The 115,343-nt window shown below is 43.5% G+C and carries 96 protein-coding genes and 1 other RNA gene (1 of these 97 only partly in view); 48 read left to right on the forward strand and 49 right to left on the reverse strand.

Features of this window, described 5'->3' with window-relative positions; all coding sequences use genetic code 11:
- The 4 genes from ACMFL8_RS07715 to ACMFL8_RS07730 all read right to left on the reverse strand — a co-directional run.
- Window positions 1–209, reverse strand: partial view of a hypothetical protein gene (locus tag ACMFL8_RS07715; protein WP_413190607.1) — the beginning only. It extends 1,057 nt beyond the left edge of the window; only the first 209 of its 1,266 coding nucleotides appear in the window; its start codon is at window positions 207–209; its stop codon lies beyond the left edge, outside the window.
- A 220-nt stretch (window positions 210–429) separates the two neighbouring features.
- Window positions 430–1,962: a lysine--tRNA ligase gene (lysS, locus tag ACMFL8_RS07720; RefSeq protein ID WP_210539437.1), complete on the reverse strand. Its 1,533-nt coding sequence runs from the start codon at window positions 1,960–1,962 to the stop codon at window positions 430–432.
- Window positions 1,963–2,373: 411 nt separating this feature from the next.
- Window positions 2,374–3,465 carry a peptide chain release factor 1 gene (prfA, locus tag ACMFL8_RS07725; protein ID WP_189581893.1) on the reverse strand — a complete coding sequence of 364 codons (1,092 nt, stop codon included), beginning with the start codon at window positions 3,463–3,465 and terminating at the stop codon, window positions 2,374–2,376.
- A gap of 265 nt (window positions 3,466–3,730) precedes the next feature.
- The gene (locus ACMFL8_RS07730) at window positions 3,731–4,876 is read right to left on the reverse strand and encodes a beta-ketoacyl-ACP synthase III (protein ID WP_189581890.1); all 1,146 of its coding nucleotides are present in this window, start codon (window positions 4,874–4,876) and stop codon (window positions 3,731–3,733) included.
- 296 nt (window positions 4,877–5,172) lie between these two features.
- Here ACMFL8_RS07730 and pnuC point away from each other — a divergent pair, with 296 nt between their 5' ends.
- The 4 genes from pnuC (at window position 5,173) to creD (ending at window position 8,814) form a co-directional block, all read left to right on the forward strand.
- Window positions 5,173–5,898: a nicotinamide riboside transporter PnuC gene (gene pnuC / locus ACMFL8_RS07735; RefSeq protein WP_240215754.1), complete on the forward strand. Its 726-nt coding sequence runs from the start codon at window positions 5,173–5,175 to the stop codon at window positions 5,896–5,898.
- On the forward strand, window positions 5,837–6,448 hold the full coding sequence (locus ACMFL8_RS07740; protein WP_240215753.1) for an AAA family ATPase: 612 nt from the start codon (window positions 5,837–5,839) through the stop codon (window positions 6,446–6,448). The genes pnuC and ACMFL8_RS07740 overlap by 62 nt, the downstream gene beginning before the upstream one ends.
- Before the next feature lie 74 nt (window positions 6,449–6,522).
- Window positions 6,523–7,047 (forward strand): TIGR00645 family protein, encoded by a 525-nt coding sequence (locus tag ACMFL8_RS07745; RefSeq protein ID WP_201591414.1) that lies wholly within the window; start codon window positions 6,523–6,525, stop codon window positions 7,045–7,047.
- 129 nt (window positions 7,048–7,176) lie between these two features.
- Complete coding sequence (gene creD / locus ACMFL8_RS07750) at window positions 7,177–8,814, forward strand: cell envelope integrity protein CreD (RefSeq protein ID WP_413190608.1); 1,638 nt, start codon at window positions 7,177–7,179, stop codon at window positions 8,812–8,814.
- Window positions 8,815–8,903: 89 nt separating this feature from the next.
- On the opposite strand, the gene ACMFL8_RS07755 is transcribed toward creD, so the two are convergent.
- Window positions 8,904–9,587 carry a DUF421 domain-containing protein gene (locus ACMFL8_RS07755; RefSeq protein WP_413190609.1) on the reverse strand — a complete coding sequence of 228 codons (684 nt, stop codon included), beginning with the start codon at window positions 9,585–9,587 and terminating at the stop codon, window positions 8,904–8,906.
- Window positions 9,588–10,072: 485 nt separating this feature from the next.
- On the opposite strand from ACMFL8_RS07755, the gene ACMFL8_RS07760 reads away from it, so the two are divergent.
- Window positions 10,073–10,984 (forward strand): DMT family transporter, encoded by a 912-nt coding sequence (locus tag ACMFL8_RS07760; protein WP_413190610.1) that lies wholly within the window; start codon window positions 10,073–10,075, stop codon window positions 10,982–10,984.
- 271 nt (window positions 10,985–11,255) lie between these two features.
- Window positions 11,256–12,203, forward strand: a complete 948-nt coding sequence (locus ACMFL8_RS07765; protein WP_413190611.1) for a DMT family transporter — start codon at window positions 11,256–11,258, stop codon at window positions 12,201–12,203.
- Window positions 12,204–12,501: 298 nt separating this feature from the next.
- Here the strand turns inward: ACMFL8_RS07765 and ACMFL8_RS07770 are convergent, their stop codons facing one another.
- A complete protein-coding gene (locus ACMFL8_RS07770; RefSeq protein ID WP_194618576.1) occupies window positions 12,502–12,915 on the reverse strand; it encodes an organic hydroperoxide resistance protein in 414 nt (137 codons plus the stop codon).
- A gap of 234 nt (window positions 12,916–13,149) precedes the next feature.
- Between ACMFL8_RS07770 and ACMFL8_RS07775 the strand changes: the two genes are divergently transcribed.
- Both ACMFL8_RS07775 and ACMFL8_RS07780 read left to right on the forward strand, forming a co-directional pair.
- Complete coding sequence (locus ACMFL8_RS07775; RefSeq protein WP_413190612.1) at window positions 13,150–14,007, forward strand: AraC family transcriptional regulator N-terminal domain-containing protein; 858 nt, start codon at window positions 13,150–13,152, stop codon at window positions 14,005–14,007.
- 289 nt (window positions 14,008–14,296) lie between these two features.
- Complete coding sequence (locus tag ACMFL8_RS07780) at window positions 14,297–14,632, forward strand: hypothetical protein (RefSeq protein WP_189581866.1); 336 nt, start codon at window positions 14,297–14,299, stop codon at window positions 14,630–14,632.
- A 682-nt stretch (window positions 14,633–15,314) separates the two neighbouring features.
- On the opposite strand, the gene hrpA is transcribed toward ACMFL8_RS07780, so the two are convergent.
- A complete protein-coding gene (hrpA, locus tag ACMFL8_RS07785; RefSeq protein ID WP_413191384.1) occupies window positions 15,315–19,466 on the reverse strand; it encodes an ATP-dependent RNA helicase HrpA in 4,152 nt (1,383 codons plus the stop codon).
- Window positions 19,467–19,777: 311 nt separating this feature from the next.
- On the opposite strand from hrpA, the gene ACMFL8_RS07790 reads away from it, so the two are divergent.
- On the forward strand, window positions 19,778–20,380 hold the full coding sequence (locus tag ACMFL8_RS07790; RefSeq protein WP_413190613.1) for a hypothetical protein: 603 nt from the start codon (window positions 19,778–19,780) through the stop codon (window positions 20,378–20,380).
- 39 nt (window positions 20,381–20,419) lie between these two features.
- On the opposite strand, the gene ACMFL8_RS07795 is transcribed toward ACMFL8_RS07790, so the two are convergent.
- From ACMFL8_RS07795 to ACMFL8_RS07815, 5 genes are all read right to left on the reverse strand, one after another.
- Entirely contained in the window at window positions 20,420–20,740 is a 321-nt protein-coding gene (locus ACMFL8_RS07795; RefSeq protein ID WP_413190614.1) for a hypothetical protein, read from the reverse strand.
- Window position 20,741: 1 nt separating this feature from the next.
- On the reverse strand, window positions 20,742–21,332 hold the full coding sequence (locus tag ACMFL8_RS07800) for a DUF1543 domain-containing protein (RefSeq protein WP_413190615.1): 591 nt from the start codon (window positions 21,330–21,332) through the stop codon (window positions 20,742–20,744).
- Window positions 21,333–21,423: 91 nt separating this feature from the next.
- Window positions 21,424–22,236, reverse strand: a complete 813-nt coding sequence (locus tag ACMFL8_RS07805; protein WP_413190616.1) for a metallophosphoesterase family protein — start codon at window positions 22,234–22,236, stop codon at window positions 21,424–21,426.
- Window positions 22,229–23,248, reverse strand: coding sequence for an alpha/beta fold hydrolase (locus ACMFL8_RS07810; RefSeq protein WP_413190617.1), 1,020 nt, complete (start codon window positions 23,246–23,248; stop codon window positions 22,229–22,231). Before ACMFL8_RS07810 ends, ACMFL8_RS07805 begins: the two co-directional genes overlap by 8 nt.
- A gap of 229 nt (window positions 23,249–23,477) precedes the next feature.
- Window positions 23,478–24,899 carry an SLC13 family permease gene (locus ACMFL8_RS07815; protein WP_413190618.1) on the reverse strand — a complete coding sequence of 474 codons (1,422 nt, stop codon included), beginning with the start codon at window positions 24,897–24,899 and terminating at the stop codon, window positions 23,478–23,480.
- 303 nt (window positions 24,900–25,202) lie between these two features.
- Between ACMFL8_RS07815 and ACMFL8_RS07820 the strand changes: the two genes are divergently transcribed.
- Complete coding sequence (locus tag ACMFL8_RS07820) at window positions 25,203–25,367, forward strand: hypothetical protein (protein WP_189581845.1); 165 nt, start codon at window positions 25,203–25,205, stop codon at window positions 25,365–25,367.
- A 28-nt stretch (window positions 25,368–25,395) separates the two neighbouring features.
- On the opposite strand, the gene ACMFL8_RS07825 is transcribed toward ACMFL8_RS07820, so the two are convergent.
- Together ACMFL8_RS07825 and ACMFL8_RS07830 are read right to left on the reverse strand one after the other, a co-directional pair.
- Complete coding sequence (locus tag ACMFL8_RS07825; RefSeq protein ID WP_413190619.1) at window positions 25,396–26,106, reverse strand: YoaK family protein; 711 nt, start codon at window positions 26,104–26,106, stop codon at window positions 25,396–25,398.
- A 178-nt stretch (window positions 26,107–26,284) separates the two neighbouring features.
- Window positions 26,285–27,094 carry an enoyl-ACP reductase gene (locus ACMFL8_RS07830; RefSeq protein WP_010196229.1) on the reverse strand — a complete coding sequence of 270 codons (810 nt, stop codon included), beginning with the start codon at window positions 27,092–27,094 and terminating at the stop codon, window positions 26,285–26,287.
- 496 nt (window positions 27,095–27,590) lie between these two features.
- On the opposite strand from ACMFL8_RS07830, the gene folE reads away from it, so the two are divergent.
- Window positions 27,591–28,187 carry a GTP cyclohydrolase I FolE gene (gene folE, locus ACMFL8_RS07835; RefSeq protein ID WP_010196233.1) on the forward strand — a complete coding sequence of 199 codons (597 nt, stop codon included), beginning with the start codon at window positions 27,591–27,593 and terminating at the stop codon, window positions 28,185–28,187.
- A gap of 115 nt (window positions 28,188–28,302) precedes the next feature.
- Here folE and msrB read toward each other — a convergent pair whose 3' ends face one another.
- From msrB to ffs, 12 genes are all read right to left on the reverse strand, one after another.
- Window positions 28,303–29,517, reverse strand: a complete 1,215-nt coding sequence (gene msrB / locus ACMFL8_RS07840; protein ID WP_413190620.1) for a peptide-methionine (R)-S-oxide reductase MsrB — start codon at window positions 29,515–29,517, stop codon at window positions 28,303–28,305.
- Window positions 29,518–29,699: 182 nt separating this feature from the next.
- The gene (locus tag ACMFL8_RS07845; RefSeq protein ID WP_413190621.1) at window positions 29,700–31,016 is read right to left on the reverse strand and encodes an iron-containing alcohol dehydrogenase; all 1,317 of its coding nucleotides are present in this window, start codon (window positions 31,014–31,016) and stop codon (window positions 29,700–29,702) included.
- A gap of 212 nt (window positions 31,017–31,228) precedes the next feature.
- Window positions 31,229–32,893 carry an ABC transporter ATP-binding protein gene (locus ACMFL8_RS07850; RefSeq protein ID WP_413191385.1) on the reverse strand — a complete coding sequence of 555 codons (1,665 nt, stop codon included), beginning with the start codon at window positions 32,891–32,893 and terminating at the stop codon, window positions 31,229–31,231.
- 7 nt (window positions 32,894–32,900) lie between these two features.
- A complete protein-coding gene (locus ACMFL8_RS07855) occupies window positions 32,901–33,932 on the reverse strand; it encodes an ABC transporter permease (protein ID WP_373299613.1) in 1,032 nt (343 codons plus the stop codon).
- Window positions 33,933–33,982: 50 nt separating this feature from the next.
- Window positions 33,983–35,053, reverse strand: coding sequence for a microcin C ABC transporter permease YejB (locus ACMFL8_RS07860; protein WP_210539471.1), 1,071 nt, complete (start codon window positions 35,051–35,053; stop codon window positions 33,983–33,985).
- 107 nt (window positions 35,054–35,160) lie between these two features.
- Window positions 35,161–35,940, reverse strand: a complete 780-nt coding sequence (gene gloB, locus ACMFL8_RS07865; protein ID WP_210539473.1) for a hydroxyacylglutathione hydrolase — start codon at window positions 35,938–35,940, stop codon at window positions 35,161–35,163.
- A 93-nt stretch (window positions 35,941–36,033) separates the two neighbouring features.
- The gene (locus ACMFL8_RS07870; protein WP_210539475.1) at window positions 36,034–37,866 is read right to left on the reverse strand and encodes an extracellular solute-binding protein; all 1,833 of its coding nucleotides are present in this window, start codon (window positions 37,864–37,866) and stop codon (window positions 36,034–36,036) included.
- 271 nt (window positions 37,867–38,137) lie between these two features.
- Entirely contained in the window at window positions 38,138–39,247 is a 1,110-nt protein-coding gene (gene serC, locus ACMFL8_RS07875; protein WP_413190622.1) for a 3-phosphoserine/phosphohydroxythreonine transaminase, read from the reverse strand.
- 160 nt (window positions 39,248–39,407) lie between these two features.
- Entirely contained in the window at window positions 39,408–40,268 is an 861-nt protein-coding gene (locus tag ACMFL8_RS07880; protein ID WP_413190623.1) for a hypothetical protein, read from the reverse strand.
- A gap of 132 nt (window positions 40,269–40,400) precedes the next feature.
- On the reverse strand, window positions 40,401–43,256 hold the full coding sequence (locus ACMFL8_RS07885; RefSeq protein ID WP_413190624.1) for a M48 family metalloprotease: 2,856 nt from the start codon (window positions 43,254–43,256) through the stop codon (window positions 40,401–40,403).
- A 40-nt stretch (window positions 43,257–43,296) separates the two neighbouring features.
- Window positions 43,297–43,893 (reverse strand): LemA family protein, encoded by a 597-nt coding sequence (locus tag ACMFL8_RS07890; protein WP_010201928.1) that lies wholly within the window; start codon window positions 43,891–43,893, stop codon window positions 43,297–43,299.
- Between the two features lie 218 nt (window positions 43,894–44,111).
- Window positions 44,112–44,208, reverse strand: an RNA gene (gene ffs / locus ACMFL8_RS07895) — signal recognition particle sRNA small type.
- 256 nt (window positions 44,209–44,464) lie between these two features.
- Here ffs and ACMFL8_RS07900 point away from each other — a divergent pair.
- The gene (locus ACMFL8_RS07900) at window positions 44,465–45,181 is read left to right on the forward strand and encodes an SIMPL domain-containing protein (RefSeq protein WP_189581806.1); all 717 of its coding nucleotides are present in this window, start codon (window positions 44,465–44,467) and stop codon (window positions 45,179–45,181) included.
- Between the two features lie 131 nt (window positions 45,182–45,312).
- Here the strand turns inward: ACMFL8_RS07900 and ACMFL8_RS07905 are convergent, their stop codons facing one another.
- Window positions 45,313–46,077 (reverse strand): DUF4124 domain-containing protein, encoded by a 765-nt coding sequence (locus ACMFL8_RS07905; protein ID WP_413190625.1) that lies wholly within the window; start codon window positions 46,075–46,077, stop codon window positions 45,313–45,315.
- Between the two features lie 203 nt (window positions 46,078–46,280).
- On the reverse strand, window positions 46,281–47,690 hold the full coding sequence (gene glnA / locus ACMFL8_RS07910) for a type I glutamate--ammonia ligase (RefSeq protein ID WP_010201934.1): 1,410 nt from the start codon (window positions 47,688–47,690) through the stop codon (window positions 46,281–46,283).
- Between the two features lie 778 nt (window positions 47,691–48,468).
- Here glnA and ACMFL8_RS07915 point away from each other — a divergent pair.
- The 5 genes from ACMFL8_RS07915 to ACMFL8_RS07935 all read left to right on the forward strand — a co-directional run bounded on the left by ACMFL8_RS07915 (window position 48,469) and on the right by ACMFL8_RS07935 (window position 52,911).
- Complete coding sequence (locus ACMFL8_RS07915) at window positions 48,469–49,092, forward strand: anthranilate synthase component II (RefSeq protein ID WP_413190626.1); 624 nt, start codon at window positions 48,469–48,471, stop codon at window positions 49,090–49,092.
- An 83-nt stretch (window positions 49,093–49,175) separates the two neighbouring features.
- On the forward strand, window positions 49,176–50,297 hold the full coding sequence (gene trpD, locus ACMFL8_RS07920; protein ID WP_413190627.1) for an anthranilate phosphoribosyltransferase: 1,122 nt from the start codon (window positions 49,176–49,178) through the stop codon (window positions 50,295–50,297).
- Window positions 50,298–50,369: 72 nt separating this feature from the next.
- Window positions 50,370–51,245: an indole-3-glycerol phosphate synthase TrpC gene (trpC, locus tag ACMFL8_RS07925; protein WP_413190628.1), complete on the forward strand. Its 876-nt coding sequence runs from the start codon at window positions 50,370–50,372 to the stop codon at window positions 51,243–51,245.
- A gap of 108 nt (window positions 51,246–51,353) precedes the next feature.
- Window positions 51,354–52,085, forward strand: a complete 732-nt coding sequence (locus ACMFL8_RS07930; RefSeq protein ID WP_010201940.1) for a Smr/MutS family protein — start codon at window positions 51,354–51,356, stop codon at window positions 52,083–52,085.
- Window positions 52,086–52,278: 193 nt separating this feature from the next.
- A complete protein-coding gene (locus ACMFL8_RS07935) occupies window positions 52,279–52,911 on the forward strand; it encodes a DNA-3-methyladenine glycosylase family protein (protein WP_413190629.1) in 633 nt (210 codons plus the stop codon).
- 55 nt (window positions 52,912–52,966) lie between these two features.
- Here the strand turns inward: ACMFL8_RS07935 and ACMFL8_RS07940 are convergent, their stop codons facing one another.
- Window positions 52,967–54,910 (reverse strand): mechanosensitive ion channel family protein, encoded by a 1,944-nt coding sequence (locus ACMFL8_RS07940; protein ID WP_413190630.1) that lies wholly within the window; start codon window positions 54,908–54,910, stop codon window positions 52,967–52,969.
- Between the two features lie 406 nt (window positions 54,911–55,316).
- Between ACMFL8_RS07940 and ACMFL8_RS07945 the strand changes: the two genes are divergently transcribed.
- The 8 genes from ACMFL8_RS07945 (at window position 55,317) to ACMFL8_RS07980 (ending at window position 69,889) form a co-directional block, all read left to right on the forward strand.
- Window positions 55,317–57,242, forward strand: a complete 1,926-nt coding sequence (locus ACMFL8_RS07945) for a TonB-dependent receptor plug domain-containing protein (RefSeq protein WP_240215727.1) — start codon at window positions 55,317–55,319, stop codon at window positions 57,240–57,242.
- Window positions 57,243–57,597: 355 nt separating this feature from the next.
- Window positions 57,598–59,022, forward strand: coding sequence for an adenosylhomocysteinase (gene ahcY / locus ACMFL8_RS07950; protein ID WP_413190631.1), 1,425 nt, complete (start codon window positions 57,598–57,600; stop codon window positions 59,020–59,022).
- 13 nt (window positions 59,023–59,035) lie between these two features.
- Entirely contained in the window at window positions 59,036–59,884 is an 849-nt protein-coding gene (locus tag ACMFL8_RS07955) for a methylenetetrahydrofolate reductase (protein ID WP_194618616.1), read from the forward strand.
- Between the two features lie 205 nt (window positions 59,885–60,089).
- Entirely contained in the window at window positions 60,090–60,962 is an 873-nt protein-coding gene (locus tag ACMFL8_RS07960; RefSeq protein ID WP_413190632.1) for a 16S rRNA (uracil(1498)-N(3))-methyltransferase, read from the forward strand.
- A 195-nt stretch (window positions 60,963–61,157) separates the two neighbouring features.
- Window positions 61,158–62,870: a putative bifunctional diguanylate cyclase/phosphodiesterase gene (locus ACMFL8_RS07965; protein ID WP_227676117.1), complete on the forward strand. Its 1,713-nt coding sequence runs from the start codon at window positions 61,158–61,160 to the stop codon at window positions 62,868–62,870.
- A gap of 380 nt (window positions 62,871–63,250) precedes the next feature.
- Window positions 63,251–65,044 carry an acyl-CoA dehydrogenase C-terminal domain-containing protein gene (locus ACMFL8_RS07970; RefSeq protein WP_352309231.1) on the forward strand — a complete coding sequence of 598 codons (1,794 nt, stop codon included), beginning with the start codon at window positions 63,251–63,253 and terminating at the stop codon, window positions 65,042–65,044.
- Between the two features lie 293 nt (window positions 65,045–65,337).
- Window positions 65,338–67,122, forward strand: coding sequence for an acyl-CoA dehydrogenase C-terminal domain-containing protein (locus tag ACMFL8_RS07975; RefSeq protein WP_413190633.1), 1,785 nt, complete (start codon window positions 65,338–65,340; stop codon window positions 67,120–67,122).
- Between the two features lie 277 nt (window positions 67,123–67,399).
- Complete coding sequence (locus tag ACMFL8_RS07980) at window positions 67,400–69,889, forward strand: site-specific recombinase (RefSeq protein WP_413190634.1); 2,490 nt, start codon at window positions 67,400–67,402, stop codon at window positions 69,887–69,889.
- Window positions 69,890–69,942: 53 nt separating this feature from the next.
- Here the strand turns inward: ACMFL8_RS07980 and ACMFL8_RS07985 are convergent, their stop codons facing one another.
- From ACMFL8_RS07985 to ACMFL8_RS08010, 6 genes are all read right to left on the reverse strand, one after another.
- Window positions 69,943–70,779 carry a symmetrical bis(5'-nucleosyl)-tetraphosphatase gene (locus ACMFL8_RS07985; RefSeq protein WP_194618627.1) on the reverse strand — a complete coding sequence of 279 codons (837 nt, stop codon included), beginning with the start codon at window positions 70,777–70,779 and terminating at the stop codon, window positions 69,943–69,945.
- 249 nt (window positions 70,780–71,028) lie between these two features.
- A complete protein-coding gene (gene rsmA / locus ACMFL8_RS07990) occupies window positions 71,029–71,892 on the reverse strand; it encodes a 16S rRNA (adenine(1518)-N(6)/adenine(1519)-N(6))-dimethyltransferase RsmA (RefSeq protein ID WP_194618629.1) in 864 nt (287 codons plus the stop codon).
- A gap of 286 nt (window positions 71,893–72,178) precedes the next feature.
- The gene (locus tag ACMFL8_RS07995; protein ID WP_227669829.1) at window positions 72,179–72,514 is read right to left on the reverse strand and encodes a hypothetical protein; all 336 of its coding nucleotides are present in this window, start codon (window positions 72,512–72,514) and stop codon (window positions 72,179–72,181) included.
- A gap of 12 nt (window positions 72,515–72,526) precedes the next feature.
- A complete protein-coding gene (locus ACMFL8_RS08000) occupies window positions 72,527–72,652 on the reverse strand; it encodes a hypothetical protein (RefSeq protein WP_264997158.1) in 126 nt (41 codons plus the stop codon).
- 171 nt (window positions 72,653–72,823) lie between these two features.
- Complete coding sequence (locus ACMFL8_RS08005; RefSeq protein ID WP_189581759.1) at window positions 72,824–74,146, reverse strand: MFS transporter; 1,323 nt, start codon at window positions 74,144–74,146, stop codon at window positions 72,824–72,826.
- A gap of 30 nt (window positions 74,147–74,176) precedes the next feature.
- On the reverse strand, window positions 74,177–74,455 hold the full coding sequence (locus tag ACMFL8_RS08010) for a metal-sensing transcriptional repressor (protein ID WP_189581756.1): 279 nt from the start codon (window positions 74,453–74,455) through the stop codon (window positions 74,177–74,179).
- A 213-nt stretch (window positions 74,456–74,668) separates the two neighbouring features.
- Here ACMFL8_RS08010 and ACMFL8_RS08015 point away from each other — a divergent pair, with 213 nt between their 5' ends.
- Both ACMFL8_RS08015 and ACMFL8_RS08020 read left to right on the forward strand, forming a co-directional pair.
- Window positions 74,669–75,409 (forward strand): HupE/UreJ family protein, encoded by a 741-nt coding sequence (locus tag ACMFL8_RS08015; protein ID WP_189581741.1) that lies wholly within the window; start codon window positions 74,669–74,671, stop codon window positions 75,407–75,409.
- Between the two features lie 16 nt (window positions 75,410–75,425).
- Window positions 75,426–76,064, forward strand: a complete 639-nt coding sequence (locus ACMFL8_RS08020; protein WP_189581738.1) for a transmembrane anchor protein — start codon at window positions 75,426–75,428, stop codon at window positions 76,062–76,064.
- Between the two features lie 220 nt (window positions 76,065–76,284).
- On the opposite strand, the gene ACMFL8_RS08025 is transcribed toward ACMFL8_RS08020, so the two are convergent.
- Entirely contained in the window at window positions 76,285–76,674 is a 390-nt protein-coding gene (locus ACMFL8_RS08025) for a DUF6122 family protein (protein ID WP_227669830.1), read from the reverse strand.
- A 331-nt stretch (window positions 76,675–77,005) separates the two neighbouring features.
- Window positions 77,006–78,094, reverse strand: a complete 1,089-nt coding sequence (gene pdxA, locus ACMFL8_RS08030) for a 4-hydroxythreonine-4-phosphate dehydrogenase PdxA (RefSeq protein ID WP_413190635.1) — start codon at window positions 78,092–78,094, stop codon at window positions 77,006–77,008.
- 334 nt (window positions 78,095–78,428) lie between these two features.
- Here pdxA and dnaB point away from each other — a divergent pair, with 334 nt between their 5' ends.
- The 3 genes from dnaB (at window position 78,429) to argF (ending at window position 82,227) form a co-directional block, all read left to right on the forward strand.
- Entirely contained in the window at window positions 78,429–79,832 is a 1,404-nt protein-coding gene (gene dnaB / locus ACMFL8_RS08035) for a replicative DNA helicase (protein ID WP_010198448.1), read from the forward strand.
- 150 nt (window positions 79,833–79,982) lie between these two features.
- Window positions 79,983–81,089: an alanine racemase gene (alr, locus tag ACMFL8_RS08040; RefSeq protein ID WP_413190636.1), complete on the forward strand. Its 1,107-nt coding sequence runs from the start codon at window positions 79,983–79,985 to the stop codon at window positions 81,087–81,089.
- 214 nt (window positions 81,090–81,303) lie between these two features.
- The gene (argF, locus tag ACMFL8_RS08045) at window positions 81,304–82,227 is read left to right on the forward strand and encodes an ornithine carbamoyltransferase (protein WP_413190637.1); all 924 of its coding nucleotides are present in this window, start codon (window positions 81,304–81,306) and stop codon (window positions 82,225–82,227) included.
- Window positions 82,228–82,339: 112 nt separating this feature from the next.
- On the opposite strand, the gene rpiA is transcribed toward argF, so the two are convergent.
- From rpiA to ACMFL8_RS08070, 5 genes are all read right to left on the reverse strand, one after another.
- Window positions 82,340–82,999 carry a ribose-5-phosphate isomerase RpiA gene (rpiA, locus tag ACMFL8_RS08050; RefSeq protein WP_413190638.1) on the reverse strand — a complete coding sequence of 220 codons (660 nt, stop codon included), beginning with the start codon at window positions 82,997–82,999 and terminating at the stop codon, window positions 82,340–82,342.
- Between the two features lie 140 nt (window positions 83,000–83,139).
- Window positions 83,140–84,450, reverse strand: coding sequence for an arsenic transporter (locus tag ACMFL8_RS08055; protein WP_413190639.1), 1,311 nt, complete (start codon window positions 84,448–84,450; stop codon window positions 83,140–83,142).
- Between the two features lie 175 nt (window positions 84,451–84,625).
- Window positions 84,626–85,402 carry an arsenical resistance protein ArsH gene (arsH, locus tag ACMFL8_RS08060; RefSeq protein WP_413190640.1) on the reverse strand — a complete coding sequence of 259 codons (777 nt, stop codon included), beginning with the start codon at window positions 85,400–85,402 and terminating at the stop codon, window positions 84,626–84,628.
- Window positions 85,395–85,796 carry an arsenate reductase (glutaredoxin) gene (gene arsC, locus ACMFL8_RS08065; RefSeq protein WP_201593548.1) on the reverse strand — a complete coding sequence of 134 codons (402 nt, stop codon included), beginning with the start codon at window positions 85,794–85,796 and terminating at the stop codon, window positions 85,395–85,397. The genes arsH and arsC overlap by 8 nt, the downstream gene beginning before the upstream one ends.
- 53 nt (window positions 85,797–85,849) lie before the next feature.
- Entirely contained in the window at window positions 85,850–86,218 is a 369-nt protein-coding gene (locus tag ACMFL8_RS08070; protein WP_201593547.1) for an ArsR/SmtB family transcription factor, read from the reverse strand.
- 185 nt (window positions 86,219–86,403) lie between these two features.
- Here ACMFL8_RS08070 and ilvA point away from each other — a divergent pair, with 185 nt between their 5' ends.
- The 8 genes from ilvA to ACMFL8_RS08110 all read left to right on the forward strand — a co-directional run bounded on the left by ilvA (window position 86,404) and on the right by ACMFL8_RS08110 (window position 93,460).
- On the forward strand, window positions 86,404–87,957 hold the full coding sequence (gene ilvA, locus ACMFL8_RS08075; protein ID WP_010198415.1) for a threonine ammonia-lyase, biosynthetic: 1,554 nt from the start codon (window positions 86,404–86,406) through the stop codon (window positions 87,955–87,957).
- A 166-nt stretch (window positions 87,958–88,123) separates the two neighbouring features.
- A complete protein-coding gene (locus ACMFL8_RS08080) occupies window positions 88,124–88,507 on the forward strand; it encodes an excalibur calcium-binding domain-containing protein (RefSeq protein ID WP_413190641.1) in 384 nt (127 codons plus the stop codon).
- A 185-nt stretch (window positions 88,508–88,692) separates the two neighbouring features.
- Complete coding sequence (locus ACMFL8_RS08085) at window positions 88,693–89,133, forward strand: RNA-binding S4 domain-containing protein (RefSeq protein WP_189581703.1); 441 nt, start codon at window positions 88,693–88,695, stop codon at window positions 89,131–89,133.
- Window positions 89,134–89,459: 326 nt separating this feature from the next.
- Complete coding sequence (locus ACMFL8_RS08090; protein ID WP_189581700.1) at window positions 89,460–89,957, forward strand: low molecular weight protein-tyrosine-phosphatase; 498 nt, start codon at window positions 89,460–89,462, stop codon at window positions 89,955–89,957.
- A gap of 93 nt (window positions 89,958–90,050) precedes the next feature.
- Window positions 90,051–91,199 (forward strand): UDP-N-acetylmuramate dehydrogenase, encoded by a 1,149-nt coding sequence (murB, locus tag ACMFL8_RS08095; protein ID WP_413190642.1) that lies wholly within the window; start codon window positions 90,051–90,053, stop codon window positions 91,197–91,199.
- 34 nt (window positions 91,200–91,233) lie between these two features.
- The gene (locus tag ACMFL8_RS08100; protein ID WP_413190643.1) at window positions 91,234–91,962 is read left to right on the forward strand and encodes a YdcF family protein; all 729 of its coding nucleotides are present in this window, start codon (window positions 91,234–91,236) and stop codon (window positions 91,960–91,962) included.
- 146 nt (window positions 91,963–92,108) lie between these two features.
- Window positions 92,109–92,405, forward strand: a complete 297-nt coding sequence (gene ccoS / locus ACMFL8_RS08105; protein WP_189581694.1) for a cbb3-type cytochrome oxidase assembly protein CcoS — start codon at window positions 92,109–92,111, stop codon at window positions 92,403–92,405.
- A gap of 101 nt (window positions 92,406–92,506) precedes the next feature.
- Window positions 92,507–93,460: a sulfite exporter TauE/SafE family protein gene (locus ACMFL8_RS08110; RefSeq protein WP_413190644.1), complete on the forward strand. Its 954-nt coding sequence runs from the start codon at window positions 92,507–92,509 to the stop codon at window positions 93,458–93,460.
- A 104-nt stretch (window positions 93,461–93,564) separates the two neighbouring features.
- On the opposite strand, the gene ACMFL8_RS08115 is transcribed toward ACMFL8_RS08110, so the two are convergent.
- A complete protein-coding gene (locus tag ACMFL8_RS08115) occupies window positions 93,565–94,719 on the reverse strand; it encodes a DEAD/DEAH box helicase (protein WP_194618637.1) in 1,155 nt (384 codons plus the stop codon).
- 259 nt (window positions 94,720–94,978) lie between these two features.
- Window positions 94,979–95,194, reverse strand: coding sequence for a cold-shock protein (locus tag ACMFL8_RS08120; protein ID WP_010198374.1), 216 nt, complete (start codon window positions 95,192–95,194; stop codon window positions 94,979–94,981).
- A gap of 501 nt (window positions 95,195–95,695) precedes the next feature.
- Here ACMFL8_RS08120 and aroQ point away from each other — a divergent pair.
- Together aroQ and ACMFL8_RS08130 are read left to right on the forward strand one after the other, a co-directional pair.
- Window positions 95,696–96,232 carry a type II 3-dehydroquinate dehydratase gene (gene aroQ / locus ACMFL8_RS08125; RefSeq protein ID WP_413190645.1) on the forward strand — a complete coding sequence of 179 codons (537 nt, stop codon included), beginning with the start codon at window positions 95,696–95,698 and terminating at the stop codon, window positions 96,230–96,232.
- Between the two features lie 177 nt (window positions 96,233–96,409).
- Window positions 96,410–97,711: an ABC1 kinase family protein gene (locus tag ACMFL8_RS08130; protein ID WP_413190646.1), complete on the forward strand. Its 1,302-nt coding sequence runs from the start codon at window positions 96,410–96,412 to the stop codon at window positions 97,709–97,711.
- Between the two features lie 28 nt (window positions 97,712–97,739).
- Here ACMFL8_RS08130 and ACMFL8_RS08135 read toward each other — a convergent pair whose 3' ends face one another.
- Entirely contained in the window at window positions 97,740–98,570 is an 831-nt protein-coding gene (locus ACMFL8_RS08135; RefSeq protein WP_010198359.1) for an ion transporter, read from the reverse strand.
- Window positions 98,571–98,929: 359 nt separating this feature from the next.
- Between ACMFL8_RS08135 and ACMFL8_RS08140 the strand changes: the two genes are divergently transcribed.
- Window positions 98,930–99,679: a YebC/PmpR family DNA-binding transcriptional regulator gene (locus tag ACMFL8_RS08140; RefSeq protein WP_194618640.1), complete on the forward strand. Its 750-nt coding sequence runs from the start codon at window positions 98,930–98,932 to the stop codon at window positions 99,677–99,679.
- A gap of 101 nt (window positions 99,680–99,780) precedes the next feature.
- Here the strand turns inward: ACMFL8_RS08140 and ACMFL8_RS08145 are convergent, their stop codons facing one another.
- From ACMFL8_RS08145 to ACMFL8_RS08155, 3 genes are all read right to left on the reverse strand, one after another.
- The gene (locus ACMFL8_RS08145) at window positions 99,781–102,759 is read right to left on the reverse strand and encodes a LysM peptidoglycan-binding domain-containing protein (RefSeq protein ID WP_413190647.1); all 2,979 of its coding nucleotides are present in this window, start codon (window positions 102,757–102,759) and stop codon (window positions 99,781–99,783) included.
- Between the two features lie 276 nt (window positions 102,760–103,035).
- Window positions 103,036–103,530, reverse strand: a complete 495-nt coding sequence (locus ACMFL8_RS08150) for a hypothetical protein (protein ID WP_189581670.1) — start codon at window positions 103,528–103,530, stop codon at window positions 103,036–103,038.
- A gap of 360 nt (window positions 103,531–103,890) precedes the next feature.
- Window positions 103,891–105,177, reverse strand: coding sequence for a CNNM domain-containing protein (locus tag ACMFL8_RS08155; RefSeq protein ID WP_227676131.1), 1,287 nt, complete (start codon window positions 105,175–105,177; stop codon window positions 103,891–103,893).
- Between the two features lie 581 nt (window positions 105,178–105,758).
- Between ACMFL8_RS08155 and yajC the strand changes: the two genes are divergently transcribed.
- From yajC to ACMFL8_RS08190, 7 genes are all read left to right on the forward strand, one after another.
- A complete protein-coding gene (gene yajC, locus ACMFL8_RS08160; RefSeq protein WP_189581667.1) occupies window positions 105,759–106,085 on the forward strand; it encodes a preprotein translocase subunit YajC in 327 nt (108 codons plus the stop codon).
- Between the two features lie 253 nt (window positions 106,086–106,338).
- Entirely contained in the window at window positions 106,339–108,216 is a 1,878-nt protein-coding gene (gene secD, locus ACMFL8_RS08165) for a protein translocase subunit SecD (RefSeq protein ID WP_010198348.1), read from the forward strand.
- 9 nt (window positions 108,217–108,225) lie between these two features.
- The gene (gene secF / locus ACMFL8_RS08170; RefSeq protein WP_010198347.1) at window positions 108,226–109,485 is read left to right on the forward strand and encodes a protein translocase subunit SecF; all 1,260 of its coding nucleotides are present in this window, start codon (window positions 108,226–108,228) and stop codon (window positions 109,483–109,485) included.
- A 446-nt stretch (window positions 109,486–109,931) separates the two neighbouring features.
- The gene (locus tag ACMFL8_RS08175; protein WP_413190648.1) at window positions 109,932–111,353 is read left to right on the forward strand and encodes an MATE family efflux transporter; all 1,422 of its coding nucleotides are present in this window, start codon (window positions 109,932–109,934) and stop codon (window positions 111,351–111,353) included.
- Between the two features lie 110 nt (window positions 111,354–111,463).
- Complete coding sequence (locus tag ACMFL8_RS08180) at window positions 111,464–112,195, forward strand: AzlC family ABC transporter permease (RefSeq protein ID WP_413190649.1); 732 nt, start codon at window positions 111,464–111,466, stop codon at window positions 112,193–112,195.
- A complete protein-coding gene (locus ACMFL8_RS08185; RefSeq protein ID WP_352309258.1) occupies window positions 112,185–112,541 on the forward strand; it encodes an AzlD domain-containing protein in 357 nt (118 codons plus the stop codon). Before ACMFL8_RS08180 ends, ACMFL8_RS08185 begins: the two co-directional genes overlap by 11 nt.
- 272 nt (window positions 112,542–112,813) lie before the next feature.
- Complete coding sequence (locus ACMFL8_RS08190) at window positions 112,814–113,347, forward strand: DUF2058 domain-containing protein (protein ID WP_413190650.1); 534 nt, start codon at window positions 112,814–112,816, stop codon at window positions 113,345–113,347.
- A gap of 154 nt (window positions 113,348–113,501) precedes the next feature.
- Here ACMFL8_RS08190 and purF read toward each other — a convergent pair whose 3' ends face one another.
- Window positions 113,502–115,037 carry an amidophosphoribosyltransferase gene (gene purF / locus ACMFL8_RS08195; RefSeq protein WP_189581646.1) on the reverse strand — a complete coding sequence of 512 codons (1,536 nt, stop codon included), beginning with the start codon at window positions 115,035–115,037 and terminating at the stop codon, window positions 113,502–113,504.
- Between the last annotated feature and the right edge of the window lie 306 nt (window positions 115,038–115,343).

Raw genomic sequence — 115,343 nt, forward strand, 5'->3', positions numbered from 1 at the left:
GTACTGTCAACCTCTTGCTGATTGGCCTGCATTACCACATCATTGACGATAAGGTAAACCGTCGCACCACAAAACTCAAAAACAAAGTCATAACCCTGCAATAGATGCTGGGAATGGTTACTGTCTTCTTCTGATACATCGTACAAAGATAAGAAGCTTTGCTGAATCATCTGCTGCCAAACTGAGAGCGGTAGGTGCTGAGTGTCCATAATATCCCTATAAATGAGTGCTCATAAACCACTGAGCGTCTGTCATCAACGTTGCAAAACTCGCTCTATACTCAGTTCAGTAACAGCGTCATAGTCGGTTAAATATAATTTAGGCACGAGGAAGGCGAGTGAAAATACTACAAGTAGTAAACTAAGCGAGCCTGACACCGTACCTAATTTATATAGGATTGACTATATTTCATAATAAGTAGACGCTAGTCTAGTTGTCAAGCTTACGACGCATATGTGGGAACAAAATCACATCACGAATGCTCGCTGAATCAGTGAGTAGCATGACTAAGCGATCAATACCTATACCCTCACCTGCTGTCGGTGGCAAACCATAAGACAATGCTTCGATATATTCTTCGTCAAAATGCATGGCCTCATCATCGCCCGCGTCTTTTTCAGCGACTTGACCACGGAAGCGTTCCGCCTGATCTGCTGGGTCATTTAGCTCACTAAAGCCATTGGCCAATTCACGACCACCAACGAACAATTCAAAGCGATCGGTAATCTCAGGATTGTCGTCACTACGGCGCGCGAGTGGTGACGTTTCTGCAGGATATTCAGTGATAAAGGTTGGCTGGCGTAATTGATGCTCAGCGGTTTCTTCAAAGATAATCGTTTGCAGTTTACCCACACCAAAGCCATCTTTTACTTGCTGCTTAAGCGTAGTAGATGCGTACTCTGCTAGATACTCACGGTCATTGATATGCGCCATGTCGAAGTTTTCGGCATATTTGGCAATCGCATCAGACATCGATAAACGAGCAAACGGCGCTTTTAGGCTGATGGCTTCTTCTTGATAAGTAATCTCAGTCGTATCCAAGATGTCCATCGCCAACTCATTAAATAAGCGCTCGGTTAAATCCATCAAGTCATGATAATCCGCATACGCTTGATAAAACTCAATCATCGTAAATTCAGGATTGTGACGGGTTGAGACGCCTTCGTTACGGAAGCTACGGTTAATTTCAAATACTTTTTCAAAACCGCCAACCACCAAACGCTTCAAATAAAGCTCAGGCGCGATACGTAAATAAAGCGGCATGTCTAAAGCATTATGATGCGTCACAAATGGACGTGCCACTGCACCACCTGGAATAGGATGCATCATTGGCGTTTCAACTTCCATGAAGCGCTCATTCAGCATGAATTTACGAATACCGCTGACGACCTGACTGCGAATCATAAACGTATCGCGAGTCGTCTCATTGGTCATCAAATCAAGATGACGATTGCGATAACGGGCTTCCACATCTGCCAAACCATGGAATTTATTTGGCATTGGACGTAAGGATTTGGTTAGCAAACTGATCTCTTCGATATGCACGTATAGATCGCCTTTACCTGAGCGACCGATATAGCCTGATACACCTACGATGTCACCCAAATCTAGCGACTTAATGCTCGCACGCGTTTCATCATCGAGCTCTTTACGTGCGACATATAGCTGAATACGGCCACTCATATCTTGGATGACAATAAACGAGCCACGGTTGAGCATGACTCGACCTGCCACGTTGACCTGTGTTTTTTCGCCATTCGCCGCTTTTTCTTCAATTTCTTGCTTTGAGACGCCGTCAAAGGCTGTTTGTAAGTCTTGTGCATAATCGGTGCGTTTGAACGTATTTGGATAAGGCTGCTTGCCTGAAGCAGTGATATCGTCTAGCTTGGCTTGCAGCTGAGCAATTAGCTCGTTAGCGTCTTCTGGGGCTTGCTCTTGATTCTGATTGTTGTGCTTTGACATAACACTCTCAATATTATTAGGTAATTAAATGGATAAACGAAAACAGAAAAATTAAATCAATGCTTAGGGTCTGTTGAACATTCAAATATTAGGACTGCTGATCGCTAAAATCGCATCAAACGTTTTATCAAATCAGGCGTAAACCGACGATAATGTCGAGACCTTAGCTAGGTTTACAACAACGTTTTGGGTGATTTTAGCATCAGCCTTTCAGGGCAGGGCTATTTTTTGCCAATACATGGCGAAATTGTCTAACCTAGAATGACTAGGCGTCAAAAATTTCACTGCGTATTGTCTAAAAAATAGCCACTGCCAGTGCCACATTTGAATGTTCAACAGACCCTATTATTATAAAAAAATGACATCATGATGAAAAATCATAAAACTGCCAATGTGTTGTAGGATCAGCTGCTAGTCACCACCGCCGATACTCGCCATCAAATCAGCCTGATGCTCACGTAGTAATGAGTCAAGAATCTCATCCAAGTCGCCTTCCATAATAGAGTCGAGCTTGTATAAGGTCAGGTTGATACGATGATCGGTCATACGCCCTTGCGGGAAATTATAGGTGCGAATACGCTCACTGCGATCGCCACTACCGATTAAGTCGCGGCGCATCGAATCAGCAACATCGACTTGTGCTTGTACCTTAACCTGCTGAATACGTGAAATGAGCATTTTCATCGCTTGTGCGCGGTTTTTGTGTTGGCTACGCTCTTGTTGACACTCTGCGACTGTGCCCGTTGGAATGTGCGTCAAACGTACAGCTGAGTCGGTGGTGTTAACGTGCTGACCACCCGCACCGCTTGAACGGAACGTATCAAAACGGATATCAGCTGGGTTGAGCTCGACGGTATCATCAATCTCAACTTCAGGCATGACTGCAACGGTACAAGCTGAGGTGTGCACACGGCCTTGGCTTTCGGTTTCAGGAACACGCTGGACACGGTGCACGCCAGACTCAAACTTTAGACGACCATAGACGCTGTTGCCTGATACGCGAGTGATGATTTCTTTATACCCGCCATGCTCACCTTCGCTTGCAGACAGCACGTCCAATGTCCAGCCTTGGCTCTGCGCGTATTTTTGGTACATTCGGAACAAGTCACCAGAGAAAATCGCTGCCTCGTCGCCGCCGGTCCCTGCACGAATCTCCAAAAATGCTGGCACTTTATCATTAGGATCTTTTGGTAGCATCATAAGATTAAGCGCTTCTTCCATCTTTACGATGGTATCACGAGCATTGTCAATCTCGTCTTGCATCATCTCTTTCATGTCAGGATCTGTCGCATCGGCCAGCATAGCTTCTGCATCGGCCTGATCCGTTTCTGCACCCACGTAGTTTTGCCATAAAGTAGTGATATCCATCAAGTCGCTGTGCTCGACAGACAATTCACGGAATTTATTATTATCACTAATGACACTAGGATCTGATAACAAGGCGGTGACCTCTTCATAACGGTCTACCATCTGGTCTAAACGCAGGCGTAAGGATTCTTTCATAAAAGGACTTTTAATTGGATGATAAGAGTAAGAGCGTGATTATAGCAAATTTTTCACCGTAAATTAAAACCTCTGAGTAATCTTGCTGCTATTCTAAGTAATTTTGCCATTCTATTGGCAGACATTCCTATCGCTGCTGAAATATTCCCCTGTTTTCTCATCAGTTAGTGGTTATAAAATGCGATGCTAAAAACGTAGACATAAAAAAAATAGCCAAGAAGGATCTTGGCTATTTTTATCGTTAAAAAAGATCTAGAATGAAACGCTACACTTTACGAACCAATACTGAGCCAATCGAATAACCTGCGCCGAATGAACAAATCACGCCCAAATCACCTGATGCTAACTCATCTTTATAGCGATGGAACACAATCATCGGGCTGGCTGAGCTGGTATTGGCAAATTCAGCGATGACACTTGGGACAATCGCTTTATCTGCTTCTTTACCGATGACTGTACGTAGAATTAAATCTAACATATTGGCATTGGCTTGGTGTAACCACATCATTTTCACATCACTGGCTTGTAATTCGTTCTCAGTCAAATGCTCTGTGATGATCTCTGACACTTTTGGACAAACTTCACGGAATACTTTACGGCCATTTTGCAAAAACAACTTATCCGTGACTGGTTCTTTGATATCTGGATACATCTCAGTCTGTGCCGCTAAAAACTCTGAGCGATCCATAAAGCCGTATTCGTTTTTGATGTTGGTCGAAAACTGAGTAAATAGCTTAGAGTTAAGAATCTCATAACCTTTTGGCGTATCGAGATCTTCAACGATAGATGCGGTCGCTACGTCACCAAAGATGAAGTGGCTGTCACGGTTACGCCAGTTCAGATGCGCCGAGGTAATCTCTACGTTGACCACAGCGATGCGCTTGGCCAAACCAGAGACGATAGAGCCGTGCGCTTGTGATAGACCAAAAGTCGCAGCACTACAAGCGACGTTCATATCATAAGCAAAGCCGCCAATCATACCGATTTCATTTTGAATCTCGATGGCAACCGCAGGATAAGTGCGCTGGAAGTTTGAGCAAGCAAGGATTATACCATCCAAGTCATTGGCCTCAAGTCCAGCATCTGCCAAAGCATCTCTAAGCGCTGCGGCACCCATTTCTGCCATGATAGACAGCTCTTCGCCTAGATTGCGATAAGGAATCACGGGAGCCATGATTTCAGGATCTAAAATGCCGTCTTTTTCCATCACATAACGTGATTTGATACCCGATACTTTTTCGATAAAAGCGGCTGAAGAAGGCTCAAGTGCGGTCACAGTCTCTGCTGCTATCTCATCAGCATGCTGTGCATTATAATTTTCAACATACTGGTTAAATGACTCTACTAACTCTTCGTTGCTGATGCTATAAGGTGGGATATATAGGCCCGTGCCCGTGATACAAGTCGTCATGATAAGCTTCCTTGTCTACTACTGTGGTGCTTGGAATAAGCATAAAAGTGGAAAAATAATAGCCATTCAATTTCAGTGAATAACTGTAAACTTAAAATCAGTGCCTTTATTATGCCTGAATATTATAATTTTTCTAATACTTTGTTACAAATAATCTGTTTCTCGCCATAAATAAGCAAAGACTCAGTTCATTTTACGGTAGCTACGTTATAATTGGTGCTGCTTTACTCTGTACTATTCATCGAACTATATTATTTAGCAAGAATATCAACACACGCTTATATTTAGGAAAGCTAATGGCAGAACTTCTCAATTGGTTATTTGGTCAATACGCTGACTACTCTACGATATTCATTGTCCTTGAACTGATTGCCGTCGTCTTTGGCGTGGCAAGTGTCTTACTTGCCAGCAAAACCAATATTCTAGTCTTCCCTATCGGACTGGTCAGCACTGCTATATTTGTGTATCTACTATGGAAGTGGCAGCTATTTGGCGATATGTTTATCAACGCTTACTATACCGTGATGAGCCTATACGGCTGGATTAATTGGTCAAAGAATAAGAAGATTCAATCTGTCGAGCACAAGCAGTCAAACGATGCTAATAATGTCCGTATCGAGCACCTGCATGCAGGCGACATACCTATACTCTCTGCTTTGGCAGCGGGAACGATGGGGTTTGTAGCACTGATTTATTATTTCCGACCAGTGATTAATAACGGTTTTAGCTTCGATGGTGCAGTACTTGGACTGCATTTATTTACGTGGGTTGACTACACTGATATGCTCACTACCGCTTTATTTTTAATGGCGATGTGGCTCATGGCACGGCGCAAGATTGAGCATTGGATACTATGGATTATTGCCGATGCGATATCGGTACCGTTATACTTTTATAAAGGTTTTACGTTTACCGCGCTACAATATGTAGTCTTCACTCTCATCGCAATCTGGGCATATTATGAATGGCAACGACGCTATCGTACACAACATCGCGCACAACCTCATACAGCATACGCCTAAATCTGTCATAAATGTCGCTATTTTAGGCGCAGAAAGTACGGGCAAGACGACTTTATGTCAGGATTTGGCAGCACATTTTGATAGCCCTTGGGTATCAGAATATATGCGCACCTACCTACAAGCAAAGTGGGATGACGAGCAGCTGACTTGCACGTCGGATGATCTGCTACCTATCGCACAAGGTCAGATTGCATTAGAAAATAAACTGGCCAAACAAGTCGCTCAGACGTCCGATGCTAGCCATTATTTGTTTTGTGATACCAGTCTGTTTGAGCTAATGGTTTATTCCAATTGGTATTATGGCGACTGTCCTATCGCCCTTGAGCAAGCGGCATTGGCACATCATTATGATTTAATATTATTGACTGACGTTGATACACCATGGGTGGCTGATGACCTGCGAGACAGTCCGCACCAACGTGATGAAATAAGTACTTATTTCGCCAGTCAATTAAGCAAGCACCAAAGACCATTCCAGCGCATTGGTGGCGATAGACAGGAGCGAGTTCAGCAGGTAGTAGCGCAGCTTACTGACATTAGCAATATATAGCCTCACAGCAACTTTATTAGAGTGTATCAATAAACTCATCATTACTTTTATCTTTAAAAACCTAAGAGATATCCATGCTAAAAAAGTTTGAATTTTACTTAGAAAAAACCATATTCCATAGCCGCTGGATACTAGCGCCTTTTTATCTAGGGCTCGTGCTAGGTATTATTTTATTATTTGTTAAGTTCGTTCAAAAAACATTTATGATGTTCAACACTGTATTTAGCGCCTCGGTATCAGATGTCATTGTTAATATATTAGTGTTAGTCGACCTCTCGTTAGTAGCCAGTTTATTATTAATCATCATATTCAGTGGCTATGAAATATTTGTCTCAAAAATTGACACAGGCGATCATGTTGATCGACCCAGTTGGATGGGGAAAGTAGATTTTTCTGGGCTTAAATTAAAAGTCATCGGTGCCATCGTTGCGATTTCTGCCATTGATCTTTTAAAATCCTTTATGGATATTCCTAATGAATTGAGTGAGGGTGAAGCAGACAAACTCATGTGGAAGGTCATTATTCACATGACATTCGTTCTATCCGGCCTGCTATTTGCGATTATGGACAAAGTGGTTGGCGACACCAAAAAGCACTGATTTTTATTATTCCACACACTCTCCATTGTTCTTACATATTTTTTCTTTATCACTCCTTTATGATTTTCTTTAAACCTATTGACTGTTATATGGACAGTTTTGGAATAAAGAGTCATATGAGGAGCTTTTATGCAAAAAACACTATTTACCAAACTATCTATCATCGCTGGGCTGTGCATTATTTTCGCCATCGGTCTCAATATGATTGGCTCGGTGATTTACGAGCGACAAAATTATGCCGCGTCGGTGATCAAAGAAATCGCCCAGCAGCATATCAATCCGCAAGAAGTCATTACACCATTTATTGCCATTCCAACTACTGTCACGCCTGAATGTCAGATTACAGCGCCTGGCACAACCAGTAAATGTGCACCGTCCTACTCAAAAATTGAAACCATTTTCGCAAACCAAACCCAAGCAACACAAGATCTTGAGGTAAGCACTGATACCTATAAGCGCGGCATCTATCATGCGACCAGTTATGATGGGGCGTTGACATTTGACCAACGTTACACTTTTGATAAAGCCATCAGCCGCTTATATGAAGCGACGAGCACGGCTAGTGCAGAGCAAAGCTCCGTCAATACACCTACCAGTAACAATAAAACGAAACCCAGAGAAACCATCATTCACTGGAATGACGCAAAATTGATTATTCCAGTATCAGATCTGCGCGGCGTCGCGACTCTGCCAACAGTGACCATTGAGCAAAAACCGATAAAAGCGACTTACCCGCAGACACCCTTACTGAAAAATCTGACCTATGTAGAAGTCGCTATTCCGCAAAACATATTGCAGCGTGCCACGAAAAACATGGCTAGCCAGCAAAGTAAGAGTAGTCTCATTGCCACAAGCACCAACAGCGAGGCATTAGCCAGTACAGACATAGGCAGTCAGTCGCCCGACATTAAAGGCAATCAAGCGACTGACATCATGATTGACTTGCCATTAGCGGGTATCAGCAATTTAAACACGGTTCCGACTGGACAAAACTTTAACTTAACGATGCGCAGTAATTGGCATGCGCCTAATTTCATTGGCAAGGCGCTCCCTAATGCCAAGAAATTCACTGCTAACGGTTTTGAAGCCAGTTGGCAAAATCAATATCTAACGATCGCCAACAATCAAGATTTGTCGCAGTGTCTTAGCATCGCTAACAACCGATGTGTCGTCATCAGTAAAGCCACTCTCGATACCAGTAGCCAGTCAATGACTCCTGATGATGCGATTACAGCAGTAGAAGGTATTGTCACAGAAGAAGGCACTACCGTGACTGACAGCTACCAAAATGTGCGCCTGAACAGCTTTGGGGTGAGTTTTGCTGAGCCTAATGACGTATATTTACAGACCGAACGAGCGATGAAATACGCCTTATTATTAATCTTGGTCTCATTCGGCACTTTTTTCTTATTTGAAGTGATTAAATCTAGCCGCATCCACCCTATTCAGTACCTGTTGGTCGGTTGTGCGCTGTTTGTTTTTTATGTTTTATTATTACCACTTGCTGAGCAAATCGTCTTTTGGAAAGCTTATGCCATTGCTGCCAGCGCCTGTGTTGGACTCATTGGTTGGTATACTTATTATGTACTGGGCGGCATCAAACGAGCCGCGATTTTTACTGCCACACTGGCAGGATTGTATGCGGCGTTTTTCGGCATCTTAACCACTGAAGATATGAATTTATTGCTTGGTGCTGTTTTCTGTTTTGTACTACTCGCTTGCGTGATGGTCATGACGCGTAAAATTGACTGGTATAAAATCGCCTAACTTAGTTAGCGCGTGCAAAAAACGTTCAGTCTAGGGCGGCCTTACGTTGGTATCACTCGCTAAACCTACCAACATAAGACTGCTCGACATCATCTAATAATCTTGCTATTTAAGGCTTTTGCCCAGTTTCTACAGTCGTTTTCACAGCGTTCGCAGCACTGATTAGGGTCAGATATGTGATTGACGTAGCCGCAATGCATACATGCATAATGCGTTCCTGACTCTATCTCCTCGACAGGTTGATACTGCTTAGGGAAAAGTGGCATACCATAGATGGTGTGATCAGGTGCATATAACAAAATACTAAAATTACCATCTGTCTCTAGCAAGCCAGTACGCACTTGACCCAGATGCTCAACCCCTTGTTGGCGCATTTCAGCAAAAAACTCATCATGGGACATTTTGCCCTTTTTAATTTTATCGAGTACCAACATGCCGTCTTCTACAATGTAGAGCGACTTCCCTTCTAGCAGATCTTCGAAAGGCTGATATTTCATCATAGCCCAAGTACATAAACGATATAGCAAAATCACAATACTCATGATTAGGACTGCTTGAATAAGCGGCAAATCCTCATTGAACATTGGGTCACCTGCGATAGAACCAAGTGATAAAATAATGGTCAGCTCAAAAATAGACAGTTGGCGCACGCCGCGCTTGCCAGTAAAGCGTAAAAACAAAATGATCAGAGCAAACATCACGATGACGCGTATCACAATTTCAGCGGCAAATACCCACGTGGTGTCATAAATAAAAATACTTGCCCAATCCATATCTTTCTTTCCTTGTCATTTTCAAATCGAGCCTATTTATAAGGTATGTATCATTTTAATTTATAAGTTAGGTTTTTTGGTATTGCACTATACTACTTCCATTCCAATATAAGGCTCAACAATAAATTTTTGCTATAGTCGATCCAAAATATTTTGAGTCAATTCAAGATGCTCTGAATCAATTCAAGATATTTTGGATACAAGGAAGGCGAGTAAAAGTGCCATAGGTGATAAACTGAGCGCGCCTGACACCATATAAATGTTCAACAAACTCTAGGGCGTGTCCTCATTTCAAAAATGGTGATAAAAATGAGATAAATTGCAGTCAAACGAGGAAAATAGCGCAGATAATGTCGGTATATTAACCAGCTATTTAACGATTTTTGACAAAATTTAGCCATTTTTAGCCCGTTTAGATATGATCAATTGAATTGAGGACACGCCCTAGTTAATCAAAACCAATTTAATGATTGTAGGAATTATTTTTGAAAGCCACGTTATACACGATTATTGCCTTAATAGCATTTGCCGCAAACTCTCTTTTTTGTAGAATGGCCTTGGCAGAAGGATACATAGATGCGTGGAGTTTCACCATCATCCGTCTGCTTAGTGGTGCTATCTGTCTGAGCATTATTATGGGCGTTTATAGCTATAACCTACGACGCAAAGATTTAACCCTCAACAATCCACAAAATAAAGCTATTTTGAAGGACAAAGGCAGCTGGCTCAGCAGTCTAAGTTTGGTGGTGTATGCGCTTTGCTTTTCGATTGCCTATGTTGAGCTTGATACCGGAACTGGCGCGTTGATTTTATTTTCAGCGGTTCAACTCACCATGATTGGTTGGGGTATTTACAAAAAAGAGCAGTTAAGTGCCTTACAATGGATGGCTTTTATCGTAGCAGTAGCAGGTTTTGTCTATCTTATGCTGCCATCAGCAGCTGTCCCATCCGTATTGGCAGCGACATTGATGGCCATCAGTGGCATGGCATGGGGCATCTACAGTATACGCGGCAAAACCTGTGTATCACCGTTACGAGCCACGGGCTTTAACTTTATCAGAAGCCTCGTCGCTATTCCGCTACTACTCATCATTGGTATGGTTTATTTAAAAAGCATGCCATTGTCCACTATCAGTATCGAGGGCATCTTATTGGCTTGCGCGTCGGGCGCAATTGCTTCTGGCATGGGCTACAGCGTTTGGTATATGGCAATGCCTTTATTAAAAAGCACTCAGGCGGCAGTAGTACAACTCTGCGTACCGGTATTGGCTGCCATACTTGGTGTGGTATTTTTATCGGAGCAGCTGACCCTACCGTTTATCCTAGCAAGCGCGGTCATCTTGGGCGCGGTACTGGTGTTTATCTTAAATAAAAAGACACCACAGACCGTGAGTTAATATTATGAGGCATGGTAAGTCCGATATAAAATGACTGACTCTATGTCATACCCATCAAAAATAAGAATGCCAGTAGCATAAGTTACTGGCATTTTTTATGTGTGGTTATGACTATGTGACAGCCAATATACTCATAAATACTCAACTGGTTTTGGCTACCGTGTCTTTAATAATGATATTCTATCTAGGGCGTGTTCTCAATCTAAACGAAAGCGGCTAAATGAGAACACGTCCTAATAATCGGCTTCATTACTTATTACTAGGGTAGTTCATGAGTGAATCAACCAATAACAACTCATTTTATAAAAGACACACTTGGCTTGTCCCGTTAACATGCCTGTTGGCTGGTGGCGCCTTGATAGGTATTTCCACCAATCTAGCGAAAGCGGCAGGGCAAATTGGCTTATCGCCACTCGCCTTTCTTTTTTGGTCGATTACTGGTGCAGCGTTTCTACTATCAGCCGTGGCGATTTTACGACATGATTTGCCGCCGCTAACTGTCCGTAGTTTAGAATACTATTCGGTTGCTGCTCTTGTCAGTGTTGCGGGCTCCAACTTGATTTTATTTTCTGCAATTCCACAAGTTGGTGCAGGTTTTGTCGCTTTAATTATCGCTTTGCCACCATTGCTCACCTATCTTGGCGCGCTATTTATGCGTATGGAAACATTCAATGTCGTTCGTGCTATGGGCGTGGTGGCAGCGCTGAGCGGTGTGGGTGTCTTAGCCATACGCAAGTTTTCGGCTCCCGATGCCAGTATTTTCTGGATTTTACTCGCGCTGTGTGGCCCTGTTTTGCTAGCGATTGGGAATATCTATCGTACCTTGCGTTGGCCAAATGCGGCGTCGCCCAGTTCGCTGGCACCCGGCATGTTAATCGCAGCGGCTATCTTTTTAGGTGTGGTTGGCACCTTGCCGAACTTCTCACTTGCGGTGCCAACGGGAGCATTACTGCCTATTGGGTTGATTGTGCTACAAGCCTTTATCTTCGCTGGACAATTTTTATTGCTGTTTTTATTGCAAAAAACAGGCGGTCCCGTGCTATTAAGTTTATTGGGCTCAGTAGGTGCGATCGTTGGCGTGCCGGTAGCCATCTTTTTGCAGGGAGAAAGTCCACCAGAGGGTCTGTTTTTAGGAGCTTCCTTAATTGCTCTTGGCATCGTATTGGTCACTTGGGGTGGCGTAAAAATGATAGTAATTCCAGACAATACGCATCAGTAAGGCATGTCCTCATTTTAAACATACTGATCATACCAAACCCAAAAAGTACGATTAGCTGTGTCAAACTCGCTTAATCTACAATGCGTAGTACTTATATTCGTTTTCCTTGCTACTCTAATTTTTGTGAATAGTATCACTTCTTGCTATTGCAACTTTATCTGAAAATCATATTTATCGATGACAAAAAAACGCCAGTAACTTAAGCTACTGGCGTTTTTTTGGAGATTTACGCTGACTAGTAAGAGATTATTGGTTTATTAGCGTAAAACTATAATCGCTCTACTGCATAGAACTTATATTAGACAACGGTCACGTGTAAGCGTGCATCAACATTACCACGCGTGGCATTGGAGTACGGGCAAACTTGATGAGCCGTTTCAATCAATGTTTGCGCTTGTGCTTCGTCAATGCCAGACACTTCAACGTATAAATCTATATCTAAGTTATAGCTGCCATCTTGCTTCATACCAATACCAACTTGGGTAGAGGTTTTCGAAGCGGTGATCGGCAGTTTCATTTGTTGCGCCGTCAGGTTCAAGGCACTATCGAAACAGGCCGCGTAGCCCATCGCAAAAAGCTGCTCTGGATTAACACCCTCTTTGTCTTGCTCTTGAAAAGAGACCAAATCAAAGCCTAATGAGCCATCATCCAAGCCTGTATGTCCAGAACGACCACCGGTTGCTGTTGCGCGAGTTTTATAGAAAATTTTCATAATATATTCCTTGTTTGATGTTATTAGAAGTCATGCTTGTTTTGTTTCAATGGAGTTATTATAGGCACTCTCAGCTTAAAGCGTTAGAACAACCCTCCAGAATTCTTGCCTAATCCTATAAATAATTATATGATTAAGCCATTCATTACATCAAAGATATACTATAAAAAATATTGATCCGAGAAACACCAAGCTTATAAACTTTCAATCAACACCCCTTTATCTAAGATAACTATGATGCAGCCAACAACGATTGCGCAACTACTTAACATACTGCCCAAGAATCAGACCATCGAGTCTGCTATTCCGGGTTTATTTTTCTACTGTGCAGATAGACCCAATAGAACCGTCAGCTATATTCAAGAGCCTAGTATTTGTATTGTATTGCAAGGTGAGCGAGAGATTTATTTAGGGAATGACTGCCAAAATTTTGATAATAGCAATTTGATGTTTTGCCCTGTAAACATTCCCCTGAGCATGCATGTCAAACATGCCTCAGTAGACAAGCCTGTTATTGTGCTGTCTATGAAGTTAGACCTTGCTATGATTAGAGAAATATTGGCCCAGATACCGCCCGCACGAAATACAGAAGAAAAGCATCTGGGTATAAAATGGCATTTGGATAATACGATACTTGCCGCCTTTGAACGACTCATCAACTTGCTCGATTATCCAAACGATCTCGATTTTTTATCTAAATTAATTCAACAAGAAATCTACTACCGACTACTCTCAGCACAGCAAGGCAATAAATTGCGGCAGCTCGTCGTTAATGGCAGTCATACGCATCGTATCAGCCAAGCAACGGATTGGCTCAAAGCGCATTTGAGTGAACCCGTCATCATCGAAGAGCTGGCCAGTAAATGTGGTATGAGTGTCTCAGGGTTTCATCAGCATTTCAAAGAGATCACTCAATTAAGTCCGCTGCAATACCAAAAAAGCCTACGCTTGATGGCAGCGAGGCAGCTTATTCAACGTGGTGAATCACAAATTTCACAAGTCGCCATGCAGGTAGGATATGAAAGCCCCAGTCAATTTAGCCGTGAATATAAGCGCTTGTTTGGAGTCAGTCCGAGCAGTGAGCTTAATTGATACATCTAATAATCTGGCGCACACGTTATAAAATAACACTCAGACCTTGATGACTTTTGTCTTCTAGGTCAGCGTAGCTTTTGACTTCGTTTTATTACTCTGCGTATTCATATCAAGGAGACACTTAGACGTCCCAATCGAATTATTTACGAAATGTTTTAATCCAGAAAATAACAGTTGACTTACCCTATATATTCATAATATAACATATATATAATTTATGCATTTAGGGCTATTAAAACACCGTTATTCCTAGGTTAATCACAAGCATATTTCGTGAGGAGGTACTATGATTCGTTTCAGTTACACACTCAAATGCTGGACACTAAGTACTGTCTTTTACTCGGTCTTTTACTTTTCCGTATTAATGACAGATCCTGATTTTGGTAAATATAACCATATGTTAGCGCTAAGCACATTGCTCTTCCCGATTTCCAAGCGGGCAATTGACGTATTGAGTGACTCTTTAAGGCTCGATTTCGATATGTTTGATGGCTTCTTATCGCCCTTACTCATCAATATTACGATATGGCTGCTTACCCCTTTTATCGTCTTTTTAACATTTATTGCTTTTTTGGCTTATAGCATGGGCGTGGTAAAAAGAAATCTGAATCGTCGAAACTAATACAGCGTCAACTTCGTTAACCATACTCATGTATCGCTTACACTCAATTTCTTATACCTATATTTTTTTGGATTAATTAGTGACTCTGGATTGACTAGAGCAAAGGTGAACTAATGCTACCTTTACTGTCTCAGTATAAGACGTGTCCTTATTTTGAACATGGTTATAAAAATGAGATAAATTGCAGTCAAACGAGGAAAATAGTGCAAATAATATCGGGATATTACGGTCTGTTGAACATTCAAATGTGGTACTGGCAGTGACTATTTTGTAGACAATACGCAGTGAAATTTTTGACGCCTAGTCATTCTAGGTTAGACAATTTCGCCATATATTGGCAAAAAATAGTCCTGCCCTGAAAGGCTGATGCTAAAATCACTCCAAACGTTGTTGTAAACCTAGTTAAGGTCTCGACATTATCGTCGGTTTACGCCTAGTTTGAGGCAATTTTAGCGAGCAGCAGTCCTAATATTTGAATGTTCAACAGACCCTAATCAGCTATTTGACAATGTTTAGCAAAATTTAGCCCATTTAGATACAATCGCTTGAATTTAGGACACGCCCTAGTATAAAAGAATAATAGCCCTTTAATTTAATCAAATATTATCGACTAAACTAAAGGGCTATACAATACAATGGTCATATGTTGTCAATTAGCAAGCTTTAACACTCATATCGAGCCTTAACTCACTTTATCCCACATCTTGCTTAGACGCTTCGGTGATACCGCCATACGGGTTTTCATGGGCTGGGCGAACAGTTGAATACGATATTCCTCGACCATCCAGCGGTACTCGCTAATAGACTCATTGTTGGCGCGACCTGCCAGACGCTCCATGTGCAAGTCCAGCGCATAGACACCATCTAGGTCGGCTTCGATATTGTGCTCAAGGCGCTCAATGCGAACCTCCAGCGCTTCTAAATAGCGCGGATACTGCTGCCATTGACTGTAATCCATATGATAGACAAAGTTGGCAAGTTGCAAGTCCTGCAACTGATCCTCGATGTCTTCGATAGACTCACCAAAGATCTCTCGATCGAGCATGAGCAAACTCTGACGAATGCGTTGCCAGCGAGTGTAGACGTTTTTGAGAGTTTTTATGACAGCTTGACCAGTCAATAAGAAGTTGCTCAACACAACCTCAAGTGTTTGCCCATACTCCTCTGGCGTGAACGGCAGCTCCTCGCTTAAGCCAACAGCGATATCATCAGCGCTCTCTGGCAAATCTTCACTATGATCAAATAAAATATAGTGCTCTTCTAAAGCGGCATCTAGCGTCGCATCGATAACAATGGTCTTTAAGGCTTCCATGTCGCCAAGGGGCGCAAATGCCAGTTTGAATATCTTATCAATTTGACTGGTCAGCTGTTTTTTCTTGGCGCCAAGCTTGCCTTTGATTAAGGTCAATACCCCAATACGGTGCGCCTGCAATGCGGCATTGACATCGGTATACTGATGGATCGATACCGCCTCACCAGCTTCATCAGTGACCAAAGCAGCAAACTGTTTCATCACCACGCCTGCGCTATGATGATTTTTGCTAAAGGCAAAATGCTCAGGGAATTCGGTATGCGCGCCTTGCTGCTCATTCACAGCCTGTCTGGTCTCAGAGGCGTGGCGAATCTGTAGCGTCTGGAGGTCGCGACCTTTTTCTATAATGTGATTTTTATCATCGACCACACAGATTTGTGGCTGCAAATAGCGATCAATGGCAGAGGGGTTAAAATTGTCGGCTGTAACCGACATAATGCCGCGACGGTTTAAGGCTTGGCAAAGCTGCTTAAGCAACCCTTGTCCACCAGCGGGTTGCAATTCATCAAATAAACTATCGGCAGTATCGGGAATCGGCACAATTTGACGGCGAATATCTTTTGGCAGTGACTTAAGTAATTGCAAGACCAACTCAAAGCGCCAACCGGGTACGCCCCATAACAGCTCGATAGCATCTAGCTGCGGTAGCGCCACAAGCGGCACGCGAATAGTCACTCCATCATCATCGCTCGCAGGATCAAAAATATAGCGTAGTGGTAATTTTAAATCACCCAGCTGCCACACTTCTGGAAAGTCACCTGTGGTCGGTGCTTGGCTATTGAGTACGTCGTCATCGGTGAAGAAAAGATGCTTGGTATCAGTTTTTTCAACCTCGGCACGCCAATCTTCAAAAGCCTTACGACTGGCGACATGCTCAGGGATTTTCTTGTCGTAGAACTGGTACAGCGTCTCTTCATCGACCAATAAATCACGACGGCGCAGTTTGTCTTCGATACGCTCAACATGAGCGATTTTGTCCATATTGTGCTGCAAGAATGGCGCTTGGCGACCCAAATTACCAGTGACCAAACCATCTCTGATAAAGATTTCTCGTGACTCAACTAAATTGACTTGCTCATAATTGGTCAGCTGCTTACTGATAATAATTAGACCAAATAAACTAATCTGCGCGTAGGCTTTGACACGTCCCGTTTTCTTCGACCAATGCGGCTCAAAGTAGTGATACTTTAATAAGTCACCTGCCGCTGAGATAATCCATTCTGGTTCAATTTTGGCAACAGTACGCATAAAGACTTGCGAGGTTTCTACAACTTCAAACGCCATGACCCACGGTGGTATCTGTTTAAATACCGTACTCGCTGGGAAAATTTTGGTTTTTTGCTGGCGCGCCGCTAGATATTCACCACGACTTTCAGTCTTGTGGGCGATGGTAGACAACAGACCTGTTAATAATGCGCGATGTAAATTGGCATATTTGACCGCTTTGATTTCTTCATCATCAATCGCTGTTGGATCGTTAGTCACGTTTTCTAACGTATCCGTAGTTTTTGCCTCTTTAACATCCGTAAGCTTGAGGTCGGTGACCATTTGCACCAACTGGCGATGAGTCTGACTCCATTCACGCACTCGTGGAAAACTCAGATAGTTTTTCTTGGTAAATTGCTTACGTTGATTACCAGAGAGCTTATTGCCATCTTCATCGGTTTCAAACAAGGCTTTCCACAGACTTAGATAAAATAAGAAATCTGAGTCATCTTGGCGAAATTCTGCATGCTTTTGATCCGCTTGTTGACGTTTATTGGCAGGACGCTCGCGTGGATCTTGTACGGCGAGCGCAGCGACCACGATAAGCATTTCACGAATACAGTCAAAATCAGAACCAGCAACCAGCATACGTGCCAGCCTTGGATCAATTGGCATACGTGCCATCTTTTGACCAGTAGGCGTCAGGCTTAAATGATCGAGACCTTTTTTTGCTTTTGGCTTGTTGGTCTGAGAAGAGGCGACAGCTTCGCTTTTAGCCGTAATTGCCCCTAGCTCATCAAGTAATTTGTGACCGTCAGTAACTAGACGACTATCGGGTGGCTCAATAAACTCAAAATCATCAACGCTACCTAAACGCAGATTGGCCATCTGTAAAATAACCGAGGCCAAGTTAGTACGCAGAATCTCAGGCTCAGTAAACTCAGGGCGACCAGTAAAGTCCTCCTCGCTATAAAGACGAATACAAACACCCGGCGCGACACGACCACAACGACCTTTACGCTGATTGGCAGCCGCTTGTGAAATCGCCTCAATCGGTAAACGCTGCACGCGTGAACGATATGAATAGCGTGAAATCCGTGCAAAGCCTAGATCGATAACATAGCGAATACCGGGTACGGTTAGCGCTGTCTCAGCCACGTTGGTCGCGATAACGATACGTCTGCCGCGACCGGACGGCTGAAAAATACGCTGCTGCTCTTCATACGTCTGTCGCGCAAATAAAGGCAACACTTCGGTGTGCTTCGGGCCATGACGCTCTAGCACCTCTTGTGTCTCACGAATCTCTGCTTCGGTCGCGGCAAATATCAAGATATCCGCTTGATCAGCATGACCTTTGCTTTGGGCGTCGCTAAAGCATTCCTCTACCGCAGCCACGACCGCACGCGGCAGATTCTCTTCAAAATCATCGTAGCTGTCATCGTCTGAGCTGGTCACCGGCTCATCGGTCAGCGGACGATAGCGAACTTCAACGGGGAAGCTGCGCCCTTCGACATTAAAAATCGGTGCGGCTACGTTGCGTTTTAGCTTGTTATCATAACGACTGAAGTATTCGCTAAAGCGTTTGGTGTCGAGCGTTGCAGAAGTGATAATGACTTTTAGATCAGGACGCTTAGGTAATAGCTTTTTCAAATAACCCATAATAAAATCAATGTTTAAGCTACGCTCATGGGCTTCATCAATGATAATGGTGTCGTACTTACTTAAAAATCGATCATGTCCTAATTCAGCCAGCAAGATACCATCGGTCATGAGCTTAACGACCGATTGCGCTGTACCCTGCTCATTGAAGCGAATCTTAAAGCTAACCGTATTACCTAACTGCTCGCCCAACTCCTCAGCGATACGATTCGACACACTCCGTGCTGCCAATCTTCTTGGCTGCGTATGCCCTATTTGCCCAGTAATACCGCGACCTGCCAACATTGCCAGCTTCGGTAACTGAGTGGTCTTACCCGAGCCTGTCTCACCAGCAATGATAATGACTTGGTTATCAATAATTGCTTGGATTAAATCTTCTGCTCGCTGACTGACAGGTAAATCAAGGTTTAATTTGGCTGGCAAGTCCTGAGGAATGCTATTGATACGCGCTTGCACTGCTTGCTGCGAGCGGGTTTTTATTTTGTCATATTGTGCGCGTTTTTTGGCAAGAATATCTTCTGCTTTATCGTTTTTCTCGTTCGCGTTGTTATCTGATTTCTTATTCTTAGCAACAACAGCCCGCGCCAGCTCACGTTCTAAGCGGTTTAGATAATAGCTGTCTTTTGCCAGTACGGGCAGTTCTGCAAAGTTATTTATATCATTTGTTTCAGCTAAATCACTAGCTACGTTATTTAAATTCTCAGAAAAATCATTGTCTGCTAAATTTGAGGCATCTTCAGAGGTATTAGGCATATTTTGCTTAGGCTATTTATTGTTTATAAGTGGTTTGATTATGGGGATATTTCCAGTGCGATTCAAGAAGGGTTTGTATGGATTACATTTGCATTTATGATAATTGTTGGCGAGGCATAAAATTCATATTGTAAATTTAAGTTTAGTAATTCAGACAAATGTCATTTAAAATAATGGTCCCTGATTACTCTACAACCTTCAACTATGGACATATTATGTCCATTTTCTTATATAAAAAGATTACTTTATTATCTGTGTTAGCCATTACCCTTACAGGGTGTTTGAGCACAAAACCTTATGAGCCTCCTAGAAACGCTGATACAGCAACACTGGCTTACGAGATTGACCCAGCATCATTTTATAGCCCTACTCGATTCATTGACAAAGGTTATGCTGAAAGAGTTGACATCCAATTAGTACCAAGCCCTCTCTCTATTGCCCTTGCAATTAATGGTCAGGCTGAAACTGTTTACATGAATTTGGGTAAGCGAGGTACTTTCAACGAAATAAATACTTTTGAGGCTAGTAAAAAATTAAGATTCTCTTATCAGCATAAAATGGTCAAAGGTCTAGGCGATTGGCCAATATTATGCGTTGTTAACGTAGAGGCTACCCTAGTACCCAATGGAAGTTACTTACTAAAAGGTAATACAACCAGCGAAAACTTTAGAAGTAAAACGAATTTTATGGGTGAAAAGATAGAAGCTGAAGATACTGGGTGTCAAATTCAAATTATCGATACTAAATCAAATAAGGTTGTAGCAGAAAACCGTACACCAGTATTTGAAAAGATGATCCCCTTTTATGATCGATTTTAAATACTCTAACGTGATTCTTAAATGAAAACAGTACAGCCATTACAACGTGCTACTCGTATGAATAACCTGTTGACTAGCAGCCGCTTGCATAAAGAAGTTCTGCATCTTTTGTAGTGGCACCCTAGGGAAAGGTAGGTGTAGCGAGAGTATTAACTTTTCAAACCCTACCATTTCATCAGCCAATGCTTGAGCAGTGTCAGGTTGAATCTGCGGATTGTCATACAGATTATCAATTAGCCAAGTGAGTTGCGGAAAACTGCCATTGTCATGAATCTGATATAGGGCGGGCACTAGCTCATCAGAGATTTGGTAGCGCGTTTTGCGAATTATGCCGTTCTTAAAGTACATATTTAAAGCCATATTATGTCAACTTCCTTAAATTCTTAATACTGAGGTAACCGACGTACTTTTTATCATCATCGGTATTTGCAAGTTCATGACTATCATGAGCAATAGGTTCAATTAAAATCTGTACGTTTGAGATAAGATCATTAACGTTATAAATATCATCGATATCCACCGCAAATTTATCATCAATATGCGACGCGGCGTCGAAAGGTGAATCTTTATCTTTGAAAGTAAACTCTTTATAGAATGCACTCTGTTTGGCTTGTTTGACAGCATCGGCTTGAGTGGCAGCAACGATAAGTAGTTTATAATGAAACTCTTCAAAACTGCCCTGCTGATAGCCGCCTAAATTAATAAAAAACAGTTTTAAACCATTATTACCATCACTAGTTGCTGATTCAACTAATTTTATCGAGTGATTACCAACCTTAGTAATAGCGCGATACGAGTCAATGTGCCATTTATTTTTGACTTCAGGCCAATGGTGATTAATATCCTCTATTAGCTCGCTCACCTGATTGGCCACGCCAAAAAACATGTCATGCTGCTCAATCAAACGACCTTTTGGGCGACCACCAAGTTGCACCATAAATAGTGTTGGCATCTTACACAGTCCTTATTAAATATATAAAATCCATCGTTAGTCTACTCAATGTTATCAGCTTGGTCTAAAGGCAGTTTGACCATTCCTATAGTTATAATACCCGCCCTGTCCTTAGCGCAAACGCCCAATCTTCACGACCGTTCATTGCAGCCAATTTAGCCGCAGCTTCATAATCATAAGGCACTTTGATATGCTCAACTTGCCAGCTTGTATCTTGCTTAGTACTTTGTATAGTACCTTGCTTAGCATCAATACATTTAATAAGCGCGTAACTGGCATGGGGCGAATAGGTTTGCATTTTATGAGCGATAGGCAAATCATCTTCATAGGCTGGATAACCAACGCTACCTGTATTGACTATCATTTGCCCTGTCGATAGCGTAACGGTACGTGGGATATGAGTATGACCACAGATGATAACGGCGCTCTCAATACCGTTAAGCAGTGCCAGAATATCTGCATCATCACGTACTATCGGCTGCCCTGTTTCGATATTCTCGAGCATATATACCATGTCATCCGTTGGTGACCCATGGCATAGATATATATCTTCACTCAAATGATAATCAAACGGCAAAGCCTGCATCCATTCAATAGCCGCTTTGGGTAAGTCCTCAAGGATAAAAGCCATGGTTGCGTTATCAGCAATATCTGCCGCTGTCGCTTCATAAATCTGTCTATCCTGATTACCTCGAATCGTAATGATATCGTTCTGATGCGCCATTAGAAGCGCATAGGTATCTTTAGGGGCAATCGGTCCATATAAAATATCACCCAGATTGACAATTTGATCGATATCGCGACGTTTGATATCAGCCAACACAGCTTCAAGTGCGAAGACATTGCTATGAATGTCGGAAATAACGGCTATTATCGTTATTCGTTTATTTTTTGGATTATTCATCTATTTGTTCACCAAGCAAGAACTGCTTTACGACTTTAACCGTCGCTACGGGATCCTCTTCGTGTGGTACATGTCCCAAATTATCAAATACCTTTAACTGGCTATTAGCGATATCTCGATGAAACAGTTTGGCATTTTCTACTGGAATTAGGTCATCTTGCGCACCCCATAAGATGAGGGTTGGTAAATTTAATTGTTTGATTTGTGCTTGGTTTGCCGTGTTATCCATCTCCAGCAAGCGTCGGTTTAGTGCCAGACGGTTGCCTTGACGTAAGGTCAAATCGTAATAACGATCCACCAAAGCCTCATCAACTTTACTGTCGTCCGCATAGACGCTTAAGATACTTTTTTTCACAACATCACGCGGTAGCACACGGCTAAGCAGTGGAGTCAATATGGGGTATTTCGCCAGTTTAAAACCAATAGGCACCTGCTTTGGTGTTGCAGGGTAGCCAACTGCATCGACCAATATAAGGTTATTAACCCGCTCAGGATACAATGCCGCAGTACGCCACGCGATTTTACCACCCAGCGAGTTTCCTGCTAACGTCACGCGACCCACTTCTAAATGATCAAGCACATCAATGACGAACTTAGCATAATTGGCACTGTCATACTGAGTAGATTCATCGGTATAAGGGCCAGTCAAGCCAAACCCTGGCAGATCCATGCTGATGACACAATAGTCATCACTTAACTCATGCGTCCAGCCCTGCCACGTATGCAAACTTGCTGAAGTACCATGTAGTAAAACCACTGTTTTCGGTAGCGATGTGCTAGCGTTAACTGCTTCATTAATTTTGGCTTGGTTACGAAACATCTCACACTTATCTGACCGTACAACGTGTGCTTGCATCTCTTGCACGTCTACAAACTCACTGTTGGGTAGTTGCCAGCGCTCTAGGTCGGCGACGCTTTTATCAGCCGCCCAATAAAGTGCGATTAAAGCTATCAATAAAACAAGCAGCCCCAAAACAATAAAGACCATGATTTTCGTTAGACGTTTTGCCATTTTTATTAAATCCGTTTAATGAGATGACGTTATTGATTATTGTTAGAACATGTCCTCATTTTAAATCAAGGTGATAAAAATCAGACAGATTGTCGTTAAAAAAGAGAAATCTTATACCGTTATTAGTTATGTTATACAGTCATTAAACCTAAAAAGAAACAAAAAACCCGATGCTTGAGAGTAACTCAAACATCGGGTGTCATGGATTTATAGTCAGCTTATTATAAGGCTAAATTAGGAAAAAATACGCCCACAGCCCAACTACAAAAGTAGCGATGATATTAAGAATAATACCCGTCCGTATCATCTCTGACTGCTTGATAAGCCCCGTACCAAATACAATCGCGTTTGGTGGTGTGGCGACAGGAAGCATAAAGGCACAAGAGGCACCAATACCGATGACCAGTACCAACACTTCATGTGGTAAACCCATCTGTTCAGCAATAGCAGCGAATACTGGTACTAATAACGCGGCAGAGGCAGTATTAGAAGCGAACTCTGTCAAGAAGATAATAAATGCCGATACCGCAATCATCACAATAATAAGTGGTGCCGAGGACAGCGCATTGGCGACCGTCTCGCCCAGCACCAACGAGGCACCAGAAACTTTCAAAATTGTTGATAGTGCGATACCACCACCGAACAACATTAGCACACCCCAGTCGGTATTGTCAGAGACTTGCTTCCACGATACAAGTCCCAAACTCACCACCGCTGCTGCTGCTGACAAAGCAATGACCGCATCGGTATCAGTGATATCGAGTGCCGCACCGATTTTTTTGGAGAATATCCAACTCAATGCTGTCACGATAAAGACAATAATCGTCACTACCCGAGGTTTATTCCACTCAATAGGTTCTTCTTCGACAAGGACGACCGTACGATTAAGATTGGGCTTCAGGAACAAATACATTGCGCCTAACAACAACGGCAATAGCACTAACATCATTGGAATACCGAATTTCATCCAATCGATAAACGCAATATCAAGCGCTTTTGCCGCGATGGCGTTAGGCGGTGAACCAACAATCGTACCCAAACCACCCAAACTGGCAGAGTAAGCGATACCCAATAATACAAACACAAACGTACCACGATCTTTTTCGCGGTCAACCTGCGTCAGAATACCGAGTGCAAGGGGCAGCATCATCGCAGCCGTGGCAGTATTCGATATCCACATCGACAAAAATGCAGTGACCCCAAAGATTAAAAATACAGCTGTACCAAGCTTGCCACCTGACATAGACAGGATTTTTAGTGCAATTTTTTTGTCCAATTGCTGTACATGCAAGGCGGCAGCCAAAGCAAAACCACCAAAAAATAAGTAAATCGTTGGATTAGCAAAGCTCTGCAAACCGATTTCGGCATCGAATTCTGGAATACCAATTAGCGCACCAACTACCACCACTAATAGTGCAGTAATGGTCACATGTAGTGCTTCTGTCAGCCATAACACGCCGATAAAGAACAGCATGGCCAAGCCTTTATTGGCATTGATATCAAAAGGCAATACATTATAAATAATCATACTGACAATGGCAGCGATAATAACCAGTATCAGCCCTTTGCCAGTTCCTTTCGGAAAGGTATCGGTAAACAAATACTCATTGCCATCATTAGGAAGATGGCTGTCTAACTTTTGCTCTGACATAACATATCCTTATTGTCCTCAAAGACGTTATAAAAAACTAAAATATAAAGATGATTTTGAATCGTGACTGTTTTTTAACGATAACTTTTTAACGATAACCTTATCCTACTAAGAAATTTATGTAGTTGAATGGCAACCCCAATGATGTTCCGTTACATATCGTCACTAAACAAGCGCACATCGCATATGTACAACGAGGTAGCGCTATCACATACTTGATGTGTAGAATAAAAATGAAACGCCAATGAATATTTACTATTCAACTCTTCGTTGGCAGTCAATAAAAATAATCAGGAGCATGCTATGACAGACTCAAATAAAACAGACGCAACCACGAAGATGGCACCAACAGATATCAACCAAGATGGTCTCGATAAAAAAGACCAACAGCGTACGGATGATTCTGCCCTAGATATGATGCAAGGTATGCACGAACATGAAGACCATGACTCAGAAGACGATAAATAATTCGGTATAAATAGCTATAAAAAATAGCCTAAAAGCGCTTATCTGATGATAAGCGCTTTTTTAGTTGTGGTGGTCTCTGTTCTGGCAGATGATCTGAGGCATAGTTATAGACGAATGCCGCTGTCAGTACGATAGTGATCGGTACAAACAACGCGCCATAGCCGGTCTTGGCATATAAAAACGCGCCCACTACCCCGCCACCGCAAAAGCAATACCAAATAATCGCTTGAAAACCCAATGTCGGTTTACTGATCGAGCGTCCTGCCAGCCAATTACCAATAGCCGCACCCATATCTGACGTTAGACCGGTTAAATGGGTGGTACGAATAACAGCGCCGCTATAGGTCGCCACCATCGCATTCTGTAATCCGCATGCCATTGCCGCCGCCAATTGTCCTAGATAATCATGCTGCTGATATAACCAATAACTGAGCAATAATAACGCTGCTTCAATATAAAGCGCAGTGCCATAGCGCCGTCCTAACTTCAATGAGGTTTGCCCAATGACAAAACCGCTCAATATTGCCCCTGCCAAAAATGACAACAACGACGCGCCAATATATAAAATACTGCGGGCATCAAAATGAGCAATAGCAGCAGCAAACAGACTCACGTTGCCTGTGACATGCGAGACGGACAAATTGGTAAATCCCATCAACGCTGCCGTATTGAGGCAGCCCGCACTGAATGCCAGTACAGCCCCGCCCCACAGTATCCACCTTGGTAATTTGGTTATCATATCCACCACCTAAAGGCTTGTTACCGAAAAGCCCGTAGTATAACCAAAAAAGACAGCCGGTTGGCTGCCTTCTCTGTCATTACGCTAAGGGTTTATCATAACCAATGGCTCTTATGGCTTTTATAGTTCTCAAGAATTCATAAAACACAATAAATGCCAATTAAGACTTTTTGAATAATTACTGCTGTGGCTCATCAAGCATCATTAATTGTTCACTGATGGCGACAGTATTAAATCCAGCATCAACAAACATAATCTCACCAGTGATACCTGATGCCCAAGGTGATAGTAAAAACAAAGCCGCGTTGCCCACTTCTGTTTGGCTGACATTACGCTGCAGTGGTGCGATTTTTTCGCTGATATCGAGCATCTTGCGGAAAGACTTAATACCACTGGCAGCAAGCGTGCGAATAGGTCCTGCAGATATAGCATTAACACGTATGCCTTCGCCGCCCATAGAGGTCGCTAGATAACGCACGCTGGCTTCAAGACTGGCTTTTGCCATACCCATAACATTGTAGTTTGGTAATACTGAAATACTGCCTTCGTAAGTCAATGTCAACATAGAGCCATGGCGCATTGCTAATAATTCACGAGCTTCTTTAGCCAAAGCGACAAAACTGTAGCTCGATATATCATGGGCGATATGACTGCCTTCACGCGTCGTGGCGCTAACAAAATCCCCGTTCAGCTGATCCATCGGTGCAAAACCAATAGCGTGTACCACGCCATCAATACCATCACCCCAATGGGCAGTCACTTGCTCAAAGCAAGCAGCAATAGACTCATCAGAGGCAACATCACACTCCAGTACTAAATCTGCTTCGAATTTTTCAGCGGCCATATCAACGCGCTTTTTAATTTTGTCATTTGGGTACGTCAGGATTAGCGAAGCCCCTTCACGGTGTAACGCTTCTGCGATAGCCCAGGCGATAGAGAGCTTACTTGCGATGCCAGTGACGACGAATCTTTGTCCTTGAAGTAGCATAATATTTCCTTTTTGAATCGATAGAAATTATCTAGAATCGATATTTATTTAGAGTTTTTAAGTGAGAAGTAGCAAGTGATAAAAAATGTAAACCAGAAGATGGCCCATTATACATGAATTGATTTAAGTAAACAGTCGTAAACTGTACTTGAATGCCGTTATTCAAATACACTCATATCAAAATATGATGCTGACCCTTAATGATGGTCGGCATATTTTAGCAGGCAACGTTGATAATAAAACCCATATACCGTTATCTTTTTACTGCTTATTTTCAAAAAGTCAGCCATTAAACACAATTGCCATTGTGGTTTCGATGGCATAATCGGCACCCCTCTTGCGATTAAACGCTCAACTGCTCGCCACAGCAGTATGAAGTTAAGCAGATTTCGAGTATAATCACAGCCCTTCCCAGCTTGCATAATTTTTATAAGAATCCTCACATGATAGGATTCAACGTTAAGCTACACCCACATTTTGGATGGCTGCCAAACCTATGAGTAACACTCCCATCATAACCCCAGATTATAAAGAAAGTACCGAATCTTATCGCCAACTGATTGAATCAACTGGCGAAGACTTAGATCGCCCTGGATTGCAAGATACGCCTATTCGGGCGGCAAAGGCCTTTGCTCATTTAACCCAAGGCTATCATCAAAGCTTAGATGAAGTGGTCAATGACGCAGTATTCCCATCGACCAACCGCGAGCTGGTGCTGGTGCAAAACATTGAGTTTTATTCGCTATGTGAACATCATATGCTTCCTTTTCATGGGGTTGCACATATTGGCTATCTACCGAATGGACAAGTATTAGGACTTTCAAAGTTTGCGCGTATCGTAGATATGTTTGCCCGTCGTTTACAAATTCAAGAAAACTTAAGTGAACAAGTGGCACAAACCATTATGGACGTGACGGGCTGCCGCGGTGTAGCCGTAGTGATGGATGCATCGCATATGTGTATGATGATGCGCGGTGTCAATAAGCAGCATTCAACCACACGAAGCACGGCGATGCTGGGCGAATATGTTCATGATAATCAAGCACGAAATGAGTTTTTGGGTGCTGTACCTAAGCGCCAACCGGCATTTTAAAATGGTATTTTAGAATATTAAAAATAAAAAAAGGACACTTATCAAGTGTCCTTTTTTTTTATGCAATTTAGATATTTTTAAAACAGAAATACTAGTAGCGCGTAGTAAACCAGCCTTAGCTAACTGGTTTTACATCATCTACCCAGTTGCCATAACCAGCGGCTTCCATCTCGGCTAGTGGAATAAAGCGCATTGCCGCTGAGTTCATGCAATAGCGTTTACCCGTTGGGGCTGGACCATCGTCAAATACATGACCCACGTGCGAGTCAGCGTAGCGACTGCGAATTTCGGTACGGGTTGAAAAAATACCACGGTCTTCTTTTTCGACGACCACGTCAGCGCTCAACGGACGGATAAAACTAGGCCAGCCTGTGCCAGACTTAAACTGATCACGAGAGGAATACAGTGGCTCGCCCGATATCACATCGACGTATAGCCCTGGTGCTTTATTGTCCCAATATTCGTTATCAAATGCGCGCTCGGTACCCTCTTTTTGAGTGACTTTGTACTGAATGTCACTCAGCGAGTTTTTCAGCGTTTCCTGTGTTGGCTTCACAAATGTCTTTGGATTGAAGCCAGCACTTGCTTGAGGGGTTGACGACTCATTTAATGTTAGTTGCTGTACGCTACTAGCAGTGGGTTTGAACTGGTTGAAATCTAGCTCATAATCTTTGCCATAGACGCTTTCGATAAACTGGTATCGACCAGAATTAAAAGTATAAGCCTTATAGCGTAGCGGATTCTTTTTGTAATAATCCTGATGATACTCTTCTGCCGGATAAAAGGTGCTGGCAGGAACAATCTCAATCACTACTGGTTTTTCATATACACCAGAGTCTTGCAGTGATTGCTTGGCAGCTTCTGCTATTTGCTTTTCTTGGGCATTATTATAGAAAATAGCGGGGCGATATTGCGTGCCTCGATCGACATACTGACCTTTATTATCAGTTGGATCAGCGATTCTCCATAGCGCCTGTACTATACCGTTATAAGTAATCTTCTTAGGATCATAGTATACTTGTGCCGCTTCCGTATGACCTGTGCCACCTGCTGATACCTCTTTATAGGTTGGATTTTCAGCACTGCCACCTGTATAGCCAGACACTACTTCTACCACACCAGGTATTTTTTCATAGCCTGCTTCCACACACCAAAAACACCCACCAGCAACCGTAGCCACTGCCAATCCTGGGGTTGTCGGTGCATAAGGGTTAGCAGCGGTGGTGTCTTTCACAGTAGGGCTGGTTTCGGTCGAGGCACAGCCTGCATAAAAAGCACTGCTCGCCATGATCACTAACCCAATGACTTTAGACGGTAATATACGATTCATAACTATCTCCTAAAAGGATTTCATTTAACTATCATAACCTCTAGGTCTCACCGAAGTATTCCTATATTGTTATATATATATGTACAGCACGTCCAATTATTTTGCATAAAAAAGTCTACTACCTTATGGCAATAGACTTTTTTTAATTTATCAGTCGATGATTATAAGCAGACTACAATAGTCTATGCTGCTTTATCGCTACTTTTATCTTTATCAGCACGACCTTCACTGGCTTGCATAATCTTGGTCAAGATTTCCTTGATACCAGACGCTGGCATATAAGTCGGAACTGCATAAGTATCGCTGACTTCTTTTGCAGCGGCTTTAGCAATACTGTCAAAATCACTGGTTTTCATGCCTTTAACCGTTGGATCAATGTTTAAACTTTTGATCAACTCTCGTACTTGGGCGATTAAGTTATCTGCTATCGCACCGTTGCCACTGCTGGCTTGACCATGTTTGACCATGCCTGTCTTCTTCGCCAATGCTGCCAGTCGTTTTTCACTCGCTTTACGATTTAGGTCCAGCACATAAGGCAAAACGATGGCATTCGCGCGACCATGAGGAATACTATAATATGCCCCTAATTGGTGAGCAATAGCATGAACATAACCGAGGCCTGCTTTGTTAAAGGCTATACCACCGTAGTGAGCGGCGATACCCATCTCTTCTCGTGCTTTTAGATCGCCGCCATCTTTATAGGCCAGCGGTAGATAGTGCATGACTGATTTGACAGCTGAGGCCGCATAGTAATCCGTTTCTACACTTGCGTTTACGCTCATCCACGCTTCAAGCGCGTGTGTCAACACATCGATACCAGTGTCCGCTGTGATGTGCGCGGGCATACCTTTCATAATAACTGGGTCTATAGCTGCAGCTAATGGCACCATTCTTGGGTCGATAGACAAGGCTTTTTGATGGGTTTTATCGTCTGATACCACTGCACCAAGCGTTGCCTCTGAGCCTGTACCCGCGGTAGTAGGAATGCAATACAATGGCATAGAAGGTTTTCTTGCTTTGAGAATACCGATAAGTTGTCTAGGTTTACAGTTATTACCCTGCGACATCGCAATCATCTTAGCCGCGTCAATGACTGAACCGCCACCGATGGCCAGTATCGAGTCACACTTAGAGTCAACTGATTTGCGTAGTCCTTCTTCGACGACCTTAAAAGTAGGGTCTGGCGTGATACCATCATAGAGCTGGTAGCTGATGCTTTTACTATCTAAATAATCGGTGACTTTGGCAGGTATACCCAGTTTATTTAACACTGCATCAGTGACGATAAATACATTGGTACTGCCTTCGTTAATGAGCATATCACATATCTCATCACAGGCAGTCTCACCGACGAATAGCATCGGTCTTCTTATCGGTATCACATAAGAAAAGGCCTTTAGCACTTTGGCGCGCGTTTTGGCAACCGCCAAGTAACCAGCGTGCTGTAATGGATTGTTATTTACTAATTTAGAAAGACTGCTTTGCTTTTTACTGGGCATAAAAAATCCTTTTTTAATAATGCTCTAATGGCAATGATGACCATTTTGATCCGCTAACGATAAGCGATGCCAAAATAGGTAAATATATGGGTCACAAAAATATATCGATAGAGCAAACGAGTGTCTAAACTTATTGTACCACTGCATTTTTTAGGATGTCGCTATTATTATGAACTGGTATGTTCTGATTTTTGAGCCGTTTTTAGTTCCTGTTAAGTGGTACTCGCTTTTAATAACTGCTGAGCATATGGATGCTGTGGGTTATTAAACATACTTTCAGTGTGACCATACTCCACGCATGTGCCTTCTTTTAATACCATAATGTGCTGACACAGTGCGCGTACTACTTTTAAATCATGACTGATAAAAACATAGCTGATTTGCAGTTTGTCTTGGATTTCACGTAGTAAGCTGACCACTGTTACCTGCGTGGTACTGTCCAGCGCCGAGGTAGGCTCATCCAATATGAGTAGACTCGGCTTCATAATCAATGCGCGCGCCAATGCCACGCGTTGACGTTGTCCACCTGACAGCTCATGCGGATAACGCTGCACAAAATCCGCCGGCAAATGCACAGTAGCCAGACTCTCCATGACTGCCTGCTGGCGCGCGACCTTGTCTACGCCTTGTACCAATAGCCCTTCTTCAATAATTTGCATAACCGTCATACGAGGGTTGATACTGGCAAATGGGTCTTGAAACACCATCTGAATCTGTGAGCGGAACTTACGCAGCTCGCTCTTGGACAATGCTGAGAGGTCTTGCCCATTGACGACTATCTGCCCATTCACACGTGCTTGGTTGCTCAGTAATTGACTGAGTGCGAGTGCGATGGTGGTTTTGCCAGAGCCAGACTCACCGACTATGCCCAGTGCCTGTCCTTTTTGTAACGTCATATCGACATTTTTTACCGCATCGAACCAGCGTTTTGTACCACCGAATAGGCTTTTTTCAATCGGGAACTGTACTTTTAGATTATTCACTTCTAGTACGCTTGATTGCTTGTCTGCATTATTATCTACTATAGTTAAGGCTTGACCAAAGTCTTGCTGAATAAGCGTACGCGTATAGTCCGCTTTAGGCTGACTAAATACCGCTGACGTTTGCCCTTGCTCAATCGTTTGGCCTTGGCGCATGACGATGACCTCATCACTGTAACGCCTGACCAGATTGAGATCATGACTGATTAATATCATTGCCATATCATGCTGTCGCTTAAGATCATCTAATAGTGCCAAAATCTCGTGCTGCAAAGTGACATCAAGCGCAGTAGTCGGCTCATCGGCAATTAAGATATCAGGCTGCTGAGCTAATGCCATGGCAATCATCACTCGCTGACGTTGACCACCTGATAGCTCATGTGGATAACGGTTCAACTTGTCAGCAGGATCCGTAATATTGACATCATCTAGCAAAGCGATGCTGGTTGCTCGCCATTGCTTTTTTGGCACGCCGCTTAGACGCAGTGATTCGGCAATTTGTTTGGCGACCGTATGTAATGGATTCAATGCGGTCATCGGTTCTTGAAACACCATGCCAATACGCTGCCCACGAATAGGTCGTAGTGCAGCATTACGCCCTTTGTCATTGGCTACCGGTAATTTAGACATGCCTGCTGTGCCTGCCAGCTGAACCGCACCCGTGATAGTTAAACTATCTGGTAGTAGACCTAATAGCGCAAGACTGGCAATCGATTTGCCAGAGCCAGACTCACCAACGATGGCCAAGGTTTGCCCTTGCCGCAGCTCATAAGACAGTTCGTTGACCAGTTGGACGCCTGTAGCAGTTGTGATACTTAGACTATCTACTGTCAACATGAGCTTATCTTGTACACGGTCGAGCTTTTCATTCGACGTGCTATTTTTTTTATTAATCATGGTCATATTAAGAGCGCCTCGGATCAAACGCATCACGCAGCGCTTCGCCTACAAAGATGAGCAATGACAAGATAAAAGTCAAACTAAAGAAGCCTGACAAAGCCAGCCAAGGCGCATCAAGGTTGTTTTTCCCTTGCACCATCAGCTCACCTAGAGACGGTGAGCCGGGCGGTAATCCATATCCCAAAAAGTCCAGCGCGGTCAGAGCAATAATATTGGCCGTTAAGATAAACGGTAGTTGCGACAAGCTTGACGCTAAGGCATTGGGCAAGATATGTCTTAGCATAATCTGACTGTCCGACACCCCAAGATTGCGCGCGGCTCGCACATAGTCAAAGTTGCGGGCGCGCAAGAACTCTGCCCGCACCAAACCAACCAGACCCATCCAGCCAAATAACAGCATTAACCCAAATAACATCGTAATACTGGGGCTGAATAAGCTAACCAAAATAATAATCATAAACAGTTGAGGCATACCGCCCCACACTTCCATGAAGCGCTGCCCTGCTAGATCCACCCAGCCACCATAATAGCCTTGTATTGCACCGACGATAATACCAATTAATGCGCCCGCGAGCGTCAGTGCTAGACCGAACAATAACGATACCCGCATACCATAAAGTATCCGCGCCAGCACATCACGCCCCATGTCATCAGTGCCAAGCCAATTCTGAGCGTTTGGTGCTGCTGGATAAGGCAGACCCAACTCAACATTCGGCGTCTGATCGGCAAACGGAATAAGCGGCATCACATAAAAGCCCTGCTCATCAATCAGCGTTTGCACCGCAGGATCTTTATAATTGGTTTCGGTCTCGAACACACCGCCAAACGTCGTTTCAGGATAGGCTTTTAATACAGGAAAGTAATAGTCGCCTTGATATTGCACCAGCAGTGGCTTGTCATTGGCAATGACATTGGCCGCCATACAAATGACAAATATCACCGCAAAAACAAACAGTGATATCACCCCAAGCCTATTTTGGCGAAAGCGGTTTAGGCGTGCTTGCCAGATAGGGTTCAGCCGACGTTTTTTTGGCATAGAGACAGGAGATGCAGATGAAGGCGTTGAAGGTAATGGATGACTTGACATTAGCGCCCCTCAAAATCAATACGAGGATCGATTAAGTGATAACTCAAATCACTGATTAACTGTAATAGCAGTCCGACCAAAGTAAAAATAAACAGTGTGCCGAATATCACTGGATAATCGCGCTGTTGAATGGCTTCGAAACCTAACAATCCCAAACCATCAAGCTTAAAGATAATTTCAATGAGAAAATTACCGGCAAAGAAAATCCCAACGATAGCAGCTGGAATACCTGCGATGATAATTAACATGGCATTACGAAACACATGCCCATACAACACTTGCCGCTCTCCTAAACCTTTGGCACGTGCAGTAAGTACGTATTGCTTGCCGAGCTCTTCTAAAAAACTGAATTTGGTTAGATAGGTCAAGCCAGCAAACCCACCAACCGTACTTGCCAACAGCGGTAAGGCCAAATGCCAAAAATAATCTTTCACTTTACCAAGTGTGCTTAATTGGTCAAAGTTTTCGGACGTTAGCCCCTGTAGAGGAAAAATATTCCAGTAACTGCCCCCAGCAAAGAACACCAGTAAAATTACTGCAAATACAAACACGGGTATCGCATGTCCGATAGCAAGCAGCATGGCAGTGACTTTATCAATCCCTGAGCCATGATGCATGGCTTTATAGACTCCAAGCGGAATGGCTATCATATAAATCAGCAGCGTGCTCCAAAGCCCAAGCGAGATTGAGACTGGTAGCTTTTCTATGATGAGATCAGTCACCGATTGGCCTTTAAAAAACGACTCACCAAAATCCAGTTGGGCATAGTTTTTTAGCATAAGCCAAAATCGCTCGGGGGCAGACTTGTCAAAGCCATATTGGGCATTGATCGCAGCAACCATCTCCTCAGAGAGACCACGCGTCCCTTGATAAGTGCTGTCATTACCACCTGCACTGCCCGCGCCAATATTACCACCGAGCGCATTGTCTTTTGCACCTTGCTCGATAAGCGCCATTTGCTGCTCAACAGGCCCTCCAGGTGCCGCTTGCACAATCACAAAATTCGCCAGCAATATCAAAAATAGCGTCGGTAATATCAACAGTAATCTTTTTAAGATATAACGACCCATAATGGCAGCTTCCTAAAATAAACAAATATCGGAACAGAAAAATGAGCAGCTAACACTTAGTTAAAAAGCAATGATCTAAAAAACAGCTATCAAAGATGCATGAGGCTTTAAAAGTTGTTTTTCAGCTCACGTAGCGCCGCAAATACCGTCAAAGACTTGTCATCATCGATCGTCACTTTGGATTTAACTCCTGCTATCACGCTCGGTTCTTGTGTGCGTAAAAATACATTTATTGCGCGCTCATGCTCTAGGGTCACTGGTAATGTCGGCACATTTTGTGCGGTTTTCGACTCTGCTTGCGCCAATGCTTGCTGCATCGTTTCGTTGTCAGGCTCAATAGATAGCCCAAAACGTAGATTGCTGGCTGTGTACTCGTGTGCAGGATATAGCAATGTCTCGGCAGGCAGTTCATTTAAACGTTTAAAGCTATCATGCAACTGCTCAATCGTACCAGTAAAAACACGCCCACAACCGCCACTGAATAAAGTATCCCCACAGAAGCAATGTTTTTGCCCATCAATATCCAAGATATAAGCCATATGGCTGGCGGTATGCCCTGATATATCCCAAACTTGTGCAGAGCAGCCCCACGCACTGACTGTACTACCGTCTTTTATCGTTTGATCCTCATCCACTGTATGTTCACTATGTGCGACTAAATGCGTCATCGGGTAGGATTCTTGCAACTCTGCAACGCCCCCAATATGATCGTGGTGATGATGAGTCGTCCAAATCGAGGTAAGTTCTAACTGGTTGTCTTCTAGATAGCCAACGACAGGTTCAGCTTGACCGGGATCAATGACAATCGCTTGCTTATTGTTTTCATTGATTAATGTCCAAATATAGTTGTCGCTAAATGCTTTAATTGGGTGAATACGGATACTCATATTAAGTCCTTACAGATGATTGTCTTTATTGCAAATATCTTTTATTGATTCTCTTAACATCAAATAAAACTTCAAGATTAAGCGTCATATCATTTATTGTTTTAAGTACTGATTGACGCGTGCTTCTGCTTCTTTATCAACCCACCAGTAGTCAATACCGACGGCATTGGTTGGCAGTTTTTTAGTATGACGATATTGATCCCAATAGGCGACATTGGTGCCAGATTTACCATATAGCGGCACTAAATAATGCCCTGCGCGTAGCAAGCGATCAAGTACCTGAGTATACAACACAATCTCTTCACGATTTTCAGCGCCGCCCAACGCTGCTACCACTTCGTCGATAGCGGCGTTTTTTATACCAATCGTATTATGATTACCAGGCTCATCGGCAGCAGCGCTGCCCCAAAATGCTGCTTGCTCAGCACCAGGAGACAGACTTTGGGCAAATACATCGACAACCATATCATAATCGAAACGTCGCATACGCTCATAATATTGTGGCCCATCGACTTGGCGCAAAGTCGCATCAAATCCCAGACGTTTTAGATTACGAATATAAGGCAGCAATACACGGCCCATGGTCTCGCCTGTCATCAAAATCTCAATCTGAGCAAGCGATCCATTAGGTTGATACAGTTTCATATCGTTATAATAAAACCCAGCATCTAACAAAAGTTGCCGCGCTTTTAGTAACCCTTCACGGTTAAAGCCGTTACCATCACTGGTGGGCAGCTGCCATTCTGCTAATACGGCTTTACGTTGAATCGGCTCAAGTTTAGATAATAATGGACTTAGCACCTGCATTTCTTGACTAGACGGCGTACCCGTTGCCGCTAGTTCTGAGCCATGAAAAAAGCTCTGCAAGCGCTCATACTGCCCATGAAATAAGGTCTTATTCATCCATTCAAAGTCATAAGCGGCGGTCAGTGCTTGACGAACTCTAATGTCCTGAAAGATTGGGCGGCGCATATTCATGACCAAGGCTTGCATCGGTACTGGGTTTTGACTGGTGATCGTTTCTTTATTAATAAGACCCGCTTTTACTGCTGGAAAATTATAACCCGTTGCCCAATTAGAGGCTTTGTTCTCAGGGCGGAAGCGATATTGACCAGACTTGAAACCCTCAAAAGCAATCTCATCGCTTTGATAATAGACAAACTTAATCATATCAAAGTTATAACGACCACGGTTGACCATCAGATCACGTCCCCAATAATTGGGATCACGTACATAGCTCACCGAACGCCCTGCATCGACCCGACCTAGCTTATAAGGCCCACTACCCATCAATGGCGTTAAGCTTATCTTTTCAAAATCAGCATCGATAGACGACTTTGAAAAGATAGGAAACTGTCCAACCGTCAGTAAGATTTCTTTGTTTTCAGTAGAAGCAAAGACAAATTTGACTTGCTGATCATCAATGACTTGAATGTCTTGGATATCACTTAGATAACTGCGAATGTACATCGGGCCTTTATTCAATATTGCCTCATAAGTCGCTTTGACATCGCGACTGGTCACTGGCGATCCATCCCAAAAACGGGCAGCAGGATTGAGGTGATATATAATCCAACTGGTGTCATCAGGATCATACGTTACCTTGCTTGCCAACTGCGGATACATCGTAAAAGCTTCATTTAGTGAGCCCGTCATCAAAGTATCATATAGATAATCGGTACCAATCATCGCCACGCCCGTGGTCATCCATTTATTGGCAGCATTAAAGGTGCCACGCGCATCGAGCGAGAGCGTACCCCCTGTCGGCGCGTTTGGATTGGCATAGGGCATATAAGGCGCGTTGACATATTCAGCAGTGCTGTTATGTGCAAGCGCAGTAATGGTGATTGGTGTCGCCATACTGGCTGGTATCCAACTCGCCATTGCCACTAATAGGACGGTTTTTAGCATGGTATTTTTTATCATAATAAAGTTATAACAAACCCCTCTGCTAAACCAAATGGATGTATAGAGAATTTACCTAATGACTGAAAGCTCATCGCAGCTTAAATGAGAAGCAAACAAAAACATAAGCTATCACAACAGCTGAAAATTTTATCATAACAAACTTAGGTTTTTTAACCTAATAGTTTGCAGTGTTAGGTATAGCGCATCATCTGCCCTAAAACAATGATAATTCTCATAAAAAAAGACGCAGCTCATAAAGTTGCGTCTTTTTTCTCAAACCCGTACTGACTTAGGCGTGTTTTTTTTCAAATGCAATCATAAAGTCGACCAGTTTTTGTACCCACTCAAGCGGTACAGCATTGTAGATACTGGCACGCATACCGCCGACATCACGATGACCTTTTAGATGCAGTAAGCCTGCTTTTTCTGACTCTTCTAAGAATACTTTATCAAGGCTACTGTCTGCTAAAGTAAACGGCACATTCATGATAGAGCGATACTTAGGCGCAACTGGATTGTTATAAAAACTGCTGTCATCAATTGTTTTGTAGAGCAGGTTTGCTTTTTGCTGATTAATTTTGCCGATAGCAGCAACGCCACCCTGCTCTTCTAACCACTCAAACACTAATCCCGCCAAGTACCAAGAATACGTCGCTGGCGTGTTTGACATAGACTCTTTATCAGCTTGATGCTCATAGTTCATTAGCAGCGGACACCACTCACTTGCCTGCCCTAATAAATCCTCACGGATAATCACAATGACAAGTCCTGCTGGACCGATATTTTTTTGCGCGCCCGCGTAAATCATTCCAAATTTTGAGACATCAATTGGCTGTGACAAAATGCAAGAAGACATATCAACAATAATTGGTGCAGCAACGGTTGGCGGCTCAAATATCTGCAAGCCATGAATCGTTTCATTGGCGCAGTAATGGAAGTAAGCTGCATCTTCACTCAGATTCCAATCGCTTTGATCAGGTACATCGGTAAAGTTGCTTTCTTTGCCTGTTGCAACCACATTAGTCTCGCCAAGACCTAGTTTGGCATAGCGCGCCGCTTCTTTGACTGCTTTACCTGACCAAGCACCTGTCGTTAGATAATCTGCGCGCCCACCGTTTAATAGGTTTAGTGGAATCGCTGAAAACTGTAAGCTAGCGCCGCCTTGTAAAAATAGCACCTTATAATTATCTGGAATGTCCATCAACGAACGCAATTTAGACTCAGCTTTTTCAGTAATCGCCAGATACTCTTTACTGCGATGGCTTACTTCCATGACCGACAGTCCACGTCCTTGCCAATCGAGCAACTCTTCTTGAGCGCGTGATAATACGGCAGTTGGTATCGTAGCAGGTCCCGCTGAAAAATTAGGTACACGGTTAGGAGCAGCTTGGGTAGTCATAATCATTATCCTAAATATGATGAAATCATCGTTGTTTGTTGGAGCGTAAAAGTTGCCTATCAAAATTATTTTAAAAGTGACTTTAGTTGTCTTTATTTGCTAATGTTTTTATTTATACAAATAACTTGCCAAAATACCAATGGGCAATTGGGCAGATAGCTTAACCAGACAATCTCTCCCAAAGCTGCCGCTTTAAGCTGCTATCAGCGAGCAGTTCCTCTAACGTGGGCACAGTCGTAAAGTGAGGATGCTCAAGCCCTTCAGGCAATGCGGTTAATGCTGCTACTTTTATCTCCTCGCTACGACCAATCTTAAAGACATATCCAGCAAGACTGGCATTGGCAAGCTCAGCGGTGTCCATACCTTCACAGATAGGAAAGGACGTTGTCTCACAAGTGATTGATAGCGATTGAGTGATATTTTTCCATAGCTTTTGACTGTCATTATTAAGTGCTTGGATATCAACCAAAATCACCCAATCGCCATAGCGACCACCTTGCAAATCAAATGGGGTGACTTTTTTAAAGCTATCATCACTATTTATATGAGCAATAGGACTTTGCCCGATAGCGGCTGTGGTTTGGTGAGTTATTTCGTCTACGAGGGATTTGACAGGTACGTCACCTACAGCTTTGACACTAGTATCAAAACTATAGGTGACGGGGCTTTGTGCGTTGGGTTGTGCTAATCCTATATCATTAGTATCATGATAATAGTTACGCGTGGCGTCATCATCGATGGCCGCTGATACAGAATCAGCAAATGCTATATTTGACATATCAACGTTCGCAGCAGCATTACCTTGCTGTTCTATACTTGGTTGTTCGATGTTTATATCAGATGGCACAGCCTGAGTGCTAGTATCATCTGTAGGATCAGGAATAATAGGCGCAGAGATATCTGCCATATTAATAGTAGCTGAGCTTGGCTGTACCCATTGATTGATACCCATCATTGCTAAAATTTGACGCTGCTGCATACGATGTTGCAATACAATTAGCGGGTCTTGGATATCACTCATTCGACTCTACTATCCTACTTATCTTAAATGGGTTTACAGATTTTTAATGCTAAAAGCAACGTTAAAAAAGCGTTTCAAACATCTCGCTCTTTGTCAGCCGAATAGGCATAGCGCTTCAATCAATTCAATTTATTAGAAAAGCTGCCGAACGCCTAGCCAATGCTCTGCTAGTAGCATCAAGCAATCGTGCTCATCTTGACTGACTATCGTATCGTGTAACATCACCGTATGCAATGTACTCAGCCATTGCCGATATTCATTATAATCTATTTGACTGCTATCCTGTTGCTTCTCTCGATAATTATCCTCAATCTGAGTATCTATGATGGACACCCTAGAGGTGAATTTTTGAAAGCTAGGTACAGCGTCAATGATAGCTAGTAGCTGGACGCTATTCAAACCTTGTGCCGTCAATAATAGCCATTGCAAATTTGCATCACTGACTTCGTTCAAAGTGATGTCAATCAAGCCCGCATGTCGTCTCAAATCCACAATGTAGTGGGCAACACTGTCATTATTATAACCAAATAGCGAGCTACCTAGCCTCGATATCATTTGACCTTTGACATCTTTCGATAAGCGATAAGCCAATAAGGTAAGCATCGTTGTATCAGAAGCCCTAAGACCATCAAACACCTGACCTGACGGATCAAGCTGAGCAACGATACTGTCCATGCCAGACTGCAGTGTTTGCTGCCATGCAATCTGTCTATCTGTACTTTTATCATTCAAAACTTTAAACAATATCGGCAACAGTTTCTGTAAATGCAGCGCCTGCCATAGCGATAGAATCGATGGCACTTGAGACACTGCATTCTCTGAGTGAGTGAATCCTGACTTAGCTATATCCGCAGAACCATCATCATTGATGATATTATCAGCAGAACCATCATCATTGATGATATTATCAGCAAAATTTTGGCTTAAATCAGCCATCAAGCAGCCTTGAAGTAACTCAAATATGCCCTGCTGATAGCGCAACAACATCATACGGCACTTTTTTTTCTGAACATAATGCTGGTAACTTTGATTGCTATGACTGCTCTCATGCTTCAGACGTAGCTCTGCAATCACGCTTTCTGATAGGTCGTGCTGACTCAAGTTCTTTATGGCAGTCGTGATTAGAACACTGTCCAATCGTCGATCAACACTCGCCACGGTTTCTATTAATTTATGGTCGATGGCATGCGGTAGAATTTGCGATTGGCAATTATTATCGGCTTTGTTAGTAGAAATCTCGTACCAAATGTCAACCAAGTCATAAGTACTTATCGTTGCTAGAGCTTGACCCTGATGACAAAGCATCACCGCTTCGATCAATGCTTGTGCGCCTAAAGGATGATGACTGTGATCAAGAATGTACTGTGGCAATGAGACTTTTTCAATATCATCAATGCTAATGAGCGCTGCTGATGGTAAATCGCTGTCGGGTTCTGCCTGCCAAGGTTTTAATAGTTGATAAGTGCCAGCATCTTGCGACTTTACCTGCAACCGTCCATCAATGATTACATCTTCTGCTATAACAAAATTTAGCCCTTTTTCTTCTTTCTCTACTCCACTATCCAACGCTTGAGTAGAGAGTAGTTCTACGTGGGATGATTGTTTATTAGCATTGTCTTTTTTATTAATGCTTAGGCTATTTGTTTTTACTTTCCTCACATCACCCAAACGACGCTGCTCATATATTTCTTTAATTTTTTGCTGATTTATCCGTTTGTCTTTAGCGACTTGTACCGAAAATTGATGATACGCATCAGCATTAATAGCACCCATACGCTCAGTCAAGCTTGGATGGGTAGCAAACCATGACACATCGCCCAAATCCGCCCCACTACTGGCAAAGAAAAAATGACTGAGTCCATTGATATCAGCGATTCCAGATAGACGCGAGCCAAGTGAGTCTTGATGGATGGCTTTCAAGGTTTCTATAATCGCAGGCGAACGTGTCAATTGCACGCTAGTGGCATCAGCAAGCAGCTCACGCTGGCGGTTGAAGCTGTGCTTAATCAACTGAGCGCTTGCCATACTAGAGAAGCTCAAGCCATGTAATAGCAATGTCCAAACACTACGCGGTGCTTGACGATCTATTACAGGTCTATTTTGCACCCATTTCGACTGACGCTTGGCTGAGGACTGCTTTTGTTGAGGTTGCTGCTGCCAGTAAGCGACCCACTCACTAGGAGTGTTGAAGCTGGCGGTTTGCGCCTCGGTACTGCGTGCAAAATTATCAACTTGTCTCTGTGATAGAGACTGATGGGAAGTAATATCAGTCTCAAAGGAACGATGATTGGAAATTGGATCACTCCAGTCATATAGTATCTGCAAGCCTGCCAATATCACCATCAGCTGTAGATTAAAGGTGGCATCACCATGCAGTATATGACCATATTCATGACCTATCAGCCCGTATAGCGCCTCATCAGACAATTTATCTAGCGCACCTTGGGTAACGACCAGCACCATATCTTGGCTATGACGACCAGCGACGAAGCCATTGATACCCTGCTCATCAGGTAATACATATAAGATCGGTGTACTCAAGCCCGAGGCAATCGCCAACTGCTGGGAAATTTCACAATAACGACGATAGACTGGTGGAAAGTCACGCTCATCACGCACGGCTATATGGCGTGAACTATAGCGAACTTTCTCCTTAGTTTCGTGTTGATGCGCGACCCCGTGGCTGTGCTCCCATGCTTCTTGACTATTATCGATAAACAGCCTAACCGCTCCTATTCGCTGAGCAATAGCGCGGCCACCTGCTCTCAGGCGGCGATACTCTAAGAAACTACCACCAATGAAACTACCTAATATCAAGATAATGACCAGAACCAATACCCAGTGAGATATACCGCCCGTAAATACAGTTAATAGTAGCCCCATGACAGCCAGTCCTACCGCCATATGAGCAAGTACAATCAGCAAAAAAAGCCCATAAAGGAATAGACTGCGCCGCGTACGTATCCGCTGTTCACCGAAAAAATCCATCAGTTTAGGCCGCCTAGAGTTCGCCAAATTTATCTAAACCTCAGCCCATATTGACAATCGGTGCCTGAGCAATCGCTTCTCTATCTTCGAACACTAAAGGACTGAGTGGACGAAAGCCAAAAGTCGTACTGACGAGGTTATTGGGGAATATTTCGCGGTCGTTATTATAAAACATCACGCTATCATTATAATGCTGACGAGCAAAACCAATGCGATTTTCCGTGTTGGTTAACTCATCCATTAATTCCTTGATCATACTATCGGCTTTTAGCTCAGGATATGCTTCAACGACAGCAGAAAACTGACTCAACGCTTTAGACAACATACCTTCTGCTTTGGCAAATAGCGCCATATGATCAAGCGATTCTGGCTGATGCTTATTAGAGTCTTGTAGCTCTTGAGCATGATTACGCGCACTGATGACGCGAGTAAGTGTTTCTTGTTCATGGCTCAAATAACGCTTGGCTGTTTCGACCAAATTAGGAATCAAATCATGACGACGTTTAAGCTGTACATCTATCTGTGCAAAACCATTCTTTGCTTGGTTACGTGCGCGTACCAGCTTATTAAATATCGTGATGCCAAATACTACTGCCAACACCACAATAATAATGAATAGCCAAACAAACATCTTCATAATCGAACCCCAAAGTGTCTAGAATGTTAATAAAAGTTAATACATTGTATTTTAACCTATATTAATCAATGAAGCTTTGAAATTAAAGAAATTAAACGGGAAATCGAATGAAATTTTGGACAAAAAAAAGCCCTTTACAATGAAGGGCTTAATACATCATAAAAGCGTCTTTGATACTTCGTCAAAACTAATATCAAATTTTAGGCAAAAAAAAGCGACTCCATCAGCACATCCTCGGCACACATCATAACTATTACCGTTGCTACCTTCCGGTCCTGGCGGGATTCATAGAACAATGTTGCGAGGCTACCAATGGAGCCACCAGGTGCAAATTATACAAGGATTTTTTAATTTTACAACCCCTATCTTAAAACTGTTTGTTTTAGACGGGAAAATGACCCTGTAACTTAAGTCAGCAACTTAGCCCAGTAACTTAGGTCACAAAATTCTCACAGCAACTCACAGAAATTTTGCTATTTTAGTGAATGAAGTTGCACACATATCAATATTTAGAAAATAAGAGGTACAGCTTCTCATATAAAAACCCTTAAAATGAACTTAGGAGATAATAATGAAAAATACTTTACTTAATAAAGCAGCACTGGCTTCTGGTACAGTTTGTCTTATGACTGCAATGATGGGTAGTGCCCATGCAGAGCCAACAGGCTATGACCAGCTAACGTTTCAAACAGAAGTAAAAGAAGAAATTCAGAACGATGAAGTAAGAGCCAGCTTGTACAAAAAAGCACAGGCAGCAGATTCTAAAACTCTAGCCACAACGCTCAATACATCCATTAATAATGCTATGAAAATTGCCAAGCGCTACCCTAGCGTCACTGTCAGCACCGGACAGCAGCGCACTTATCCACGCTATGACAAAAACGACAAAATCATTGGCTGGACAGGTCAGGCAAATATAGATTTGAAGAGTACAGATTTCTCAGCGACCAGCCAGCTCATTGCTGATTTACAAGAAACGTTGGTTATGGACAATCTGAACTTTGGTGTCTCAGATACCAAAAAAGATGCTTTAGAGCAAAAGCTAATGACCGAAGCCTCTCGTGCTTTTCAACAGCAAGCCAAGAGCCTCACCCGTGCTTGGGACGCTCGTGGCTACCGCGTCGTTAATGTTAACCTGAATACAGGTAGCAACTATCCACGTCCAATGTATAGCGCCATGAGCATGAAATCAGGAATGGCAGACGAGGCAGTGCCAAGCCAAAGCTTTGAATCTGGTAATAGTACTGTATCAGTCACTGCCAACGGTACCATTGAGCTGACTAAATAATTGAGCAAAGTTCGTCCAATGTAAGATAATTAAGCAAAAATAAAGGAGCACTCACTTACTATAGTGGCTGCTCCTTTTTTAAATTCTCAACAACAAAATAATTTTATTAATATAATCATCACCTATACAGATTATTTGGTAAAAGCATCCTTAGCAATAGATTGACTGCTCTGTACTTTTTGTAGACTACCGTCCTGTTGGCGCAGTTTTAACATCACTTTTTGATGCCAAGGTAAATTCTGATAAGCCAAAAGCTGTTTTGCAATCTTCTTATTGTTTTGCAAAGTTGTATTGTTTTGAATCACATAAACCGTGCGCGCGGCTTGTTGCAGCGTTTGACCTTTCACGCTTTGAATGACCGCCGTTATCGTATGAGCGCCTGGCAACGCATCTATCGTAGCAATCGTCGCATTTAGACCTTGAGCGACTTCGTTGCCGTCAAAATAAATACGGACACTATCACCTGCTTGCAGCGCAGGCTTAATTTGTAGTGCTACATTAATACTTTGCGCTGGACGCCGATAAGCACGTTCTTCGCTGGGCTCAGTGATAGCCAGTTGATAGTTGATTGGTGCTTTGACCGTTGCATCGTTGGTAGCAGGTATAGAGGCGGTTTGCGTGGCATTCGTAGCAGTCTGATTATCTCTAGTGCTATTATTTGAGCCACTCGTTTCATTACCTGTCGTCACTGTCGTCTGACTGACTTGTTTACCCACCTGCTGCTCATAGCTTTGCGGGCGATCAGTGAAGGTCACCTGACCTGTTTGCTCGTCGACCACTTTATAAATGGGTGCAGCATTTGCTAAAGGCGCACAGAGACTGGCTATGGCAGTGATCGTCAATAGCCCTACCTTCGCATGGCCTTTCGAAACATTCAGTTTTGATGATAAAATCATAGTCAGTCAACCTAATTAGTGTCTACTATTAATATACTTTTATAATAACCATTATGCGATACTTTCAATTTGAAATCAGTAGTGATTTTGGAGAAATGTTATTCATTTATCTTGTGCGCTTTATCCGCAGACATAAAAAAACCAGCTAAGAGTTACTTAACTGGTTTTTATTCATTAAAACAATATTGAGTCTATGCTATAAATTAGCAGCTGTAATACATGTCAAACTCAACAGGATGTACAGTCACGTTCAGACGTTGTACTTCTTCTTCTTTCAAAGCAATAAACGCTTCTAGCATGTCTTCAGTGAATACATCACCTTTTAATAAGAAGTCATGATCGTCACGCAACGCTTGTAACGCTACATCTAAGCTTTCTGCAACCGTTGGGATTTGTGCTTCTTCTTCTGGTGGCAAGTCATATAAGTTTTTGTCAGCGGCTTCACCTGGATGCATCTTGTTCTGGATACCGTCAAGGCCAGCCATCAACAATGCAGCAAACGCTAGGTATGGGTTAGCCGTTGGATCAGGGAAACGTGCTTCAACACGTACCGCTTTAGGGCTGCTCACGTGTGGAATACGAATAGATGCTGAACGGTTAGACGCTGAATAAGCAAGTTTAATAGGCGCTTCGTAATGAGGAACTAGGCGCTTATAGCTATTGGTCGACGGGTTGGTAATCGCGTTCAATGCACGAGCATGCTTGATAATACCACCGATGAAATACAATGCTGTTTCAGACAGACCCGCATACTCATCACCTGAGAATGTGTTTACGCCGTCTTTTGAGATAGACATATGTACGTGCATACCTGAACCATTGTCACCAACGATTGGCTTAGGCATAAAGGTAGCTGTTTTGCCAAACTGATGCGCAACGTTATGAACAACGTATTTCAATTGCTGAACTTCATCTGCTTTACGAACCATGGTGTTGAATGCCACACCAATCTCAGACTGGCAAGAAGCAACTTCGTGATGATGCACCTCTACGGTGCCTTCGCCAACGATTTCTTCGATGCGTTCACACATAACAGCACGCATATCGTGTGAGCTATCGATTGGTGGTACTGGGAAATAGCCGCCTTTAACGCGCGGACGATGCGCCATGTTGCCCCACTCGTAAGTCTCGCCAGTCGACCATGCTGCTTCTTCAGCAGTGATTTTATGACTAACGCCAGACATATCGATTGACCATTTAACGTCATCGAATACAAAGAATTCAGGCTCAGGACCGAAGTAAGCAGTATCACCAATACCAGTAGACTTCAAATACTCTTCAGCGCGGCGAGCGATAGAACGTGGGTCACGATCATAGCCCTGTAGCGTTGATGGTTCGATGATGTCACAAGTGACCACAACAGTGACCGCATCAAAGAACGGGTCAAGAAAAGCCGTTTCTGGATCAGGACGCAAGATCATATCTGACGCTTCAATACCTTTCCAGCCAGCGATAGATGAGCCATCGAACATTTTGCCATCTTCCATCACATCTTCATCAACGCTATGCGCTGGGAAGCTGATGTGCTGCTCTTTACCGCGTGTATCGGTGAAGCGAAAGTCAACCCATTTAGCATTAGAGGATTGGATAAGATCTAATAGTTTATTCGACATGAATAGTCTCCGTTGTGTTGATCACGTTATTGCGATTTAAAATTATGAGTGCAGTATTCTTGTTCAAGAATGTTAGATGTGCTTTTGATACTGAAATAATGCATACGATATTCTGCTTATTATCAGCACTATTCAGCGTATTAGTCAAGATACTCATCTAAAGCGTTTCTTCAATCAGACCAACAGTCATCTCAATGGTCTAAAAATACGCCAAGTCAATTCTAACGTTATTCTAGCAATATATAACTCATAATGCTGAACTCTTCAGGCACTTGTTAATAATTATTTTTAGACCTGTCTCTTTGTGGTCACAAATAATCATAACAGCATAACTGCAAGGGCTATGCCAACTCTTTAAGAACCGAATGGTATTGGTGGCTAAGGCAACAGCATTACTGATAGTAAATACAATGACTTATCATAAAACACACACACATATGAAGACTGTTATTCCGATGATTATCTTTTTAACACTTCTTATGTAGAGCAATGAACCGCACTACTATTGCACCAAATTAGTGTGATTATTAATGTAATAGTAATAACTCGCTCTGTTTTGGTGCGATTTAATATCTAGAGTTATTTAGTAATCTCGTCATTATGCCCCATATTTGATAGAGGACGAAATAATGGTAAGATAACGGCATCCCACAGTAGCAGCTGTTACCCTTATGGCGGTATGGCATCAAGCATTGACAGTAACCCATAGCAATGCAGGCAATAGCAGCGCAGACAAATTCAACTATAGAAACACCTAAAAATCAGTAAGTTGAACACAATGATTCTAATGATCGATAATTACGACAGCTTTACGTACAATATTGTACAGTACTTCGGTGAGTTGCAGCAGGACATCACTGTGTGGCGTAACGATCAGATCACCATCGATCAAATTAAGGTCTTAGCTCCCAATGCCATTGTCATTGGTCCAGGACCGTGTGACCCATCCCGCGCTGGTATTTCGTTAGCCGTCATTGAGACTTTTAAAGGTATTATCCCTATACTGGGTATTTGCTTGGGACATCAAGCCATTGGGCAGGCATTTGGCGGACAGGTCGTCAAAGCAGGTGAAGTGATGCACGGACGTTTATCCGCCGTTTACCACAATGGCACAGGCGTATTTGCAGGCTTACCTAATCCCTCACAAGTCACGCGTTACCATTCACTCGTCATTGATAAAATCAGTTTACCCGAGTGTCTTGAGCTGACCGCATGGACACAAAATATTGATGGCAGCATTGAGGAAATCATGGGTATCCGTCATAAAAAACTTGCTATAGAAGGTGTACAGTTCCATCCTGAGTCTATCTTGAGCGAGGCTGGTTATCAGCTGCTCAACAACTTTTTGCAGACTCATAATCTGGCTGTACTAGCCTCAGACAAGCTACCGCAAGTCGGTTAGTTTTGACTAAAGTACCTGCTTTGATTACTCTATTCCAAATCCCTTATAGATTCATATAAAAAATAAAATTAAGCGAGACCATAATGAGTACGACGAAAATAGAAGAAACGCACACGCCAGACAGTATTGAGAGACTGTCCGATACAGAAACACATCAACTGCTGACGACCGCTTTAGGTAGGATATTTCAGCACATTGACTTGACCTTTGATGAGATGTATCAAGTGATGCTGATTATTATGCAAGGTAGATGTAGCGACGCTATGATGGGCGCTATTTTGACTGGTCTACGCATGAAAGGTGAATCCATCGATGAGATTACGGCATCAGCCAGCGCCATGCGTGCATTGGCGGCGAATATCGAACCAAAAAACTGTGAACATCTAGTTGATATCGTTGGCACTGGCGGTGATGGCGCAAATTTATTCAACGTCTCCACGGCATCGGCCTTTGTTGTGGCAGCTGCGGGAGCACAAGTAGCTAAACACGGCAATCGCGGGGTCTCTACTAGATCTGGTAGCTCAGATTTACTTGAGCAGGCAGGTATCAGTCTGTCGCTCACCCCAGAGCAAGCAAAAGACTGTATCGAAAAACAAGGCATCGGCTTTTTGTTTGCGCCCAATCACCATAGCGCCATGCGTTATGCCAATCCTATACGCCGTGAGCTAAAATCGCGTACTATCTTTAATATTTTAGGGCCATTAACCAACCCTGCTGGCACACCCAATTTGGTCATTGGTGTCTTTACCGCTCAACTGTGTGAACCTATCGCCAAAGTCATGAAAAACCTAGGCGCACGTCATGTCATGGTGGTTGGTGCAAAAGATGGCTTAGATGAAATCAGCCTTGCCACCTCTACCACTGTCGCTGAGTTAAAAAACGGTGAGATATCCGTTTATGAGATGATGCCAGAAGATGCTGGCATCGAATCACAAACGCTGATTGGGCTCGATGTAGATTCACCAGAGCAAAGCCTTGAGCTGATACGGGCCGCTTTATCAGGCGCAGAAACCAACGACCGCTCAGTACTCAAAGCCCGCGATATGATTGCGCTAAATGCAGGCGCAGCGATATACACCGCAGGGCTTGCCAGCAACTATCCTAATGGTGTCAGCCGAGCTCAACAAATCCTCCAAAATGGCGATGCGTTAATCAAGCTTGAGTCTTTAGCCAAATACACACAGCAGCTAGTGGCGCAGGATTAACTTGCAAGCACTAATGTAGTGCATTCATTACCATCACTGTCTATTTTCATCTAACGATATTCGGATACCAGCATGACCACAACCCATTCAGACATACCTTCAGTGCTACAGCGCATTATCGCTACTAAAATAGAAGAAGTAAAAAAGGCTCAAGAGGTACTATCTCTTGAAAATTTACAAGCAAAGGTCGCAGCTGATAATAAACCGCGTCGAGGTTTTGCTCAGGCATTGCGAGTTATCAGTACTGAAGAGAACGGTATCGGTATCATTGCTGAAATTAAAAAAGCCTCTCCCTCTAAAGGCGTTATCAACCATAACTTCGCACCCGCGCTATTTGCTCAGCAGTACGAGCAAGCTGGTGCAAGTTGTTTGTCAGTACTAACTGATCGCGATTATTTTCAGGGCGATGACAGCTACCTTATTCAAGCAGCTAATACCTCAAGCCTGCCGATACTGCGCAAAGATTTTATGATTGATGAGTATCAAATATATCAATCCTATCTAATGGGTGCAGATTGCATATTATTAATCATGGCTTGCCTCGACGATGAGCAAGTACAAGAGCTCCATGCCTTGAGTATCAAACTGGGCATGGATGTATTGATTGAAGTACATACCAAGGCCGAGCTTGAGCGCGCCTTACAATTGCCACGCTCTGATCATAATATCTATGGTATTAATAATCGTGATTTGAATACTTTTGACGTTGACCTACAAACCACGCTTGACCTAAAAAATATTTTGCTCGAAGCATTGGCTACCGATGCTGATGGCACAGCACAGAAACCCCTTATCGTTACCGAGAGCGGCATTCATAGCAGCGGTGACATCCGTTTGATGCTGGAGCAAGGCATTCAACACTTCTTGATCGGTGAACAATTTATGAAAACGGATCACCCTGGACAAGCGTTACAATCCTTACTTGCGGGCAGCGCAGCAGACGGGTAAAGTAACTCAATCATTCAAGCTTCAATAGACACTAGATCGCTTGAACAATGCGTGTGCTATACGGATTGTTCAATCCTTTATTCATCAATCAACGATACGTTAACTTTTATGTCAAATTCTCTATTTTCAAAAGAAATGCAAGACCAACTCAAAGAATTAAAAGGACAGCTGAGCAAAGGCCGTGATACCGATTCACCTGAAGGTGAAGATCAAAAGCCTACAGAACCTGTCTCGTTACTCACCCAAAAGCAAGTCAAAAAGACTGTCAAACAGTTGGACAGTGAGCATATCGACGACGATAAAGTTCTATTTATGCAAGCGATGCATGGCGTCAATCAGCTCGATGACAAAAACGTCCGCTCCCCTGCCAACGCCGCAAAAGCGCGTAAACCTGATGCCGCCACACTTTCGAAACGTGCTGCCGCGCAAGGTAGTGAGGCTAGTGATTTAGGCGCTGGCTTATCAGATATGCAGGCGCTACTCAATCCTGTGGCTGGCGAAGCTTATCTGTCTTACAAGCAGCCGACCCTACAAAATAAAATTTTTACCCAGCTCAAACAGGGCAAGCTGCGTTGGTATGATGCGGTAGATATCCATGGTTGCACCATTGATGAAGCACGCGCTGCCATGACTCAACTATTGAGCCAAGCAAAGCAAAATAATGAAACTATGGTAAAAATAGTCCATGGTAAAGGTAGCGAAGCTATTTTAAAAACTTGCGTCAACGGTTGGCTACGTCAATTGCCAGAAGTACTGGCATTTTGCTCTGCCCCGCCAAAAGATGGTGGAAACGGCGCGGTATTAGTACTGCTTAAAAAACCTAAAACTGATGGCGAATAAGCTGCATCGTTAAACATAAAAAGGACTGCTTATTGGCAGTCCTTTTTGTTATGCTCATTATCAAAAAAAACTATCTACATCATTGTTGGCGTCTATAGTCAAAACATCCTAAAAATGCGACGGTATGGCTGATGTATCGATATTACTTTTCTATAGCTTTAGCAGTATCTAAATCAATGAGGATAAGATGTTTATGAGTCTACAAACTATTGAAAACACTGAAGAGTTAGAAGAGCATATCATTGCTTTGATTGCCATCGAACCAAGATTCGCTCCTGTTTATGAGCAAGTTGGGATGCCCAGTCTTAGGCACAATGCAGGTGGGTTTGAGCAACTAATGAGAGCGATGGTGGGTCAACAGCTATCAGTAGCAGCCGCGGCCAGTATTTGGAAAAAGCTGGTTGCGGCAGGTTTGACAACCCCTCATGCTATTGCTGAAGCACAGGACGAAACGTTACGAGCACAAGGCTTATCTAGGCAAAAGATGCGCTATGTCCGATCTTTAGTAGCGCATGATATAGACTTTACTACCTTAACAACCATGCCAAATGAAGCGGCTATAAAGACACTCACAGCAGTCACTGGCATTGGACGTTGGACGGCTGAGATGTATTTATTGTTTTCTCTAAAACGCGATGACATACTGGCGGTCGATGATTTAGCGATTAAAGTCGCAGCGATGACAGTATTAGGTCTAGCAGAACGCCCGACACCGAAACAGCTAAAGGGATTGACCGAAATCTGGTCACCACATCGTAGCGCTGCCAGCCTGCTTCTATGGTCATATTACGGCTTACTACGTGATAAAACTGCCGTACCTTTATAGTTCCCTATAATAGCTCTCCATACAGAATATCTGCCCATATAAAGAAAACTCATTTTTAAGGCTGGTTCCATATAGAAAAACCAAATTTTCTTTTGGTGTGCTTAAACTTACTTTTTCTTAGCATACGACTTTTGTGTTTCAGTGCTTTGAGTGCACCTTCCCTGCTTACTGTTGCCATCGATGATTTCTGATTATCACCTCTCGCTTTGTTGCTGATTTTATTAATATCAACACTGCCGTTGTTACTAGAGTGATCATGATTGTCTAAGCTTACATTCGTTTCACCATCATCCGTATTGCTACTGCTGTGTGAGGTATCTTCTTCTACCGATTCAACTGTATTACTTTCCATATGATGTTCAAGTTCAGCTTGATTGACAATCAACTGCTGTGTTGGCAAAGCATGCTCAACCTTATATTTTGCGACTTGGTTTAGTACATCAACGAATACCACGTTTTGCTTGTCATAGAACTCCATGACGTCGTTGGCATTAATATAAGCTTGTAATTGAATCACATAGCAGTCTTGGCGCAGCTCTAAAATGTTCACTTGGTTCCATTCATTATTGGTTAAATAATGCTCATTCAAAAACTCATCCAAATCCTTGACCATCTTAAAAACCACGTCGATATCAGCGGTACGCTTAAGATACAACTGATGAAAGAAGCGGAACATATCGCGTGAGGTAAAGTTCTCGATTTGCATGGACGAGAAGTCGCCATTGGGTACGGTGACGATGGTGCGGGTCAATGTGCGGACGCGTGATGAGCGAATACCAATATCGATAACGGTGCCTTCATAAGTACCGAATTTACAATAATCACCGATACGTACTGGCGAATCCGCCACAACTACAACGCTACCAACAAGGTTCTCAATGGTTTTTTGTGCACCAAGAGCGAAAGCCAGTCCACCCACACCCAATGCAGCAATACCGGTCGTTAAATCAAAACCCAAATTACCAAAGAAGACAATGACCGCAAATATAAGCAGCAATGCTTTGACGACTTTGCGTAGCAGTCCTAAGATTGAGACACGTTCAGTATGGTTTTTCTTATAGCTTAAGTTGACGGCACGCGTGAATATCGCATCGATGACACGCAGTAATAACCACGTTGTCGCTAGCCATGATGCAACCTCGGTAAACCGATTGATAGGCTCACGTAATGTGACTGACACGCCTGCATAGACCATGACTTCGGATAATATCAACGCCATAATGACGACAGCAAGTGGCAATATCACCTTATCAGGTAATGGTAACGGTACACCGCGTATGTGAGGATAAGTGATTCTCAATAGATGGTACAACAGCCAAACCATAATATAAGTGAGTACAAAGCTGCTCACAATCATGGTTAGCGCTGCAACCAAGTCAGCCAATTGATAACCAAAAACCTTCTTGCCGTCCAGTGAATCAACCGTATAGCGAGATACCAAGGTCGGTTCAGTATTTTCTATCACTTCTGGTACTGAGCTGAGCGTATCACTTGAAAATTGCCAGTACTGATCATTGTTATTAGACACCACTCTTTCTAATAACAACGGCACGCTTTTTTCACCGATATTGATGACACCGACGTTTTCTTGGCTGGGTGGCAATTGATCGGTTAAATTGCCTTCAAGCGTATTATTGAGCTGCAAGTCAGGTAAAAAACGCCCACCAGCATCGAGTGCTTGCTTAAATTGACGCACCACGGTAGTTGGATTGTCAGACTTTGATAAGTTAAGGTAATTGCTCGCCAATAAATAATCGTTTTCGCTTAAAGCACTAATGAATCCCTGCACCGTATGTCGCGGCGTATCTCGCCCAAAGGAATCAGGTATCGGCTCACTGCTCGCCTCACTAGTCCCGCCAAGTCCCAACACGCCAGCTTCAGCCGCGAAGGCAGCATTCGGCAGTATCAGACTACACAATAAAGTCAGCAACAAGGTGGCCATTACCATGACTCTTGATAATGATGCTTTTAAGGGTAAAGGTAAGCTAGTAGGACTCATACGACGCTCAATAGACAAAACAAACCTCTTAATTCATAGATAGACATAGGTATAAAGAAAAAATTGCCTAAATAGCCAATGATCAACACAACCTGCCGCCATGATAGCAATTATAACTAACTGTCGTGTTTTTGATTACAAATTTTTCTACCGAACAATGTTTCTAATGATAAGCAATTATTGGTACTGAGCACAGTTGCTAAGCAATAAATACCCTGTGCATCGCTTTAGAATGGTTCAATGATCAGCCATCATGAAAATTACTCAGCTTATCATGAATAAATATTGGCTAAAACTGGTTTATAAAGCGAGCATATTTATAGATAATGAACCCTGTGTAACTTGTCTACTGTTTTTTGTAAATTTTACCTTCTTAACTTTTGCTTTTGTAACCTTGGGAATCATTATGTTGTTAACACGCTCTTCTTCGTCTACTTATTTGCGGTGCTGTATTTTAAGCGCACTTGGCGTATTTGCCGTAAATACAGCCATGGCTGTCACGCCATCTGACCCTGACTTAGAGACAGTCAATGATAGTGAGCTGCCACAAGTCGAGCTTGATAAAATCGTTGTGACAGCGACGCGTACGCCTACCAAAACCAGTAACGTAATCGCCCAAACTCGCGTGATTGATAGCGAAGAATTGCGCCGTTATCAAGGGCAGACAGTTTTAGAAGCACTGAAGCGTCAGCCTGGCATCAGTCACTATACAAGCGGCGGCATGGGCACCGTTTCCAATCTTTATATGCGCGGTTATGATGGTAAGCAAATCTTGGTACTTATTGATGGCATACGTTATAGCTCGTTAAGCACAGGTAATAGTGCCCTAAATTTACTACCAGCCGACCAGATCGATCGTATCGAAATACTATATGGTGCCTCAGGATCTAGTATCTATGGTGCAGACGCGATGGGCGGTGTGATTCAAGTATTCACAAAAGGCAGCAATGTAGATCAAAGCAGCATGTCGGTTACCGCTGGTGTTGGCTCAAATGATCAATATTTATACGGTGCTAGCGCACAATTCGTCAATGATACTGGCACCGCTTTGAGCCTTTCAGCCAGCCACAACGAAACAGATGGTATCAATGCAACGCTACCCGATCCTAGTAATGAATACGCCCCTTACAACAAGGACGACGATGGTTTCGAAAGTGATAACTTTAGCATTGCTCTAAATCAGCGTATCAATGATCAATTGTCAGTAGGGGCTAGTGCTCTGTATAGCGAGTCAACGACTTATTTTGATAATGGCGCTGCAGAGAATGTGTATTCTGATCAAGAAACGGGTGCGGCTCAAGCGTTCGTTGATTGGCGCTACCAGCCAGGCGCTTCGGTGAAGCTACAGTATGGGCACTCTATCGACAACATAGACACAGAAACCTATAGCAGTAACTATGATACAGAGCAAGATCAAGTCAGCCTAGTCGGTCAGCATGCCCTACCTATCGGTACAGGCATTTACGGTGCAGAGTATTTAAACCAAAGTATTGATACGACTGATTATGACGTTGATGACCGTGATGTGACCAGTGCATTTTTGGGTTATGTATTGGCTAATGATCAATTCGATGCACAAGCAAACCTACGCTATGATGACAACTCACAGTATGGTGATGAGACCACTTATAATTTAGGTGGCGCGCTACATATCAGTCCCAATCTACGCATCGGTGCCAGTTATGCTAAAGGGTTCCGAGCGCCTAGTTTCAATGATTTGTACTCACCTTTCGGTGGTAATGCTGAGTTGACACCAGAAACCAGTGATAACTATGAAGCTTTTATTGAATACGATACTCCTATTCAGTCTACCCGTTTGACAGGCTATCACAACAAAGTTGACGACTTAATCAGCTATGTCGCAAGCCCCACGCCTAGCAATCCTTATGCAGGCTCTAGCGAAAACGTCGATGAAGCCAAAATCGAAGGACTCACACTAACATCAGATTGGATAGTCGATAATTACTTATTTGGTGGTAGCTATGACTACCAGCAGGCAGAAGACAATAGTGGCGGGAGCAACGATGGTAATTTTCTTGCCATTCGTCCTGAGCATAAAGGTCTGATTTACTTAGGCTATCGCTTATCAAGCTTTGACATTCGTGCCGAATATGAATATGTCGGTGACTACTATAGCAACGTTGCCAATGCAGAATCGCAGTTTGTCGATCATTATGGATTGTTTAATATCAGCGGTAACTACCAGCTAACAGACAACCTAACCATGGCAGCACGTTTAGACAATATTACTAATGAAAAGTATATTACTCTACCCGGTTACGACACTGATGGTATCAACTATTTCACCTCTTTGACCTATAACTGGTACTAGGTTTTTCTTAGTACCCTTCAGACTGTCTGAACTGAGAATAAAAAAGGTCATCAATATCGATGGCCTTTTTTTAGTGCTCTATATTACCGCTCGGCATCTTATCTTCCTATACCGTCATCTATTTATGTTATCCAACAGGTGACAATCCATGACTCATCTATTACAATAACGACCTCCGAGAGGTGTTGCGCCATGACCATAGATATTGCATTGAGAGACTAAAATCATGCAAATTATAGGTTATGTTAGGCTCGGTTAACTGTCGAGCGCCCTATTTTGGTCGCTCACAGCGCAAACAACGGCACCTGCGTTTTTATTCTTTTTATCATACGTTAACCACTGATAGGAGCATATTATGGACGCAGTGTCTACTACACCATCTGCCCATACGATCGATCCCTCTTTCACTGACTATAAAGTCGCTGACATCAGCCTTGCTGATTACGGCCGCCGTGAAATCACCCTTGCCGAAGCTGAAATGCCTGCCCTTATGGGTCTGCGTCGTCGCTACGAAGCTGATCAACCGCTTAAAGGCGCAAAAATCGCTGGCTGTATCCACATGACCATCCAAACTGCCGTACTTATCGAGACACTAGTCGCGCTAGGTGCTGAAGTACGTTGGACATCATGCAACATCTTCTCAACTCAAGACCATGCTGCTGCGGCGATTGCTGCTGCTGGTATCTCTGTTTATGCTTGGAAAGGCGAAACAGAAGAAGAGTATGAATGGTGCTTGCGTCAACAAGTTCACGTTGGCGGCGAAGCCTCAGGTCAGCTTTGGGATACTAACTTAATCTTGGATGATGGCGGTGATTTAACTGCATTGATCCATAATGATTATGCTGAGCTTCTTGATAATATCCATGGTATCTCAGAAGAAACCACCACTGGTGTTCATCGCTTGGTTGAGATGCTAAATAAAGGTACGCTTAAAGTACCAGCAATCAATGTCAACGATGCTGTCACTAAGTCTAAAAATGACAACAAATACGGTTGCCGTCATAGCTTAAATGATGCCATCAAACGTGCTACTGACATGTTCCTTGCTGGTCGCCGCGCTCTAGTTATCGGTTATGGCGATGTGGGTAAAGGCTCTACGCAAAGCTTACGCCAAGAAGGCATGATCGTACGTGTCTCAGAAGTTGATCCTATCTGTGCCATGCAGGCATGTATGGACGGTTTTGAAGTATTATCGCCTTACATTAACGGTGATAACACTGGCGGCGCAGACAACATCAACACACGTCTGCTTGAAGACACTGACATGATCGTTACCACCACTGGTAACTACCATGTTTGTGATCGTCATATGCTTGCAGCACTGAAACCTGGTGCAGTCGTTTGTAACATCGGTCATTTTGACACCGAAATCGACACCCAATTCATGCGTGACAACTGGCGCTGGGTTGAGATTAAACCACAAGTGCATCAAATCTTCCGCTCAGATGACGAGAATGATTATTTGATCTTGCTTGCTGAAGGTCGCTTAGTGAACCTTGGTAATGCCACTGGTCACCCATCACGCGTGATGGACGGCTCATTTGCTAACCAAGTATTGGCTCAAATGTATCTGTTTGAAGAGAAATTCGCTGACTTGCCAGCTGATGAGCGCACTGACAACTTATACGTCAGAGTATTGCCGAAGAAACTGGACGAAGAAGTCGCTGCTGCCATGGTTGCTGGTTTTAACGGTACACTGACGAAGCTGACGGATAAACAAGCGGAATATTTGGGTGTACCTGTCGAAGGTCCATTTAAGCCTGACGCTTATAAATACTAAAAGGAGCCAGACTGTGACTAAGCCTGCTTTCTCCTTTGAGTTTTTTCCGGCCAAAACCGAACTGGGTCATGAAAAGCTACTCAGCACTTATGATGAGCTGAATAAGCTATCACCTGCGTACTTTTCGGTGACCTACGGTGCTGGCGGTTCAACCCGTAACCGCACTTTAGATATCGTTCAAGCGCTATGTGCACGCGGCGATACTGACATTGCGCCGCATATGTCTTGTATTGGTGATGATAAAGCAGAAATCGCTGAATTGCTTGAGCACTACAAAAGCTTAGGTATCAAGCGCCTAGTCGCGCTACGTGGTGACTTGCCTTCAGGTCAGGTGGGTATGGGTGAACTACCATTTGCTGTCGATTTGGTAAAATTCATTCGTGAACACTCAGGCGATCACTTCCATATTGAAGTGGCCGCGTATCCTGAGATGCACCCACAAGCGCGTAGCTTTGCGTTTGATGTTGACAATTTGGTCAATAAATACCAAGCGGGCGCCAATGCGTCGATTACCCAGTTTTTCTATAACGCCGATAGCTACTTATATTTGCGTGATACCTTAGAAAAGCGTGGGATTGATACCGTAGCACAGCCATTGGTGGCTGGCATTATGCCCATTACCAACTCAAGTAATTTGGTACGCTTTGCCGATAGCTGTGGCGCTGATATTCCGCGTTATGTGCGTAAGCAGTTGGCTGACTTTGGTGATGACCGCAAGGCCATCCGTGAATTTGGTTTTGATGTGGTATATCGTCTATGTGAGCGTTTAATCAATGAGGGTGTACCTGCCATGCATTTTTATAGCATGAATAAGGTTGAGCCGAATAAGCGTTTGGTCGAAGCATTAGGACTTACCGCTTAGACCTTTGTTGAACTTCTTGTTAAATGACTGGCATTCTTCGGAGTGCCAGTTTTTTCGTTTTACTTATGATCTATCTTGTCTTAACAACTGCTCTACATGACCTGTTTTATTTCCCAAATACCTGTGACAATACCTTTCCCTCCGCCACTCATATTCTGCTAACATGTTGAGAGGGATTATTGTTCAATTAAAGGACTAAACGACTGTGCGACGTTTTTTTTATGCTATCAGTAACGATTTGAACACCACCTTTCCTACCCTTAGCGCATTATCTATTGGTGCTAGTGTCGAATTAACAGACAGCATCGTTCATCATTGGTGCCGAGTATTACGCGCAAATATCGGTGATCAAGGTATTTTGTTTGATGGCTTTGGCGGCGAATATCAGGTAGAGCTACAAGCGATTAGTAAAAAAAATGCCACGGTTACCTTACTCAGTCATTCAACTGATGACCGCAGCGCCCCTGTATTGACTAAAATAGCCCTAGTGATGAGTCGCGGTGAACGGATGGATTATGCCATTCAAAAGTCCACTGAGCTTGGTGTCACTGCTATTCAGCTCCTTAGCAGTCATCATGGCGAAGTCAATCTCAAACCTGCCCAAGTCGAAAAAAAGCTGGCACATTGGCAACAAATCGCTATCGCTGCCTGTGAACAATGCGGCCTCAATCGCCCTCCTCTTATCCTTGCACCACTGTCTATCAATGACTGGTTACGTGATTCAGCGACCAATGCTACAGACACAGCAATATCTGTCAGCGCTGCGGTTAGCCCTATTGTCGCGACACTGAGTGAAGCCCCTTATTATCAAATATTAAACCAGCCAGCAGATAGCCGATTAATGATGAGCGTGCCAGCAGCGGGACAACCTCTGCAACCAGAGACACTCTCAACCGCACTAACACAAGACAAACCCTACATTGAGCTGCTAATCGGTCCTGAGGGTGGTCTCAGTAATGATGAGTCAGTACAAGCACAAACAGTAGGCTTTGCGCCTTGGCAGATCGGTAATCGTGTGCTACGAACAGAGACCGCGCCTGTCGTCGCCTTGGCAACATTGCACGCGCTTAGCCATTAATCACCAAACGCCATTCTGTATATATGCTGATGGCTAGGTTAAATGAAGTGCTCTGATACAACGCTTCTTATTGCTTTGCAAACTGGGAAATAGCTTGAGCCGCTGAGCTTAGGTAATCCATATGACTGACGGTGGTTATTGCTAGCAATGACTGACCAATTTTTTAGACTTGACGTTGACTTAGTGAGTCCAATTATGACTACTTTTACCACCCTACCGCTCTCAGATAAGCAGCAACTGCTGACACAGTTATGTGAGCAATATGAAGACGCTATCTTTATCTTAGACGCAAACTTTCGTTATCTATCGGTCAATGCTATTTACGAGATTATGATTGGTTACAGTGAATCTTTTTTGCTGGGGCGACCACTTGGTATATATGCGGCTGAGTTTTTATCAAAAGAAGAGCAAGCTATTTTAAATGATCTTACCAGTCATTTAGACAGTAAGGGATTTTATGAAATTGACTTTTCGATAGCGACTCGCTATGGACAAGTTCTGAATTGCCATATCACTTACCGAAGAATCTACGTGGGAGAAACGGGTTATTATATCGGTGTGGTGCGCGATATGTCGTCGGTCGTAAAAGACAGAAAACAAATGAATCATCTACTCAATTACGATCAACTGACAGGGTTGCCTAACCGCAAGGTTTTTTTGAGTCAGACCAGTGAGCTATTGTTAGAAAGTTATCAAGAAGTCGTGATTGTACGCCTAAACATTGATCGTTATCGTAACCTCGCAAGCCTACTCGGCCCCGACGGTATTAATACTCTCATAGAAAGCTTCGTACTAAGGGTCAAAACCTTAAAGCTCGAAGATTTGCATTGTTTTTCACATTTTGGTGGTGATGACTTTGCCTTATTATTTGAATGCACTGATGCCAATTCCGTACGCAATCAGTTAGACCTCTTGATGCAAATGTGTGAGCATCCTTTTTTCGTCAGTAATGAGCCAGCAGAAGATACAGCCATTTATTGTCATATCTCAGTTGGGGTCAGTTTTTTCCCTGAAAATGATTACGAAATGATAGGGTTGTTGACCAAAGCTGAGAAAGCCCTACAGTATGTTAAACAGCAAGGTGGAGACGACATCTGTTGGTACAACAAGACCATCGATGAGGCAACTGCCAATAGTTTACAGTTGGAAGCGGAGCTTAGAGCTGCCACCAATGATGTTCAGTTTGTACCCTATTATCAACCGAAATTTTCCTTAGATACTGGGGCTATTACTGGCTTTGAGGCGCTGGTACGCTGGCAGCATCCTACTCGTGGGCTGCTAAAACCTGTTCACTTTATGAATGCCATCATCACGCACAAACTGTCATTTGAGCTGTTCTCACAAATGGCGACTCAAATTGCGGAACAGTTGTCTATTTGGCAAAAACTTGGCTTCGATCAACATATTTGTATCAACGCCGATGCTGCTGAATTTAGCCATCCTGATTTCTTTGAGATGGTGAGCAACTTATTTGTGCAGCACGACATCCATGCCCATCAACTGCATATCGAAGTCACAGAATCCTCATTAATACAGCGCCATGCTAATGTCAAAAAACAGCTCAACTTACTGAAAGAGTTGGGGATTTGTTTAGCGCTGGATGATTTTGGTACGGGTTATGCCTCTTTAAGTTATCTACAAGAGTATCCTTTTGACTTTATCAAAATCGATAAAAGTTTTATCTCTAAGATTGAAACGGATCGTACCCAATATGCGATCGTCAAGGCTATTTTAGAGTTAGCGGTGGCGCTTGATATGCAGGTCATCGCTGAGGGTATCGAAACCAAACAACAACGCGATTTACTGTTAGACATGGGTTGTAAATATGGACAAGGCTATTGGTTTAGCAAACCCGTGACTGCTGATATCGCAACTGAAATGTTAACGCAGCAATATTTGTCTAAATGATGACACGCCCTAGTCAGTATTTTAATCGAGAATCAGCCAATCATTTTTTAGTCGATTATTATCATTATTTTTTCGCCTAACGTTGATTGCATAACGGATGCAAGGTAGGTTCATGACTTATCAGTGCTGTTACCAAACTTGTATAATCGCCTATGAAAGCCTATCTTTTATAGTGAATTTGTTAGAGCTTACTAAATATCAAACTGACTCTAACAATCACCATTCTTTTCAATACTATTTTATGCAATCGATACCTTAGATAGGTCTGCGACTCCAACAGACCATCTGGATATAGTCAATCCTGCATCATGCGCTAAACCCTAGCGCTGTCATAGGACGACCAGCTATTATTGATTGCATTACAAAAAGGACAGGAAGTTATGCAATACAAAGCACCTTTACGTGATATTCAATTCGTTATGCATGAGCTGCTCGATAGCGAAAGCCATTACAAAACGCTACCTGCATTTCAAGAAGCAGACCGCGAGCTAATGGATAGCCTGTTTGAAATGGCTGCAAGCTTTGCTGAAAATGAGCTGTCACCATTGAACCAAAGCGGCGATGCGGAAGGCTGCAAGTTTGATAACGGCAAAGTAACGACACCAAAGGGCTTTAAAGAAGCCTATAAAGCGTATTGTGAGCTTGGTTTCCCTGCGTTGTCTGCTGAAGAAGAATTCGGTGGTCAAAACATGCCGTTTTCATTATCAACGGTCATCAATGAGATGGTTGGTACGGCTAACTGGTCATTCTCTATGTACCCAGGCCTATCACATGGTGCGATCCAAACCATCGAGCATCATGGTACTGATGAGCAGAAAAACATCTATTTAGAAAAAATGATCAGCGGTGAATGGTCAGGTACGATGTGTCTGACTGAAGCACACGCTGGTTCTGACTTGGGTATTATCCGTACCAAAGCTGAGCCAAAAGAAGATGGTAGCTATAGCATTACTGGTCAAAAAATCTTCATCTCAGCTGGTGAGCATGATTTAACCGACAATATTATTCACATTGTATTGGCGCGTTTACCAGGCGCACCTGCTGGCACAAAAGGCATCTCATTGTTTATCGTTCCTAAGATGACGGTTCAAGAAGATGGCAGCGTTGGCGATAGTAACAATGTCGTTTGTGGCTCTATCGAGCACAAAATGGGCATTAAAGCCTCTGCCACTTGTGTCATCAACTTCGATGGCGCAACAGGTTACCTAATTGGCCCAGAAAACCGCGGCCTACAGTGCATGTTCACCTTTATGAATGTTGCCCGTATCGGTACTGCTGTTCAGGGCTTGACTGCAGCAGAGTACGCATTCCAAGGCTCATTGACTTATGCCAAAGATCGTTTGGCCATGCGCTCTTTGTCAGGTACCAAAGCACCAGAAAAAGTAGCTGACCCGATCATTGTACATCCAGCGGTTCGCAACATGCTATTGACCGAAAAAGCCTTTGCTGAAGGTGGCCGTGCATTGGTCTATTATCTCTCACATTTTGCGGATACCGTCGCAAAAGGTGAAGGCGAAGCGCTTAAATTTGCTGATCAAATGCTGTCATTGTTGACACCAATCGCTAAAGCATTTTTGACCGAGACTGGTCTAGAAGCTGCCAACCACGGTATACAAGTTTATGGTGGTCACGGTTTTGTCAGCGAATGGGGTATGGAGCAAAACGTGCGTGATACGCGTATCGCTTGTCTATACGAAGGTACGACTGAAATACAAGCACTTGATCTATTGGGTCGTAAAGTATTGGGTTCACAAGGTAAGCTGCTTGCAAACTTTGTCAAAGTCATCCAAGACTTCTGTGATGAAAACAAAGAAAATGATGAGATGGGTCAATTTATCCGTCCACTAGTCAAGCATCTAAAAGAATGGGGCGACTTAACAGCGCGAATTGGTATGCAAGCCACTGAAAGCCCTGAAGCAGTAGGCGGTGCAGCGGTTGATTACATGTACTTCAGTGGTTACGTGACTCTGGCTTATTTATGGGCACGTATGGCACTTGTGGCACAAACTGCTATTGCTGATGGCAGCAGCGAGCCTGCGTTCTATGATGCTAAAATCAAGACGGCTCAGTTCTATTTTGCTAAATTGCTTCCACGTACCACCACACACGTAGAGCGCATCAGCACTGGTGTTGAGCCGTACATGAGTATGGATGTTGATCAATTTGCCTTTTAAGTAAGCCATCAATTTATCAAAGATTTGTTGAATTAGCACCACTATCGTAATTTCGATCGGCAACATACCAAAGTATGTTGCCGATTTGCGTATTATCAATTCCTTTTAAGCCTATTAAAGCCATTATTTCGCATGATAAATGTTTTTGGTGTACGCACAATTCACGAAGAAATACACAAGCTAAGCCTCTAATTTGCTAAACTTTAGCTATTAGCCATTAAGGTTAACTCAAAAAGAACAACCGATAATCTTAATGTATTTAATTTTTATTCATTTGAACCAAAGGACTGCTGATGGCTGTTTATAATGCCCCTCTTAATGACATGCGCTTCATCTTAAATGATGTTTTTAATGCGAATGCATTTTGGCAAAACAACGACAATTTAGCTCATGTTGACATGGACACTGTCGATATGATTTTAGAAGAAATGGCAAAACTGACCAAAAACGTTCTGCTGCCCATCAACCGTAGTGGCGATGAAGAAGGCGCTACTTTTCAGGGTGATGGCGTTGTCACTACCCCAACAGGCTTTAAAGAAGCATATAAGCAGTATGCTGAGTCAGGCTGGGTTGGCTTAAGCGGTAACTCTGAATACGGTGGTCAAGGCTTTCCTAAAATGGTGACCATGCTCACCGAAGAGATGGTTTTTACCGCTAACCAATCGTTTGCCCTTTACCCTAACCTGACTGTAGGCGCGACGCTTTGCCTAAATGCAGCGGCCTCTGAAGAGCAAAAGCAAACCTATCTAGAAAAAATGTACAACGGCGAATGGGCTGGCACTATGTGCTTAACAGAGCCACATGCGGGTACTGACTTAGGCATCATCAAGACCAAAGCCGTACCTAACGATGATGGCAGCTATGACATCTCTGGTACTAAGATTTTTATCACGGGCGGTGAGCACGATCTAACTGAAAACATTATTCATTTAGTATTGGCAAAAACACTTAATGCACCAGAAGGCTCAAAAGGCATTTCGCTATTTGTTGTACCAAAATTCTTGGTCAATGAAGATGGCAGCTTGGGTGAACGCAATACATTAGCAGTCGGTTCTATCGAACACAAAATGGGTATCAAAGCATCTGCCACTTGTGTGATGAACTTTGATAGTGCCAAAGGCTGGATGGTTGGTGCCGAAAACACAGGCCTGTCCTCTATGTTCATTATGATGAACTATGAGCGTGTCACTATGGGTCTGCAAGGCCTTGGTGGTGCTGAGCTTGCCTATCAAAATGCGGCACTTTATGCCAATGATCGTGGTCAAGGTCGTAGTGATACCCAGTTGCAAAGCCCAGAAAAACCTGCGGATGCGATTATCCATCATGCCGATGTACGCCGCATGTTGTTAAATGCTAAGACCAATACTGAAGCGTCACGTTGCTTTGCCATGTATGTTGCCAAGAATCTTGATGAAGAAAAGTTTAGTACCGATCCAGAAGCAGCCAAAGCGGCTTCCGCTCGCGTTGCTCTACTCACGCCTGTTGCCAAAGCATTTTTGACTGACAAAGCATTAGAAGCCACTATTGATTGTCAGCAAGTATTTGGTGGTCACGGCTATATCCGCGAATGGGGTATGGAACAAATCGTTCGTGATACGCGTATTGCCCAGATTTATGAAGGCACCAATGGCATTCAAGCCCTTGACTTACTAGGCCGCAAAGTGGCGCGCAATAACGGCAAATACGTCACTCATTTCTTAGGTGAAATTCGTGATTTTGTCAATAATATGCAAGCCAATCACGGCATCAAACAAGCCACACTAGATGCCGCTGATACGATTGAAGCGTTGACTAAAACTGTGCTGAGCAACATTGGCGAACGTAAAAACGAAATCAATGGCTGTGCCGTTGACTACATGCATGCCTTTGGCTACCTGTGCTACTCGTATATGTTTGCGTTGATGGTTGAAGCTGCTGACGGCCAAGAAGGCGAGTTCTACACGAACAAAGCCAAGCTTGCTGACTACTTCGTTGGTCGTGTACTGCCACGTATCGATGCGCATGCGCAAATGGTGCAAGCAGGTAGCGATCCTATGATGAACTTTGATCTTGACTACTTTGATGTACCTGCTAACTAATCAGCGATTTTTAATAATTAATAATTAAAGTATCATGACAAAAGGGACAGTCTCGCTACTGTCCCTTTTTTTGCCAAAAATATTTTCAAAATAACTGCTAACAAAATAATTAACTATCGATGCATCGTTCCGATTAGAATAACGCAAAGCAAACTATCGCTTAAGTTACTTCATAGTATTACCAAGATTTTAGTCATAACCTATATTGTATACCAGATAATAATATTCAAAATCTAACAATAAAAACGGTTGAAACCACCATGATAAAGGATGCGACGTGCCAGAACTAAAACGCATTTTACAGCAGATTACGGCGCTAAGTGATGTACCTGATCCTGCGGTACTAAAACGCTTAATAGATGAGCTACGGGTCACTGAAAAAGAGCCTGTCTTGGCCAATGATAACATTCAGAACCTCATTGATGTCATTCGTCAGCATCCAGAATATGGTGACGGCCTTGCCAGCTTTGTATTAAAGCTCATTATCCAGTACCGGCAAATTGCACTCTATACCGATACTGGCATTATGTCGGATCAGGGATTTTTTAATAGTTTGCGCCGTTTAGTTGGCCATCGACTTTTGCCAATACTACCGCAAGAGGACTCCGTGGTTGAGTTGGTTGGTTACCTATTTAATAAGCGTTCTGATGAGCGTTGGTTGGCCAATATCGATAAAGAAAAATGGGATGAGCTGGTTGAATTACTGAGAGTCAAAGAAGAACACTTAGATCTAGTCGCCACGGCGAAAAACAGTATTTTAAACGCGATTATTATTCTATCTTATCGCATCAGCGGTCTTGGTTTGCATCCTGACTTGATGGATTCTTACCCGCAAATGCTGAACTATTCAGCCTCTTTTGTGGCGCAAAATCAAGAGGCGGTCTTATTTGTCAATCAATATAGGCAGGCGCATGAGCTTGATACCTTGACTGATATCACCCCCGAAAAAGCCGTCGATCCAGCACCGTTACTTGTCATGATTGAGCAATGCGAAGATATCGTTGCCACGGTTCGCAAACGTATTTATAAGACGGGTATTTCTATTCGACTGACCAATATGATGCTGCGCCTCGACCAAAGCTTGCAGCGTATGCGTATCTTGACTGAACTGGTGACTGATGATTATAACAAGCGTGATCTGGCCGTCATTGAACTGATACAAACGCTGATTACCACTGCCAATCGTCGCTATAGTATCGGCTATTTGATTGATAATAATACCAAGCTGCTCTCGCGCAAAGTGACTGAAAACGCGAGCCGTGTCGGTGAGCATTATATTAGTACTGATAAATCCGGCTATCAGAAAATGTTTAAAAAAGCCTCTATCGGTGGCTTTATCATTGCTTTTATGGCGACCACCAAGATATTGGCTTATCATTTAGCCCTCGCACCAATGGGACGCGCCTTTATCAACAGTATGATTTATGGCTTGGGTTTTGTCTTTATCCATGTCATTCGCGGTACCGTTGCTACCAAGCAGCCTGCCATGACGGCGGCGGCTATTGCCTCCACTATATCAGATGGCTCTGGCAAGAAGTCTCATCAGCTAACCAAGCTGTCAGAATTGGTGGTCGATATTTTACGTACCCAGTTTGTCGCTATCATGGGTAATGTAATGCTAGCGGTACCGGTCGCTCTTATCATCTCTTTTGCTTGGCTGCAATATACAGGCACGCCGATGATTGATACTGAGAAGGCTGGGCATCTCCTACATGATCTTGATCCTTTTCGCTCGCTCGCCCTTCCCCACGCTGCCATTGCTGGTGTCTATTTATTTTTATCGGGTCTGATCGCTGGTTATTACGACAACTTAGCAGTTTATAACCATGTGGGCGCACGTATACAGCGGCATAAGTTGCTCAAAATTCTACTGCCTAAATCATGGCTACAGCGCTTTGGCGGCTTTGTAGAAGCGAACTTGGGTGCCATCATGGGCAACTTTTTATTCGGGGTGTTTTTAGGCAGCACTGCCACCATCGGCTTTATCTTCGGCTTACCAATTGATATTCGCCACATTGCTTTTGCCTCAGCCAACTTGGCGCATGGACTGTTTAACATGTCCGCTGATGATATAAGCTGGAACGTCATCTTACTGTCCATTCTTGGTGTTGCTCTTATCGGTATCGTCAACTTGATGGTCAGCTTTTCCCTCGCCTTATTCGTGGCACTACGCTCAAAAGAAGTGCGCTTCTTTGAATGGGGGCGTCTGACCAAATTGGTTTTTGGTCATATTATCAGTCACCCATCTGACTTTTTTTGGCCACGCGACAAACCGATGAAATATGCGCGCATCGATAGCCAAGGTCGTATGATATTTGATGATACTTCAGGGCAAAAAGGCGGCAAGCCTATACCTGCTAATTACGTTGTGCGCCGCTTATCGGACGTAAAAATATTGCCCAAATCCATGCAAGGCAGTATGAAAAACGATCCAGCAGTGACCGACATACAATATGACAATCAAACATCAGACAGTAGTTTTGATCCTGAGATGACTAGTCGTGAAGCGTATAGCACCGTCCATCCAACCATGGCCAAACAAGTGATCGATCTCGATGATGGTCTGATGGATGACAACCTCAATAGTGTGCCGTACACCGATGATATTCAATATGATAGAAGCACTAAGGCGCTTGATAGCTTTGCGACTAGTAGTAATGAAATAAGCCGTGATGAGGCAGACAATACTGACTCTGATAGCAAAGGTGCTGGCGATGCCAAAACCCCACTGCCAAAACCGAAAAAACCACCCAATCTGCCCAGTTAAATGGGTAGTTTTGGTGGTTTTGATGACACGCTTCAGTTAATGAGCTGCCATAATTATGGCGGATGACAATGCGCACTTGACGTTATTACCGCTTCATCACCCAATCGATAGGCTAATAAATGATTTCCCCAAACACAGCCGCCATCCAAAGCGCGCGCATGTGGCAGATCAACCTCACCTTTTAACGCTGCCCAATGACCAAATAGTATCTTACGCTTGCGCGGCACTTGCCACTCAAACCACGGCAAAAAATCCTTTGGCATCGAATCATCTAAGCTTGCCGTAAAGCTAAATTCGAGCGTGCCATCCTGCTTGCATAAACGCATACGAGTGAAGTAATTGGCAATCGCGCGCATTTTGGTAAAGCCGTTGATACCTGTATGCCAATCATCGGCCGTCTTGCTATATAAGTGTGGCAACAACCGATCAAGCTGCTTTAAGCTGCCTCGTAATTGCGCCTCTAACTGCTGGGCATAGTCCGCTGCTGCTTCAATAGTCCAATGCGGCGGGATGCCAGCATGTACCAGTACGGTATTGGCATCAGGATAAGCCAGTATCGGCTGCTGACGTAACCAATGTAATAGCTCATCACAATCATCGGCAGCAAAAATTGGTGCGGTCTTGTCTTTTTTCTTAATTTTAGCGGCACCGCGCCAAACAGCGATTAAGTTAATATCATGATTACCCAACACCGTAGCCGCCGCGCCTTGCTCACAGAGCGCCTTGACATCGCGCAACGTATTTAGTGAGTCTTCGCCGCGTGCCACTAAGTCACCTGCAAACCACAATTTATCTTGAGTAGGGTCAAAATCCAATGTTTCGAGTAGATGCAGATACGCCGCATAACAACCTTGCAGATCACCGATGACGTACTGGTGGCGAAAACTCATAAATCCTCTATCTTTTATGTGATGACTTTTATGTGATGACTTTTATTCATATCTAGGGCGTGTCCTCAATTCAATTGATCATATCTAAACGGGCTAAAAATGGCTAAATTTTGCCAAACATCGTTAAATAGCTGGTTAATATCCCGATATTATCTGCGCTATTTTCCTCGTCTGACTGCAATTTATCTCATTTTTATCACCATTTTTGAAATAAGGACACACCCTAGATAACTATTTTTGGATGATGAATTAATCTGCTACCTTGCCTGCCTGATTGCTCAAATTGACAAAATCTTTCACACTCAAGACTTCAGGGCGTGCTTGTGGATCGATACCACAAGCGGCAAAGTCATCCTCGCTCAATGTCGGCAACAAGGTTGATTTTTTAAAAATAGCACGTAAGGTCTTACGACGATGGTTAAAGGTTTCGCGTACTACAATCGCGAAATACGCTTCGTCTTCTGCGACGATAGGTTTGTTGATATGCGGCGTCAGGCGAAATACAGCGCTGGTGACTTTTGGTGGCGGATTGAATGCGCCACGTGGCACAGTTAATAAATAATCCGTATCACAGTGGTATTGCATAATGACCGACAAGCGACCATACGTCTTGCTTCCAACGTCAGCAGTAATACGCTCGACGACTTCTTTTTGCAACATAAAGTGCATGTCTTGAATCACATCGGCATAACTGAGCAAATGAAAAAGTATCGGCGTAGAAATATTATACGGCAAGTTACCCACCACGCGTAGCTTACCGCGCTCCTCGCTATACAACTCACGATAATCGACATGCATAGCATTGTCTTTAATAATCTCAAAATTTGGATGGCTATTGGCACCGATACGAATACGCAGGCTATCCGCCAAATCACGATCCAGCTCTACGACCGTCATCGCATCCACTTCTGCCAATAACGGCTCAGTCAGCGCACCCATACCTGGGCCAATCTCGATTAAATTGTCATCGCGCTCTAAGCGAATGCTCTCGACAATCTCACGAATAACACTACGGTCATGTAAGAAGTTTTGACCAAAGCGTTTACGCGGTTGGTGTTTGGCAGCCCGTAGGCTATTGGAAATGGTTTGGGCATCAAACGAAGTTTTGGACATAAAAGAGTCTTAATGTATAAAAGAGAAATGGGCTATGGCAGCAATATGCTGGTATTATTATAACAAATTATACCACAGCTCATAATTTGGCTGTATTTTTGAGACGTTTTATCGATAAGTTACTCACACCTTAGCGCAACCGACCCGAGACTTTTTATCCTCATAATCATTTGTCATAAGACCCGTTATGGGAATAAGATAAAAGTTATTAATGTGAAAGGTCAGCTTAATCTTTAGATTAAGCTGGGATGGTCTCGCGGTTTTTATTGAAAAACATTCTTAGTAATTATTGTGGGTAATTATGAGTCCAACCCTCTGCTACAATTTCCTTAACCGCTTGATCATAATGCTCTGGTAATAAATTATTTCTGTAGTAAATACTGTCTATGAGCTCTTCTGTAGTTAACCCACCTTTCAAACTATTAATCATTCTCTGATACGGCTCGCGAACTTCAGGCCATGACAACTCATCGCCCAGTACTCTACCAACATAAGTCATCATATAACTTTGAAAGGAAAAAGGTTTCTCTATTTTACCCTGTATAGCTAGACGGTATACAGGCTCGAAGGCTTCTAATACTGGTTTAATAACTTGTGTTTCCTTACTTACAGCTTTACTCACATCTTCGTCTGTCTATTGATCACGATATGTAGAGAAAGCCCCTATAATACCTTCTCTTGATTTCCAATTTATCAGCGCCGTTTTAAACTCAATAGCAGCTTGCTCTATTTCTGGTTTATTCATATTAAATGTTGTCATGTTATTTCACCTCTATGACGATATAGAAATAAGCATGGTTTCCTAGTGAGGACTTGAACACTAGGCTGTAGGCTATTTATATCAGTAGTCAAAGTCATTTATAGTAGCTCAGTGTACATAGCAGTGTACTTTTTATTATAAAATAGCGAACCCCCATGTACAGGATCTATATCAAGAACCAGAGCTTGGCCAACGCGGATGATAGTCATCAACTATGAAAGGATGGGTATGGCGTAAGCCGTTAGGTGTAGGAGATCCTGTAGCATGAACATGACCTTCTGGTAGATTGGCATGTTCGTGCTCAATCTCTTTTAAATCAATAGACGGCCATACTCTAAAAGCCGCCCATACCGCTAGTGCAGCAGCACCGCCTAATACCGCAAAAGCTACGGTCATACTGTAGCGCGCACCTAACCAACCCGCTAATGGATAGAACACTAACCAACTGACGTGAGACAAAGCAAACTGAGCAGCAAACAATGCAGGACGATCTTCCTGATGTGAGGATCGCCATAGCAAGCGTCCAGCAGGTGTCAGAGCAGCAGAATAACCCAAACCTAGCACGAACCATAAGGCCATAAGCGAGTTTTGTCCCATCATCAAGGTACCAGCGAACATACCCACCACAAGCAACCCTACACCGCTTAACATGACGCTGCGATCTGTCAGCTTACCCAATAAACTTGGCAAAGCCAGTGCCGCAATCATAGAACCTGCGCCAAAGCTCGCCAATGCTAATGCGACTGCACTCTGAGTGAGTCCCATACCACCTTGGATAATCACCACGGTATTTACAAAGACCATAGACGCAGCGGCAGAAACGGCAACATTAACAGCGAGTAATCCGCGCAGTCGAGGGGTCGCTAAATAGATACGAATGCCGCGCGTGGTTCTATCATAAATGCTACGGCGCGCGGGCATTGCATGCGCTGGTAGCGTGACCGATACGACCAATATGGCAGACGCTAAAAATCCCAGTACTGTTCCCGTAAATAGATTGTGAAAGCTCATTACTGTCAGCAATGCTGCCGCTAACATGGGACTGACTAGACTTTCCATATCGTAAGCAAGGCGTGAGAGCGACAAAGCTTTGGTGTAATCCGCTTCATTAGGCAGAACATCAGGAATAGTGGCCTGAAAAGTAGGCGTGAAAGCTGCTGAGGCGGCTTGCAATACAAAGATCAACACATAAACCTCCCAGATTTGGGAAACAAATGGTAAAAGCAGGGCGACACCGGCTCGTATCACATCTAGTGTCACTAGCAGCGTGCGTTTAGGCAACCGTTCGGCAAAGGCCGCTGCAATGGGTGCCACGCCAACATAGGCAATCATTTTGATGGCCAATGCCGTTCCCATGACGACCCCAGCATTATTGCCTGCCAAATCAAATGCCAAAAGGCCTAGCGCCACCGTAGCTAGACCAGTACCAATCAGGGCAATCACTTGCGCGGCAAATAAATGGCGATAAGTTCGGTTTGCAAAGATACTAAGCATGGAGTGTCTCTTTAGATCAGTCGGTTGATCTTATAAGTAACGAGTTATTTCCTTGAACTCCTCTATAGAGTCCTGCTGATCTTTGTCAACAGCCCCTAATAAGTCTTCAAGGCAATGATCTAAATGGTCTTGAATTAACACTTTTTTAGCTTGATGAATGGCATTTTCTACCGCTTGCAGTTGCTGCGCTATATCAAGACAGGTTCGACCCTCAACCAACATCTCTATCGTGCTGCTTAAATGACCATTCGCTTTTTTGAGGCGTGTGATTACGGCTGGATGAGATGCGTGTACGTGTGGTTTTTTCATAATGACAGTGTCCTTTCTCTAGAGAGCGCCATTATACCTCACAAGACTTGAGATTTTATGGTTGACATTATCCCCCCCTAGGGGATAGTATCTTACTCCTTAAGTATTCGATTTGCATTTAAAATTTTCATAATTTTAGAGTTTTTTCTAAAAAGCACATATTTCTAAAAAGCACATACACGTATTCATCACTCTTACACTATAGGATTCTTAATGTATAGCCATGTCTACAATAGGCTTCCAAGATCGCCATGGGCGACTTGGCAGACCCGTCTGTTAGTACTCTCAATACTGCTTATTTGTCTTGTTACTGGTAGCAATGAAGCGCTTGCTCATGCGGTAACCGCAGGGGATAAAGGGTATATTCAGGAGATTTCAGGAGTCAATATTCTGCCCTTCATGTACTTAGGCGCTAAGCACATGATTACGGGATATGACCATATCCTGTTTCTCTTCGGGGTCATCTTCTTTCTTTACCGTATGAAGCATATTGGTGTCTATGTGAGCCTATTTGCATTAGGTCACTCCGCCACGATGATTTTAGGCGTGTACTTCAACATCGGTATGAATAGTTACCTGATCGATGCGATTATTGGTCTCTCTGTCGTTTACAAAGCGTTAGACAATATTGGTGCCTTCCAGAGATGGTTTGGGTTTCAGCCAAATACTAAAATAGCGGTGCTTGTCTTTGGTCTTTTCCACGGCTTTGGGTTATCTACTAAGCTCCTTGAATATGAGATGTCGCCTGACGGTCTACTCCCTAACTTACTCGCCTTTAACGTCGGTGTGGAGATTGGGCAGCTACTGGCTCTAGCCATCATATTAATTGGCATGAGCTATTGGCGTCGTACGCTAAGTTTCATCCGTAACGCCTATACCGCCAACGTGGCTATGATGAGCGCAGGATTTATTTTAGTGGGCATGCAGCTCACTGGCTATTTAATGTCTTCTTAATTCAAGGGTTTTTAATATGTATAACAGTGATACTCCTTTACAAGCTGAACTTCCCACTTCAAAGCAGCTCGTCAAATCTACTATTTTAGCTGGCATCGCAGCAGTCGTTCTCTTATTTACGGTGGTTCTTCCCGCTGAGTATGGTATTGATCCAACTGGGATTGGTAGTGTTCTTCAATTGACAGAAATGGGACAAGTTAAGCAGCAATTGGCAGATGAAGCTGCCGCCGATGCAGCGGGTTTACTAGCAACTGACACAATGACGTCTGAAACACCAAATATAGATGGTGTGACTGAGCAAGCAATGAGTGCCACACCCGCTGATACTGCCATCGCAAGTGGTGAATGGCGCGATGAAACTCCCTTTACCTTGACGCCAGGGGAAGGAATAGAGATTAAAATGAAAATGGATTCAGGTGCCAAGACTGAATACTCTTGGGTCGTGACAGGCGGTGAGGTCAACTTTGATACTCATGGCGATGCATTAGGCAAGGCTATTAGTTATGAGAAAGGTCGCGGCGTTGCCGCTGATGAAGGGGTTTTAGAAGCCGCATTTACAGGCAATCACGGCTGGTTTTGGCGCAATCGTGGCGATTCAGATGTTGAAGTTATTCTGCGTACCCGTGGCGATTACAGCAGTATTAAAACGATGTGAAAACAGTAGTGGTTAGTGCGATCTTACTGTTGCCTACTTAGAAACTGAATTGTTTTATCAAATGTGTAGCAACACTCTAAATAAATTCTAGTGGTAGAACACATTAGGTCTGCTGCTAGGTTTATTTAAAATTGGATAGCAAGGGCATAGATGCTGCTACTAGAAGTTATGAGAGAGTTGATTGGTAGGATAAATACTAGACGATATTCTTATAGCTGCATCAAGTGCTTGTAGCTCTGACTAACCATTCCACCAACTCACGAGCAGGAGCGTCATTCAAACACTGTGGGCAATTCAGATAGGTCATTACGCAGTCGTTCAAATCAGTGAGAATATGCAGTAATAATCCCAAACCAATTATTTTATACGGCTTAGGTAAAAACAACATAGCTGCATATACTGCCATCGCATAATAAGTATGGAGTGGATGAAAGTTAATACTGCATCGATTGGGCGAGAAAATAGGTGTGGCTAGTAGGTGATCTAGATCCACTAGCATAGTTGCTAACAAGATCAAATATACGCGTTTATAGTCATTACGAAAAAATGTATAGGCGATAATCAACGGCATACCGAAATGTAGAAAATAATGGATAACGGTTTGAATCATCGTTTTTTCCAGCTCAAGATAGTTTGCAGTGGCACATCAATCTCAGATAAAACATAAGGCATTTTTCGCCTTCCGAATGCATATGAAATATATTCATCATACACTCACTTCCTCTTTATCGTACCTGTCCAGAAAACAGCTAGTCCTGTTAGGGTATACCCCAAGGGAACCAGTCATTTCACCCTTTAAACCTATTAACAGACCACTTAAAATAGACCGCTATAATGGAACCACTTATATTAGAGTGTTTTTGATGATGCATAGACAGATAGGCATTGCTGGCACTAAAGTGACCCAATACTGCGTGACAATTCTCGCTAAGGCACCAGTTTTATACAAGAGGTCTATTAATAAGCGATTTATCCGCCATCTCATTTGCCATCAATAATGCTTGGTATAAGCTAGTGGCACTTGCACCTCCACGTCCCGCTAAATCAAGCGCCGTACCATGATCGACCGAGGTACGAATGTAAGGCAATCCCAAAGTTAGGTTGACCGTATCACCAAAGCCATGCGATTTTAGCACCGGCAACCCTTGGTCATGATACATAGCAATCACTGCATCACAGTTTGCTAAATGTCTAGGCGTAAACAAAGTATCTGCTGGCATCGCCGTTGATATATTGACGCCTGCATCAATAAACGCTTGTAATACCGGATTGATAATCTCAATTTCCTCGATGCCCAAATGCCCACCCTCGCCTGCATGAGGATTAAGACCACAAACCAAAATGCGTGGCTGCATTAAGCCAAACTTCTCTCGCATATCATCGATGACGATTTGTACTGTTTGGCGGACATTGTCAGCAGTGATGGCGGCAGGAATATCTTTTAGTGCCAGATGCGTGGTGACGAGCGCCACTTTCATGGCTTGATTAGCAAGCATCATGACGACTTTATCACAGCCACTTTGCTGCATAAAAAACTCGGTATGACCGCTAAACATCGTGCCATCGAGCAATTTTATACCAGCATCTATCAAGGCAGATTTTTGCAATGGTCCTGTGACGATAGCAGCAACTGCTTTTTTGGTTGCCAACTGATGGGCAACTGCTAATTGCGTGGCAACCATCGCTGAATTACTGATATTAATTTGTCCATGAACGACTGGCACAGCACAAGGCGTATTCAGCAGAATAAAAGCACTATCGCTGTTCAAAGTTTGCTGTGATAATTGACTTAAAAAATCATCAGTTTCTATATTTGCATCCATCGTTTGCCAAGCTGGACAGCTTTCGAGTACGCCTGCCATTACAAGTGTATCTGCGCGCTTTTGCATAGCGGTGCTATCTGCCGTAACCCAAATGGGACGTTCAAAATCTTGCAACTTACCTTCAGCCGCTAATAGCAGTACGACGTCCATACCAATGCCAGCAGGCTCACCTGTGGTAATAAGCAGCGGCAGTCTTTTATTCGTCATAACAATGACCTTATTTTAAATTAAGTAATTGATTTTATTGTATTTATAATTAAACCTACCATCTTCTGTATCTGGACGTTATATTCTATTTCACAGTCTAGGAATTTCTATAACTACGCATTTAGTTATTTATCTCGTCTAAAAAAAGCACATAATGTGTTAAACTTTCGCCTCTGATTGTAGCATTTACAAGCAAGCGCAAGACCGCCTTTTACTACTTTTTGCGTTTTAGAACTTCTTATATTCTGGTATTTTTACCATAGAGTATGCCTGACTTGTTTTGCTACATGACCAACCCACATTCTTATACCGATTTTTAACTCATTAGGCACTCATGGCAGATACTGAAAAAACCGACGACTTACTCAATCAAACCCCGCCGCACAATATCGATATTGAAAAGGCTTTGCTTGCGTCTTTGATGAGTATCGAAGAGGCGTACGATAAAATTGCGGATATCGTCACAAAAGATGACTTCTACGCTGGACGACATCAATATATTTTTGATGCCATTGCCCATTTAGCAGCCGTCAATGAACCTTATGATACGGTCATGGTACACGACTGGCTAGAAGCGCAGAAGTTACTCAAAGGTGCAGGTGGTGACAGTTACTTAGCAGATATTCTGAGCCAAAGTCCCGCCACTTTATTTAACCTCACCGCTTACGCTCAGCGTGTACGTGAGCTATCTACTCTACGCCAACTGATCACTACTGGCAATGAGATGCTAGCGCTTGCCTATAATCCTAAAAGCCAGAGTGTTAGTGATATTTTGGACAGTGTCGAGGGCAAGATATTTAGTATCAATGAGCAGCACAACAAACGTGCCGAACAACGTGGCCCTGTGGGCATCACCTCCGTGCTGACCAATGTCATCGATAAAATTCAAGAGCTTAAATCTAATCCCGACGGCATGATTGGGTTGCAGACGCCATTCGCTGAATTGAACAATAAAACGCAGGGGCTGCAAGCAGGCGATTTAATCATTGTTGCCGCCCGTCCTTCTATGGGTAAAACCACCTTTGCCATGAACTTGGCAGAAGGGATTTTGTTTAACGAAGATTTACCGGTTGTGGTGTTTTCGATGGAGATGCCCGCAGAGTCTATCGTCATGCGCTTGCTGTCGTCGTGGGGCGCGATTAATCAGACACACTTGCGTTCTGGTCAAATGAATGAAGACGAATGGGCAAAAATGATGAATGCCATTCAACATCTGCAATCAAAGCACCTTTATATCGATGATAGTACTGCCCTGCCGCCGTCTGAGATGCGTTCGCGCTGCCGTCGTATCGCCAAAAACCATGATGGCAAGCTTGGTGCTATCGTGGTCGATTACCTACAATTGATGAAAGTACCCAATCTCGATGGCAACCGTGTGGGCGAGATTTCTGAGATTTCTCGTAGTTTAAAAGCACTGGCACGTGAGCTTGAATGTCCCGTCATTGCGTTATCGCAGCTTAACCGCAGTCTAGAGAACCGCCCTAACAAACGTCCTATCATGTCGGATTTGCGTGAATCGGGTGCGATTGAGCAGGATGCCGATTTGATTATGTTTATCTATCGTGATGAGGTCTATAATGAAAACTCAGACCACAAAGGTGTGGCTGAAATTATCATCGGTAAACAACGTAACGGCCCTATTGGTACGCTACGGTTAGGCTTTGAAGGTCAATTTACCCGCTTTATTAACTTAACGCCCGAGTACTATCAAAACGCCAGCTTTGAGAATGATGAATAACCAATCTTATAAAGTTTAAGTTTGATAAAGACGTAGAGGTTTGATCATCAATTAACAAATAATTTTTTAGAAAATAGCCAGTGCTGCATTAGCCAATTGATGCCGTACTGGCTTTATAACTTCATAATTCTACTCATAAAGAAGGCGATTATGCGCACCATTACTATAAAACCAAAAGCCATTACCCATAACCTCAATCAAGTAAAACAACGAGCACCGCAGTCTAAAGTGTTGGCTATGGTCAAATCAAACGCTTACGGACACGGCGTTGCGGCAGTCTTGCCAGCATTACAGCAAGCAGATGGCATCGGTGTCGCCACCTTAACTGAAGCGCTAGAAGCCAGAAAATTAGGGTGGGATAAAACCATAGGATTGGTAGAAGGTGCGTTTACCGCCGATGAGTGGCAGATGGCCATTGAGCAAGATATAAGCTGCGTGATTCACCACGGGCCACAATTGGAATGGGCGCTACAAAACATTCCTCCAGCCAATAGTGCGACTAGAGTGGTTTGGCTTAAATACAATACGGGTATGAACCGCTTGGGCTTTAATGCCGAGGGCGTGCTGTTGGCGGCTAAGCGTCTGCATGAAGCGGGATATCAGCTGATACTAACCACGCATTTTGCCAATGCTGATGACCGTGACCACCCATTAAATGCGATGCAAATTCAGCGTTTCTCAGACGTATTATCGACTTTACAAAGTACTATTAGCCCAGATATCAAAGGCTCATTGTGCAATTCTGCTGGTATCGTTAATTTTCCAGAGCACCATTATGATTGGGTACGTCCAGGCATCATCTTATATGGTAGCTCACCTGTTACTGACCAAAGCGCACAGGAATTAAACTTGCAAGCAGCGATGGATTTTAGTGCTCAAATCATTGCGCTACAGACTGTCAGTGCCAATGATGCTATCGGTTATGGTAGTCGCTGGCAAGCCAAGCAAGACACTAGAACGGCATTAGTGAGTGTAGGCTATGGAGATGGCTATCCGCGTGTGATCACAGGCGACGCTTATGTCACTGTCATTGATGCTAGCAGCAATCGAAGCTACCGTTGCCCTGTAATTGGGCGTGTGGCAATGGATATGATAGTCGTTGATATCAGTAGCGCACCCGAGAGTCTAGCCATAGATAGCAAAGTAATGCTTTGGGGCGATGTGCCGCGCGTCGATGAAGTCGCAGGGCATGCGGGCACGATTAGCTACGAGCTACTGTGTCGCCTCAGCATACGTCCAAACCGTGTACTGGCGTAGTCATCGAAACCTATCAGGATTTGATAGCTGACTACTCTGTTTGACGTATTTAGTGAGCCATTTACTCTTGATAAAATTGCCCGTTTACATTGAAAGTAAATACGCTATACTAAAAGTTTGTTGTCAACCCAGTATACGCACTGAACACGCACTGACGCGATGCTATTGAACACTGATGACGTTTCACTGACTGCGATCGACTGCTAGGATTACTATGAGTTTGCGCCATTTTTTAACCTTATCTGATTTAACCAAACAAGAACTAGAAAACCTAATCAAACGTGCAAGCGAGCTGCGTAAGATGCAACACGCAGGCGAGATATACCAGCCTTTTGTTGGTCGTACGCTTGGCATGATATTTGAAAAGTCATCGACTCGTACCCGTATCTCGTTTGAGACGGGCATGGGTCAATTTGGTGGCAATGCCATATTTTTATCACCGAACGACACACAGCTCGGTCGCGGTGAGCCGTTAGAAGATTCAGCACGTGTTATCTCTAGCATGGTTGATATCATCATGATTCGTACCTTTGGACACGAAAAAGTTGAGACGTTTGCTGAATACTCAAGTGTTCCTATTATCAATGCGTTGACCGATGATTATCATCCCTGCCAATTACTGGCAGATATGCAGACCTACTATGAGCATCGCGGCAGTATCGAAAACAAAATCGTGACATGGGTTGGTGATGGCAACAATATGTGCTCATCATTTATGCAAGCTGCCAATCAGTTTGGCTTTGAGTTACGTGTCGCAGCACCTTATGGGTTTGAGCCTGATCCAAAACTCATGGAGCGCTTCTCACATTGCGTCAGTCTAGTAGAAAACGTGCAAGATGCGGCAAAAGACGCCAATTTAATCGTCACCGACGTGTGGGCAAGTATGGGGCAAGAGTCAGAGCAAAACACGCGCGCGCGTCGTTTCGCGCCTTATCAAGTAACACCTTCTCTATTGGACAAAGCTGATCCTGAAGTGGTGTTTATGCACTGCTTGCCAGCCCATCGCGGCGAAGAGATTTCCCATGATATGCTAAATGATCCCCGCTCTGTCGTTTGGGACGAAGCCGAAAACCGCTTACATGCCCAAAAAGCATTGATGGAATTTTTGCTAAAAGATAAGATTAAGTTGCCTGCATAACCTACTTTATAAAAAGAGAGCAGTATAACGCATTAACAAACTCCCAAATAAAAAAGCCGTCCAAATATGGAGGGCTTTTTTATTTGTATCAGTAACAGTGGTTTGAAGTAGATTAACGCGTGAGCGTCATAACCCCATTACTACCCGCTTTTAACAACACATCGGCTTGGTTGGCGGCAAAGATACCATTACAGACCACACCAACGATATTATTCAGCTCTTTCTCAAGCGCTATTGGATTGCTCACATCTAAGTCATACGTATCTAAAATCACATTGCCATAATCGGTGACAAAATCATCACGGTAAACAGGATCGCCGCCCAGACGAGCTAGCTGCCGCGCCACATACGAGCGTGCTTGTGGTAATACTTCGATCGGTACTGGGAACGCGCGGCCTAGTATTTCGACACTCTTACTCTCATCAACCATACATATAAATTTATTAGATGCCGCCGCGACGATTTTTTCACGCGTGAGTGCCCCGCCGCCACCTTTGATCAATTGCAAGTGTTCATTGACTTCATCAGCACCATCAATATAAACATCTAGCGTACCAGCAAAGTTCAAATCGACTATTTCAATGCCAAGCGCACGAAGCTTATCTTCAGTCACTTGTGAGCTAGCAACCGCGCCAGCAAGCTTTAACTGCGGCAAGAGCTCAATCAAACAGTTGACCGTACTGCCTGTGCCTACCCCAAGTATCATACCGTCTTCGATATAGCTTAGCGCTGCTTTGGCGGCGGCTTGCTTCTGTGCTTGCTGATCACTCATCATAAATCCTTGGTAAAATAAACGTATCGTTTCAAAAAAGTAAATGGCAAAAGAGGTAAAATGCGCGGCTATTATAACCGATGACTTTAATGGATGTCAGCGTATAGCCCGTTCTGATAGCAAGATATCACGTCAATCTTTTACAATCGAGATAAATGTGGCAACCAAAATACCAAGGCTAGCAGCGTGGCTAATAATACTGGCGGTGTAATAATTAGCCCGATCTTCATATACTGCCCCCAGCTGATTTTATAGTCTTTCTCTGCCAATACATGCAGCCACAATAAGGTTGCCAGACTTCCAATAGGCGTAAATTTTGGACCCAAGTCATTGCCAATCACATTGGCATAAATCATCAACTCACGAGTAGAGGCAGGTACTTGCGCGCTATCAATCGCTAATGCGCCTACGAGAGTAGATGGCATATTGTTCATGACTGAAGCCACAATGGCGGAAAGAAACCCAGTCCCTAATGTTGCTATCAGATTACCTTGCTGCCCTAACCAAGTTAAAACGTGAGCACCGTAAGCGGTTAACCCTGCATTACCCAAACCATAAACCACCAAGTACATACCGATTGAAAACAATACGATTTGCCAAGGCGCTTTACGTACAATGTTAGACACAGAAATAACGGCACCTCGACCACCTTGCCACCAGCGACCTGCGATAGCCATTAGTAGTAGCGCGGCGACTCCGGTGACGAGTGAAATAGGCAATCCCAAGGACTCCGTTGCAAAATAAGCAACCAGTAATAATGCCAATAGCGGAAAAGCCGCTCTAAAAACTAACGGATCTTCGATAGCAGACATTGGCGCGCTAAGATTGACAATGGCATAGTGTTTTGGGATTTGACGAGCATATACCACCCATAGCACTGCTAATGTCGCGATGACAGAGACGATGTTTACCGGCACCATGACCGCCGCATAACGTCCAAAGCCAATATCAAAATAATTGGCGCTGACGATATTGACCAAATTAGACGTAATTAAAGGCAGGCTGGCAGTATCAGCAATAAAGCCAGTCGCGATGATAAAAGCCAAAGCGGATGGCGGTGAGAACTTAAGACGTAGCAGAATAGCAATGACAATCGGAGTCAGTAGCAATGCCGCCCCGTCATTGGCAAAAAAAGCTGAAATAAACGCGCCCAATATCACAATCATGGGAAACAACAACCGCCCTTGCCCCTTACCAAGTCGGGCTACATGTAGAGCCGCCCAACCAAAAAATCCTGCTTTATCTAAGATAAGCGAGATAATAATAAGCGCCACAAAGGTAAAAGTCGCATCCCAAACGATGTCCCATACCACACCGACATCGGATAACTGCACCACGCCGAAAGCCAAGGCGACCAAGGCACCGCCCATCGCGCTCCAACCAATGCCCAATCCTTTAGGCTGCCATATCACCAAAACCAAAGTCACGATAAAAATAATGAGTGCGAGCATGGAGCAACCTTATTTACAGCGTATTAATTGTATAGTCAGTGAAAAGCAATATCGATACATCATGCACTGCTGACATCAATTTTTTGTAGCCTCTGTCTGCGCAGGCACAGCAAGCAAGAAAAATTAATATCAGCAGTGCCGTAGCGTTTTTAGGGTGTTGTGACTATATAAGAGATTAGATCGATTTTTGATTGACACGTTGCGACACTGCTTCAGCGTTTTCAACCCGTTCTGAATAGCGATCAGTCAGATAGGCTGAACGCCCACGAGTGAGCCAAGTGAACTTCACCAACTCTTCGCAGACATCCACAAGACGCAGATATAAGGGCGACTTATCCATACGATTATCGTCGTTAAATTCTAAAAAGGCTTTAGGAATAGATGATTGATTGGGGATAGTAATCATCCGCATCCAACGCCCAAGAATACGCAATTGATTGACTGTATTAAAGCTTTGGCTGCCACCGCTGACTTGCATCACGGCTAAGGTCTTACCTTGGGTCGGACGTACGCCACCCAGTGACAATGGAATCCAATCGATTTGTGCTTTCATAATACTAGTAATGCTGCCATGACGCTCTGGACTGACCCACAGCATGCCTTCTGACCACTGCGCCAGCTCGCGTAATTCTTGTACTTTAGGGTGATTGCTATCAGCATCATCAGGCAACGGCAAACCCGATGGATTAAAAATCCGCACCTCGCAGCCATACCAACGCAGTAGACGGCTAGCCTCTTCAGCCGCCAGTCTAGAGAAAGAGCGCTCACGTAATGAACCGTATAGCACCAGTATCTTGGGTGGGTGTCGTGGGTCGTTTGTACTAACTAATGACTCAATATCAATAGGTTGTATATTGAGTGAATCAATATTGGGCAAGTCACTTAGATTATATAAGTCACTTAGATTAGACAAGTCATCTACGTCAGGTTGCCCTGTATTAACCTTAACCATGATGTAGAACCTCTCCATCTTCTTTAGTAAAGCTACTGACTGGATTTTCTAATAATTCAAACACTCGCTCGGATGGTCGGCATAGCGCTGCGCCCTTACTGGTGAGCACAATAGGACGGTTGATTAAAATAGGATGCGCAATCATGGCATCGATAATCTGATCATCAGATAGCTCAGGATTATCTAATCCCAACTCATCATTAATGGCTTCCTTACTTCGTAATAACTCTCTTGGGGAGATGTTCATCTTTGCCAACAGCTCTACTAAGTATTCACGAGCTGGTGGAGTTTTTAGGTATTCCACGACTTCTGGATGCTCACCAGATGCCTTCATGATGGCTAACGTATTACGAGAAGTACCGCATTTTGGATTGTGAAAAATTAAGGATGTCATAGCAATTTCACCTATTTTATCAATGTAATTTATTAAGTGGGTTTGGCTTGGTATTAGTTTAAATGACTGTCTTTATTGTCAGATATATCGCTTTCACATCCGTTTAAACTGCTCATAAGTGATGCGCATAATTCTGGATGTCCTGCACAACAATCTTGCAATAGGAACTGCACAACAGCTTCCATATGCGACAGCGAGGCGCGATAGATTATCTGCCGGCTGTGCCGCTGAGAGACCACCCACCCCGCTCGTGCCAGCACCGATAGGTGCGCTGACATGGTGTTATGGGGCACTGACAATTGACGGGCTATTTCACCCGCAGGCAGACCTTCAGGCTCTTGACTAACAAGCAACCTAAAAGCCTTAAGACGAGTATCTTGAGAGAGCGCAGCAAAGCTTGCGATAGCATTGGTTATTTCCATATGTCCAATAATATAGACATATGGAAATAATTCAATGTTTTTTAATAAAATATTTATAGACAACCAACCTCATCTTTCATCAAACTTTTAAATCATGCAAAAACTGCAATTGTGTCTTGCAAGATAGTTAAAATCAGCATAGGCTAATCTATTTCGTTTTTATATTCACTTTTTTAGGAATCATTATGCTGTCACACTGGGTACGAGCCATCTTGCAAGCCACCGTTTATGACGTTGCTATTCAAACGCCACTAGAAGCGGCACCCAAGCTGACCCAACGTTTTGCTAATGATATTCGTTTTAAACGCGAAGATTTACAACCGGTCAAATCCTTTAAATTGCGCGGTGCTTATAACCGCATCAGCCAATTGAGCGATGAGCAAAAAGCGCGCGGTGTCATTTGTGCTTCAGCGGGCAACCATGCACAAGGGGTTGCCTACTCTGCGCGCAAATTATCGCTTAACAACATCATTGTCATGCCGACCACCACACCCGATATCAAAGTGGATGCGGTGAGAGCACTTGGCGGGAATGTCGACTTACATGGTGATAGCTTTGACCAAGCCAACCGCTATGCGATTGATCGTGCTGAGCGTGAGGGCCTAACCTTTATTCCACCTTACGATGATGAGCTGGTCATCGCCGGACAAGGCACCATTGGACTTGAGCTGACCCAACAGTGGCGTAATATGGATTACGTCTTCGTCGCGGTTGGCGGTGGGGGTCTCATCTCAGGTGTCGCCGCATTCTTAGGAGAAGTGGCGCCGCATGTCAAAGTCATCGCCGTAGAAGCGGAACAATCAGCCTGCTTAAAAGCCGCACTCGAAGCGAATGAACGCGTGAAACTTGAGCAAGTAGGACTCTTCGTCGATGGTGTGGCCGTTGCCCAAATTGGCGAGTTGCCTTTTGAGGTAGTACGTACTCAAAAAAGCGATAACTCAGGTCCTGTGGTCGAACCTGAGGTCGTTACTTGTAGTAATGATGAAGTCTGTGCTGCCGTCAAAGACATTTTTGAAGAAAACCGTAGCATCGTTGAACCCGCCGGTGCACTGTCTGTTGCTGGCATGAAAAAATACATTGAAGCTCATAATCTACAAGGTAAAAACTGCGTCGGTATCATTTGCGGCGCCAATATGAATTTTGATCGCTTGCGTTATATCGCTGAGCGTACTGAAATTGGTGAGAAAAAAGAAGCCATTTTTGCCGTAACGATTCCTGAGCAAACTGGGGCGTTCTTAAACTTTTGCCGTAGCCTACATGGACGTAATATCACTGAGTTTAACTACCGTGCCGATAGCAAAAAATCCCCAGACTCGATGGAACCTGCGGCGATATTCGTCGGTATCGCCCTAAAAGAAGGGGATAAAGAACGCAAAACCATCAGCAATCAGTTGGCAGACGATGGTTATACCGCGCATGACCTAACCGATGATGATATTGCCAAATCACATATCCGTCATTTGATTGGTGGTCACGCACATGTCGAAAATGAGCAACTGTTAAAGATTGCCTTTCCTGAACGTCCTGGGGCGTTGCTTACTTTCTTAGAAAAGCTGGGCGATGATTTTAATATTACCTTGTTCCATTACCGCAATCATGGTGCTGCTGAAGGTCGTGTGTTGGTTGGTCTGCAAGCCTCTGAAAGTAATTCACGTTTATTACAAGACGCCCTACTTGATATCGGCTATGACTGTACGACTATTACCGACAATATCGGCTATCAACTGTTTTTGAAATAAACAGAATAGCGATAAGCCATTCTCTAGCATGGCCGTTTTTTAATGGATTAAAAAATGGCCATTAATGCATTCGTAGAGGTTGTTCGTTTGTAGAAATCATTAACTTGTAGTGATTATAATGTAGCGGTTATCAAACAAAGTAGCGGTTATAAACAGGTACTGAGCGATGATTAAGAAAATATTAATAACCGTTATATTGCTCGTTTTAGCACTTGTGGGTTATAGGATGCTTCAACCTAAAGACGCCATGAACACTCCTACCCCTGAAGTTATGGCCGACCGTTCTGCTAATGGTGCTTTCACATCTACTGCCTTCGATGATATACCACCAACCTATGTCGATTTAGAGGCAACTTCATCATCAGTTTCAGGGGTAAATCCAGTATTAGCGTCACAAACAACCGTGGCAAGCTTTTCGTGTGACGGTAGAAAACATTGTTCCCAGATGACATCCTGTGCAGAAGCAACTTACTTCTCCAACCACTGTCCCAACACAAAAATGGATGGCAACCATGATGGCATACCCTGTGAGAAACAATGGTGTAAATGATTTTATACACAGCATAAATTGAGAGACTGCTATGCATGTTCCATCAATGGCTAAGTCGAAGCTTCCATGCTCAGCACTATTGGCGATGAAAATCTACTTTTACATATTTTAATAGCTTTCTGCTCTTTCAATTGGCAAAAAAAGCACCATTATTATCTTACTTTATTGATATCTATGAGGTTTTGATGAGTAAACACAATAAAAACCACAATCAACCCAGCCATAGCCAACCTGATGCTGTGCGTATGCGTCTTGATAAATGGTTATGGTCAGCGCGTTTTTATCGCACCCGTACCCTTGCCAAAGAAGCCATCGAGAGCGGACGGGTACATTATGCAGGTAGTCGTGTAAAGACCAGCAAAGAGATTGCCGTTGGAGATGAATTGAGTATTCGCCAAGGCTCAGCCACTGCAATGACTGAAAAAACCGTCATTGTCGAATCGCTAACAGCGCAACGTGGTAATGCAATTGCCGCGCAAGTATTGTATTCAGAGACTGAAGAGAGCGAAGAGCGCCGTGCTTATTATGCTGAGCAGCGCAAACTTGCCAACCTTGCCCGCCCTGATAACAAACCCAATAAGAAAGAGCGCCGCGATATACAACGCTTTAAGAACAAACAAGACTAACAGCTATAGTCAAATCCACTATAAAAGTGTGACAGCGTTAACCCCGCTTGAAGTATGACCTATACCTCTACACTCGGTTGCCTTGTACCACTTTCAAATTAAATTGACTATACTAACGTTAATAAATCAATCTATCTCTAAAAGCTGAGCTGCTTTTAGAGATAATCACTTGCGTGACCCTATTGTTTAGCTTCTACCCTTGCCATTCAAGGTATTAAGCGTTACGCTGATTACTTATTTATCTACTAGATAGCATGCTCATAAACCGCATCATCAATGCCGGTTTTTTATGGCATGTTTTTTTTGTTGTAAGAAAAGGTCATATTATGCTGATGAAAACTTGTACCCCATCGTCCGTATTATTGGTTTGTTTAGGGAATATTTGCCGGTCACCAACTGCTGAGGAAGTTTTTCGTCAGCAAGCGGCGATTGCAGGCTTATCGATCAAGGTAGATTCAGCAGGCACTGGCGACTGGCATATTGGCCATGCGCCAGATGAGCGTGCACAGCGCCATGCAAAAGCATACGGTTACAAAATCAACAAACTGGTTGCCCGCCAAGTAAGTGCTGATGACTTTCGTAATTTTGAGTTAATACTGGCAATGGACACGCAAAATTTAGCCGACCTACAAGCCATTAAAGACAGTCTATCGGATACAGATGACAATTTAGCAAAGTTGGCGTTATTCAGTGAAGAAGACCCTACTTATGGCGGCGATGACGTGCCAGACCCTTATAAAGGCGATAGCGATGCCTTTGAAGAAGTGATTGAACGGATTGAGTCAAGCGCACAGGCTTGGATCGAAAGTTGGAAGACTTGCTAGCGATACCGTCCATATTTATGCTACTTTTATAGACTGTATCCTTTATAATAAACACCGCATCATTTTTTGTTTATTTGCCCCATAGGCTATGTTATGACCTCAGCTGTGCATCTTAAATCCCGCGACCAACACCCTGTATCAACTGAGTTACCGATTGACTTATTCAGTGCTCAGGCGGTCGATTTGTCGCATGGTAATACTATGGCGTTGGCCTGTGTCGCTGACGCTGTCGTGACCTTGACAGACGAGGCGCAGCTAGACGTTTTTATGACAAGCTATGTCAATAATTCTGGGCATAAGCCATCGTTATTCGTCTTATCTGGCGGTAGCAACGTGTTATTGCCCGCGCAGTTAACGGCGACGGTATTACAGCCACAGATGCGTGGTATTCATCTGACTACTCAAACTGACGATTATGTTGATATTGAAGTGATGGCGGGTGAGAACTGGCATGATTTAGTGGTTCATACCGTTGAGCAAGGCTGGTATGGATTAGAAAATCTGGCACTGATACCTGGTCTAACGGGCGCTGCACCAGTACAAAACATCGGCGCTTACGGTGTCCAACTAGAGGACTGTTTACAATACGTCCGAGCTTATCATTTGCCAACTCAAACGTGGCATCGTCTATCGCTAACAGACTGCCAATTTGGCTATCGCGATAGTATTTTTAAGCGCACGCTCAATACATGGTTGATCAGCCGCGTTGGCTTTAGATTGCATACCGATGCCAGTAGAATCCTAGCTAATTATGGCGATGTGTACACAGTGGCGCAGCGCTATGCTGAACAGCAACATCGTGAGCAACCCACTCCCGCCGACGTCATGCAAGCGATCATCGATATTCGTCAGCAAAAACTCCCTGATCCTAAGCAGCTGCCTAATTGTGGCAGTTTTTTTCAGAATCCTATTATTCCTCAAGCACAGTTTACTGCCCTACAACAGACTTATCCTGCTATCGTTGGCTACCCTATGCCCGAGGCAATGGTAAAGGTTGCCGCCGGTTGGTTGATTGAACAGGCTGGTTTAAAAGGTGGCGGTATCGCCCCTATTGTCACCCATCAGCAGCAGGCACTGGTGCTGACCAATCACACCCCTTATCAAGCAACCCAAGATGATGTCGCGACAGCTCAGCACTATATCGCTGCTACCGTATATGAAAAATTTGCCATTCAGTTATCGCGTGAGCCTGTTTGGATAAATGTAGACGGCTCCATTGGGTATGATGAGCATGTGGTCTAAGCGGCTATTATCTAAGCGATTATGGCGATACTATTTGCGATCAGCCGAACGTATGGTGAAGCTGTTTCGCATCATTAACGTCACCTTTTTGCTCGGCTCAACCTCTGTCATTTTAGTGCTCATTAGCCTATTCACTCCGCTATTTTCGCAAGCGGTCATTTATGTATTTATGCTTTTGCCATTGCCCAGCATGCCATCGGTCGCAAATAGTTCTCCACCTACCGCTTATGTGGTGCTGGGTGGTGGTCTAACCAATGATCACAATAACCAAATTATCCTCAATAACTACAGTCTCAATCGTGCTCGTACCGCTGCCACTGCTTATCATGATTTACCCTTGCCTATTGTTCTCAGTGGTGCCGAAGCACCTTGGCTCGGTCAATGGCTCATCGAGCATGGCATCGATGGTCTGATAAGCGAAAACGCCAGTATGAATACGTGCGAAAATGCCCGCTTTACGGCTAAGCGCATTCCGCTACATCATGTTTATCTCATTACTGATGGCTACCATATGGCACGTGCCCGCAGACAATTTGCTCTAAATGGTATCAATAGCACGCCCATCGAGGCACCATTACCCGTCAGGCGTGATTGGATGAAACCAGCACAAAACCTGAGTCACTCACGGCGTGCCGTTTACGAAATCGCGGCCTACTTGCGAGATGTGATACGTCCGCAGATAGACTGTCGCCATGCGAATGACGTGACGTCCGAACAGCTATTGACACCCAGAGGTAATGCCGCAAAAACGCCTGTGCAATAACGTCAATAATTGGTTCATGCCATGGTTGGTTTCCGTGACTTATATTTTCCAATGATTCGCTACATCACTTTTACCTCTACAAGTCATCCATTACACTGATGACAAGTGTATTATAATGTCAGAAACTGCTATTCAAGAGGTTTGCCATGCTCAGTATATTTTTGTTAATTCCACTAAGTTTAATGCTGTTTGTGGTCGCCATCTGGGCAGTGCGTTATGCGGTCAAATCAAACCAATTTGAAGACTTAGACAATGCTTCACAACGCATTATATTAGATGATCGTCAAGAACGTCGACAAACCATGCAAGCTCATGAGCCGTCAGCACCAAGTACGCAAATTGACAGTACCATCCCAGTGGATGATGCTGTCAATGACCAATCAGCTCATACTGATATCACGGCGATTGCGCCTGCTGATATTGATAGCACACCCAAAACATAGCTTTAAAAACATTTTGCCTTTGCACGCCTTGCTGTTCATTTTTTTCAGTGACCAACTATAAAAGTAGGCTCACCTTTCGCCATTTTTAGGAGAAGTACCCCATGACCACAGCTTTACTCGTTGCGGCATTACTAATGGGATTTTTTGGTTCACCGCATTGTTTAGGTATGTGCGGCGGTTTGGTGACAGCTTTTGGTCTGTCTATGAAAGACGTTAGCCCCGCCAAACGCCGCGCTCTTGTGGCCACCTATCATTTAGGGCGTCTTAGCAGCTACGCGCTATTGGGTTTGGTCGCAGGTCTGATTGGTACGACCGTACTAGAGCCATTGATGCGAGGCAATAATATGCCGCGTATCTTATTAGGCCTCGTGCTGGTTTTTGTTGGTGTGACCATGCTTGGCGCGCCATTTTTGACCAAACTTGAGCGCTATGGTATGCGTTTTTGGCAGTATCTCAGTCCACTGCGTCAAAAAGTGTTTCCTTTAAACACCTTTCCACGAGCATTAGCCGCCGGTCTGTTGTGGGGGTTTTTGCCTTGCGGTTTGGTTTACGGCGCTCTACTGATTGCAGTGGTTGCCCATGACCCATTAAGCGGTGCAGCATTGATGTTCGTCTTTGGTCTGGGTACAGTACCAATGCTGGTTGCGACACACGAAACCGTTGGCTGGCTACGCGACAAAATTGGACGCTTTCGTCTACGCCAGATGAATGGCGCACTGATGGTAGTGTCAGGTATGGCCGTCATTGTCGTGCCCTTAGTCATGGCAAATATGCATGGTGGGCATGATATGTCCAATATGCATGGCGATCATATGCAGATGAATGATTCACAAATGATGGACATGCCCATGGATGGATCGATGAATCATGGCAGCCATTCTGCGACGACGACTGATGCAGATACCAATGCCCATCATGATATGAGTCAAATGAATCATGACATGACACCCGCTATGGATGACACCATGAATCATAGCATGCACGATATGGACAGTATGACCAGCGAAACAGATATGCAAAATCATCATGAAGCGATGATAGAATCTGCTGAATAAAGAATCAAAAGTCATGATCAAAAAAAGCCCTTAACATCAATCATGACGTTAAGGGCTTTTTTCATTCATACAAAGCTAGCAAGATAAAACCTAAGTTAGACCAATTACTCCTGCCATTGCTCAAGCGTAAACTTGGTATCTAAGTGCTTCTCTAACGCAGGCAAGTTAAAAGCATCATCTTCGCTAACGAAGCTAATACTGATACCAGTCTGTCCAGCACGGCCCGTACGACCAATGCGGTGTACGTAGTCATCTGGCTGATCAGGTAAGGTATAATTGACCACGTGGCTAATATCATCCACATGAATACCACGCCCTGCGACATCGGTGGCAACCAAGATAGAAGCATGACCATCTTTAAAACGCTGCAAGTATTTTTCGCGTTTTTGCTGAATGACATCGCCTGACAACATCACGATTTTGTGTCCTTGACGCAACTTGTGATAGAGACGCTTCACTTGGTCTTTGCGATTAGCAAAGACAATGACTTTATCGACAGCGGCATCACTGATAATACGCTGCAAAGCTTCTAATTTTTGATCTTCTGTTAATAGATAAAAGTGTTGATCGACCAATTCACTGGTTTTATGCTCAGGCTCAATTTCAACAAATTGCGGCTCATGTAACCAACGATACGCCAAGTTCATCACATCTTGATTGAAAGTGGCAGAGAATAATAAACTTTGGCGATCGGTGTTAGAAGGCATCCGACCGACCAAGCGCTTGATATCTGGAATAAAACCCATATCCAGCATGCGATCTGCTTCGTCTAATACCAGCACTTCTACTCGATCCAAATAGACCATGCCTTTATTGGCCAGATCAATCAGACGACCAGGTGTCGCCACCAAAATATCAACATATTGACGGTCAAGCTCGTGCTGCTGGGTTTCATAATTTGTGCCACCCATAATACAAACACTGTGTAGCGAAGTATATTTGGTCAGAGCAATACAATCGTCAAATATCTGCTGTGCAAGCTCACGGGTCGGTGCCATGATCACTGCACGTGGCTCACCTAAATAGCGCTCTTCATCATTGGTAAAAGGACGCTTGAGTAATGCTTCCATAATAGTTAACAAAAACGTTGCCGTCTTACCAGTACCAGTTTGTGCCTGTCCGATAGCATCTTGATTTGCCAAGGTGTGCGGTAATATCTGCGCTTGAATAGGGGTCAATTCAGTAAAACCTAAATCACTTACCGCGCGTAAGGTCGGTGCAGAGAGTGGTAAATCAGTAAACGTTGTGAAGTTACTCAAAAAATCATCCTTTTATATGAATTGCTTGTATTTTTCAATCAGTGACAAGCTTATGCTAAGCCTTAGCCTCGCTGTATATCGCTACCAATAACGATAAAAATCATGCATTGGTAAGCATAAAAAAGCCAAACCCGATGCCTACCCTCACCCATAATGATGAATTAAAATCAACATAGGTAAGATAAGACGGGCTTGACTCAGTAGTATATCAGTAGTTTATCCAGACATTGCAACTAAACTGCGCTAATGACTGTCTCGACTACTCTTCTGTTTTTCTGACTTCTTCAGCTTGAAGGCCTTTATCACCTTCGACAACGCTGAATTCAACTTTTTCGCCATCTTTTAGAGAGCGATAACCATCACCTTGGATCGCACGAAAATGGACAAAAATATCTTCTCCGCTATCACGTTGAATGAAACCAAAGCCTTTTGAGTCATTAAACCACTTTACGATACCTTGCTCACGAGCTGACATAATTTACTTCCTAAAAAAGTCGCTTAGCCCCAAATTCCTTTGCAACATTGCATATAAACGGGGTCTAAGATTGTGAAATCAGAATTAAACCTTACTACGTTAAACACTATCGTCTGAATATATACTTAGCTGAACCCTGTAGATTGCAGTGTTTCGCCATTACCTTTTACTAATACCAAAATAGCTTTTATATTCACTATAACTTACGTTAGACAGCTTATATAAAGCTCGTGTTGATGATATTAGAGCAATAGTAACAAACTCGCAATATAGTTTGCTTAAAAAATATCATAGCACGGGTTTTTAGCAACATAAAGACTTTTAACATGGTTTTTAAAACTTAGGTTGATTTTTCATGTAATTTTTTTATAACCTTGCTGGCAAGCTGTTATTATAATGAAATAAGGTTGGTTGTATTGCTCAAAATTCTCTCTACCAATTCTTGTTATTTACCAATAATTCGTTAATCATCTATAACCTTCAACATCGATAGAGAGCATTATGACCACCTCTTCTCAATCAGCAGCACCAGTAGATCACGCTGACCAATCAAAGAAAACGACATTAACTCGAAAACTGTTACTGATTAATGGCGTCAATCTTAATTTATTGGGCAAGCGTGAGCCGGAGATTTATGGTCACACGACGCTGGCAGATATTGAGCAGCACTTAATTAAGCGCGCAGAAAATTACGGTGTTGAGCTGATTTGTATACAGTCAAACCACGAAGGTGAGCTGGTGGACAGTATTCAGCATCATGGATTGCTGGCAGACAAGACAAAACAGATAGATGCCATAATAATCAATCCTGCTGCATTTACTCACACCTCAGTTGCACTACGCGATGCGCTATTAGCCACTCAAAAGCCATTTATCGAGGTACATTTATCTAATGTGCACGCCCGTGAGACCTTCCGACAGCATTCTTATTTGAGCGATATTGCAGTCGGTGTTATTTGCGGCTTAGGCCACAGAGGCTACCAAATGGCGTTGGATTATTGGTTAAATAACATGTATGCAATAAACCTGACCGATTGATGTATTATCGTCAATATTTATAGTAAAGTTGGTCACATGTATTATGAAAATTATATAGAAAGAAAAAACTCATTTGCGCAAAACAACTTTATCTTTGGCACATTAGTCAAACAGCAATTACTTACTCAAAATAATAAAATTATGGTTTGGTAAATAAACCCCTACATGGTGATATGAATGGCAAAATCGTCCGGAAAACGCTTTATGAAACTGGCTGGAATGACAGCAAGTATTGCCGGAAAAGCAGCTAAAAACTCATTGAAGCACCTCTCAAGTGACGAAGAGAAACGTCTGCAGGCACGCTCAGAATTGATGCAAGATGTGGGTATTCAAATAGCCGAAACGCTTGGTGAAATGAAAGGCGCGGTGATGAAAGTAGGACAAATTGCCTCGCAATACAAAGACGTGTTTCCGCCTGAAGTTGCGAAAGCGTTAGAAAAGTTGCAAAAAGATGCGCCGCCCATGCCTTATGCGCAGATACGGGCACAAATCGAACGTGAGCTCAAAGCCCCGGTCGCCCAGCTATTTACTATGTTTGAAGAAACACCATTTGCCGCCGCTTCCATTGGACAAGTTCATAGAGCTATTTTACCTTCGGGGCAAAAAGTTGTTGTCAAAGTACAGTATCCTGATGTTGATGAAAACTGTGATAGTGATCTTAAACAAGTTCGTATGGCGCTGAAAATCGCTGGTGTTTTAAATATGAGCAAGCAATTGCAAGAGCAACTCTTTAACGAGATTCGCCAAAGCTTGCACGATGAGTTGGACTATGTCAAAGAAGCCCACAACCTACAGGTCTTCGGTGCTTTTCATACTGATGATGAGGGACTTATTATTCCTAAAGTCATTAATAGCCACTCTACCAGACGGGTTTTAACGTTGACGGAGGAGATGGGAGAAACGCTGGCAGTCGCAGCGACGTGGGACAATGATATCAAACAGAAGATCGCCGAACGACTCTTTCACTTTACCGCGGGTCAACTGTTTGGCTTATACCGCATGCACTGCGATCCCCATCCCGGCAATTTTGCTTTTCGTCATGATGGCAGTGTCGTGGCTTACGACTTTGGCGGTATTCGCAGCTATAGCCATAGTGAGGTTCAATTGTTTCGCCGCTTTGCGCAACATGCCGTCAAAGGCGATGTCACCGCACTTGAGCAAGACTTAATCGCTCTTGACATTCGCCGTGAGGATAACAAAAATGTGCCAGGTGAGTTTTATGAGAAGTGGCTGGCAATTGGTTTGAAGCCACTATCAATTGCACCTTATCAAGAAGGCATTTTTGATTTTAGCAGTAGTCAAGTTCATCATGAAGCGATCAGCCAAATGCGCACATCATTAAAATACTTCGGTCAATTTCAACCTTCAGCTACTACAATGATGCTGGATCGTACCGTATCAGGACAATATTGGAACTTGGTCAATTTGGGTGTCGAGATCGATCTGTCACCGCTGGTTGCTCAATATATAACCAACTAGTTAACCTAATTAGAAAAACGAGTGTGCATTACACGTGCAATGCATGGCCGCAGCGATCACAAAAAGTGGCACTGACTGCATGCCCAAATTTTCCGCAATTCGGACAAGTGATCGGATTAAGTTGTGGGCGCATATTCCGAGCCAGCTCAGAGGTAAAAATACCCGTTGGTACCGCAATGATCGAATAACCCGTAATCATGACCATGCTCGCAATCGCTTGACCTAACGGTGTTTTAGGTGACATGTCACCATAACCGACCGTGGTCATGGTAACGACCGCCCAATAAATAGAAAGCGGAATACTGGTAAAGCCGTTTTCGGGACCTTCTACCACATAAATAATCGATCCAAAAATCGTTACCAATAAAACCAGTGATAAGAAAAACACGGTGATTTTTTGCTGACTGGTTCTAAGTGCAGAGGCCAAGAAGCCCGCTTGTTGCATATAGGCTTTAAGTTTAAGTACGCGAAATATACGCAAAATACGTAAAATACGTATGACCAATAAGTACTGTACGCCCACGAACAATAGACTTAAATAACTGGGTAGAACGGATAATAAATCTACTATCCCAAAAAAACTAAAGGCATAACGAAAACGATTGGGTGCTGAAAACCAGCGTAAAGCATACTCAATGGTAAATAAAATGGTAAAAAACCATTCTGCATAAAAAAACAGCGTACCATATTGCAAACGCATATATAACACACTATCCAGCATCACAACACCAACACTGGTCAAAATCGCTATCAATAATACGACATCGAAAAGCTTACCCATACGGGTATCTGTGCCTTCGACAATGATATGAATGCGGTTACGCAAGTGAGTAATAGCTTCGTTATTTGGTTGCTTCATAGAATCAATAGAGTCACAAGATCAATGGTTTTAAAAAACCGAACGATTTAGGCTAGCAGGAACAAGCTAAGATTGGTCAAAATGCGCAAAAGTGGTTTATAATACGCGACAGCTTATGATTACCAATAGCTATTATCAGGTTTGATAGACAGTTATATAGGTAGCCATAATACAAAGAATAATAGTGTAGCAAAAAAGCACTGCGAACGACATACAAATTGTTAACTTGTAAGTAAGCCAATCACCTTAGAAAAACAGGTCAATCATATAATAAAAATAGCTCGTTAAGTGTCAAAAATCATCATTCATACTCTTTTTATTCACACCATAAATACCACGTAAAAATTTAAGGATGTCATATGGCAGGCCATTCAAAATGGGCAAATATTAAACACCGTAAAGCCCGTCAAGATGCGGTAAAAGGTAAAGTATTTACCAAGATTATTCGTGAAATTGTTTCTGCTGCCAAGCAAGGTGACCCCGACCCTGACAAAAACCCACGCTTGCGCGCCGTTATTGAAAAAGCATTATCAGTCAATATGACCCGCGACACGATCAACCGTGCTGTCGATCGCGGTACGGGCGGCGGTGATAACGAAAACATGGAAGAAGTCAGCTACGAAGGTTATGGCGTTGGCGGTGTGGCGGTGCTGGTCGAAACCATGACTGACAACCTCAACCGTACCGTCAGCGAAGTACGCCACGCGTTTACCAAAAATGAGGGGAATCTTGGCACCTCAGGCTCAGTGGCCTATCTGTTTACTAAGCGCGGTGAAATCACTTTTAATGATACAAGCCTAGAAGACGAAGTGATGTTGGTCGCCCTAGATGCTGGTGCGCTTGATATCGAAAATGATGGCGACAGCTTGCTGGTCATCACCGAATGGGAAACTTTCGGTCAAGTCAAAGATGCACTTAATGCTGCAGGTCTCATCTCTGACAATGCGGAAGTGACCATGTCGCCCTCAACCACTGCTGAGATAGACAATGTGGATGATGCCGAAAAAGTTATGAAAATGATTGATATGCTAGAAGACATCGATGACGTACAAGAAGTTTATAGCAATGTGAATTTCTCTGCTGACGTCATGGCACAACTTGAGCAATAGTTTTATCCCTGAACCATTTATGTTCATTGTCCCATCCTAAAATAGACAAAAAAAAGCTGCTCTTATATAGAGCAGCTTTTTTGGTTAGAGCTTCTTTAAAATCAACGGTTGGGAACGGTCAAACGCTGACCGCGCTGTAGCATGGCGTCGGCTTTTATTTTATTCATATCAGCCAGCTCTTGCGTTGATACGCCATATTTACGAGCCAAACCAATCAAGCTATCTCCTGAACCAACCGTATAGCTGACTGTTACTTTAGGCACTTTGATGGTTTGTCCACGTTGTAGCTGAGCATTGGTCGCAAGATCATTGGTCGCCGCCAAATCTTCGACTGAAACACCAAACTGACGCGCCAGCGCGATTAAACCATCGCCTGATTTCACTTTATAGCTCTCAGTGTCGCCCAGTTTTTTGCCATTACTACTTGCTGTACTAGCCGTAGTACTGGCAGAACTGCTGCTAGTAGAAGTAGCACTACCGCTAGCAGGAATGGTAATGGTGCGACCCAATATCAAATTGGAGTTGGTTTTTAAATTATTGGCTGCTGCCAAATCACCCAAACCGATATTGTAACGTTGAGCGACACCCGTTAAGGTATCTCCTGATTTCACTTTATAACTGACCGACTTATCATTCAACTGACGATCAACCAACTCTTTAGACGCTGGGACTTTAATCGTTTGACCGCGTTGTAGACGTGCCTTAGCATCAAAACTGCTATTGACCGCAGCCAACTCTGCCGCACTGACCCCCACACTATTCGCAATGCCAATCAAGGTATCACCTGATTTTACTTTATAGTTGGTCGTTGATACTGAAGAGCTTGCACGGCTAGTCGAACTACTGGCACTAGTGCTGTTACTAGTAGAATTAAAGTCAACGCTGGCCGGTACTTTCAGTGTCTGACCCACATACAGTGAATCAGTCGTACCAATGTTATTAAGGCTCGCCAAGGTTTCAGTTGAGATGTTAAATTGGCGTGCTAGGGCAATTAGCCCATCACCTGCTTTTACTTTATAGTTTTTGGTCGCAGTCGACGACTTACTTGGTTTAATCGATGGCGCAGCAGGTGTGCTTGCTGGAGCGGTCACCTTACCTGGTATCAACCACAACTTTTGACCTCTAAGTAAGTCAGCACGGCTGCTTAGGTTGTTGTAACTTGCTAACTGTGTCACAGACAAACCAAAGCGGTTAGCCGTACCAATTAGAGTGTCGCCACCTTGTACCACATAACTCTCAGGCTGGCTTGCGACGGTGGCGCTACTGCTGCTTAATGGCTCAATAGTTTTGGCACTATACAAGTATAACGTACTGCCAGACAATAGCTTAGCGCTGGCATCTATTTGATTCCATTCAGCGATATCACGCCAGCTAACATCAGCACGACTGGCGATATTTGATAAAGTATCACCACGTTTTACCGTATAAGTGGTACGTGTGCCTTGCGGTTTTGGCTTACTGACTGATGTCTTTGGAAAACTCAGCTTTTTCTCTTCACCGCGTGCTTCTAGAATAGACTGCTGTGTCTGTACTGCGGAAAGATTGATATTACCATCCGCATTGATGACATTGGTCTCAGCAGTATTGCTTCGAATTTGATTGGCAATAAAGTCGCGCTCTTCTTTGCTTAGCGGTGGCTCTTGGACGATAGTATTGTTTTGGGTGATCTGTGCAGAGGTGGTCGGTAGACTATTGCTACTTTTGAGCTCCGCATTGATTTTTTTGGTTTCTGCCGTGGTCAAAGGCGGCTCAGTACGCACAGCATTGTTGCTATAGACAGAGCTGCTCGTCGGCGTGACTGATGGTGAAATATAACTGGTCGTTTGCTGAGGCACACTGGCACTCGCCGCATAATCCGCAAGCGCACTGCCTGTAGAAGGCAATGACGTTCCCGTATAGGGCTTGCTATTGTAGCTTGGTGTCGTTGGTGCATTAGGGTTCGTGTTGCTGGTAGCGATGACATTGCTACTACCGTTGCCTCTTAACGAGCTTAATTTTGCATCAGTATTGAGACTCACATCATTCGGAATGATAATACGCTGCGGACCTGAGGAATCCACACGGGCTGACGTCAGGGCAGTATTCAGCCTTTCTAGTTCGTCGTAACTGACGCCTGTCACTTGCGATACTTCAGCTAAGCTAACGCCATAGTTCACTGGCACACTACGGAAATGCTGGCGGTTTGCGATAGCGGGCAGATAAACGCCATATTGCTCAGGTTTGGCCACAATTTCAGCCACTGCCAAAAATCGCGGTACATAGTTCATGGTCTCAGTCGGTAATCTGAGTGACCAATAGTCAGTTGGCAAACCGCGAGCTGCGTTAGCATCGATTGCTTTTTGCACACGACCAGGGCCAGCATTGTAAGCGGCTAATGCCAGCTCCCAACTACCAAATTGATTATGTAGAGCTGTCAAAAAGTCATAAGCAGCGCGCGTTGATTCGATGACATCACGGCGGCCATCATAACTACTGCTTTGGTTGAGACCATAAATACGACCCGTACTCGGAATGAACTGCCATAGACCTGCGGCAGCAGCACTACTGGTACCACTTGGATCATAGGAGCTCTCAATCACGGGCAGTAACGCAAGCTCAGTGGGAATATTACGACGCTCAGCTTCTCGTACGGTATGGTATAAATAGCGACTGGCACGCGCCGTTAAGCGATTTAGATAGTCCTGTCTGCTGGTAAACCAACCCTTCTGCCCTTCGATACGCTGATTATAAACAGGCTGACCACCATTCATGCGATAGCCCGCACGTAGGCGATTCCATAAGTCCCCGTATTGTTGAATAGCAAGCTTATTGCCTTCAACCATCGTCATATCGGTCGCTTCTAGCAAATCCGCAAGCTCATCTAAGCTTTCAGCATCCAAAAATGCCGTTGAATAATCAGCATTAGTGCTTGGGTTAGCGACTTGATTGGCAGGACGTTTGGTAACCACAGCTGAGCTGTTGGTCATGCCCTTATTTTTTACCGCTGACGTATTACTACAAGCACTGATAAGTAAAGTCGTTACCGCAAGTGTCAATGGTAAGGCAATAAATGAGCGAGAGTTTGAGAGCACAGTAGACATGGTATTGGAAGTTTCCTAACGACAAGAATTGATAAGATAATATTGATGGCTAGTATAGTATGCAATGTTAAGCAAAGACTAGCCTAATATAAAAGATAATAATCAGCGATTACTCTAGAAGTTACGACGACATGCTAGACGTACATAAAAATTGCACGTTCGAACTGGTAACTAATATAGCTTTGAATAATTATCATCTTTTTTATAGCTCAGCGCTGAACATGCACGCTAAGCCATAACTACTGGTTATAAGCACTAACTATAAGTACTAAATTCTTAATTAATAGCCACTTGTGATACAGCGCGTAGCAGAACTGCATTGCCAGTAGACAACGTCAAAGTCACTCGCGAGGTAGTGACAAACGACACATTGCGACCGTCTTTTACCCAGCTTTCATTGGTCGTAACATTAGCCTTGGCTTGGTTGCCAGTGATGACAACGTTATCTACAGAAATATCGTAACGATAATTGGACGTATCATTCCAACTGTTTTGCAGTAGTTTCAAGTAAGCATCTTTATCTAAGCTGGTAGACTTACCTTTTCTTGATAATGAAATCAGCGCATCGTCAGAGACAAGACCGGCGACTTGATTGATGCTTTTATTATTCGCTGATGACTTCATGGCTGCTGCATAGCTTTGTACCAAATCTTCGGTCATGGTCGCGGCTTGCGCAGTGATGCTTACGGTGCTTGCCACAGCAACCACTGCTGTTGCGCCAGCACTTTTTAGCAATAGAGCCAATAGCCCTTTTCCCCATAGTCGTTTCATGATAATCCTTAACGATACCGTTTTCGTTGTTGTCGTTGGCATTAATTGACGTTTAGCACCTATTTACTATTTAATTATAGACGGCTATGGTCAGTTCAATATAAAAAGATATGATAAATATAACGCCCCGCTGGACGCTAACCTTTTATTAACGCGTTTGCTTAAAACTTTTAACAGCATACTTTGTTAGTGATTTTAGCCTATCACTCAATTCTCACAGCCATGTGACACCCTGTGTAATTATTGCGAATATCATTTTACTATGAACGCCTTACACCTTTATTACCCTACAGCACTGACCATACGTCAACTGCACTGTCATGACTCAGAAGCCCAATGTATGGCGCATCAATGACAACGCTATAACTTACTCTCTGTATTACTGTCTTCATACTGCTCATCATCGCTCAGTTTCATGCCCAAACGCTCTACGCGTCTGTCCATCATTTGCCGTGCTAATGCCTGCATGTCTTCAACGCGGTCTATCTCATCAACAATTTCAAGACCCAATAACGTTTCAAACACGTCCTCTAAGGTGACCAAGCCTTTTACTTCACCGTACTCACCCACGGTAATGGCGATATGAATACGATTTTTTAGCATGAGCTCCAATAAATCAAATAACTTCATCTTTGAAAATACAAAGGTGATGTCGCGTTTAAATTGGGTCAACGGCTTATGCATCGCATGATTGACTTTCGCCAACAACATATCTGTTTTTAAGACAAAACCCGTAATGTTGTCCAAGTCGCCATCATAAATCGGCAATCGTGAAAAAGTCAGTTTAGGACGATCAACCAGCAATTCAGCCACGGTTTTATTTTCTTCAAACGCAAGCATCACCGAGCGCGGCGTCATGATATCTTCGACTTTAATAGCACCAAATGCGAGTAAATTGCGAATAATTCGAGATTCTAGTGGGTCGATTTGCCCAGACTCTTCACCAATACTAGCAAGCGCGGCAAACTCACGACGGCTAAACACATTGGTCTCTTTACCACGTACCAGTAGCTTAGTCAGACGCTCCGAAAACCAAATGACTGGGTAGAGTGCAACAATTATCGTGCGCACAAAGTAAGCAACTAAGCCGCTTAAACGGCGCCAATACATCGTTCCCAAAGTTTTTGGAATAATTTCAGAGAATATCAAAATAGCCAAGGTCATAATTGCCGAAAAGACACCAAACCACGTACTACCAAATACGATGGTGGCCTGTGCACCAGCGCCAATAGATCCGAGTGTATGAGCGGCGGTATTCAAGGTCAAAATAGCTGCTAGCGACTGATCGATATTGTCAACTTTTAGCTGTTTAAGCATTTGGCCTTTTTTGGGATTGTTTTCTTGAATATCTGCAATGTATGAAGGCGTCATGCTCAGCAAAACAGATTCAGCCAGAGAGCAAATAAACGAGATGCCAATAGCGATCAGCACAAACAATATGAGCAGCAGTACACTGGCAGCAGTCGGTTCTGCTAAGCCCTCAGCCGCCCATACCGCTTGTGGCAACATAAAAGTTGTCAGTACAGTTAGCAGAGACAACGACTTGAAGCCCAAGCCTAAGCGAGGGTTATGGCGCATCGTCGGGGGAGGTTCAGCAGAGACGTCTTTACGACAAGCGCGTGGACGACACAAACGAGGTATAAACATAAAAGTGGTGGACAAGTTAGGTAACCTAAACATAAAAGAGAAAAAAGGAATCGAAAAAGATAATCAGCAGACTACATCAGACAGCAAACCATCTATGATAAAAAACTGGATAGTGCTAAATGGTCAAGTAATGCTGCTGTCATACCTTCTATTAGATACAATTATAGCCTAATAGTAGAGCGCACTAAATACAGGCAATCATTGTCTTTTGATAGTAGCACTGATGATGTGAATGCACAATAAGTCGCTATTTGTTTTTAAGCGGATTGTTTTAATGTAACTGGGTGCTCAAAATGGATATTTTTAATAGTATTGTCTTGACCATACTGATCATATTGCATAATTCTGATGTTGTTTAGGCATAGTTTGCATGAACTTAACCCTCAGATATTCCAAGTCAGTCTCCACTCCACAACACCCTATTTTATACACCAAAGAGATTGTAGTGATAAATATTGACTGCTAGTATGCCAGTACGTTAAGAAAAACATCCTCAGCCTATGATTAACAGTTACCAAGTCTAGGATTTTTTGTTACTATGCGTTTAATTTATTATTATCTATGACTCACTGAGAGAGATTATGTTGTTATTTATCCAAGCGGCCCATGCTGCCGAAACTGCCGGTGCTGCATCACTATTTGGTCAAATCTTATTACCTGTTGCTTTTTTTGCAATTTTTTACTTCTTAGTGATCCGTCCTCAATCTAAGCGCACGAAAGAACACCGTGCTATGGTCAATGCGTTGACAGTCGGTAGTGAAATCATCTTTGCTGGTGGACTAATGGGTCGTATCAAAGCATTAGAAGGCGATTATGCAGTCGTTAGCTTAAACAATAATACAGATATCAAAGTACAGCGTGCTTCTGTTATTTCAGTATTGCCAGCTGGCACTATCGAAAGCGTCTAATTATTGTCAATGGCTTTGATAATAATTAATGAATAGTTGTCATAGCTATAAAAGCAACCGCTATAAAAGTGACCGTATCTGATTTACGGTCACTTTTCGCTTTACCTTTTTACGTTTTATTATCATCGCGGATGATCGCAATGGTGCATCATGACGGCTGCTAAATAAGCACTCAACCATTGCTCTCACTAACTTCCCATCTGCTAACTTGTGGCCTGCGTCGCCAATAGTTTATCAACTTAAAGAAGTGATTATGCAATATCCCGCTTGGAAATACTTACTTATTACCGTCGTGCTAATTATTGCCGGTCTGTATGCTGCTCCTAACCTCTATCCTGATGAACCTGCGGTACAGATTACTAGTGCAGCAGCAGGTACGCAGCTGTCTGATGGTATCTTGACCCAGTCTCAAAGCTTACTCGAAGACGCTGGTTTGAACAATCATGACGGCACCTTTGAGGGCAACAGCGCGCTGGTACGTCTTGATAACCCGGTCGATCAGCTCAAAGCACAGGAAGTACTGCGTCAGAACTTGGGCGAGGACTATGTGGTCGCGCTCAACTTAGCGCAGACAACCCCGCAATGGCTACGTGATATCGGTGCTAGACCGATGAAGCTCGGTCTTGATTTACGTGGTGGTGTGCGTTTTGTGCTAGAAGTTGACATGGATAAGGCTCTCGATCAACGCCTGACCAGTGCCAGCCGTGATGTACGCCGTGACCTACGGGCTGAACGTATTGCGATTAAAGGCATCAAAACTGAAAACCAAGGCATCGTGCTACATTTCGCCGATACAGACACCCGTAATCGTGCACAAAATGTCTTGCAAGGCTCGATGAGCAATACTTTTAGTCTACAGTCTTCTATTGATGACCAAGGCCCTGCCCTGATTTTGGTGTACAACGATGCAACGCTAGACGAAATCAATAGCTATGCGGTTAATCAAAACTTAACAACCCTACGCAATCGTATTGCTGAACTTGGCGTCACGGAAGCTTTGGTACAATCACAAGGCGCGAGTCGTATCGTCGTTGAATTACCTGGTGTACAAGATACCGCGGAAGCAAAACGAGTCCTTGGGCGCACAGCGAACCTTGAGTTCCGTATGGTGGCTGAGGACAGTGAAAACTACACGGGTGGCATTCCTCCTGCTGGTACCGAAGCATTCCCGTTTGAGACGCTTGATGGTCCACCGGTATTGCTAGAGCGTCAATCTATCGTCACAGGTGATAAAGTCACTAATGCACAGACGGGTATTGATGAGAGCGGCTCACCTGAAGTAAGTATTACGCTGGATAGTGCTGGCGGTAAGCTGATGCAAAACGCTACACGTACTGCTGTTGGCAAGCAAATGGCCGTCCTATTCATTGAAAATAAGCAAAGAATCACTTACGAAGAAGACCCAGCGACTGGCGAAACGGTCGAAGTACGTACGCCTTATGCTGAAACCAAAGTCATCAATCGCGCCAATATTCAAGCCGTACTAGGCTCGTCTTTCCGCATTACTGGTCTTGATAGTAGTGCAGAAGCAGCAGAACTTGCACTACTCCTACGTTCAGGCGCATTAGCCGCACCGATGTACTTTGTAGAAGAACGCACCATTGGTCCTTCGCTGGGTCAAGAAAATATCGATAAAGGTCTCTTTTCTACGCAAGTTGGTTACTTGTTAGTCTTTGCGTTCATGATTATTTTCTATCGTCTGTTTGGGGTCATTGCCAACGTGGCGCTAGCGATTAACGTCATTATCATCATCGCTATTATGTCAATTTTAGGCTCATCACTGACCCTACCCGGTATTGCCGGTATCGTCTTAACCATTGGTATGGCGGTCGATGCCAACGTGCTGATTTTTGAGCGGATACGTGAGGAGCTGGCAAATGGCGTCCGGCCAAAATCTGCCATTGTGGCAGGTTTTGATCGCGCCTTTAGTAGTATCTTCGATGCCAACATCACTACCTTATTGGTCGCCTTTATCTTATTTGCGATTGGTACAGGTCCGATTAAAGGCTTTGCGATCACCTTAGCGATTGGTATTGTCAGCTCGCTATTTACCGCGATTTTGGTAACGCGTGCGCTGGTACAAATTGCTTACGGTAAACGTAAATCTATCAAACGTCTGAGCATCGGTTAGGAGAAACATATGGCGATCGATAAGAATAATCCTCTAGAACAGCAAAATAACCCAGATCGAAATGGCTCAAACGGCGATTCAAACAGTAACAGTACGCGTCGCCGTAACAAACCGCGTCGTGATGGTAAAGGTAGTAATACTAAAACCAACAATCCTACGACGGCAAAATCAGACAAAAGCAAAACGCGTCGTGGCGGTCAAAATGCTCAAGAATTGACCACACAGACAAGTACGCCTGTCGACCAGACTCAATTGATGAGTGATGCCGCTGAGGATGCTGCTGCACAAGCTGAAGGCGGTATCAAAGCCGTTGGTAATCAACGTATCATTCCCTTTATGAAGATAGAAAAGCCGATGGCTATTTTATCGTTACTCATGGTGATTGGTAGTATTATCGCGATTGCTGTTAATGGTCTAAATCTAGGTTTAGACTTTACCGGTGGTGTTTCAGCAGATGTACGTTATGAGCAGCCTGCTGAGCAAGTAGAAGTGGTCAAAGCCTTGGCTGATAATGGCTTTGATGATGCTGTCGTACAATATCTTGGCACACGTCAAGAGTTACTAGTACGTTTGCCACCCCAGTCTGACAATATTGACGGACTCAATGCCAGTCTTAGTGCCGCGTTAGCATTGCCTAATAATACGGTTGAAATCAGTAATGTGAATATCATTGGTAGCCAAGTAGGTAATGAAGTCTACTTAAACTCTGTTATGTCACTGGTTTTAGCCTTGGTCTGTATGCTTGGTTATGTCGCGCTACGTTTCCAGTTCAAGCTGTCTCTAGGTGCGGTGCTGTCACTCTTCCACGATGCTATCGTGACCATCGGTGTCTTTGCCCTATTTGGCTTTCCGTTTGACTTAACTGTTTTGGCGGCTATCTTAGCCTTGATCGGTTATTCCTTGAACGATACGATTGTTGTCTATGACCGTATTCGTGAAAACTTCCGCCGCGTCCGTGGTATTACACCGCGTCAAACGATTGATTTGTCATTAACAGAAACGTTACGTCGTACCATTATGACTATCTCAACTGTATTACTGGTTGTTTTAGCCATGCTGTTCTTGGGCGGTGACGGCCTCTATTGGTTCTCGGTAGCACTGTTCATCGGTTTGTTGGCTGGTACTTATTCATCAACGTATATCGCAAGCTCTATTCCACTACGTATGGGGCTATCTCGTGATGATTTCGTGGTCAAGGTTAAGCCTGAATTTGAAGAAGAAATCGTCACTTTTAATGACCCAAAAATGTTTGAACAAGACAATATTTAAAGCAACTTAGTTAGGGTCTGTTGAGTATTCAAATGTGGAACTGGCAGTGGCTATTTTTTAGACAATACGCAGTGAAATTTTTGACGCCTAGTCGTTCTAGGTTAGACAATTTCGCCATGTATTGGCAAAAAATAGCCCTGCCCTGAAAGGCTGATGCTAAAACCACCCCAAACGTTGTTGTAAACCTAGCTAAGGTCTCGACATTATCGTCGGTTTACGCCTAATTTGGAGTGATTTTAGTGATCAGCAGTCCTAATATTTGAATGTTCAATAGACCCTAAGTTAATCTTTAAATAAAAGAGTATTCAAACAAGCTTATAATCCGTTTTTCACTGTACGGAAGTAAGCTACAAATAAAAGCACCTGACTCATAACTAATGAGTGTTGGGTGCTTTTATCTTTATATACTGCTACAACCATAGCCATTAAGTATAAACGAGCCACCAATGCCAACTGTCACGCCATCACGCTCCATACCGCCGATTGATACTAGCTATACGCGTATTATCGCCATCGCATTACCGGTATTGTTGGCTAACTTGGCGATGCCGCTACAAAGCGTGATTGATACCGCCATTGTCGGTAATATGAATGACACTGCTAAGCTTGCTGGTATGGGGTTGGCTATACAGTTATTGTCTTTATTACTCGTCAGTTTTAACTTCTTACAGTACGCTTCATCTGGGCTATCAGCTCAAGCATTGGGACAATCAGTCAGCCATGCTGACAGTGCTGAAAACACGACGACCAAGCAGTCAAGTCTGCTTGCTTCACCACTGCTGTCTATTTTGCAACGTGCCTTATTGTTAGCATTCATCATCGGCGCACTATTACTGCTGGCAAAGCCATGGTTGATTGATTTTGGCTTAAGAGCCTTATCTGCCAACCCTAACAGTGGCCTTGCTGCCAAGACTTATTTGGACGTACGTTTTTGGGGCGTCATCGCTGAGCTAATGAATTTTGCATTTATCGGCTGGTTTGCGGGTCAAGGTAAGACACGTTACATGCTCTACCAACAAGGCTTTATCGCCTTACTTAATATTATTCTCACTCTATTCTTTGTCTACGGACTGCACATGGGCTTGGTCGGTGTGGCGCTAGGTACTACTATCGCCTTTTGGTCTGGCGTGTTACTGGCCTTATGGTTGAGCCGCCAACATCTGCAGATATCTTGGACAGCGCTGTTTACTGCCGACCGCCAACATTTCACTAAAGAAAAAATGCTTAGGCTATTTTCGCTTAATAAAGATATCTTTATCCGCACGTTGATCTTAACGTTAAGCTTTGCTTGGATCACTCGTCTATCTGCACAAAGTGGTGATGTAATTTTGGCTGCCAACGCTATTTTATTGCAAGTATTGAGCATTTCAGCCTTCGCCCTTGATGGCGTAGCAGTATCCGCTGAGACTTTAAGCGGTCAAGCAGCTGGAAGACGCGATTGGCCAAGGTTTCGTATTATTGTTAAACGCACTGGCGTAGTCAGCTATGGGCTTGCCATCATGCTAAGTGCCCTATGGTGGCTTGCCATGCCAACTTATTTGCAGCTTATGACCAATATTGAACCGGTCTTTGCCCTTGCCTATGACTACCATCTTTATGCAGTGCTATTACCGCTGGTCGGCGTTGGCGCTTATTGGTTAGACGGCATATTCTTTGGCTTAACGGCGGGTAATGTCATTCGTAACGCCGCCCTTATATTGGCAGTGGTCTTTTTCCCACTGAGTTGGCTACTGTATCAGCAGTGGGATATGACTGGTATCTGGCTTAGCGTCTGGTGTTTGTTGCTGCTAAGACTTATTATTCTTAGCGGATTTTTATACCGTGCATATCGAACCGGTAGCTATGAAAAATTACAGCCCAATGTTTAGCGTCGATTGCCTAAAGATTTATTTACCTAAAAAATAGGACTTTCTTAGTCTTATCAAATAAAGACCGACCATCAATTATAAAAATACAGTCAGAAAAATCAGGATGTCATGTGACTACTCATTCAAATGAACTAAATCATCAACAAGCGGCTCACTATAATTGGACAGAAGGCTTTAAGAAGAGCCTGCCAGTCGCGATGGGCTATCTGCCTGCGGGCATCGCTTTTGGTGTGCTGGCGCAAGTTGCTGGCATCCCTGTGTGGGCAACAATTATGCTCAGTATTGTCTTGTATGCGGGCGCGGCGCAATATGCCTGTCTGCCCATGCTAAGTGCTGGTCTACCGATTGGTAATATTGCGACAAATATTGCCGCTATTAACTTGCGTCACGTATTTTATGGCATGCCATTGCTACAGTATTTACCGAAACAAAAGCTTGCTAAAACATACTGCTTATTTGCCCTGACTGATGAGACTTTTTCAGTCATGACCAGTTTACCCAATGAGTCGAGACAAGCCCTGATCCTACCTATTAGTTTGTTTAATCAAAGCTGGTGGGTGCTAGCGAGTACGCTTGGTGTGATGATAGGTAGCACGCTCAGTGACTTGATACCACATTTGAATTTTGCCTTAGTATGTCTATTTGTCATTTTGGCTTATGAGCAATTTCAGAGCATCAAGCGCTATTTCCCGATCGGTATTGCCGTAATTGCTTTAGCCGTTGCCTCCTTATTTACTAGCAACTGGCTGTTATTGGTTGCGATTAGCATTTGTATGCTGATGATTTTGGCACGCGGGTTTTGGACCAAACGCAGCCTAACAGGAGGAAGTCATGACCAGTAGTTATCTAATTTTTGCTACCTTTGCCATGGCTGCTGTCACTTTTATCACTCGCGCCCTTCCGGCCTTGATACCCAAAAATCTGCTGGATACGCCATGGTTACATCGCCTAAATGAAAGCTTGCCGTTATCCGTGATGATACTGCTTGTTTTGACCAGCCTCTCTTACCAAGATTTATCAGCGCGCACTGGCCTGCAAAGTGCAGAGCTGCATTTACTAATGGCACAAATCGGCGCTTTACTTCTGGTATTATTGGTCTATCATTTGAGCCGTCAATTATTGGTCAGCATGGTTGTCGGCATTGCTGCGATTAATGGTTTGCTTTGGTTGTTTACTCAACTGACTTAGTCACTAATAACTACTTATAGTCAGGTCAATATAAAAAGAGACAGCGTGACTGGTATAAATTTTTTGCAGCCTCTGCCTGCATAGGCACAGCAAGCAAGAAAAATTTGTACCATTCATGCATCATAATGTCGTGTACCCATTTTATTTAGTATCGACTATGTTATGTTTCATACAACAATGCGCACTTTTACTGTCTGCAATGAATTAACGGCACACTGCCAAAAAATTTGCTACTATTTAGTTTTTATTTTTATCATCTAGGTAATAAAATTATGGCCAAGAATGCCCTACAAGCTCAACTTTTAAAAGCGGGATTGGTTGATAGCAAAAAAGCCAAAAAGATAAGTAAGCAATCTGAACATGCAAAGCGCACTGGTGATGTGTCCAATGTGGAAGCTAAAAAAGCGTTGGCAGCAGCCCAAGCGAAAAAGCTGGAGAAGGATCAGAAGCTTAATCAAGAAAAGCAGCAGCTGTTAGAAGAGAAAATGCTAAAGGCCAATATCGTCCAAATGATTAGACAGCATCAAATCACCGATACACAGGGTGAGGTCAATTATCAATTCGTTGATCATGCTAAAGTCAAAAAAATCTCTATTACGCAAAAATTATACGATCAAATCGTAGCGGGTCATGTGGTCATTGCACGCCTGGAAGAAAGCTATGCCCTGCTTCCTCGCCCTTTAGCCGATCGTATAGATACAAAATTGGAAGGCTTTATGGTGGTGTCTAACGATACCTCAGACAATGAGTTAGCGGATGACGATCCTTATGCCGCCTATGTAATTCCAGATGACCTAATGTGGTAATCCTGCCCATAAAGCGCTATATATATTCCCAATGTCACCTCTTACCATAAATAGCGGTTTTTCAAAGAATCTCTCTTATTTTAAGCAATAAAAAAGGCTGGATTCCATCAAGAATCCAGCCTTTTTATATACAGAATTTTAAGTATGTAGCGCCTTAAAGCTCTTCTACACCCATCATATCTACGGGTGTATCAGCCACTATTTGTACGCCTTTTTTGCCGGTCTTAGCGGTATCACTGCGCTGCTCTTGCAGATGCTCAAGATAGGCTTCATTGATTTGCCCAGTAATATAGCAACCGTTAAATACCGCACAGTCAAACCCTTCGACTTTGCTGTGCTTGGTGTCTTTTACTGCTTCGATCAAATCGTCTAAGTCTTGGAAAATCAAGCGATCAGCACCAATGATTTTACGCACTTCTTCAACGCTATGCCCTGAAGCAATAAGCTCGCTACGCACTGGCATATCGATGCCATACACGTTTGGATATTTTACGGGTGGCGCTGCACTGGCAAAGAATACTTTACGTGCACCTGCATCACGCGCCATTTGGATGATTTCATGGCAAGTGGTGCCGCGAACGATTGAATCATCGACCAGTAAAACGTTTTTACCTTTAAACTCTAACGGTACAGCGCTAAGTTTTTGACGTACTGATTTTTTGCGTTGCTGCTGGCCTGGCATAATAAAGGTACGACCGATATAACGGTTTTTCATAAACCCTTCACGGTACTTGATATTCATCTTGAGCGCCAGTTCCATCGCTGAGGTACGCGAAGTATCCGGAATAGGAATGACTACATCGATATCGTGATCTTCACCCCATTCTGCAAGAATTTTATCACCAAGCTTCTCACCCATACGCAGACGCGATTTATAGACTGAGATATTGTCCATAATAGAATCTGGACGAGCGAAATAGACGTATTCAAAGATACAAGGCGTATACTCTTGCTGCTCAACACACTGATATGTATGCAGCTGATGGTCTAAATCAATAAAAATCGCTTCACCAGGTTTGACATCACGAATGATGGTAAAACCAGAGCCAGTCAATGCAACTGATTCTGAGGCAACCATATATTCTGTACCGCCATTGGCTGCCAAACGCTCACCAAAGATGAGCGGACGAATACCGTTTGGATCACGAAAAGCAAGCAAGCCATGACCAGTAATCAAGGCAACGACACCATAAGCGCCTTCGCAGCGGCTATAAACTGCTTTGACCGCTTCAAAAATATCATCAGCCGTTGGATGTGTTTTGCCCAAATTCTGCATCTCATGCGCAAGTACATTTAACAATACTTCCGAGTCTGAGTCGGTATTCAGATGACGACGGTCTTCTTTGTACAAGGCTTTAGCCAAGCTTTCAGCATTGGTTAAATTACCATTATGTGCCAGCGTAATACCATAGGGTGAGTTGACATAAAACGGCTGAGCTTCTGCACTGCTTGAGCTGCCTGCCGTCGGATAGCGCACATGACCGATACCAAATTTACCAACCAGCTTCATCATGTGGCGATTCATAAAAACGTCACGTACCATGCCGTTTTCTTTACGCAAATAAAGCCGACCATCTTGCAAAGTCACGATACCTGCCGCGTCTTGCCCACGATGCTGTAGCATTGTTAAGCCATCATAAAGAATCTGATTAACTGGCTCATGAGCTGCAACTCCAATGACTCCACACATAGTTATATCCTATTTTGAACCACACATTAGTAAAACAATAACGGCATAATCTTGACAGTGTTTTATAAAAAACAGCTATCTAACCCTTGCCGCTGACCTGATGATGTTGCTTAAGCTTAAAATCTTGATGATAACTTCCTTGCTGATGTATAATCGGCAAAGTCATCAATCATTCATAAATCGGAATTTATGAACCTTAAATGCTATCAAATAACTTTTTATCAAGGATGCATTACAAAGACTCAGTCATGATTTTTGGCATCGCATTGTTTAGAAAATAATGCTTTAAAAACACAAGCTTTAAAA

Source organism: Psychrobacter sp. AT9 (assembly GCF_047272965.1).
GTDB classification, from domain to species: Bacteria; Pseudomonadota; Gammaproteobacteria; order Pseudomonadales; family Moraxellaceae; genus Psychrobacter; species Psychrobacter glaciei.

What these genes read in the sequence shown, in the direction of transcription:
- ACMFL8_RS07815 (WP_413190618.1), bottom strand. Translation starts at nt 24,899, where the DNA reads ATGTCAGAGCAAAAGTTAGACAGCCATCTTCCTAATGATGGCAATGAG.
- ACMFL8_RS07795 (WP_413190614.1), bottom strand. Translation starts at nt 20,740, where the DNA reads ATGGCTTTAAATATGTACTTTAAGAACGGCATAATTCGCAAAACGCGC.
- ACMFL8_RS08150 (WP_189581670.1), bottom strand. Translation starts at nt 103,530, where the DNA reads ATGAAACGACTATGGGGAAAAGGGCTATTGGCTCTATTGCTAAAAAGT.
- ACMFL8_RS07970 (WP_352309231.1), top strand. Translation starts at nt 63,251, where the DNA reads ATGCAATACAAAGCACCTTTACGTGATATTCAATTCGTTATGCATGAG.
- ACMFL8_RS08175 (WP_413190648.1), top strand. Translation starts at nt 109,932, where the DNA reads ATGCCAACTGTCACGCCATCACGCTCCATACCGCCGATTGATACTAGC.
- creD (WP_413190608.1), top strand. Translation starts at nt 7,177, where the DNA reads ATGCAAAAAACACTATTTACCAAACTATCTATCATCGCTGGGCTGTGC.
- ACMFL8_RS07780 (WP_189581866.1), top strand. Translation starts at nt 14,297, where the DNA reads ATGATTCGTTTCAGTTACACACTCAAATGCTGGACACTAAGTACTGTC.
- ACMFL8_RS07800 (WP_413190615.1), bottom strand. Translation starts at nt 21,332, where the DNA reads ATGCCAACACTATTTATGGTGCAACTTGGTGGTCGCCCAAAAGGTCGT.
- ACMFL8_RS07985 (WP_194618627.1), bottom strand. Translation starts at nt 70,779, where the DNA reads ATGAGTTTTCGCCACCAGTACGTCATCGGTGATCTGCAAGGTTGTTAT.
- ccoS (WP_189581694.1), top strand. Translation starts at nt 92,109, where the DNA reads ATGCTCAGTATATTTTTGTTAATTCCACTAAGTTTAATGCTGTTTGTG.
- ACMFL8_RS07740 (WP_240215753.1), top strand. Translation starts at nt 5,837, where the DNA reads ATGAATGGCAACGACGCTATCGTACACAACATCGCGCACAACCTCATA.
- ACMFL8_RS08085 (WP_189581703.1), top strand. Translation starts at nt 88,693, where the DNA reads ATGAGTAAACACAATAAAAACCACAATCAACCCAGCCATAGCCAACCT.
- ACMFL8_RS07825 (WP_413190619.1), bottom strand. Translation starts at nt 26,106, where the DNA reads ATGATAACCAAATTACCAAGGTGGATACTGTGGGGCGGGGCTGTACTG.
- prfA (WP_189581893.1), bottom strand. Translation starts at nt 3,465, where the DNA reads ATGAAAGAATCCTTACGCCTGCGTTTAGACCAGATGGTAGACCGTTAT.
- ACMFL8_RS08190 (WP_413190650.1), top strand. Translation starts at nt 112,814, where the DNA reads ATGGCCAAGAATGCCCTACAAGCTCAACTTTTAAAAGCGGGATTGGTT.
- ACMFL8_RS07935 (WP_413190629.1), top strand. Translation starts at nt 52,279, where the DNA reads ATGAGTCTACAAACTATTGAAAACACTGAAGAGTTAGAAGAGCATATC.
- murB (WP_413190642.1), top strand. Translation starts at nt 90,051, where the DNA reads ATGACCTCAGCTGTGCATCTTAAATCCCGCGACCAACACCCTGTATCA.
- ACMFL8_RS07890 (WP_010201928.1), bottom strand. Translation starts at nt 43,893, where the DNA reads ATGAAGATGTTTGTTTGGCTATTCATTATTATTGTGGTGTTGGCAGTA.
- yajC (WP_189581667.1), top strand. Translation starts at nt 105,759, where the DNA reads ATGTTGTTATTTATCCAAGCGGCCCATGCTGCCGAAACTGCCGGTGCT.
- ACMFL8_RS07975 (WP_413190633.1), top strand. Translation starts at nt 65,338, where the DNA reads ATGGCTGTTTATAATGCCCCTCTTAATGACATGCGCTTCATCTTAAAT.
- ACMFL8_RS07765 (WP_413190611.1), top strand. Translation starts at nt 11,256, where the DNA reads ATGAGTGAATCAACCAATAACAACTCATTTTATAAAAGACACACTTGG.
- ACMFL8_RS07790 (WP_413190613.1), top strand. Translation starts at nt 19,778, where the DNA reads ATGTCCATTTTCTTATATAAAAAGATTACTTTATTATCTGTGTTAGCC.
- ilvA (WP_010198415.1), top strand. Translation starts at nt 86,404, where the DNA reads ATGCTGTCACACTGGGTACGAGCCATCTTGCAAGCCACCGTTTATGAC.
- msrB (WP_413190620.1), bottom strand. Translation starts at nt 29,517, where the DNA reads ATGAATCGTATATTACCGTCTAAAGTCATTGGGTTAGTGATCATGGCG.
- ACMFL8_RS07945 (WP_240215727.1), top strand. Translation starts at nt 55,317, where the DNA reads ATGTTGTTAACACGCTCTTCTTCGTCTACTTATTTGCGGTGCTGTATT.
- alr (WP_413190636.1), top strand. Translation starts at nt 79,983, where the DNA reads ATGCGCACCATTACTATAAAACCAAAAGCCATTACCCATAACCTCAAT.
- ACMFL8_RS08135 (WP_010198359.1), bottom strand. Translation starts at nt 98,570, where the DNA reads ATGAAGCAACCAAATAACGAAGCTATTACTCACTTGCGTAACCGCATT.
- secF (WP_010198347.1), top strand. Translation starts at nt 108,226, where the DNA reads ATGGCGATCGATAAGAATAATCCTCTAGAACAGCAAAATAACCCAGAT.
- ACMFL8_RS08140 (WP_194618640.1), top strand. Translation starts at nt 98,930, where the DNA reads ATGGCAGGCCATTCAAAATGGGCAAATATTAAACACCGTAAAGCCCGT.
- ACMFL8_RS07845 (WP_413190621.1), bottom strand. Translation starts at nt 31,016, where the DNA reads ATGCCCAGTAAAAAGCAAAGCAGTCTTTCTAAATTAGTAAATAACAAT.
- ACMFL8_RS07745 (WP_201591414.1), top strand. Translation starts at nt 6,523, where the DNA reads ATGCTAAAAAAGTTTGAATTTTACTTAGAAAAAACCATATTCCATAGC.
- argF (WP_413190637.1), top strand. Translation starts at nt 81,304, where the DNA reads ATGAGTTTGCGCCATTTTTTAACCTTATCTGATTTAACCAAACAAGAA.
- ACMFL8_RS07810 (WP_413190617.1), bottom strand. Translation starts at nt 23,248, where the DNA reads ATGGCAAAACGTCTAACGAAAATCATGGTCTTTATTGTTTTGGGGCTG.
- arsC (WP_201593548.1), bottom strand. Translation starts at nt 85,796, where the DNA reads ATGACATCCTTAATTTTTCACAATCCAAAATGCGGTACTTCTCGTAAT.
- ACMFL8_RS07860 (WP_210539471.1), bottom strand. Translation starts at nt 35,053, where the DNA reads ATGGGTCGTTATATCTTAAAAAGATTACTGTTGATATTACCGACGCTA.
- ACMFL8_RS07965 (WP_227676117.1), top strand. Translation starts at nt 61,158, where the DNA reads ATGACTACTTTTACCACCCTACCGCTCTCAGATAAGCAGCAACTGCTG.
- ACMFL8_RS08020 (WP_189581738.1), top strand. Translation starts at nt 75,426, where the DNA reads ATGTATAACAGTGATACTCCTTTACAAGCTGAACTTCCCACTTCAAAG.
- ACMFL8_RS07850 (WP_413191385.1), bottom strand. Translation starts at nt 32,893, where the DNA reads ATGATTAATAAAAAAAATAGCACGTCGAATGAAAAGCTCGACCGTGTA.
- ACMFL8_RS07775 (WP_413190612.1), top strand. Translation starts at nt 13,150, where the DNA reads ATGATGCAGCCAACAACGATTGCGCAACTACTTAACATACTGCCCAAG.
- ACMFL8_RS07805 (WP_413190616.1), bottom strand. Translation starts at nt 22,236, where the DNA reads ATGAATAATCCAAAAAATAAACGAATAACGATAATAGCCGTTATTTCC.
- pdxA (WP_413190635.1), bottom strand. Translation starts at nt 78,094, where the DNA reads ATGACGAATAAAAGACTGCCGCTGCTTATTACCACAGGTGAGCCTGCT.
- rsmA (WP_194618629.1), bottom strand. Translation starts at nt 71,892, where the DNA reads ATGTCCAAAACTTCGTTTGATGCCCAAACCATTTCCAATAGCCTACGG.
- lysS (WP_210539437.1), bottom strand. Translation starts at nt 1,962, where the DNA reads ATGTCAAAGCACAACAATCAGAATCAAGAGCAAGCCCCAGAAGACGCT.
- ACMFL8_RS08005 (WP_189581759.1), bottom strand. Translation starts at nt 74,146, where the DNA reads ATGCTTAGTATCTTTGCAAACCGAACTTATCGCCATTTATTTGCCGCG.
- ACMFL8_RS07905 (WP_413190625.1), bottom strand. Translation starts at nt 46,077, where the DNA reads ATGATTTTATCATCAAAACTGAATGTTTCGAAAGGCCATGCGAAGGTA.
- trpD (WP_413190627.1), top strand. Translation starts at nt 49,176, where the DNA reads ATGAGTACGACGAAAATAGAAGAAACGCACACGCCAGACAGTATTGAG.
- arsH (WP_413190640.1), bottom strand. Translation starts at nt 85,402, where the DNA reads ATGGTTAAGGTTAATACAGGGCAACCTGACGTAGATGACTTGTCTAAT.
- ACMFL8_RS08090 (WP_189581700.1), top strand. Translation starts at nt 89,460, where the DNA reads ATGCTGATGAAAACTTGTACCCCATCGTCCGTATTATTGGTTTGTTTA.
- serC (WP_413190622.1), bottom strand. Translation starts at nt 39,247, where the DNA reads ATGACTACCCAAGCTGCTCCTAACCGTGTACCTAATTTTTCAGCGGGA.
- ACMFL8_RS08155 (WP_227676131.1), bottom strand. Translation starts at nt 105,177, where the DNA reads ATGTTTATACCTCGTTTGTGTCGTCCACGCGCTTGTCGTAAAGACGTC.
- ACMFL8_RS08025 (WP_227669830.1), bottom strand. Translation starts at nt 76,674, where the DNA reads ATGATTCAAACCGTTATCCATTATTTTCTACATTTCGGTATGCCGTTG.
- ACMFL8_RS07820 (WP_189581845.1), top strand. Translation starts at nt 25,203, where the DNA reads ATGACAGACTCAAATAAAACAGACGCAACCACGAAGATGGCACCAACA.
- ACMFL8_RS07770 (WP_194618576.1), bottom strand. Translation starts at nt 12,915, where the DNA reads ATGAAAATTTTCTATAAAACTCGCGCAACAGCAACCGGTGGTCGTTCT.
- ahcY (WP_413190631.1), top strand. Translation starts at nt 57,598, where the DNA reads ATGGACGCAGTGTCTACTACACCATCTGCCCATACGATCGATCCCTCT.
- ACMFL8_RS07915 (WP_413190626.1), top strand. Translation starts at nt 48,469, where the DNA reads ATGATTCTAATGATCGATAATTACGACAGCTTTACGTACAATATTGTA.
- ACMFL8_RS08070 (WP_201593547.1), bottom strand. Translation starts at nt 86,218, where the DNA reads ATGGAAATAACCAATGCTATCGCAAGCTTTGCTGCGCTCTCTCAAGAT.
- ACMFL8_RS08130 (WP_413190646.1), top strand. Translation starts at nt 96,410, where the DNA reads ATGGCAAAATCGTCCGGAAAACGCTTTATGAAACTGGCTGGAATGACA.
- ACMFL8_RS08120 (WP_010198374.1), bottom strand. Translation starts at nt 95,194, where the DNA reads ATGTCAGCTCGTGAGCAAGGTATCGTAAAGTGGTTTAATGACTCAAAA.
- ACMFL8_RS07940 (WP_413190630.1), bottom strand. Translation starts at nt 54,910, where the DNA reads ATGAGTCCTACTAGCTTACCTTTACCCTTAAAAGCATCATTATCAAGA.
- purF (WP_189581646.1), bottom strand. Translation starts at nt 115,037, where the DNA reads ATGTGTGGAGTCATTGGAGTTGCAGCTCATGAGCCAGTTAATCAGATT.
- ACMFL8_RS08055 (WP_413190639.1), bottom strand. Translation starts at nt 84,450, where the DNA reads ATGCTCGCACTCATTATTTTTATCGTGACTTTGGTTTTGGTGATATGG.
- ACMFL8_RS08015 (WP_189581741.1), top strand. Translation starts at nt 74,669, where the DNA reads ATGTATAGCCATGTCTACAATAGGCTTCCAAGATCGCCATGGGCGACT.
- ACMFL8_RS07730 (WP_189581890.1), bottom strand. Translation starts at nt 4,876, where the DNA reads ATGACGACTTGTATCACGGGCACGGGCCTATATATCCCACCTTATAGC.
- ACMFL8_RS07755 (WP_413190609.1), bottom strand. Translation starts at nt 9,587, where the DNA reads ATGGATTGGGCAAGTATTTTTATTTATGACACCACGTGGGTATTTGCC.
- ACMFL8_RS08080 (WP_413190641.1), top strand. Translation starts at nt 88,124, where the DNA reads ATGATTAAGAAAATATTAATAACCGTTATATTGCTCGTTTTAGCACTT.
- ACMFL8_RS07870 (WP_210539475.1), bottom strand. Translation starts at nt 37,866, where the DNA reads ATGATAAAAAATACCATGCTAAAAACCGTCCTATTAGTGGCAATGGCG.
- pnuC (WP_240215754.1), top strand. Translation starts at nt 5,173, where the DNA reads ATGGCAGAACTTCTCAATTGGTTATTTGGTCAATACGCTGACTACTCT.
- folE (WP_010196233.1), top strand. Translation starts at nt 27,591, where the DNA reads ATGAGTAACACTCCCATCATAACCCCAGATTATAAAGAAAGTACCGAA.
- trpC (WP_413190628.1), top strand. Translation starts at nt 50,370, where the DNA reads ATGACCACAACCCATTCAGACATACCTTCAGTGCTACAGCGCATTATC.
- ACMFL8_RS07855 (WP_373299613.1), bottom strand. Translation starts at nt 33,932, where the DNA reads ATGCCAAAAAAACGTCGGCTGAACCCTATCTGGCAAGCACGCCTAAAC.
- ACMFL8_RS08010 (WP_189581756.1), bottom strand. Translation starts at nt 74,455, where the DNA reads ATGAAAAAACCACACGTACACGCATCTCATCCAGCCGTAATCACACGC.
- ACMFL8_RS08145 (WP_413190647.1), bottom strand. Translation starts at nt 102,759, where the DNA reads ATGTCTACTGTGCTCTCAAACTCTCGCTCATTTATTGCCTTACCATTG.
- ACMFL8_RS07930 (WP_010201940.1), top strand. Translation starts at nt 51,354, where the DNA reads ATGTCAAATTCTCTATTTTCAAAAGAAATGCAAGACCAACTCAAAGAA.
- dnaB (WP_010198448.1), top strand. Translation starts at nt 78,429, where the DNA reads ATGGCAGATACTGAAAAAACCGACGACTTACTCAATCAAACCCCGCCG.
- ACMFL8_RS07900 (WP_189581806.1), top strand. Translation starts at nt 44,465, where the DNA reads ATGAAAAATACTTTACTTAATAAAGCAGCACTGGCTTCTGGTACAGTT.
- ACMFL8_RS07885 (WP_413190624.1), bottom strand. Translation starts at nt 43,256, where the DNA reads ATGGATTTTTTCGGTGAACAGCGGATACGTACGCGGCGCAGTCTATTC.
- aroQ (WP_413190645.1), top strand. Translation starts at nt 95,696, where the DNA reads ATGACCACCTCTTCTCAATCAGCAGCACCAGTAGATCACGCTGACCAA.
- ACMFL8_RS08000 (WP_264997158.1), bottom strand. Translation starts at nt 72,652, where the DNA reads ATGACAACATTTAATATGAATAAACCAGAAATAGAGCAAGCTGCTATT.
- ACMFL8_RS08185 (WP_352309258.1), top strand. Translation starts at nt 112,185, where the DNA reads ATGACCAGTAGTTATCTAATTTTTGCTACCTTTGCCATGGCTGCTGTC.
- ACMFL8_RS07880 (WP_413190623.1), bottom strand. Translation starts at nt 40,268, where the DNA reads ATGAGTGATATCCAAGACCCGCTAATTGTATTGCAACATCGTATGCAG.
- rpiA (WP_413190638.1), bottom strand. Translation starts at nt 82,999, where the DNA reads ATGAGTGATCAGCAAGCACAGAAGCAAGCCGCCGCCAAAGCAGCGCTA.
- glnA (WP_010201934.1), bottom strand. Translation starts at nt 47,690, where the DNA reads ATGTCGAATAAACTATTAGATCTTATCCAATCCTCTAATGCTAAATGG.
- secD (WP_010198348.1), top strand. Translation starts at nt 106,339, where the DNA reads ATGCAATATCCCGCTTGGAAATACTTACTTATTACCGTCGTGCTAATT.
- gloB (WP_210539473.1), bottom strand. Translation starts at nt 35,940, where the DNA reads ATGAGTATCCGTATTCACCCAATTAAAGCATTTAGCGACAACTATATT.
- ACMFL8_RS08110 (WP_413190644.1), top strand. Translation starts at nt 92,507, where the DNA reads ATGACCACAGCTTTACTCGTTGCGGCATTACTAATGGGATTTTTTGGT.
- ACMFL8_RS07830 (WP_010196229.1), bottom strand. Translation starts at nt 27,094, where the DNA reads ATGCTACTTCAAGGACAAAGATTCGTCGTCACTGGCATCGCAAGTAAG.